The following is a 115343-nucleotide window of genomic DNA, read 5'->3' on the forward strand; positions in this document are numbered from 1 at the left end:
TACCATCACGCCTTTGGGTTTAATCATCAACGAACTCATTACCAATTGCATCAAGCACGCTTTTACCAATGAGCCTCAAAATCCGCAGATTACGATTCGCTTTGAAAAACAATCTGAAATCTATATTCTTGAAATTGCCGACAACGGAAAAGGCATAAACCATCCCATTTCGGAACATTCTTTTGGTTTGAAATTGATTAGTGCGCTCACCAAAAAGCTCAAGGCGAACTATACTTTTGAAAATCAAAACGGCACACGGTTTTTGATGGAAATCCATAAATTTGAGCAAATGTAAACCGACATGGCTACCAAAATTTACATCGTTGAAGACGAACCGCTCATTGCCGAAACCATTCGCACTGCACTAGAAAAATCGGGTTATCAAATCATCGGCATGACCGACAACGCCAAAGAAGCGCTGTTTGATATTGAACAAACTGAGCCTGATTTGGTTTTGGTAGACATTACCTTAGACGGAAAAATGGACGGTATTGAAATGGTCGAGCACCTGCGCAAAAAAAACCATATTCCTTTTATTTACTTGACATCACATTCAGACGATTTAACTTTAGAACGCGCCAAAAAAACCCAACCCGACGGATACATTGTCAAACCGTTCAATGAGAATACGCTCAAGACCAATATTGAATTGGCGTTGTACAAAAATCAAATGCAACGACAATCGGTTTCGTCGAATGAAGAATTTGACTCGTTTTTTGTCAAAAACCGCGGAGAGCTGATTAAAATTTCACTAGACGATATTCTATTTCTCGAAGCTTTTGACAATTACTGCAATCTATACACTTACGACCAAAAACACCTCATCAGTCATACCTTAAAAAGCGTTGAAGAAAAACTTCCTGCGCAACGATTCATCCGGATTCATCGATCGTACATCATCAACATCACCAAAATAAAATCGCTGCACGACGGTTATGTTTTTATTGAGAAGAACAAAATTCCGGTGAGCAATTCCAACCGAGACGAACTCATGAAACACATTAATTTACTCTAGTTTCGTTCGCACAAAAAATTATCACTTTCACTTCGTTTTTTACTTCATTCACCAAATAACCCAAAGGTGAAGCCTCTGGTTGCGCTACTTTTAAAACAAAAAACATGTTTCAAAAGCTAACGCCGCACAAAATTGTTTTGCCTACTGAGCAAGAAGGCTGGTTTTTACTGACCATTACCACTCAAGATTCCAAGACGGTTTTTACCGATTCAATTTATTCACAAAATCAAGAAATCGTCCTGCGTGGATTCTCAGAAAAACAATACCGTTTTTCACTGGTTCCTATTATAAATAACCCTCAATAATCTGCTCTGAGCCATGAAGAAACTCTTTTTACTTATTTCAATCATCAGTTTATCAATTCAAGCGCAAGTTGGGGTCAATACCACCAATCCTGACCCATCATCAATGCTCGATATATCCTCAACCGATAAAGGTGTGTTGGTTCCGAGAATCAGTTTGGTCAACGTGGCCACCACAACTTTAGACGGCACCAATACCGCCGCTACAGGTTTGCTTATTTGGAACACGAATGCTTCTACAGTTGGCGGAACCGGTGTGGGTTTTTATTATTTTGACGGAACAACTTGGGTTGCTGTAAAATCCGGAAATGGTGGCACGCTCGATCAAGCCTATGATTTTGGAGGTGCTGGATTAGGAAAAACCATCACAGCTGATGCAGGTGCTGTTACCATCAACGGTACAGACGGTATAGTTGCTACAGGAACTTTCGGTAGTGGAACTGTAGCTCCCAGTGGTGCAGGAACCAAAATGTTCTTTAACCCAAGAAAGGCGGCGTTTAGAGCCGGAAATATCAACGGAACACAATGGGACGATGCCTCAATCGGTAATTATTCAACCGCTTTTGGAACGCATACTACTGCAAGTGGCTCAAATTCTTTTGCAGCTGGAGGTTCTAACACTGCTTCAGGATCAACAAGTGCAGCGTTTGGAAATATAAGCTCTGCCACTAATGATGCAGCGTTTGTAGGTGGTTTATTCAACACCGCCAGCGGCGTGGCTTCTACAGCTTTTGGTTATAGTTCTGTAGCTAGTGGTATCGCATCGACAGCTTTGGGAAACAACAATTATGCACGAAGCTTTGCTGAAACTGTCATTGGCATTGGAGCTACAGATTATACACCATTAAATACCGTAAATGCTTTTCCATTAGGAGCCACAGATAGATTATTTGTTATTGGAAATGCCATTGATACAAATATGAGTAATGACATTCAAACTTCTGAAAGAAGCAACGCGTTGGTCATTTTAAAAAATGGAGAAACAGGCTTAGGAGCAAATCCTACTTCAGGGAACCGTTTGACCGTTGGAGGAAAAACTGCTACCACCAATTTTCAAATGACCAATGGTGCAACTGCAAATTACATCATGCAAAGTGATGCTTCTGGAAATGCTAGTTGGGTGAATCCATCAACCATAAATGGAAGCGATCACGATTTTTATGAAGTTGGCGGAACAACAGCACCCAATGCCATCAATGATCATAAATATACCGAAGGAAGCTTAGCTATAGGCAGCAATACAGCAGCAACCGGTGTTTTGGATGTAGATAATGCAACCAAAGCCACGAGTGTTGACATCAACAATACCTTTGCGACCAATCCAATTGGGTTAAATGTGGATATAACCTCAGCCAATTCAGCCAAAACGGGAATTAAAACCACTTTCAACGGAGCGTCGACTACCGGAAACAATACATTCATTTCCAACATTGACAATACCACCGGGAATAATAACCGCAATGGAATTTTACAGGAATTCAACGGAACCAGCTCGTCCATAGCTACCACGATTCGAGGGGTAAAAAACGATTTTAAAAGTACGGCAAACTATTATGCTGTTATCTACGGATTTGAAAACAGCTTTGCCGACAATACCAATTCGTTCAAATACGGATTGACCAATAATTTTTTGAACGGAGGTTCAAGCCAATCAACAGGCGTGTTGAATAATTTTAACGGAACAAGTACCGGAACAGCACACGGAATTTACAACGCATCCAGTAATTATAATGGTCAACTGAACGGTGTTTACAACATTTTCTCAGGAACCGGCGATAATGACCATTATGGAATGTACAATTTTTTGGACGGAACCGGAACCGGTAATAAATATGGTGTTTACAACTATTTTCCAACTACCGGCGGCGGAACCCATTATGGATTGTATTCAAATGTATTAAAAGCCGGAAGCTATGCTGGTTATTTTTTAGGAAATGTGTCTATTGGAACCACAACTGCCAACAATTACATTCTACCAGCATCACGCGGAACCAACGGACAAACCATGCAAACGGATGCTGCCGGCAATGTGTCGTGGGTAACTCCTGCATCAACAACCGATCACGATTGGTATGAAATAGGTGGAACAACTCCACCAAATGCCATTACTGATGCAATTTACCACAATGGTGATATAGCTATTGGTAAAAATACCGCCAACTATTTATTAGATATTTTTGAGAATGATAATACTAGATCTTCCGCTGCGTTTATTAGTAAATCAGACAACTCGGCAGCACAAACAGCAGGCCTGACAGTAGTTAAAACAACTGATGGAATGGGTGTAGGAAGTAATATTAAAAACAGCATTTCTTCGACCAGCACAACAACCGAAACCCAAGGAATCCAAAATTATTTCTCAGGTACCGCAAATCATATAAATACTGGTATAAATAATATTTTTAATATTAGATCAAACTATCAATATGGAATTCAAAACGAATTTAATGACGTTGCTGATTCTCAATATGGAATGTACAATCGCTTTGGAGATGTCGGTAGTGCCCCTAGAAGCATTGGAATTCAAAATTTATGGGCTGCCACAAATACGGTTAACGCAAGTTGTAGAGGCCTATTTAACTCAATTGAGTCTGGCGGAACTGGTGAACGTTACGGTGTGTATAATTCCATTTCTGGTTCTGGTTCAGGAAACAAGTTCGGGGTATACAATTTAATAAATTCAACAGCTGGGGGTACTCATTATGGAATTTACTCTGTAGCCTTAAAAACCGGAAGCTATGCTGGTTATTTCATTGGAAACGTTTCCATCGGAACCACAGCTTCAAACAATTACATCTTACCAGCTTCTCGCGGAACCAATGGGCAAATCATGCAAACCGACGGCAGCGGCAATGTGTCTTGGGTAAATCCTACAGTTGATACAGATACCGATGATCAAGCTCCCGATGTATTCAGTTTGACCGGAACCACTTTGAATCTTTCCCTGCAAAACGATGGTGTAGCCACACAAACTGTCGATTTGTCTTCGCTAAAAGACAATGATTGGTTTGAAGTGGGCGGTACTACACAACCCGACGCCATCACCGATAACAAATACACTTTTGGCGATATATCCATCGGAAAATCAACCGCTGCTACTGCTAAATTAGATGTTGAATCAGTTACAAAAACCACAACTTTATCATTAACCAACAGCAACACTACTGCCGGTACCAAATGGGGATTACTCAACAACTTGACTCTTGACACAACCAACACCAATTCAGCCGGTATTGCCAATAGCGTTTCCGGAAATGCCAACTTCAAGTATGGAATGACCAATACTTTAAGCGGTGCAACTACAGGGGCAAATTTTGAATATGGCCTTGTCAACAATCATAACTCTACTGGAAATGTGAGTGGTTTTGGGGTATACAATAGTTTTAGTCCTACCGCAACCAATACCGGAAATTACACAGGATTATACAATGAAGATACCAACGCCAATCACACGGGAAGTTTTACCGGACTAAACAACGTAGCTTCTAATACTGCTGCAGGTGCAATGGTTGGTGTATCCAATACCCTTTCCGGTACCGGAACAGGAATTCGTACTGGTGTTAACAACAACATCTCGGGCGGACTAGTTGGTAACAGCTATGGTGTAAACACCACCATTACTTCGACTGGAGGAACCAAATATGGTGTATATTCTAATTTGTCTGCTTCGGGTCTTAAATATGGTATTTATAACGATATGGTATCGACTGTCGGTGGTGGAGGCGCCTTTGCTTATGGTGTTTATAATAAAATAAATAACACCGGAGGAACTATAGGTATGCATTACGGGGTATACAACGAAATGTTGGCTTTTGACAACCAATACGGTACCTACACCACCATGCCCAACGGAAGCGGCTATGCGCAATATGGAAATTATGTAACCATTGCCGGCGCGGGTGTGGGCAATCGTTATGGTTATTATTCTACCATAAGCCCTTTTGCTGGAGGAACACATTATGGGGTTTATTCAGAAGCCACTAAAGCTGGGAGTTATGCGGGTTATTTCTTAGGAAATGTTTCCATCGGAACTTCAACCGGAAATGAGTATATACTTCCTGACTCTCGAGGAACCAACGGACAAATCATGCGAACCGATGGCGCTGGAAATGTGTCATGGGCAAACCCAACTGTAGACACGGATACGGATAATCAAATCATTGATATTTTATCACTCACTGGTGATACCTTAAATATATCCTTGCAAGACGATGGTGTACCCGCTCAAACCCTAAATTTAAGTGCGATAGACAATCAAGCAACCGATGTTTTCAGCTTGACCGGAACCACTTTAAATCTTTCACTACAAAACGACGGAGTGGACACGCAAACCGTAGACTTATCTTCGTTAGATACCGATACAGATAATCAAACTATAGACGTTTTATCGCTAACCGGCGATACTCTAAACATTTCACTACAAGACGATGCCGTCGCTACCCAAACCTTAAATTTAGGCGCTATCGATAACCAAGGTACTGACGTATTTAGCTTAACAGGAAACACCTTAAATCTATCGCTTCAAAATGATGGCGTGGCTACCCAAACCGTTGATTTATCTTCATTAGCTAACGACTGGAAATTGACGGGTAATGCCGGAACAGTTTCAGGCACCAATTTCATCGGAACAACCGATGCGCAAGACTTGGATTTTCGCGTGAACAATACCGTAAAAATTCGCCTTACCCAACAAGGACAATTATCCTTTGTGAATTCAGGAGGCTCTGTTTTTGTCGGAATCAATGCAGGCGATACTGACGATTTAACCAGCAACCAAAATACGTTTGTAGGCGCTACCAGCGGACAGTTTACTTCAACTGGGAATTTAAACACCGCCATTGGTCATGCCTCATTAAATGCAAATCTTACTGGAATTGGAAACTCTGGTTTAGGGAAAAGTTCGCTGCTTACCAACACCACCGGAAGCAACAATACTGGTTTAGGTCGTTTGGCTGATGTAGCCACTTCTGGATTGAGTAATGCAACTGCTGTTGGATTTAACGCTACCGTTTCGGTTTCCGACAAAGTGCGTTTGGGCAGCGCAACAGTGACCGTTGTTGAAGGTCAAGTTCCGTATACCAACCCATCAGATGCGCGATTCAAATTCAATGTAAAAGAAAACGTTCCTGGGTTGGATTTTATCAAAAAATTAAAACCCGTTACCTACAATTTTGATACGAAGAAATTCGACGAACATTTGAATAAAAATCGTAACAAAAGTGAAGTTGCCGACGAAGATTTTTCTATATCAACCGCTATTGTTCGCACTGGATTTCTGGCACAAGATGTTGAGAAAATCTGTACTGATTTAGGCTATAATTTTGATGGTCTGCACATTCCCGACGCCAACAATCCAACCGACAATTACGGCATTGCTTACAGCCAATTCATCATGCCGATGGTCAAAGCCGTTCAAGAACAACAAGTTATCATCGAAAATCAAAAAGCCGAATTAGAACAGCTTAAATCACAACTTGACCAACTCAAATCACTCGAGCAAAGATTAGAAGCTTTAGAAAAAAGTCGATAATCTTCAACCAAATAAAAAAACAAGAGCGCTCAATTTTTTTTGAAGCGCTCTTTTAATTTTGGGCCACTTAGTTTATTACTTTTGAAAAAAACAAATTCATGTCACAAAAACGCTTATTCCTGCTCGATGCCTACGCCTTAATTTTTCGCGGATATTACGCATTTATCAAAAACCCGCGCATCAACTCTAAAGGCATGGACACCTCGGCCGTTTTGGGTTTTATGAACTCACTCATGGAAGTCATCAAAAAAGAAAAACCCGATCATTTGGCCGTTGCTTTTGACAAAGGCGGCAGCGATTATCGTTACGAACTCTACCAAGAATATAAGGCGCATCGCGATGAAACGCCTGAAGCCATCAAAATTGCCATTCCGTATATTCAGCAGTTTTTGCAAGCCATGCACATTCCGATTATTGAAAAAGCCGGTTTTGAAGCCGACGACCTCATCGGAACCCTGGCCAAACAAGCCGAAAAAGAAGGTTATCAAGTTTATATGGTAACGCCCGATAAAGATTATGCGCAATTGGTTTCAGAGAATATCTTTATGTATAAACCCGCGCGTGCCGGTAATGATATTGAAATTTGGGGCGTGCCCGAAGTTTTAGAAAAATTTGAAATTGAGCACCCTGAGCAAGTCATTGACTTTTTAGGCATGATGGGCGATTCTGCCGATAACATTCCGGGATTTCCGGGTGTGGGCGAAGTAACCGCCAAAAAATTACTCAAAGAATTCGGCTCAATGGAAAATTTGCTTGAGAATACCGACAAACTCAAAGGCGCGCTCAAAGACAAAATCGAAAACAACAAAGAACTCGGAATATTGTCGAAGAAACTTGCGCGCATTTTGCTCGATTGTCCGGTGACTTTTGACGCCAACGATTATGAACTCAGCAAACCTGACATCGAAAAAACCGACGCTTTGTTCATTGAGCTTGAGTTCCGTCAGCTCAAAACCCAATTTGACAAACTCTTTGGCAGCGGAAAAGAATACGACGAAATTGACACCGCAGCGCTTAATGGCGATACCGCTGAGCCTGCCAAAACACCCAAAAAAGCAGCGCCCAAAAACGAAAACCAGTTTGATTTGTTTGGTTTTTCAGATGATGAAACCGATGAACCACAAACGCCGTCTTATTACAATACTTTAGCCAATACCGAGCATTTGTACCAAGTCGTGCAAGGCGATTTGCCCGTAAAATTGCTTTTGCAACAATTGCTCAAACAACCCTCGGTTTGCTTTGATACCGAAACCACCGGAATTGACGCGCTCAATGCTGAACTTGTAGGCATGTCGTTTTCATTTGAAAAAGGCAAAGCTTATTATGTGCCGTTCCCGGAAGATCAAACGCAGGCCGGCGAACTGGCCGAAAAATTCCGTCCGTTTTTTGAACATGAATCGATAGAAAAAATCGGGCAAAACATGAAGTACGACATCAAAGTACTCAAAAAATACGGCATCCAAATAAAAGGTGCTTGCTTTGACACGATGATTGCGCATTATTTGATCAATCCCGACATGCGCCACAACATGGATGTACTCAGCGAAACCTATTTGAAATATGCGCCGCAATCCATTGAAACGCTCATTGGCAAAAAAGGCAAAAACCAAAAATCAATGCGCGAAGTTGCATTAGAAGACATCAAGGAATACGCTGCCGAAGATGCCGACATTACCTTTCAGCTCAAACAACATTTTCAGCCGATTCTCGAAAAAGTCGGCACCAAAAAACTCTTTGATGAAATTGAAATTCCGCTGGTGCAAGTTTTGGCCGATATGGAATCAGAAGGCATTAGGCTCGACGTAGATTTCTTAAAAGCCATGTCCAAAGATATGGACGAAGAAATCAAACAAATTGAAAGGAAAATTTATGAAACCGCCGGTGAGCAATTCAATCTCGCATCGCCCAAACAACTCGGCGATGTTTTGTTTGAAAAAATGAAAATTGGCGGCAGCAAACAAAAGAAAACCAAAACCGGTCAATATGCTACCGGCGAAGAAGTCCTGAGTTATTTGGCCAACGAACATCCGATTGTACAAGACATTCTTGATTGGCGCCAAATGGTAAAATTACAAAGTACTTATATTGAAGCATTACCGCTACAAGTGGATGCCAAAACCCAGCGCGTACATACCGATTATATGCAAACCGTGGCAGCCACCGGACGTTTGAGCTCGAACAATCCGAACTTACAGAATATTCCGATTCGCACCGAACGCGGGCGTCAAATTCGCAAAGCCTTTATTGCACGCGACGAAAATTACACATTGCTTTCTGCCGATTACTCGCAAATTGAATTGCGCATTATTGCCGCTTTATCTGGCGAAGAAAACATGATCAAAGCTTTTCAGAACCACGAAGACATTCACCGCAGTACCGCGGCCAAAGTATTTCATGTATCGGCTGAAGAAGTAACCAAAGAACAACGAAGCAATGCCAAAACGGTCAACTTCGGAATCATATACGGTGTATCGGCTTTTGGTTTATCGAATCAAACCAATTTATCTAGAAGCGAAAGCGCTGCGCTCATTGAAGCGTATTATCAGACCTATCCGAAACTCAAGAACTACATGCAGCAACAGGTTGATTTTGCGCGTGAAAACGGTTATGTACAAACGGTTTTGGGCAGAAGACGTTATTTAAAAGATATCAATTCGGCCAATGCTGTGGTGCGCGGAGCTGCCGAACGAAATGCTGTGAATGCTCCGATTCAAGGAAGCGCCGCCGATATCATTAAGATTGCGATGATCAACATCCATCAGAAACTCACTTCAGAAAACTGGAAAAGCAAAATGCTCTTGCAAGTACACGACGAGTTGGTTTTTGATGTGCACGTTTCAGAACTCGAGCAAATCAAACCGATGATCAAACACGAAATGGAAAATGCTATTTCTCTGGCTGTTCCGCTCGAAGTTGAAATGGGCACAGGAGCCGATTGGTTGGCTGCGCACTAAAGCAAAAAGCGATACGTTGCTTTGATCAAGAAAATATTTTCGGGTTGTTGGCCCAAGATTTGGGTGTCAAGTCCGCGCCAAAGATTGTCTCGGGTATTGGCCAATCCGTTGATGCCTTGCGACCATACCAAGAAAATTTCAGAGCCCGGAATGTATTCCCAACGCAAAACCAAATTTGAGCGAAACTGTACCACCGAAAAATCAGGATTGCTAAAACTATAGTCTTTGTTTGGACTACCATCGGTTTCATAAACATTATATTGATTATTTACCTGATCATAAACCATTTGTGAGGGCTTATATTCCAAAACTCTATCATTAAAATCTGACGCTGTTGGTTGAACTACATATCCAAAATTCTTGTATCGACCTCGAGAAATAAAAGGCTGACCATAATATTGAATAGTCAAATTAGGATTGATGTTATAATTGAGCCTGACCGAAGCGCTCAGAGTGTGTTGCTCCAGATGACCCATGACATATCGCGTGTTTGCCCCGGAATCAAGTTGGTCAACATATTGCGTCTTGCTTTTATTAATGGAATAATTCGGACTAAAAGATACGGTAAGGGCATCAATGGGCTGATAATTAAAACCCCAGTCATATTCAAGGTATGAAAACGAATCATCTTTGCCTTGTGAGTAGTAAATTCCTGCGTAATAGTTGAATTTTTTGCGGTAATCTGAGTTGAAATTAATCGATTGGAAATTTTCAGCAGAATATCTGAATCTCGGACCGCCTTGCAAAATCGTATTGGTATAAATACGCGGTTTGTATACCATTTGAGCATATGAATTCCAGTTGTTTTTGAAATTAAAATTGGCGCTCAAAGTATATTGTAACCGATTAAAATTCCCGTCAAAATCATAGCTTGAAAACTGCTCAAATCTGGTAAATATCTTTCTAAAAGAACCAAAAGGTTTGAGCGTTTGATGGGTCAAAACAGCAAATTGTCTGACTTCATCAGCCTGACGTAAAAATCCTACATCATTGAGTTCGAGTTCAGGCGAACGCCACATCAAAATTCCGGTATAACGCCAATGGCCATCACTTGATTTTCCGATTTCAAATCGTCCGCCGGTTCCGGTAAGCGAAGTTCTGTCTTCATCAACTTCAACATGGCCGGCATCAGCACGTTGAAACAAATGCGTTAAACTTCTCTGCGTTCGCGTGATGGATTCTTTACTGCCCACCACATGACTGGCCACCATGTTTCCGGCAAAATAATACTTGCGGTTTTTCCAGTTGTGTTTAAAATCGATTCCGCCCGAATAAGCTGCTTTGCGCAAAAAATCAAGTTCCCCGTCTGATAAATTGCGATGTGTAGTAGTCAACATCGCACCTATATAACTATTGCGATTATTGAAATCTTTTTGGATGCGCCCCACCGAATAATTGGTCAGTGGTTCAACAATTTCTGAACGACGACCTCCAGGTTCGGAAATCTCAGCGTATTCACGGTTGGTAACGCTTTCTAGTAACCCCAACGACCAACCAGATTTGGTTTTTCCGCTGAATTTGGCGGCGCCCAAAATGGTGGTGTTTTGCGGCATCTTGACCCAACCGTTTGTGGAAGGATATCCTTGAGCATTGCGCCCAATTCGTCGCGAATAAAACAAATTATCTGAGCCATCGGCAAAACGAAAATTGAAGATGTTTTTATTTTCTACAAAAAAAGGCCGACGTTCTTCAAAGAAAATCTGAAAACCGTCGAGGGCAATGGCAGCCGGATCAGCTTCGACTTGTCCGAAATCAGGATTGATGGTTAAATCCAGATTTAAATCATTAGTGATTCCAATTTTGGCATCTAAACCTCCGTTGAGTTTTGCATCATTCCCATCGCGAAACGGATTGCCTTTCTCTTCCGGATAAGTCTCGTATTGACTTACAAGAAAAGGTTGAATTTCTAACTGCTTTTGAGATTCTAGATTAATTAATCCGCGTAACTCTCCGAACTCACTTACCCAACCCGGCGCATCTTGCGGTACGCGTTGCCAAACCGAGCGTTCTTCGGCCCTGAAGTATCGTCGGGTAGATTGCAAACCCCAAACTTGCTCGGGTGTATTGCCGAATTTGAGTTGTGAAAACGGAATTTTAATCTCGGCCGTCCAACCTTCTGCATCAATGTTGGTTTTGAGGTACCATATCGGATTCCAACTTGAATCCCAATTGTTGCCGTTGTCAGAAATAAATTCATCGCCTTTAACACCAGAAACCGAAGCGGTAAAAGAAAATCCGGTGCGTTTATCGTTGTAACTGTCAATGTTGATTTCAACAAAATCGCCTTCAAAACCATCGCGGCGTGACATGCGTTTGACGATGCCTTGCGGATCTTGATCATAACATCGAAAGGCAAAATAAATGTACTTTTTATCGTAAATAACTTTGAATTTGGTTTGCTCTGAAGGCGGTGTGTTTTCGTCGGGTTGGTTTTCGATATAATCTGAGGTCCATTCAACGGCATCCCATGCTTTTTCAGTAATAAACCCATCAATTTCAGGGGCTTCATGCTCAGCAACCGCATGAGTGGTGTAGACTCTTCGGGCCAAATTAGAATCTGGCATTTGCGCATGAGATTTTGCGCAAAATAAAACAATCAGAGCGAATAATGCCGTTTTTAAAAAGTTCATTTGTTTGTTTTGTTGACCGAACTAGTCACATGGTTTTAGTAATTGTTACAATTCGGTTTTAACTTTAACGCTGATCTCAAAAAAATCTTATTCTGAGAAATATTTAAAAATAAAAAAGCCAAAACTTGAACGGCTTTGGCTTTTGCATTAGATAAATTGCCTTTTTATTCAACAATTATTTTTTTCCATTCAGTTTGGTTATCCGATTTAAGCTCGACCAAATAAACCCCGACAGATAAATCTGATACTTGAATTTCTTGTGTTGAATTTGATGGTTTAACCGACGTGATTTTTGATCCGCTTAAATTATATACTGAAACTTCTGTAAGCTCTGCGGCTGATTTAACAGTAAAAAAGCCTTGACATGGATTAGGAAAAATCTCGATCATTTGCTTTTCGTTGACAGACACACCCAGATTTGTAAAACCCAAAGCGGTATTGACAGTCTTATTGGCTGCCCCGTGATAAGCTAAATTAAATGAAGCCGTATTACCTCTGGCTATAGCAATTCCGATGGTCGTGTCATCATAGTTAAAGTCATAATCAGTAGCATCCGGAGAATTAAAAGGTCTGGTTGCTACCAGAGTTCTAAAACCAGAACTTACGGTATTTTGTGTAACGGTCCAGTTGTTTTCAGCATCAGCACTAGGGGTAGTCCCTATTCCGTTGTGTCGCGCATCGACCAAAGTAGTTCCGTTAAAATAGGCTACATCTGAGCCTTCTTCCATTCCGCCAGAAAATTGTCCATACTGAATGGCCATCCATCTATCTGATGGCCCTACCATGGTTAAAGTTACGGTTTGTGTATTGTTGTTCAATACTAAACCTGCATTGAGGTTTTGAACGCTGATGGGATTGGTTCCTTTGGTTTGTGCCAAAGCGGCTAAAGGAATCATCATCAAAAAAAAGTTGAGTTTTCTCATAGTTTGTTTGTTTAAGTTAATTTGTTATTTGAATAGTTTAATGATTTCTTCTTGTTTGGTTTGGGTGGCATACTCAAAAGCCGAGGTCCCTTTTTTATCGAGTAAATCTTTTTTGGCTCCGTTCTGTAATAAAAGTGAAGCTATTGCTTTATTTTTAAACATACAGGCATACATAAGAGCGGTCAAACCTTGTTCGTCACAAAGGTTCAGATTCGGGTGATACTTTAAAAGCAACTCAACCATCGAAACATCTCCTTTGACCGTTGCGGCCATCAAGGCTGTTCCCATCGGACTATTGGCATCTATATTGGCCTTGTTTTCTAATATTACTTGTGCAACTGCCATATTCCCCCGATAACACGCTAAAATAAGCGGCGTAAACTTATCTTGATTGACTGAATCAAAAATACCGGGTTGCTTGTGAGCTGCTTCCAAAGCTTGTTGGGCTGTTCCTTTGCGAGCGATGTCAAAAATATCCACATTGGTTTGCCCGGCAGCAAACTGAACAACAATAAACAACAATAACAGGCCGTTTTTTTTCATCTTATTTTTTGAGTGAATCACGTCGGCGTAATTCAGTTTGTATGACTCGTGTTTGATATGGTTTTTCTTCTTGCTCGTTTTCTAAACGGTCAATCAACAATTCGGCAGCAGCCTCGCCAATTTCAGGGCCGTGCTGACTCACCGTTGATAAACTAGGTGTTAATCTTCTTGACCATAGTCCGTCGGCAAACCCAATAAGCGAAAGCGCTTCAGGAATTTTATATCCTCGTTTCAAAGCTATTTTGTGCGCTGTTACCGAAGCGTGTTCATCTAAGGCAAAAACACCGTCAATCACTTGACTTTCAAAAAGCAATTCGAGCTTGTGGTTGAACTCATCTTGATCACCGGTTCTAATCACAATATCTTCATCAGCAGTAAGCCCTTGATCGGCAATGGCCTGAAAATAGCCTTTGGCGCGCAACTTCCCTACGCTTAAATCATCAATGGTTGAAAGCAAAGCAATTCGTTTACAACCCGATTTGATTAAAGCTTGAGTGGCATTGACCGCCGAATCAAAATCGTCAACAATAACTTTATCGCAAGCAACTTCATCTGAAATTCTGTCAAACATAACCACAGGCGTACCGCTGTTGATGATTTCATTGAAATGATTAAAGGCTCCTTGCTTTTGGGCTTCTTCAGAAATAGACAAGATAAAACCATCAATGGTTCCGTTGTTGAGCATTTCCAGAACGTTGATTTCTTTATCAAGTGATTCATTAGATATACAAGTCATGACGTTATAGCCCTTGGCTTCGGCTACTTTTTCAATTCCGGTAAAAACTTTGGCAAAGAACGGATTGAGAATATTGGGTATAATAACTCCAATGGTTTTGGTTTTTCTGTTTTTAAGATTCAACCCTATAATGTTGGGCTTATAATTTTTGAGTTTGGCGTATTCTTGAATTTTATTTTTGGTTTGTTCACTAATTTCCGGGCTGTCGTTAAGGGCTTTCGAGACGGTAGAAACCGATACATTTAACTCTTTGGCAATCTGTTTTAGCGTTGCTTTGGATTTCATATGTTGTATATTGAAGGTAAAAGTATAAAAACAAATATAAGAATATATGGCAGATTAGACTAAAAGCCTGCATTTTAACCCAATGTTTACCTCATGTATACCTATTTTAGAAAAGCGAAAGACAAAAAAATTTACCTTTAAAAATAGGCCGAATAAATGCCCTTAAAATAATCTTTTACAGCTATTTGGATTTAAAATAAAATAGTGTACTTTTGCAACCCCTTTATTGGGGATGGAATGTTTAATTTAAATTATTTATTGTGGACGCATTAAGTTACAAGACAATTTCAGCAAACAAAGCCACTGTTACTAAAGAGTGGGTTGTTGTTGATGCTGAGGGTCATAATTTAGGTCGTCTTGCTTCAAAAGTCGCAATGATTTTGAGAGGTAAGTATAAGCCAAGTTATACCCCACACGTAGACTGCGGCGATAACGTAATTGTTATCAACTCAGAAAAAATTAACCTTACTGGTGCCAAAATGGATGACAAAATTTATATGCGTCATACCGGTTACCCAGGTGGTCAAAGAACCCTTACTGCCAAAGTATTACAGGCCAAAAACCCTGCAATGTTGGTAGAAAAAGCTGTAAAAGGAATGTTGCCTAAAAACAAATTGGGCGCACAACTTTTCAGAAACCTAAATGTTGTAGTAGGCACAGAGCACAATCACGCAGCTCAAAAACCTAAAACTATTAACCTTAACGATCTTAAGTAATGGGAGTAATTCACAAAATCGGTAGAAGAAAAACCGCCGTTGCACGTGTTTATGTTTCAGAAGGAACAGGAAAAATCACGGTAAACAAAAAAGAGTTCGCTACTTATTTCCCGACTGCTACTTTACAGTACAAAGTAATGCAACCGTTGCAAATGACGGACAACGCAACCAACTTTGACGTAAAAGTAAACGTATACGGAGGTGGTACAACCGGTCAAGCAGAAGCTGTTCGTATGGCCTTGTCACGCGCAATGTGCGAAGCTGGCGAAGGAAACAGAGCTATCTTAAAACCAGAAGGTCTATTGACTAGAGATCCAAGAATGGTAGAGCGCAAAAAATTCGGTCAGAAAAAAGCGCGTAAAAGATTCCAATTCTCTAAACGTTAATATGGCCGCCTGACAGCATAAGGCTTCAGGCATCAAATTAAAAATTTTAATAACCAGTTATTGTTGCCCCTGAAAAGGGAGATTAGTTTAGCATCTAAATGAAGTCGAAAGCCTTGAAAAACCAAGCGATTTAAGTGACTCATTGCTAATTCAACAGAACGTAAACTAGTACTAAAATGTCAAAAGTAGATGTAAAAGAATTACTGGAAGCAGGTGTTCACTTCGGACACATGACCAGAAAATGGGATCCAAACATGGCCCCTTATATTTATATGGAGCGTAATGGTATCCACATTATCAATCTATATAAAACAGCTGCTAAAATTGAAGAAGCTAACGAAGCTTTGAAAAAAATTGCAGCCTCAGGTAGAAAAATCTTATTCGTAGCTACCAAAAAACAAGCAAAAGACATCGTTGCCGAAAAAGCAAAAGCAGCCAACATGCCATACATCACTGAAAGATGGCCGGGCGGTATGCTTACTAACTTTGTTACCATTCGCAAAGCCGTGAAAAAAATGGCTGCGATTGACAAAATGAAGAAAGATGGCACCTTTGCAACCCTTTCTAAAAAAGAGCGTTTGCAAGTAGATCGTCTTCGTGCTAAACTTGAGAAAAACTTAGGATCAATCGCCGATATGTCAAGAATTCCGGCGGCTTTGTTCGTAGTAGATATAAAAGCTGAGCACATCGCAGTAAAAGAAGCACAAAAATTAAACATTCCAGTTTTCGCTATGGTGGATACGAACTCAGACCCGCGTGAGGTTGATTACGTAATCCCTGCCAACGACGATGCTTCTAAATCAATCGATAAAATCTTAAGCTTGGTAACTGCTGCTGTTATTGATGGTCTTTCAAACAGAACCTCTGATGCAGTTGTAGAAAACGACCAAGATGAAGAAGTTGCTGAAGTAACAGCGGCTGAAGTAGTAGCTGAAGTAGCTGCTCCTGCTGTTGAAGAAGCTCCAAAATCAGAAGAATAATCATTCTTAAATACAAATTTCAAGTTCCGATCGACTCTTCTTGTTTTACAAATGATTCAGACGGAACTTGGAATTTATTTTTTTAATCAACTTAATTTCAAAAAAATATTATGTCAACAATTACTGCTGCAGACGTAAATAAATTGAGAACCGTTACCGGTGCTGGTATGATGGATTGTAAAAAAGCTTTGGTAGAAGCCGAAGGCGATTTTGACAAAGCCATTGAAATCCTTCGTAAAAAAGGACAAAAAGTAGCTGCTAACCGTTCTGACAGAGAATCTACAGAAGGTGCTGCTATTGCTGCTGTAAACGCAAGCAAAACTGCTGGTGCTGTGATTACTTTGAACTGCGAAACTGATTTCGTAGGTAAAAACGAAGGATTCGTAAAACTGGCTACTGACTTAGCTGAATTGGCTTTGAACCACGCTACCAAAGATTCATTATTGGCTGCTGATTACAACGGAATCACCGTAGCTGAGAAATTGATCGAGCAAACCGGAGTAATCGGAGAAAAAATCGAAATCGGTTCATTCGAAAGATTAGAAGGTGCATTTGTAGGTTCATACATCCACGCCGGAAACAAAATTGCTGTTTTAACTGCACTTTCTGCTAACGTAGCCGGTGCTGACGAAGCTGCTAAAAACGTTTCTATGCAAGCTGCTGCTATGAACCCAATTGCTTTAGATGAGGCTGGCGTTGATGCTTCAATCATCGAGAAAGAAATTGAAATCGCTAAAGATCAATTGCGCGCTGAAGGAAAACCAGAAGCTATGTTAGACAACATCGCCAAAGGTAAAATCCAACGTTTCTACAAAGACAACACTTTGGTAAACCAAGATTACATCAAAGATGGTTCTATGAGCGTTGCTGGGTATATCAAAACGGTTGATTCAGGTTTGACTGTTACCGGATTCAAAAGAGTTGCTTTGGGTTAATCTCAAACTTCCGCATAAAAAAGGGCTGTTTCGTTTTGAGACAGCCTTTTTTGTTTTTTGGGCGTTCCGGCTTGCTGCGCGCCGTCGCGTTTTCGGCTGCACGCGGTGCTTGCCTCAACCGCTAACGCGGGCTCGCGAATTGCCAGAGTATATCTCTTCAATTGAAAGATTCAACCAGCCACCCGCTAAAACAAATAACCGATTGAAAACTGAAACACACTATTTCGGTCTATTTCATCAGAACCTTTGTCTTTTATATTGGCTGCCGTAATGCCCAAATTATATCGTGCCGAGCAGAAAAATTGTTGGTTGATTTTATAAGCAAGCCCCAGGTTTGCGCCAAATTCAACCGTGCGGCTTTCATTTTTTAAATCTATGGTTCCTTCGTCTATATATGGATTCGTAGGGTCAAACTTATCAACCCCGGTAACATCTACTTTGGCTTTGTGGCTCAACAAAAAACTCAACTGAGGGCCGGCTTCAAGACTCAAGTTTTTGATAGGGTAATAAACAAACATCACCGGAAGTGCCAAGTAATTGATGTTGCCTACCTTGCTGTATTTAGCCGCTCCTGTTCTTTCTTCATAATTGTATCCTTGATTTGAGAACATCAATTCAGGTTGCATCAAAAAATCTTTGCTCAGCGAAACCTGCATCATTCCCCCGATATGAAAACCCGCTTTATAGCTCAAATCGCCTTTAAGACGAACGCCGCTTACCCTTAAGGATGAAATATTCAAACCGGCTTTAAGCCCAAAACGCGTTTTACGAACTGTTTTATCTTGCGCATGCACAAACAAACTAAAACACAATAGGGCGCATAATGTAATTTTCTTCATGGTATTTGGTTTTGGGTTAAATAAAGAAATACATGGAAAGTCTTATAATCAATTTTATAGTTTATTTGATTTTTAAATCAGTTTTTAGCAAACTGTTCACGTTTTTAAAACAAATAACCTATTGAAAATTGAAAAACTTTATTTCTGACTTCGATATTTGGATTCGTTGAATTAGGAACTCGTTCATTGAGCATCGTCAATCCAAAGTTATAACGCCCTGAGACCAATAATTTAGAGGTGATTTTATAGCTTAGACCGATGTTTAAACCCATTTCAATACTTTTGGTTTCGTCTTTATTATCTACGGTTTCAGAACCACTGATCAAATTTCCGCTGACAGCATCCACAAAAGAATAATCAATTACTGATTTGCTGCTGAGTAAAAAACTGACTTGTGGGCCAAAATCTATGTTCAATTTTTTAACTGGTTCAACAGAAAACATCAAAGGAATGGCCAAATAATTAATGTTGGCCTTTTCGTTGATCTTTGCATTGAGGTTGGTTCCCGAGAATTTATAACCTTGGTTTGAGTATAGAATTTCCGGGCGAAAATAAAACTTGTTGGCCATAAGTTGAATGTCAAAAAACAGCCCTGCATGAAAACCCGTTTTGGGTGTTATCTCACCGGAAATATTTTCATTTTTTACCCCAACACTCGCCACGTTTAAACCGCCTTTGATGCCGAAACGTGTTTTGGGAACCACTTTATCTTGCGCATGCACAAACAAACTAAAACACAATAGGGCGCATAATAATGTAAATTTTTTCATGGTATTAGTCTTTGGGTTAAATATAGAAATACTCTTTAATAGGAACTAAAAACAGTAGGCAAAAAGGTTAACTCCCCGCTACCGCGCGAATCCCTTCGCGTGGTACTACAATTTAAAATACTGAAAAACACAAACACCATCTAGCATCCCCTTTTCACCAGCATAATCTGATGCACTGCTATATTTGTAATCTTCTGGTCTAAACACAATACCTTCTGCAACAGGATTGTTGTGTATATAATCTATTTTTTGTTGAATTACTGCACTACTCCATAATTCAATAGGCTTGTTGTCATGTCGCCAAAATTGGAAATTTGTTGTGTTTGAACTTTTGGCAGCTTCCTTTTTAAAAAAATCTAACATAAACACTTTTCTACTTTCTCTAGGGTTGTCTTGTATGGCTTTAATAATACTTCGGCTTGTAAATCTTTTAAAATCTCCTAATAAAAGCTCTGGTTTTTGATTTTCTATACTCCTGAAAATTAAATGTACATGATTTGTCATAATGCACCAAGCGTGAATTTCCATTCCCTTGTATTTCTGACAAAATTCTATGCTTTCTAAAACTAAATCCTTGTACTCATTTCTTGTAAAAACATCTAACCAGCCTACCACAGCAAAACTTATAAAATACAACCCTTCTGGATTGTGAAATTTATAATTTCTACTCATAAATTGTTCTTTTTATTAAAATAGTAGAAACTATTATTGTTATCAATAACCACGCGAAAGGATTCGCGCGGTAGCGGGGGGGAGATGCTCGCGCTATCGTAATCGAGAAATCTGCGCTATGGTATAGTTTAGAAAACATAAAAGAAAAAAACTATTCGCTTTTTTCATTGGGGTAAAACCCTAATTTTTGAGAGGATTTTCCCTAATTCAAAACTTGCCTCTTTCATAAAATATGTGCTGTAGATTTTCTGTACATTTTCTTAAAATTATAGTTCAGAACTGTTATTGGGTTTAAAACAATGCCGTTGATGTGTTCTATTTTTTTGTGGTAAAATCTCTTTTAAAAAAAAATTTTGCTGTGATTAAAAATGCCACAAAAACTAAAACATGATGAAAACAAACAATTCACTCAGAAGTTTATTGGGAATTACCCAACAAGATATGTCTTTACTATTGCAAGTAAATCGAAGCCAATGGTCAATGTTTGAGCTGGGCAAACGCGATTTATCTTTACCGGCCAAAAAGCTTTTGGCAGAATTACTCACCCATATTCAGTTGGCTCCAACAAGCCATAAAGAACATTCAAATTGGGTAAATGATGCGCTGAAAAAAGAACTTGAACACAAACTCAGTGAGAATCAATTTCACCAATTGTGCATCGCAAAAAAAATAGCTGCCGCTGAAAAAAAACACAAAACCCAACTCAGAACCTGGCAATTAAAAGAATTTATCGAGACGCAAAAACAAAAAAACAACAGCATTACAGCTCAAGGGTTAAAATCTATGGCTTTAAAAACAGAAACAGCTCAGCCAACCCAAAGTTTAATTTTATTAAAACGGCTTGAGTTCAAACAAGAACGCTTGGCCTCAGAACAGTTGCTGTTAGAGCAACAACTCAAAAAAATAATGCCCCATAAAGATTAGTTTTTGACCACATCCCTGTTCAAGAAAACAACATCAAACCCGATAGCGCAAATTGGCCATGCGTGCTATCGGGTTTTTTGATGGCACACGCCCGGCCTTACTTCACCCAACGCCTGGCGCCGCGCTGTTCGCAGTACACGGTACTTTGCTTCCATCGCTTGTGCAATGGGTTTCCAAAAAAAACTATCTTTGAAAAAAGCAATCAGTATGTTCCAATCCAAAAAAGACACGGTATATGTGGTACTCGCCGGCATTTTTATTACCAATGCCGTAGTAGCTGAACTCATTGGCGGAAAACTCATTCACATAGGCAGCGCCGTGATGAGTTTGGGTATTTTGCCTTGGCCAATCGTATTCTTAACCACTGATCTCATCAATGAATACTTTGGGCAAAAAGGCGTGCGCAAACTCTCGCTCATTACCGCCGGGCTCATCGCTTACACTTTTGTTTTGCTGTATCTCGGGCTCAAAATCCCGGCCGTCAAAGGCGATGGTTTGGTTACCGATGAGCAATTCACCGCAGTCTTTGGGCAAAGCATGCTTATTATTGTGGGCAGCATCACCGCCTTTTTGGTTTCACAGCTTATTGACGTAACCATCTTTCACTTTTTTAAAAACAAAACCGGCCATAAAATGATTTGGTTGCGCAGTACAGGCTCAACAGTGATTTCTCAGCTTTTCGATAGTTTCATTGTGTTGGGCATTGCGTTTTGGTTGCCCGGAAAAATGGATAACCAAACTTTTATCCTATCAGCTTTTACCGGTTATAGCGTAAAACTGGGCATAGCCATATTGCTTACGCCTCTTATTTATGTAGGCCATTCACTCATAGAAAAATACATTCATGCAAAATAAAACACGTTGCGCTTGGTGCGAAAAAGACGATCTCTACCGAAATTACCACGACCATGAATGGGGCAATCCGGTTCATGATGACCACAAAATGTTTGAGTTTTTAATTCTTGAAACTTTTCAAGCCGGTCTGAGTTGGTATACCATTTTGGCCAAGCGTGAAAATTTCAGAAAGGCTTTTGACCATTTTGACTTTGAAAAAGTAAGCCAATTTTCTGAAGATAAAATCCAAACCTTGATGCTCGATGCCGGCATTATCAGAAACCAGCTTAAAATTCGCGCAGCGGTCAGCAATGCGCAAGCGTATATTAAAGTGCGCGAAGAATTCGGGAGTTTTTGCACCTATATTTGGAACTTCATCGGCGGTAAACCCATCGATCATCAACCCAAAGCTTTAAAAGATATTCCCGCCTCGACACCGCTCTCTGATGCACTGAGTAAAGATTTAAAAAAACGCGGTTTTAAGTTTGTGGGCACCACCGTAGTTTATGCGCACATGCAAGCCACCGGCATGGTCAATGACCATATAGCCGATTGCTGGAAGCGAAATTCTTAAACCGATTTTAGGATTTTTAAAAAGGTATCCCGCGAGATTTCAAAAGCACCTAATTGTTCTAAATAATCATTGTGCAATTGGCAATCAAGCAGTCGGTATTGATTTTCATTCAGGTATTTGACCAAACCCACAAAGGCAATTTTACTGGCGTTCGAAACTTTTGAAAACATGCTTTCGCCACAAAAAACATGGCCCAAATCAACGCCGTATAAACCGCCCACCAATTCGTTGTTTTGCCAAACCTCAACCGATTGCGCAAAACCTTGCTTGTGAAGTTGAATGTATGATGCAACAATATCATCGGTAATCCACGTGTCATCTTGACCGGCTCGTTTAATTTGCTGGCAATTTTTAATCACCGATTCAAAGTCTTGATTAAAGGTGATTTGAAATTTATTTTGATTGAGTAAGTTTCGAATGCTTTTGGGCACTTTATACCACTGAGGAACCACGACCATTCGCTCAGGTGGAGACCACCACAAAATGGGCTCATCTTGCTGAAACCACGGAAAAATTCCGTTGCGATAAGCCAACAGCAAACGCTCGGTTGACAAATCGCCGCCAATAGCCAATAAGCCGTCATATGAAGCTTCTTCGGCTGGCGGAAAAAACAAATCCTGGGTCAAAAAAAACATGGCAGGTTATTATAGAGCGAAAATAAAAAATCCCAAAAGTTTCTGAAACATTTGGGATGGTGTTTTGTACGTTTTACGATTAAAACGGTAAATCGTCGTGCTCTTCTTCGGTAAACGTCGGAGCCGGTTCAAAAGCCTGAGCCGCGGGCATTGGCGGAGCTTGTTGCGGCATTTCGGCTTGCAATCGTTCAATTCTCCAACCTTGAATTGAATTAAAATATTTGGTTTCACCTTGTGGATTCACCCATTCGCGACCGCGTAAATTGATTGATACTTTTACCGCATCGCCTGCTTTATAGCTGTTGAGCAAATCGCATTTGTCTTGCGTAAACTCAACCATAATGTGCTGCGGATATTGTTCTTCAGTAGTTACGACCAATTCTCTTTTTCTGAAACTGGCACTCACCTGCTGCTCTGCATTGATCACTCTGATTTTTCCTGAAACTTCCATCTTCTCTGTAATTTAATTGTTGTTATAAAACTGCGGCGGCCAGAAGTATCTTCCAGGCTGATTCCGCATCTTGTTGTTGTAAATATTCTTTGGCTTTGGCAAAAACCTTTGGCGCATCATCGGCACTTAATATGCTTTTGACTTCAAAATTTTGCTGCACAAAAAGAGCCACTTCATCGGCCGTTGGCAAGGCTTCAACATTGCCCAACATGCCCAGATCATTTCCGTCAAAAATAGGGTTTAATTTGATTGGTGTGGGTATATTATCTACCCCAATTCCTAAAGTTACCAAAGGTTTAGGCACTTCAAAAAGTGCGGCATTTGAACGCGAATACCAATTACTGCCCAAACGCGCCACCAAATCAATTTTGTGTTGGTCAATGACCCCGTTAGTGTCTAAAACACGTTCGTCAATGTGTAGTTTGAGTACTTCGCAAATCACCAAGTTTCCGGCACCTCCTTGATCGCCCATCGGAATAATCTGATTGACTTTGCATTCAAATTGAACCGGCGATTCTGATACGCGAAAAGGCTTCACCAAATCAGAAGCTACCGCAGTAAATCCGGCTTTGACAAATTCATTGACGCCATCGGCATATTCAGTACTCGAAAGCGAAGTTTGCTGCACCATAGCGTAACTCACCACATTAATCACCACTTCACCGGTAGCCTGAACGTTGGTCAAGGTATGTTTGACAGAATTGTCCCGCACGCGCCGTGCCGGTGAAAAAATCAAAATCGGCGGATTAGAACTAAACACGTTAAAAAAACTAAAGGGCGACAAATTGGGTTCGCCATCAGGGCTCATCGTACTGGCCAAAGCAATCGGGCGCGGAGCCACGGCACTTTGTAAATAACCTTGTAAACGCGTCGGTGAAAGTTCTTTGGGTTCTAGGCTAAGCATGCGTTAATTGTGAATTTGGAGCAAAAATAACAAATCGATTCATGCAAGATTCGGAGCTGTTGAAAAGAAGGCTCTTTGTTGAAAAAATGTTTTTAATTATCAATCGCAGAATATTTTTAAGACAACCCACAGCCAAAATTATTTATCAACAATTGCTACAACTACAACGTTTTAGTTGTGTTTATAAGTGAAATTTTAAGAGAACCTCTGTGAAATAACAAAAAATGTAAGACTTTAATTAATAACTTCATAATCGTAAAACTCTATTTTAAAACCTAACTCTTTTAAATATGAAACAACAATTGACGCAAAAAAATAGGCTTTGGGCGGTCGTTTTTTTGACTCTGTTTACCTTGTCAAATGTATGCGCGCAATCAGCAGCCAATGTAAACGACATCATGTTACAAGCCTTTGGTTGGGACGTTCACACCAAAACTTCAGTGAGTTCAGAAGGTGGACTATACAACTACTTAAAAAACCGAACCAGCGGTTATGCAACGGCAGGTTTTAATGTAATTTGGCTGCCGCCTCCAAGCAAATCAACGGGAGGGGTTGGATACATTCCGACCGAACTCTTCAATTTTAGTCAAACCGTTTATGGGTCAGAGGCACAACTGAGAGCTTTATTGACCGCCATGAACACCAGCACACCCCGCATTCATCCGATGGCAGACGTTGTAGTCAACCACCGAGGCGGAACCACCAATTGGACTGATTTTACCAACCCTACTTGGAATTGTAGCTCAATAACCAGTACCGATGAAGCCAACTACGGGGTTATTACCGGCAACAGACCGTGCGGAACCCCTGACACCGGAGAAGATTTCAACGGCGCCCGTGACTTAGACCATACCAGCTTGCAAGTTCAGAACGGTGTCAAAGAATATTTAACTCGACTTAAAGCTTTGGGTTTTGATAGTTGGCGATGGGATGTGGCCAAAGGGTTCTCTGCCGGTTATTTTGGAGATTATATTAACTCGTCATCACCTTATGCCTCAGTAGGCGAATATTGGGATGGTAATGTAAACGCTTTAAAAGCTTGGATCAACGGAACCGGAAATCGTTCGGCGGCATTTGATTTTGCTTTGTATTACAACGCTTTACAACCGGCCATCAACAACGGAAACTACGCAGCCTTAGCCGGATATCCCGGTTTGGCAGGCCAATATGGTTATGCCGACAAGGCTGTTACTTTTATTGACAACCACGATACCTTTGTAAAACCCGGAAGCTTTGTGACTTCTGACAACATCATGAAAGGCTATGCCTATATTTTGACACATCCGGGCATTCCGTGTGTATTTTTTCCGCATTATTACGGTGGAACCTACAGCAAAGATGGTGTTACCGTAAACTATACCGCCAATCAAACAGCCATTGACAAACTTATGGCGATTAGAAAAAACAATGGTTTGAACGCCTACAGTTCGGTGGTGGTAAGCAATTCCGGCTCGTTTTATTCAGCCACAATTGACAATAAAGTAGTCGTAAAAATTGGCCCGGGATTGTGGAATCCGGGAACAGGTTGGGTTTTAAAAACCTCCGGAACTGATTATGCCGTTTGGGAGCGACAAGTTGTAGTTGATGTACCCAGCTTAACTATTTCACCGGCTGGCGGTAGTTTTGTTTCAGGAACTACAGTAAATGCCGTACTCACAGCCAACAACAGTACTTCAACCATTTTTTATACTACTGATGGATCAACACCAACCACAGCTTCTGCATCAGCTATCGGAACCAAAACTTTGGCCATCACCAGCACCACTACTTTAAAAGCTTTTGTTAGAAATACAGCCGGAACCAGCTCGGCCGTATCCACACAAACGTATACTTTTACCCCTGCACCAACTTTTACTGTATATTTCAAAAAACCAAGCAATTGGGGGTCTGCCATTAAAATTTATTATTGGAACCTCACCGGAACCGCCACAGCCGTAACTTGGCCGGGGGTTGCAATGACACTTGATTGTGGCAGTTGGTATAAATTTACATTCCCTTCAACGGTAAGTGCTGCAAATTTAATTTTCAACGACGGTAGCCTGCAAACCGCTGATTTAACAGCCACAGCCGGAAGCCGTTTTTATGACAATGGATGGCTGGCTTCGGAACCCGCCAACAGATGCCCAAGTTCAATGACCGTTTATTTCAAACCGCCATCAACTTGGACAGTTACACCAAAAATCTATTATTGGAATGCCTTACCTACCGGAAGTGCTCCAGCCGTAACTTGGCCGGGATTGACCATGACCCCCGATGTAAATGGCTTTTACAAATACACCTTAACCGGCGCAACCTCAATCAACATTGTATTCAACAACGGAAGCAGCGGCTCAGGTAATCAAACTGCTGACTTGCTCAATAAAACCAATGGATTCTCATACACCTGGGGTGCTGCTGTGCGAATGAGTGATGACCCTATTCAAAACAACCTTACTACTTATCCGAATCCGGTGGTGGATGTCTTGCAGATCAATTCAGACGCTAAAGTTTTACAATATCAATTGATTTCAATTCAAGGAGCAATTCTTAATGAAGGCATTCCTAACCAAAACAGTATTGATTTGGGTCAAGTTTCGTCTGGCGTTTATTTCTTACAACTAACCGACGAAAACGGACAAACCAAAATGAAGCGCATTGTAAAAAAATAAATCGTTGTCTCAATTTCCTGAAGGCCTGAATTAAGTATAGTTCAGGCCTTTTTTATTGATTTTATTTTATCAAGTCAACCGAATAATTTATTTATATTTATTCCCACAAATCAAAACCATGGAGTTTTCAAACCAAAAAAACATTACCCGTTGGACGCTTATTGCAGCATCGTTTGTAATTGTTTTACTGATTTTGTGGAATACTTATACTTTTTTTCAAATCTTCAAAAATGAAGAACGCGTCAAGATGGAGCATTGGGCCGAGGCGCAAAAAACACTTAAAAACGCCGATGTTGATACAGACATTGAGCTTCCGCTGAAAATTATTCAAAATGCCAATATTCCGATTATCTTAACTGAGCGAGATTCCATCATCAACACCACCAACATTGATGAAGAAATTGTCAAAAACCCAAACCAACTCAAGACTTTGTGGTTGCAACTCAAAAACCAAAACGAACCCATTAGCATTGAGTATGTTCCGGGAAAATTCCAGTATTTATATTATGGCGATTCATCACTTTTGAACAAACTCAAATACTATCCGGTAGCATTACTCTTAATCATTGTATTGTTTGCAGCTCTGGTCTATAATTTTTACATGAGTACCAAAATCGCTACCCAAAACAAGCTCTGGGCGGGTATGGCCAAAGAGACGGCGCATCAAATAGGCACACCGCTTTCATCATTAATCGGATGGCTAGAAATCATGAAAGCCGATCAGGTTGATCCGGTTACCGTTTCTGAAATTGAGAAAGATATCGTACGACTGCAAACCATCACAGACCGATTCTCAAAAATTGGCTCAGAGCCAATATTAGAAACACGTGACATTGTTGAAGAAACGCGTCAATCCTATGACTACTTACAGTCGCGCTTTTCAAATCAAATCAATTTTAGTTTTAAAGCGCCCAAAAAACAACTGCTGGTTTCACTCAACCCAACTTTGCACAGTTGGACCATTGAAAATTTGGTCAAAAATGCCATTGACGCCATGAAAGGAAAAGGCAAGTTAGCGGTTCACATTGAATCTGATGGCAAGTGGGTCAAAATTAAAGTTACCGACACCGGAAAAGGCATTCCGAAAAATCAATTCAAAAGTGTTTTTGAACCCGGATTCACCACTAAAAAACGTGGCTGGGGTTTGGGTTTGTCACTCACCAAACGCATTGTTGAAGAATACCACAAAGGCAAAATAAAAGTACTACAATCAGAAGTTGGCAAAGGCACGACGATGCAAATTACTTTTGAAACCACATCCTAAAAAAAATCACCTGCTTTGGGCAAGTGACTTTTGTATTTCAATTTTGCTTTTTACATGTTTTGGCTGATGCGATTTGCTAAATCAGTAAATTCTTCAGCAGACAAACGCACCTTGTTTTGAAAACGCATATCGTCCATTTGGTCAATCGGAATCAAATGCACATGCGCGTGTGGCACTTCTAAACCAATTACGGCCATACCGATTCTTTTGCAGGGAACCGTTTTTTTGAGTGCTGTAGCTACTTGATGCGCAAAAGCCATCAAACCGGCATAATGTTCTGCATCCATGTCAAATAATTGATCAACTTCTTGCTTCGGAATACACAGTGTATGCCCTTTTGCATTGGGATTTACGTCTAGAAAAGCCAAATAACGATTAGTTTCGGCTACTTTATAGGCCGGGATTTCTCCGTTGACAATTTTGGTAAATATACTGGCCATTTTATCTGGAGATTTCTAAGATTTCAAATTTCAAGGTTCCGTTTGGAACGGTAATTTCGGCCACATCGCCAACTGATTTACCCAACAATCCTTTACCGATAGGCGAAGTCACAGAGATTTTCCCGGTTTTAAGGTCGGCCTCACTTTCGGCTACTAAAGTGTATTTCATTTCCAATCCATTGGCTTGGTTTTTAATTTTTACATTAGACAACACCAAAGCTTTGCTTAAATCAAGCTGAGATTCATCAATCAACCTGGCATTGGCGTGCACTTCTTCTAATTTGGCAATGCGCATTTCAAGCAAACCTTGGGCTTCTTTGGCGGCGTCGTATTCGGCATTCTCTGATAAATCACCTTTATCACGCGCGTCAGCTATATCTTGAGACGCTTTTGGGCGTGCTACGTTTTTTAAATAATCAAGTTCTTCTCTTAGTTTTTTTAAACCTTCTGCTGTGTAGTATGATACTCCGCTCATAATTTCATCATTTATATAAACAGAAAAAATCCCTTAGTCGGGATTCCTGTCGGGCAAATATAACAATAATCTGTTAATGAAATGCCGACCAAATTTAATTAAATTATATTTGCTCACAAGATTTCAAAAACCTTTTTAGCATGAACAAATTCGGACTTTTATTTGGCTTTTTTTTGATGTTGAGTGCTTGCCAACAAGACTCGTCCAAACGAACGAGTAATCCGTATTTGCCCAACTATAGTTTTTCGGCGGTTTTAAACTTAAACTTACCGCTGTATAGCGACTTAAATACCAATTTAAACCCAAAATCAATTTCGCTTCCAAATGGAATTCAAACGGTTATCATGCGGGTTTCGTCTACTGATTATCGAGCTTGGAATGGCTACTGCCCAAATCAATCGCCGACCGCATGTTCAATTTTGAGCACTTCAGGCCTTTTTGCCAAATGCGGTTGCGACGATCAATATCAGTACAGTATGTTTGATGGCATAGGAGCTAATGCCCGATACAATATGGTGCCGTTTAGGGTTGAAGTTTTATCCAACAATACTATTCGCGTATACAACTAAAATTTCAAGGTCAGTCCGGCCAAAAAATTAATCCCTGCTTGCGGATAATAATAAGGGTATACATCATACATATAGCCGTTTGAAATATACTTTTTGTTTAAAATGTTGTTGCCCATCACGTTCAAAACTGCCGATCGAAACACTTTTTTGATTGGAATTTCATACGAAACTACCACATCATTCACCGCATAATCAGGCAAACGAGCCGATTCAGATTCGAGGTTGTTCATGTATTGTTCACCGACAAACTTAAACAACCAACTCATTTTGAGTCTTTGCGTGGGTGAAAACTCCAATCGATTGGCCGCAATAATTGAAGGTGAATAAGCAATGGTTTTATCTCCGATTTTTTCAGCGGCTACTTCAAGCGCCACATTTTTATTTTGGCTGTAGGTAAAATTAGGCTGAACCAACCAGCGCTTTGATAATTTCCAAGCGGCTTCAAGCTCTAAACCTAATCGATAACTTTTTTCGCTGTTTGAGCGAATCGGATTGCCTACATCATCCAGGTTACCGGTCAAAATAAGTTGATTTGTATAGGCCATATAATATATATTGGCGTTCCATTTTAAATTTTGGGATTCATGGCGCCAACCCAATTCATAATCATCGAGTTTTTCAGGTTTTGGGTTTCCGCCTTCATAATCGGTTCGATTGGGCTCGCGATGCGCTTGGGCATAAGACAAATAGGCTGTGTTTTGTTGATTGAGGCTATAGGTAAGTCCGGCTTTGGGATTGAAAAACGAAAATTGTTCACGAACCAATTGCAGCTGAACGCCATTGGCATTGTACAGTACATTTCTGAATTGTACATCGCCAAATAAGCCTAATTTTGTGTTGAGCTGATAATTGACTTTGGCAAAAGCCGTCGCATCAATTTTGGTGGCGCGATCATCGTAATAACGATCATTCGGATTCAAAGCTACCGTTGCCGAAGTCCAAACTACTTTGCCAAAATGATCTCCGAGATATTCATTCCAGCTGCCTCCAACTACTAAATCTAGTTTTCCTTTTTTATAATTGGCCGAGAAAGTGGTTCCGAAAAAGTCGTTGTCCAACCATTTGCGGTTGACCAAATCAGCTTGGGTTGCGCCATTAGCTGACGAAAGATGGTAATTGGCCAAAGTCGCTTCTTCTTTAAAATTCTCGTAATAACCATTGCCTTTGGTATAATGCAAAGCCGCCTGAGTGGTCAAATGCTCGGTGTATTTCTGGCTCCAATGCAACTGAAAATGATGTTGTTGGTAATAATCAATTTGGTTTTTGTAAAAACGCTCGTTGCCGGCATCGTCATAATACAAACCTGAATAATTATAGGTTGGGTCGGTTTTGTATTTGTCGGCATCGATTCCGTTCCAAGATTGATAGGTTTTTTCAACACCGCCAAAAACCAACGCTTTAATCAAGGTTTTTTTTCCTACATAAGCCGATTGTAAAAAATATGATTTTAAATCGGATGATGCGCGATCGATATAACCTTGCGAGTTGATGCTTGACACGCGGCCCGACATTTCAAAACGATCGCCGATGAGCCCAGAACTGAATTTGAGCGTGTGTTTGTGTGTATTAAAACTGCCATAAGTATTGGTGAGTTCGCCTTGACTTTGTGGGCTATACGATTCGGTTTGCATATTCAAGCTGGCGCCAAAAGCACCGGCACCGTTGGTAGAGGTTCCAACGCCGCGTTGCAATTGAACACTTTGTAAAGACGAAGCAAAATCAGGCATATTAACCCAAAAAGTTCCGTGGCTTTCTGAATCGTTATACGGAACACCGTTGATGGTAACATTGACACGTGTGGCATCAGAACCGCGCACTCGAATTCCGGTGTAACCAACTCCGTTTCCGGCATCAGAAGTCGTGACCACCGATGGCAAAAAGTTGAGCAAAATAGGAATATCTTGCCCGAGGTTTCGCGCGTTGAGTTCTTGTTTTGAAACATTGCTGAAACTCACCGGCGTTTTTTGCTGCGCGCGCGTGGCTTTGACCAAAACCTCATCAAGCGCGTTGACTTTTGTAGTGTCAGTTGTTTTTTGCTGGGCGCTGGCTTGACCCGAAAACAAAAGGCCGGCCAGAAGTACGGCGCCCGCGTGAGGGATGGCAGCAGAAATCAGGGTACCGAGTACGAGTGTGCGAGGCGAAGGCGCCCTATTGACGCGAACAGCCCGGCCCGCAGGGACACGCCCTAGAAATAATTGGGAAATTTTTGAACCTGAAAGGCTCGAAGCGAATAAAGTTTTCATTCGTAATGATTTTTACGAATAAAAGGGGTAATTATTCTGGATTAATAAATGTTGTTCATGCCTCGCGTAGTTTGTATTTTCAATACATTTCTTGACGCTCGGCCCTCCCTTGGCAGCATTACCTGCCCAGGTTCTTTGGGTATAATCTCAGCTCGTTATTTAGAGCACCCCTTTGAGACGCGGCGAAATTAATAATTAATTGCAAACAACCCGCAACTTTTTAAAGTTTTGGCTTTTGTCTAGAAGCTTTGATTTCTGAAGACCAACGTTTGTTTTTGATGCGTTTTTCTATAGCTGAACGCGGAATCTTGGTGGGTTTACGGGCTTTAGCAACCGTCAACGCTGATTCTAACAATCTGAAAAATCGTTGGGTAACCAAGGTTTTATTTTTGAGTTGGCTGCGGCTTTCATCACACGAAAGTTGTAATATGCCTTCTGAAGACATTCGGTTGGCCCATCGCAATTGCAGTTGTTCTTTTTGCTCTTGCGAAAAGGCTGATGACTTGGCTAAATCAAACAACAAAATGACTTTGGTGGATAATTTATTGACGTTTTGTCCGCCGGCTCCTGAGCTGCGAACGGCTTTGTAGATAAGTTCTGATTTGAGTTGATCTAGGTTCATGACTGTGGTTGATGTGCCGGTTTGAGCAAATCATTGACGGTTTTGACCGGATTGAACGTAATAAGCGGAACCTCAACAAAAATCGTGATCCATTTGGCCATGGCTCCGTTCCACAAGCCTGGCAATTCGTAGGCTTTGATGTTTTTTCCGGATTTGTTTTTATGGACAATGAATCCTGATTCAGTGTCGATGTATTGATTTAAATCAAATTTATTGCCTCTGAAATCTTTGACCGCGCAAACCAGATCAACCGGATTAAAATGGGTTGATTGTGCCAAGATTTGGGCTTGCGAGGGATTGTTTAAATCAATTTGTGAGGTTTCAATAATTTGAAGTGATAAATGACCTTTGGCATCGCGCACCCAAAATGGGCCGCCTCCGGGTTCGCCTTCGTTTTTGACCATGCCACAAACGCGCATCGGGCGATGAAGCAACTCTCTGAGGTGTTCTATTTTGTATTCAAAGGTGTATTTTTTGAAGTCGTCAATGATGGGCATATTGAGTTTTTCAGTGACAAACATCAAAATATCGGACAAGTGATTTTCTGTGATTTGTTGGTCTTCAATAAGTTTGAGCCAATCAAAAACCTGTTGTTGTAATTCAAGTAAAATACCTGCTAAACCTTTTTTATAGAGTGTGATTTCTTCAATGTGGTTTTGAATGACATTGTCAATGTTCTTGATAAAAACAACATCGGCATCGGTGCGATTGAGGTTTTCAATAAGCGCTCCGTGTCCCGCGGGTCTAAACACCAAACGATTGCGATCATCTCTGAAAGGCAAATTATCAAGACCTACAGCAATGGTATCGGTAGATTTATCTTGGAATGAAAAATCAATGTATATTTTGGTGTTGGTTTTTTGCTCAACTTTTTTGATTTCGGCATCAATAATGCGCTCAAATTGTGCTTGGTGAATATCAGATATCGTAAAATGCAAACGAGCAATTCCGTCAGAACTCGCATACAAAGCGCTCTCATTGAGATGCTCTTCAATGGGTGTAGCTGTATGTGTACTGTATTTGTGAAAAGGCAAAATCGCTTTGGGTTTGTTGCTGAAATTGAAATACTGATGATCAAGCAAAAGTTTAATAAACTCAAATTGTTTGCGATCGCTTTCCCATTGATGATAATCAGCATTGAGTTCTTTGAGGATGAGTTCAATGGTTTCGTAAAATGGAAACTTGTCTAAACCGGTCAAGAAAACTTTTAAATCAGGAGCATTTTGTCGGTTGATATAACTGTTGATGGTGTCGTTTTCAGGATCAAATTCGTTGAGAAATTCGTTGAGAAACTTGAACATTCTGCTCGCAGCTCCTGAAGCCGGAACAAATTTGAGCAATTTGAGTTTTTCTTTTTGCGCATCAAAATAAGCCGTATATCGCTCAAAATCTTCTTTGGCTAATTTGAGAATTCCATCGGATTTGGTGGCCGGTTTAACCAAAGCAGCTTTGGCAATTCCGTTTTGAAAAATGTCCAGATGTTGGCGGATGTCATCAAGCGAAATCCCTTTTTGATAAAACTGAACAAAATCATGCGAGGTAAAGCCTGACTTTTTGGCTTCGGTAAGAATTTCAACTATTTCAATGGCTTTTTTAAGACGCGTTTCAGCATTGCCGCTCAGAACCACAAATGGTTTTTCATGATCAATGAGTGCTTGTTTAAAAACCTCAAACGTTTGCTCACGATTGTCTGGTGCGTCGCGTAAATCATCTTTCTCCCAAGGAACATCAACATCGGTGAGAAAAAACAAATCGTATTTGTGCTTGCGCGCCGCTTTATCAAGCGATGGATCGCAAAAATTGTAATAGATTTCAGAGAAAACCTTAGTAACCATTAAACAAGTATCGCAAAAAAGATATTGATTGGCCGTGAGTAACGCCTCGTTTTCAAGCCGCGTTTGCCCAATCGCAATGGGCATTAAATCATCCGGATCACAGATTTGTTGGTAATTGTTCCACTTTTGCTGTAAATATTCACGTGCGTATTCAGGTGCCCAAACGGTTTGAAAATGCGATGCCAATTGTTTGGCCAAAGTGGTTTTTCCGGTAGATTCTGGGCCGAATAACGCGAATTTTATAATGATTGAATGTTGTTGCTTAAGGTTTTCCTCCATGTCCAATAAGCCCAAATGGCTAAAATTGTAAATATTAAATATTGCAGTGCCAGCATACCCAAGCCACGATAAGCATAGAGCGGAACTACCACTATATCACCAATAATCCAAAGAGTCCAATTCTCAATTTTTTTATGCGCCATGTACCACATAGCGGTAAAAAAAAGTCCTGATGACAACATATCGATATAATTGTCCGGGCGAATAGGATAACCAAAGGTTTTATAGACCGCGAAAACTACAAAAATTGTTAGTAAAAACAATAGAATTCCGATGATTTTTTCTGTGTTATTGGTTCGTGAAATCTGCTCGTTTTGGGTGTTGTTTTCTTTTTTTCTCGCCCATTGATACCAACCATACATACTCATGATTGAAAAATATCCGTTGAGCATCATATCGCCCAAATATCCAGCTTCATAAAGCAAATAGGTGGTAATAACTGTGGCTATCAGACCCGTAGGATATGCCCATATATTGACTTTTTTGACCAACCAAACGCTCCAGATTCCGAGTAAAAAGACAATTAACTCAAGCAAAACCCGAAAACAGGAAGCGTCTTTGTAGCTATTTAAAAAAAAATCAATCATGATTGCGCTTCAAAAAAATGAGGGTTTTCTTCAAATGCAGTTCCAATAACCACCAAATCTGCGCCAGCTTGATAAGCGTTTTGAATGCCTTGATAGCTTCTGATTCCTCCGCCTACAATAACCGGAATCGATACCGTCTGTGACACTTGCTGAATCATGTCGGTTGAAACCGGATGCAACGCACCGCTGCCCGCCTCGAGATAAATGAGCCCATGCCCTAAATATTGTCCGGCCAATGCGGTTTGTACAGCTAAATCAGTATTTTTTCTGTCGATGGGAATTGTTTGGCTCACGCGTTCAACCGCTGTTTGCGTTCCGCTTTCGATGAGTATGTAAGAAGTGGGAATTACTTCGAGTTGTAATTTTTGCAATGTAGATGCTGCCTTTATTTGATGCTCAATCAGATAATCCGGATTGCGCCCGGAGGTGAGTGATAAAAACAAAATACCATCAGCCGAAGCTGTAATTTGGGCAAAATGTCCCGGAAACAAGAGCACAGGTAGTTGGGTGTACGCTTTTAATTGCACAACCAAATCGTCTAAATGATGCCCGCTAAAAGTGCTTCCGCCCACCAAAATATGGGTAACCGGAGCTTTTTTGATTTTTTCGGACAACCACAAAACATCGTTGGCCGAGGTTTTCTCAGGGTCAATCAATACGGCCAATAATTTTTGACCTTTTTGTTTTGCTTCTTTGATGGATTTGTAAATAGAACTCATTCTGATTCAAAAGTGCAAACAAAGATATAGTCTTCGCGTTGAATAAAATGTACCGAAAAAAATTCAGTGCAGTTGTTAAAATCTAATCGCGCCGTGGCTTTGCCATCTGAAACAGAAAAAGGAAGTTCGCTGATGTGACTCGGATAACTGATTCCTTTTTCATTTTTGATTTTAAAAACAGATTCTTTGATGCCCCAAACCACTGTGGCTTTATGGGTTTGTTCATCAATTGAAAGTCCAGAAAGATGCAAATCAACATCCATGAATCTCGGAGCTATTTGCAATACTTTGGGTTTGATGGCTTCAATATCAAGTCCTAAATTTCTGTTGCTGATGGCTATTCCTGAAAAACCGTGCGCATGTGAAATTGATATAAATTGCCCATTGGAAAGCATTGGTTTTCCGAGTGCATCATAACTCAAATCAAAATCAGACAAACCAAGATGCCGCAGAATTTGACGCACAGACAAAAAACCTTTTTGATGTTCAGCTGATTTCATGTATTGCAATCGCTGCTCTGATTCAGGGCGTAAAGCGAGGTTTTGTCTAAGCGCAACCGATGATTCATCGATTTTCCAGAGATGTAATTGCGTATCGAACGGCAGCGGAATGGATTGGTAGAATGGCATAGTTTTGAACAATCTCTAGCCCCGGTAGTAGCGGCATCCTCCTGATTTTTTGTAGGCTAGCCGAAAGAAAATCAGGAGATAGAGCGAATGACGGGAAATAGCTCCAAATTATTTTTCTGATTATTAGCGGGTTAAAACGAATTAACGATTCATAAAATTAATTTAAAGTTTTTAAAACAAAAACTTAGTTCGTACTTTTGCCCACTCAAAATATAAACACAAATATACTATAAATGAGTACGACAACGATGCCTTATGTGGCTTACAAAGTAAAAGACATTTCTCTGGCGGCTTGGGGAAGAAAAGAAATTGAATTGGCAGAAGCTGAAATGCCAGGATTGATGGCGCTTCGCAAAGAATATGGCGCTTCACAACCACTCAAAGGCGCGCGTATTGCCGGTTGTTTGCACATGACCATTCAAACTGCGGTTTTGATTGAGACTTTGATTGCTTTGGGTGCTGAAGTAACTTGGTCATCTTGTAATATTTTCTCTACTCAAGATCAGGCTGCTGCTGCGATTGCTGCTGCGGGAATCCAAGTGTATGCTTGGAAAGGTTTGAACGAGGAAGATTTTGACTGGTGTATTGAGCAGACTTTGTTCTTCGGTGAAGACAGAAAACCACTCAACATGATTTTGGACGATGGTGGCGATTTGACCAACATGGTTTTTGACCGTTACCCAGAACTCGTAGCTGGAATCAGAGGTTTGTCTGAAGAAACGACTACCGGAGTTCACAGATTATACGAAAGAATGAAAAACGGAACTTTGGTGATGCCGGCGATCAACGTAAACGACTCGGTAACCAAGTCTAAGTTTGACAACAAATACGGTTGTAAAGAATCTGCGGTAGATGCGATTCGTCGTGCTACTGATGTGATGTTGGCTGGTAAAAGAGTTGTGGTTTGCGGATACGGTGACGTAGGAAAAGGTACTGCGGCTTCATTCCGTGGCGCAGGTTCTATTGTTACGGTAACTGAAATTGACCCGATTTGTGCTTTACAAGCGGCTATGGACGGTTTTGAAGTAAAAAGATTAGACACCGTTATTGGCAACGCCGATATCGTCATCACCACTACCGGAAACAAAGACATCGTTTTGGGCAGCCACTTCGAGCAAATGAAAGACAAAACCATCGTTTGCAACATCGGTCACTTCGACAATGAAATTGACATGGCTTGGCTCAACAAAAACCACGGCGCTTCTAAAGTAGAAATCAAACCACAAGTGGATAAATACACCATTAATGGTAAAGACATCATCATTTTGGCTGAAGGCCGTTTGGTGAACTTAGGTTGCGCAACCGGTCACCCAAGTTTTGTGATGAGTAACTCGTTTACCAACCAAACTTTGGCACAAATTGAATTGTGGAACCACAGCGACAAATACAACAACGAAGTATACATGTTGCCAAAACACTTAGACGAAAAAGTAGCTGCTTTGCACTTGGAGAAATTGGGCGTTGAGCTCGAAACTTTAAGAGATGACCAAGCTGCTTACATTGGTGTAGAAGTAAAAGGGCCGTTCAAGCCTGAGTACTACAGATACTAATCAATTTATTAATTGATAATAATAATTAACCCTCACTTTTCGTGAGGGTTTTTTGTTTTATATTTACTTTCATTATCAACCAACACACCGCTACTTTGAAAAAAATTCTACTTCTTCTGATCCTGGTTCCTTTTTCTGTTTTTGCCAATTTCTATGACGGAACGGTTAATTTCAATGACGGAACTTCAAAAACGGGTTTGATCGAACTGCCTGAAAACCCTGGCGTACAGTCGCTGAAATTCAAAACCGATATCAAAGCCAAACCCGAAAGCTTTAGCATTAACGATGTCAAAGGATTTGAAATTACCGAAAAAGATGCGGAACCCATTAAATATGTTGCCATGCATATTGCCAAAGGCGCCTTTTTTGGCCCCGGAGAACCCAAAGTCGACAAGAAAAAGTCATGGCTCAGCATTGTGAAACAAGGCAAGATAACGCTGTACGCGGCTTATGTAAGTTCCAAACCAGGAATGACAATGGGTTCTGCAAGAGCATCGGGTTGGGCCGCCGAAACCTTCTTCTATCTCGGAAGGCCCGATAAAGAATATGCAACACTCTTTTGGCTGTACATGGAAGGCAGCGGCGGTGTTTTTGCCATCAATAATTATAAAGTGATCAAGCGATTGACCAAAACCCATTTTGAAAATAATTGCCCTGCATTGGAAAGTTTTATCGACATCGATGATTTCAGAAAGAATGGCATTTCAAGAATCGTAGATTTATACGACGAACACTGCGGCAAAAATTAATAGCATTTCCTTATTACTAACAACACACAACATGAATACTTTGAAGAAAAATACATTATTCCTTTTACTGTTGGCCGGCATGCATTCCCATGCACAGATCATCAACAGCGCGCCATACATCCTAACGGTAGACGAGGCCAAACAATGGACACAAACCGGACCGACCGCATCCACTGATTTAATAGCCGCGGTTGCGCTTGCCCCTCGATTTACCGACGCCAGCACGCAATTCAATCCGGCCTTGACCCATCAGATGAAAATTGCTTATCTACCCGACGGCATGAACAATTTTGGCAATTACTTTGGCGAACAAAGTCAATTTAATCTATACAATTTTACGCATTGGCAATACATTGACAAACTCGTTTGGTTTGGTGGAACTGCCTCGCAAACCCTTCAGCTTCCCTCCTCGCCTTGGGTCAATGCGGCCCACAGAAATGGTGTAAAGGTTTTTGGAAATGTGTTTTTTGCGCCCACTGCTTTTGGCGGATCAACCACAACCTTAACCAATTTTCTCGAACAAGATGGCTCGGGAAATTTTATCATCCTGCCTAAAATGATTGATATGATGCAATACTACGGTTTTGACGGTTGGTTCATCAACGAAGAAACTGCTACCAATGCTACGACCGCTTTGCTCATGCGCGATTTTGTCAAAGCATTGACCGCAGCCGCTGAAGCCGTCGGAAAAGAAGTCATGTGGTATGACGCCATGCGACTCACTGGAGCCGTAGGTTGGCAAAACCGACTCAATGCCAACAACAGCCCGCTCGTGCAAGACGATGCTGACGGCGATACTGCCAATGGTTTTGAAAGCCGCGTAAGCAGCAGTATTTTTATCAACTTTTTCTGGAGTGGTGCCACCTTACCTGCCACCTCAAGAGCTCGTGCCGCTACTATTGGCCGTTCAGAGTTTGATGTCTTTACCGGAGCCGACATCTGGCCCGGACGCAATCAAGGTGATTTTGAAACAAGCGGCAACATCTTTATGAGCAACTTACACCAAACCGATGGCACGACACCGGTTACTTCACTCGGATTGTTTGCGCCCAACTGTGTGTACAACAATTCTACCTATACCAACTTCAACAATGACCCGAATGATTATGCAACGTTTTACAATGCCGAGAACCATTTGTTTTCTGGCGACGACAATAATCCGGCAACCGTTGATGCCTCGGGTTTTAAAGGATTATGCAATTGGATTCCTGAAAGTACCGTGATAGGTTCAGACCAATTTAGCACTAACTTTTCAACCGGACACGGAACCAAAAAGTTCTCTCTAGGAAATCAAATCAGCGCAAACAGTTGGCACGATATGAACCAACAAAACATTTTGCCTACTTGGCAATGGGCGTTTTCAGAAAACAATTTGCTATCAGCGCGCTGGGATTTTGACGATGCTTTTGCCGGAGGTAATTCAATCAAAATTTCCGGAAATCTGCCGGCCAATCATCCGGTTGATTTGATGCTTTATAAAGTAAGTTTAGACGGAACCGGCGGCATGGATCCGTTTGTTTTCAGTTCAAGAGTTGCTTACAAAAATGCTTCACCGGAGGCCAATTTAAAGTTGATCGTTGTCTTTGCAGATGAGCCCAATACCAGATACGCTTTTCCGATACTAGAAAGTTTTGACCTGTTTAACGGCTGGAAATTCAGCGATGTTGACTTGGCACCCAATTCTGATTTTTACTCCAGAAAAATGATTGCCGTTGGTTTGCGATTTGAATCTGAAAGTGCCATTTCTGATTTAAATGTCCATTTCGGAAGTCTTGAAATCAACGGATTTGTTTTGTTGGCCAATGCGCAAAATGTCAAAAACAATCACTTCGTAACCCTGAGCTATCCTGAAAAACAAAACAGTGTTTTATTTAACATTTCCTGGCCCAACGCAAAACAAATAGATTATACCGTGAGCGACTTACAAGGAAAAATCATCCGACAAAACAACATTGCGCTCAATGGCTCTACCAACTATACTTTTCAAACCACTGATTTGGCTGCCGGCATATACATCGTAAAGTTCAAAGACCAAAACAATCAAACCGAAACCCGCAAGATGATTATCAAATAAAAACTTCATACCAAACAAAAAGCCCGACTCAATGAATCGGGCTTTTTTTATGAGATAAAATCTAGTTCTTAAGCTTCAAATGATTTGATATTAAGAGGAGGAAGCCCGGTGGGCTTCAGGTATACAAGCTTTAGCTTGTCTACGCCTCAAAAGGAAGTATAGAAACGTATGATTTGTTATCAGCTTTTTTCTGGAACTTCACAATTCCGTCTACTTTTGCATGCAAAGTGTGATCTTTGCTGATGTAAACGTTTTCACCCGGATTGTGTTTAGAACCTCTTTGTCTTACGATAATGTTCCCTGCAATAGCAGCTTGACCTCCAAAAATCTTAACACCTAAACGTTTCGATTCTGATTCTCTACCATTCTTAGAACTACCGACACCTTTCTTGTGAGCCATGACGTATTAGTTTTTAATGTTAATTATTCTTCAGTTGTTGCTTCTGCTTTTTTAGGAGCTGCTTTCTTTTTAGCGCCTGAAGCATTGATGCCTTCAATTACGATTTGAGTAAGAGACTGTCTGTGACCGTTTTTCTTTTTGTACCCTTTTCTTCTTTTCTTTTTGAAAACAATTACTTTGTCTCCTTTTAAGTGTTGTAACACTTTGGCTTCAACTGAAGCTCCTTCTATAGCCGGGGCGCCTAAAGTAACGTTTCCGTTATCGTCCAACAAAAGAACTTTATCAAAAGAAACTTTTGATCCTTCTTCGCTAGCCAAACGGTGAACATACACCTTTAAGTCTTTGCTTACTTTGAATTGTTGCCCTGCTATCTCTACGATTGCATACATAACAATGAATTTAGTTGTTTATAAAATGGACGCAAATATACAGCTAAAATTGACACCTACAACAACTTGCGCAAAAAAAATCAAGTTATTCAAAACCAACAACCCTAGCTGGCTTTTATCGTGGTTTTTTAGGGCGTGCCGGCGTACAAGTTTTTTCTATTCATCAACTCTGTGCTGCGCCGTCGCGCTGTACGTTCCAATCTTTTGCGCTTTAAAAAGACACAAAAGGATTTCCACTGTCATCGCTCACGCAAATCCGTAACGCAGAAAACTTCAACTAAAAATGCTACATTTGGCGTAACACAATCTTATGCAAAGCAGACTAAAATCTGAAAAAATGAAATTTATATGAGAAAAACTTGTTTCATTGGCTGCTTACTGACTATTTTGAGCAGCAACTTATTCGCCCAAAAAATTGAATTTCAAGAATACACCCTTGACAACGGCTTGCATGTCATTCTGCATCAAGACAAAACCGCTCCGGTCATTACAACCTCTGTGATGTATCATGTCGGCACCAAAAATGAAAATCCCAACCGCACCGGATTTGCCCATTTCTTTGAGCATTTGCTTTTTGAAGGCACCACCAACATCCCCAAAGGCGAATGGATGAAAATTGTTTCGGGCAACGGCGGCTACAACAACGCCAATACTTCGGTAGACAGAACCTATTATTATGAAGTGTTTCCATCCAACAATCTTGAACTCGCTTTGTGGATGGAAGCCGACCGACTCAGACAACCCGTCATCAACCAAGTGGGCGTTGACACCCAAAAAGAAGTGGTCAAAGAAGAAAAACGCCTCAAAATGGACAACCAACCCTACGGAAGTTTACTGGCTGAAGTGCGCAAATACTTGTTTACCAAGCATCCGTATCGCTGGAATATTGATGGCTCAATGGAACATATTGACGCCGCCACATTGGCTGATTTTCAAGCGTTCAACAAAAAATTCTACGTACCCAACAATGCAGTCTTGGTCGTAGCCGGAAATTTTGAAACCCAACAAGCTGTTGATTGGATCAAAAAGTACTTTGGCCCAATCAAAAAATCAGCCGACCCAGAGAAAATCAACGCAACCGAAGATCCGATTACCCAAACCATTCAAGCAAAATATGAAGACCCGAATATTCAGATTCCGGCCATTGTGGTAGGTTACCGCATTCCGTCGATGAAAACCCGCGAAGCTCGAGTTCTTGACTTGATTGCTGCTATTTTAAGCGACGGAAAAAGTTCACGTTTGTACAAGAAAATTGTCGATGAGAAAAAAATGGCTTTGCAAATTGGTGCTTTCCCGGTGAGCCAGGAAGATTACGGCATGTATGTAATTTACGGATTGCCGATGGGCAACAACCCAACCGAAAGCATTTTGGCCGAAATTGACCAAGAAATTCTCAAACTACAAACCGAACTCATCTCAGAACGCGATTATCAAAAACTGCAAAACGCCATTGACACCGATTTTGTGAGCCGAAATTCAGGCGTGGAGAAAATTGCCGAGAACTTAGCCAAATATTATATGTTGTTTGGCGATGTGAATTTGGTGAATACTGAAGCCAACATCTATCGATCGATCACGCGTGAAGAAATTCGCGAAGCGGCCAAAAAATACCTCAACGCCAACCAACGTTTGTTGTTGAATTATATTCCAAAATCAAATTAATACAAGATTGATGAAAAGATATTTAGCCTTTACCCTATTTTGTTTGAGCTTAACGCTGCAAGCACAAATTATTCCGATGCCCAAACCGGGTCCTGCCCCGACAGTCAATATCGGAAAACCACAAACTTTTGAACTCGGCAACGGACTCAAGGTTTTGGTGGTTGAAAATCATAAACTCCCGCGCGTTTCATTTAACCTCACCATAGACAATCCGCCTTATGCTGAGGCTCCTAAAAAAGGAGTCGCCGATTTAACAGGCGTTCTTTTGGGCAGCGGATTTGAAAAAACCACCAAAGATACCTTTAATGAAGAAGTTGATTTTTTGGGCGCTTCGGTTAATTTTAGCAGTGATGGAGCTTACGCCAGCGGGCTTTCAAAATACAGCAAACGCATTCTAGAACTCATGTCTCAAGGCGCTTTGCACACCGTTTTTAACCAAGTTGAATTTGACAAAGAAAAAGCCAAAATGCTTGAAAGCCTCAAGGCCGGAGAAAAAGATGTCTCAACCATTGCGCGTCGCGTAGAGAATGTTTTGTGCTACGGAAAAAACCATCCGTTTGGCGAATATGTTTCAGAAAATTCATTGAAAAGCATTACACTCGACGATGTGATTTTGAATTACAACACTTATTTTGTTCCTGAGAACGCTTATTTGGTTGTGATTGGTGATGTCAAATTTGACGAAATCAAAACTCAGATTGAAGAATTATTCGGCCCATGGCTCAAAGCAGCAGCACCCAACCTAAGCTATACTGACCCAAAAGATGTACAGTATGCACAAATTAATTTTGTCGATGTGCCCAATGCAGTTCAGTCAGAAATTTCGATTATGAATCTCAGCAGACTCAAAATGACTGATAGCGATTATTTTCCTGTCATGTTGACCAACTACATTTTGGGTGGCGGCAACGGACATCTCATGGACAACATTCGCGAAAAGCACGGCTGGACGTATGATGCCGGATCAAACATTGGCGCACAAAAACACATAGGCCGATTTATTGCATATGCACAAGTGCGCAATGCCGTAACCGACAGCGCAGTAGTTGAAATGATGGGCGAAGTGAAACGCATGCGCGCCGAAAAAGTTTCTGAAAAAGAGCTCAAAGATGCCAAAGCGAGTTTTATCGGGCAATTTGTCATGCAAACTGAAAAACCGCAGGCTATTGCGGGTTATGCGCTGCGCACCAGAACCCAGAATTTACCGGAAGATTTTTATGAAAATTACATTCGCAACATCAATGCAGTAACCGCTGAAGATATTTTGCGTGTAGCCAATCTTTACCTCAAACCCGAGAAAGCCAGAATCGTCATTGCCGGTAAAGGCGAAGAAATTATTCCGGGGTTAGAAAAGCTCAAAATTCCGATGTTTTATTTTGATAAATGGGGCGGAAACACAACCAAACCTGAATACAAACGCATAGTTCCAACTGAAGTCACCGCCAAATCTGTCCTAGAGAATTACCTTAAAAACATTGGCGGACAAAAAGCAGTTTCTGAAGTCAAAACTTTAATTAGTGTTGCTTCAGGAACCATTCAAGGCGCTCCTGTAGAGCTAACTTCTAAAAGCACTTCGTCAGGCAAAATGATGCGCGAGATGAAAGCCATGGGCATGTCAATGATGAAGCAAGTCATCAATGAAAAATCAGGCTATATCATACAGCAAGGCCAACGCAAAGATTTAACACCAGACGAATTCAAAGAATACCAACAAGTGGCGCGTCCGTTTAATGAATTAGAATTGCTCACCAAACCGGGCGTAGTTTTGCAAGGATTAGAGAACTTTAACGGTACAGATGCTTATGTCATCAAAGACGGTAAAAATCTCAAATATTTTGATGCCCAAAACGGACTCAAAATAGCCGAAGCTTTAACGCTGAACGTGGGCGGAAAAGAAATCACCCAAACCATTTCGTTTGGCGATTACCGCGAAGTTAACGGGCTGAAGTTTCCATATGAAACGCGCATCAACTTAGGTATAGAAATTCTATTGGTGACCACTGAAGTCAAAATCAACCAAAGCGTTTCTGACGAAGATTTCAAGTAAAAACATCCGTCATAAAAAAATAAGGCTGTCTGAAAAGACGACCTTATTTTTTTCCGGTAAGATAAACGCCCAGCAAAATAATCGCCGCTCCTAAAAGCTGCAAGCTAGTGAGTGATTCACCGTAAAAAATACCCCAACCACAAGCCACAATCGGAATCAAATAAGTAACCTGAGTTGAGAAAACCGGTGAAGAAATCTGAATGAGTCGGTAAAACAAAATATTGGCGATCCCGGTTCCGAAAACACCCAAAAGCAGCACAAAAAAAGAAGCCTTAAGCGCTTGTGGTTGCGTTGCAATATCAAAATAACCCGTTACAATTAATATGATGAGCGCAGGAAGTAGCATGATGGCAAAGTTTCCGGCGGTGATGGCTTTCGGGCTCAAATCAGAAAGATATTTCTTGACCAAATTCACATTGGTCGCATAACACATCGTGGCTACAATCACAAAACCTGCAAACCAATAATTCTGACTCGGGTGACTCATGGCGCCGCTTAAAATAAGAATCAGCGTGCCCATTAACCCCACAATCAAACCAATCACCTGACTACGCTTTACACTGAGCCCGAAAAAAGCAGTGCCTAAAATCAACGCATTCACCGGCGTGAGCGAATTGAGAATTGAGGTTACAGAACTCGATATTTGCGTCTCAGCCAAAGCAAAAAAATAAGCCGGAATAAAATTGCCGAACAATCCTGCCAAAGCCACATACTTCCATTGATGACGAGGAATTTCGGGCAGGTTTTTATAACTCATCGCCAACAAAAAAACGGCGGCACAAACAATTCTGAGCGAACCCAACTGAAAAGGATTGAGCGCATCTAAACCCAATTCAATCAAAATAAATGAACTGCCCCAAATGAGGGAGAGCACTAAAAGTAAGAACCATTTAAGTTGACGGGTTTCCATAGTGATGAATTTGAGTTCAAATTTGTAATAATTTTATGAATTGACCCTGAGAAAAATAATTATTTTTGTTGCGGATTCTTCAGATGATGCATCCCTCTAACTAATACCTCATCTCATGAACTTATCAAAAATTTTCGCAGTTGCCTCTTGTTGCGGATTCATCGCCACCGGTTGCAAACAAACGGCCAGCCCAGCGCCAGATCACGCTGTAGCAAAAGCAAAACACGCTATTAATCCTGAAAAATTACAAACCGCTACCTTTACCATTGAAGGCATGACTTGCGCCATTGGTTGCGCCAAAACTATTCAGGACGAATTAACAGACTTAGACGGTGTTCAAAAAGCAACGGTTGATTTTGACAAAAAACTCGCTACCGTTAGCTTTGACAGTTCACTGCAAACACCAGAATCATTGACCAAATTGGTAGAAGCTACCGCCGACGGAAAAACGTATAAAGTATCTAATATGGTGGCCGGAAAATAAATTCTGAACCATTACAAAAATTAAAGGAACCTTGCTCGGGTTCCTTTTTTATTTCTTCCAACGTAGGCTTTCAAGCAGGCGCTGCATGTCATTCTTTACATAACTAGCCGCGGGCATAATCGAATCAAAATTGGGCTTGGCATAAAAATAAACAGAGCAGTCTATAAAGTGCTTTGTGCTGTCAGTAGCATAAAACTGTCCGTTGGTGGCAGCGTTTCCGTCAACATTATAAAACATACCATAAACTTTATGTTCCTGATTGATGAAAGGTTGTTCTAAGATATCATCCGCTTTGATCACATGTTCATAGGTGAGTTTCTGAGCATCGCGCAAAAGCACTTTAATATTACCAGAAACAGGTTTGTAGGTCAAATAAATGGTGGCCTTCATTTTGGGATAATGAATCTCAAAATTACAATCCGATTTTTCTTTGATGACGGCCTCTGAATTCATATCAAAAGTAAACGGACAATTGTTTTCAAAATGATCATAGGTTGCTTCATTATAGTCTAATCGCAATTGACCTTTGGGCTTGGGTAAAATTTCTTTACGACAAGACGAAGAGGTAAGTGCGAGTAAAATCAATATTAAAAAAGAAGCAAAAGAAGTTTGTTTCATCATTTATTCAAGGGTTACTTTTATTTGTTTGATGCGTTTTTTATCAAGTGTTTCAATCGTAAAACGGTATTTTTCAAAATGTATTTTCTGGCCTTTTTTTGGAAAATTACCCAAAACTTCCAAAATAAATCCGGCTAAAGTTTCGGCCTCGCCTTTGTGCTTCTCAAATAAATCATCTTCGGCACCGGTAATGCGATAAAAATCTTTGAGGTTGACCTTTCCTTCAAACAAATAGTTTTGATCGTCAATTTGCGAAAAATGAACATCTTCATCATCAAATTCATCGCTTATATCGCCCACAATTTCTTCAATCACATCTTCAAGCGAAACCACACCGGAGGTTCCTCCGTATTCATCAACTACCACCGCTAAATGGCTTTTCATGCGCTGAAAATCTTGGAGCAAATTATCAAGCTTTTTGTTCTCAGGCACAAAGAAAGGCTCGCGCAAAAGTGTGGTCCAATTAAATTCTTTTTTGTGGATGTACGGCAGCAAATCTTTAACAAACAAAACGCCTTGAATCTGATCGATATGTTCGCGATACACCGGAATTCGCGAATAGCCTTTATCGGTAATCTTAGGAAGAATTTCAGAAAAGGTTTCAGAAATTTCAAGCGCAAACAAATCAATGCGCGGACTCATGACTTGCTTGGTATCGGTATTGCCAAACGAAACAATTCCCTGAAGGATTTTTTGTTCTTGTTGTGTCGTATCGTCGCTTGAAGTAAGTTCGAGCGCTTGTGAGAGTTGATCGACCGAAAAATTAGTCTTTTGTTTTCCGAGTTTATCGTGCAAATAAATAGATATAGAACGCATCGGAATACTGATGGGCGAAAGAATTTTATCCAACATCGTAAGCGGATAAATCACCCATTGGGCAAATTTCAAATTGTTTCGATTGGCGTAAACCTTGGGCAAAACTTCTCCAAAAAGCAAAATTAAGAACGTAACCAAAACCACTTCGGTAGCAAATCTCAAAACCGGCGAAGCGATGCTTTCAAAAAGATGATTGCCCACTACCGAAAACAAAATAACCACTCCGATGTTGATGAAATTGTTCGCAACAAGCAAAGTGGCTAGTAATTTTTTGGGTTTATCGAGCAAAGCCGAAATGAGTCGGGCTTTTTCAGGATTTTTTTTAGCGCAAAAATCTAAATCTTTTTGGGTGAGTGAAAAGTAAGCAACTTCAGAAGCTGAAACCATCGCAGAACAAAAAAGCAGAACAAATATTCCTGCAAACCCTAAAAGTGTTTGGGTGTCAAGGTTTAACCAAAGTGTATAACTGGGCTCAGGGTCCAAATGAAAACAAATTAGTGAGACAATTTAGAACGGCATGTCGTTGTCTGGCATTGAGTTCGAGCTACCGTCAAAACCTGTGTTCTTGTCTGTCGATCTAGGTTCAATTTCTTTTTTTACGTTGAGAAACGTAAACTCGGTTACCTGAATTTCGGTGGTGTATTTGGTCACGCCTTCTTCAGTTTGCCATTGTCTTGATTTGATTCGGCCTTCAACGTATATTTTATCGCCTTTTGATAGGTATTTTTCGCAAATCTCAGCTGCTTTGTTGCGCACCACTAAATTATGCCACTCTGTCGAGGTAATTTTTTCGTTGGTTGATTTGTTGATATAGGTTTCATTGGTAGCCAAAGGGAATCTACCAATGCAGTTTCCGCCTTCAAAATAGTGCATTTTGATGTCTTCACCTAAATGCCCGATCAACATTACTTTATTTAAAGTTCCACTCATTTTTAGAGGTTTTTTGGGATGGTTGTAATTCGACCAAATGTAGTAATTTTTTTAAAGCTAACTCCATTGCTTATTCATAAAATTAAAAATCACAATAGGGGTTGGCAACGCGAGAGCTGATGCCCGACTGAGTCCGTTATTGAGCTGACTTTTAATCCTTACTTTCCAAAATTTAATATGCAACAAACGATGGGTTAATCGATGTGAGATTTCTGCTGAGATTAGTTGAGTTACTGAAAGCCATTGTTTTTGATACTCAGATTTATTCAACCAATTAATGATTACATCTTCAGTTGCTACTTCTGCTGTTTCAATCAACGGAAACTCGTAAAGCTTCTTCCAAATACCAGAATTTGATCGCTGTACAAGCAGCGTTTGCTCAAGATCATCTTCAAAAAATATGTAATTAAAATGCTTTTCCTGAACTTTAGTTTTGGAAATTTTGACAGGCAAAACATTCACCTTTTGCTTCGCTTTAGCCAAACAACCGCTACTCAAAGGGCATTGATTACAATTCGGGCTTTTGGGAACACACTGAAGCGCACCAAATTCCATAATGGCTTGATTAAATAAGCCCGGGTTTTCATCTAAAATGAGTTCATTAGCCAAGGCAAAAAACTCTTTGTAAGCTCCAGAAGAGGCAATATCTGTATCCATGGCAAAATAACGAGCCAAAACTCGATAAACGTTTCCGTCAACCACCGGAACTTTTTGATCAAAACAAAACGAAGCAATGGCCGCAGCGGTATAATTACCAATTCCTTTTAATTTGAGCAATTCCTGATAACTTTCAGGAAATTGTCCGTTGAATTCAAAAGCAATCTTTTGCGCCGTTTGATGTAGGTTTCTAGCACGTGAATAATAGCCCAAACCTTGCCAAAGCTTTAAAACACGCTCTTCTGGCGCCTTGGCCAAATCAGTAACCGTGGGGAAAGCCTCGGTAAAAGCATAATAATATGGCAACCCTTGAGCCACACGTGTTTGCTGAAGCATAATTTCAGAAAGCCAAATATGATAAGGGTTTCGGGTGTTTCGCCAAGGTAAATTGCGTTTGTTTTGATGATACCAGTCAGTAATTTGGAAGGCAAAATCCATGTTAATTTTTTGGATTACAAAAATAAAAGTTTATGTAATTAAATTTTAGTGAATTAGGTTGAATTATTGTTTTATTAATTCATATATTTGCGGCCTCAAAAAAAACCAAATTAATATTTTAAAATACGAAAGAAAATGACGAAAGCAGACATCGTAGCGAAAATTTCTGAGAAGTTAGGTCTTGAAAAAGGAGATGTTCAAGCCACTGTAGAATCTTTTATGGAAGAAGTAAAAACTTCTTTAGAAACAGGAGACAATGTTTATTTAAGAGGTTTCGGTAGCTTTATCATCAAAACAAGAGCTGAAAAAACCGGAAGAAATATCTCTAAAAACACCACCATCAAAATTCCAGCGCACAACATTCCGGCTTTCAAACCAGCTAAAGTATTCGTAGAAGGCGTAAAAACTAACAACGAGGCCAAATAAAAATTTTTATTAATCAACAAATTCACCAGCTATGCCAAGTGGTAAAAAAAGAAAAAGACATAAGGTAGCTACGCACAAACGCAAAAAAAGAGCGAGAGCTAACCGTCACAAAAAGAAAAAGTAGTCTAAAAACTACTTTTTTCTTTTTAAACGTTCCTTGAAATTGAGACCCAGAGAAAAGAAAAAGAGAAAAAAAAGAAAGATATTTTGTCTTGCTTCTTGATTCTTGCTTCTGTTTTCTGATTCTCGCCGGGTAATACTACCTGTAAAATATTGTTTAATCCATCCTTGAGAAGTTGACAGTTCGCAATTGGCTGTTGTTGGTTGTAACCAAAATCAGCTAACCAAAACCGACAACCACTTCACGGATAAAAATTTAACGTGTGAATAAAGAATTAATCATCCGATCTAGTTCTGAAGCCGTTGATTTTGCCTTATTAAAAGATGGAAAACTAATTGAATTACACAAAGAAGAAGAACAAAACAACTTCCAGGTCGGCGACATTTTTATTGCAAAAATTCGCAAACCCGTTGCCGGACTCAACGCGGCTTTTGTAAATGTGGGCTTTGAAAAAGATGCCTTTTTACATTATCACGACCTCGGACCTAATCTTTCTTCTCAGTTGAAATTCATAAAACTTGTAAGCACAGGTAAAATAAAAGATTTCTCCCTAAAGAACTTTCAGTTTGAAAAAGAGATTGATAAAGACGGAGCCATAGCCGACGTGCTGGGCACCAATCAATCAGTATTAGTACAAGTGGTCAAAGAGCCTATTTCAACCAAAGGCCCCCGCATTAGTTCTGAACTCTCACTTGCCGGACGATATATCGTTTTGGTACCGTTTTCAGATCGGGTTTCGGTTTCTCAAAAAATTCAAGAAAGAGCCGAAAAAGACCGCCTTAAAAAACTAGTACAAACCATCAGACCCAAAGGATTCGGTATTATTGTCCGCACAGTAGCCGAAGGCAAAAAAACAGCAGAAATAGAAAAAGATTTGCAGAACCTCATGATTAGGTGGACTGCAATGTGTAAAAAATTACCAACAGCACATCATCCGTCAAAAGTATTGGGCGAGCTCAACCGAGCATCGTCTATTTTACGAGACGTTTTTAACGATACTTTTACCGGTATTCACATAGATGATGAAGAGTTGTACGATCAAATCAAAGATTACGTGCAAGAAATTGCACCCGAAAAACAAACTATTATAAAGCTTTATCAGTCAAAAGATACTCCGATTTTTGAAAAATTCGGTATCGAGCGACAAATCAAAACTTCTTTCGGAAAAACCGTCTCGATGAGCAAAGGAGCTTATCTAATTATTGAGCATACCGAAGCCCTGCACGTCATTGACGTGAACAGCGGCAACCGCTCAAACAAAGCCACCAATCAAGAAGACACAGCTTTAGAAGTTAATTTAATCGCGGCAGCAGAAATCGCCAGACAACTCAGATTACGTGACATGGGCGGCATCATCGTAATTGATTTTATTGATATGCAAAACCCCGACAATCGCAAAGTATTGTTTGATTTTCTGCGCGAAGAAATGAATGACGATAAAGCCAAACACAAAGTCTTACCGCCGAGCAAGTTCGGTTTGGTTCAAATCACGCGTCAGCGCGTAAGACCCGAAGTCAACATCAACACACGAGAAGAAGATCCAAACAACGAAAACGCTCAAATAGACGCGCCAATCGTTTTGGTCGACAAAATCGGTTCAGAGGTTGAACGACTCATTAAAACCCACAAAAAACTGGTGCTCAGTGCGCATCCGTTTGTGGCTGCTTACCTCAGTAAAGGTTTTCCATCCTTGCGCTTGAAATGGTTTATCGAGCACAAGAAATGGGTGAAAATCATACCTCGTGATGCTTACACGTATTTAGAATATCATTTTTACGATCAATCCGGAAAGATGATCTCTTAAAAAAACAAAACCGCCTTCAGTCCGATGGCGGTTTTTTTATGCTTTATTTTTAGGGCAGACACTTCCGGCTGTTCGCTTTATCTCGCCCTTACAGAGCGAGGATACCGCTGCCATCCGGGCTGCACAATAGTGGTTTAGAAAAATCTGTTCTCAAAGACAAATTACACCTCTACACGCTGGGTCACCAACGCCTCATATACGCCATCCCACAAGGCTTTGCGCATTTGCAATCCTCTGACAACAGCGGCTTCGGCTTCTTGCCAAAAGGCGGCATCATCGCCGCACAATTGCTCTGTCATCTCCAGGGCCAAATGGCTGTGGTGATCGCCATCTACTTCAATATGGCGCTCTAAATAATACTTAAATTCTGATATACTATCCGGAAAATTTAGGTCAATATCAGCAATGAGCGACATAAACATTCCCGGAATCAAATCTTCACGACCAAAGGTAAACACCGCCGATTGCACATGGCTTTTTTTACTGCCAATTACTTCAAAAGTATAGCGTACAAAATCTTGCGCAGCTTGAGGCGTTCCTGAAACCGAAAAAGCGCGGTCAAAATCACCGGAATTCTGCAATTCAGCAATAAAACTTTCCATAGCCGCAGTATCTGCACCCGATTGTTTCATGGCGTTTAAATACAATTCAAAATGGCTCATGCGCTCGCCTTGACTATTGAGGTCAGATTCTTCTCCGGCCACAATTTCATTGATCAAATATCGCGTTTGAGCGTTCCCAACCACAAACCATGGCACCGAGGTACAGGTCAAGTTGTTTTGCAAAGTTTTGAGCAACGACATAAAATCCCAAACGGCATAAATGTGATACTGCATAAAAACGCTTAAATCTTCAGGCGATTGAATCAGCGGATAAACCGGATGGTTCAAGATTTCTTGCCTGAGCGGCTCAATAACTTTTCTGAGGTGTTCAATTTGGGTATTCATAGGATGTTATTTGGATGTTTGATTATTTTTTGTTTCTGCGTTCGGCAAAAAAACGCTGCATCAGCGCCGAGGCTTCATCAGCCATCACGCCACTTTTGACTTCGGTTTTCGGGTGTAATTTCGTTCCCATCACTTGGTAACCTCTGTGCGCATCAGAAGCACCATACACCAAACGCGAGAGTTGGCTCCAATACAGAGCGCCGGCACACATTTGACAAGGTTCAAGGGTTACATAAAGCGTACAATTGACTAAATATTTTCCGCCCAAAAAATTCGCTGCCGAAGTAATGCCTTGCATTTCAGCATGCGCGGTCACATCGTGCAACACTTCGGTCAAATTATGGGTTCGGGCAATGACTCTGTTGTCAACCACCACCACGGCACCCACAGGAACTTCGCCTTTTTCGAAGGCAATCTCGGCTTCTTGAAGCGCTTTACGCATAAAGTATTCATCGGTGAAAATCGGTTCCATGCCGCAAAAATAGGAATTCAATTTGTTACCTTTGCTTCATGTCTGAAAATTTACTTGCACAACTTCAAAACCCTGATGATTTGCGGAAACTAAGCCCGCAACAACTGCCGCAATTGGCTGCAGAACTCAGACAGTTTATCATTGATATCGTGTCAGTCAAAGAAGGACATTTGGGCGCGAGTTTGGGTGTTGTTGAACTCACCATCGCTCTACATTACGTTTTTAACACACCCGACGATTTGCTCATTTGGGATGTAGGCCATCAAGCCTACGGACACAAAATACTCACCGAGCGCAAAGATTTGTTTCATACCAACCGTCAATTGGGTGGTATTTCAGGCTTCCCGAAACGTTCTGAAAGCGTTTTTGACGCATTTGGCACTGGACATTCATCCACCTCAATTTCAGCGGCTCTGGGCATGGCTATTGCCTCTAAACTCAAAGGCGAAGAACATCGTCAGCACATTGCTGTAATTGGCGACGCGTCGATTGCTTCAGGAATGGCCTTTGAAGGTTTGAACCATGCCGGGGTGACCAATGCTAATTTGTTGGTTATTCTCAACGACAACGCCATCGGGATTGACCCCAGTGTGGGCGCGCTCAAAAACTACTTGACCGCAGTTAAAGAGGGAAAAAATCCCCCACAGAACAACATCATCAAATCACTTAATTTTGACTATTCCGGACCTATTGACGGGCATGACATTCAAAGTTTAATAAACGAACTCAAACGCCTCAAGAAAGTAAAAGGCCCAAAGTTTTTACACATCATAACCACCAAAGGCAAAGGCTTTTCTATGGCCGAAGAGCACCAAGTAAAGTATCATGCGCCGGGGAAATTTGACAAAACCACCGGCGAAATTCTCAAAACAACAGAGTCAAATTTGCCTCCAAAATATCAAGATGTTTTTGGATTAACTCTGCTTGATTTGGCTCAGAAAAACGAAAGGATTGTAGGAATTACTCCTGCTATGCCCACAGGAAGTTCCCTCAAAATCATGATGGATGCTTTGCCTGAACGCGCTTTTGACGTGGGCATTGCAGAACAACATGCCGTAACACTTTCGGCAGGAATGGCTACCCAAGGAATGATTGTGTATTGCAATATCTACTCAACCTTTTTGCAACGCGCTTATGACCAAGTCATTCACGATGTGGCTTTGCAAAACTTGCCGGTCATTTTTTGTTTAGACAGAGCGGGATTGGTAGGTGAAGATGGAGCTACACACCACGGTTTATATGATTTGGCATTTTTGCGTTGTATTCCGAATCTGATTATTTATGCCCCCAAAGACGAAGTTGCGCTCAGAAACATTTTATATACTGCGCAATTGGGCTTGCAACATCCCATTGCCATTCGTTATCCAAGAGGACGCGGACACAATGTTAATTGGCAAATGGATTACCAGGCAATTGAAATCGGGAAAGCTACTTGCTTAAAAGAAGGTAACAAAGTAGCTGTGCTATCCTGCGGAACCATCAGTTACAACGCATCCAAAGCGATTGAAAAACTTGAAAAAGAAAATGATCTGGCACATTATGATTTTGGCTTTGTAAAACCACTTGATCAAACGGCACTACATAAAATTTGTAAAAAGTTCCAAACCATCATTACCATTGAAGACGGATGCATCAAAGGAGGATTTGGTAGTGCTGTTAATGAGTTTGCGCAAGAGAATAGATACCAAACAACTATTAAGAATTTAGGCGTTCCTGATTTGTTTATAGAACACGGAACGGTTGAAGAACTTCAACGGCTTTGCCAAATAGACATTGATGGTTTATCTGATTTTTTTGATCAATTATAAAACAAAAAAGCCCAATCGAAAGATTGGGCTTTTGCTTATCAAGTAGGAATATTATTTCTTGATGAATTTTTGTGTGTGGTTGATGTTATCTCCCGAAATTTTCACCACATAAACACCGGCTTGTAAACCGCTGATGTTGATGGCTTTTTCTACGTTAAAGTTAGCATCTGTTTGATTCATCACTACACGACCGTTGGTGTCAACGATTTGGATATTTACTTTACCAGTATAGTTATTGATACGAACATTTACCAAGTTGTTAGCCGGATTTGGATAAATACGGAACATATCAGCTTTATCAAAATAGTTTACTGCTAACGTACAGTTAGGACCTGCAGGGAAAGCTGTAAAATCCTCAACCTGATCACCGCAATCATTATTGCTTCCAGAACTAGCATTAAGTCCAACACCTCTTCTGGCAAAAACATCAGCAATTAGGCAATAATCTTGACCACCGGTGGTTGCTTGATCTGCAGCAAATAAATTATCTCTACCGGTAACAATATTAGTACCTGCGCAATTTTCTAATTTAAGAGCATCAGCTACCAAGCGCATCACTTTGTTGTTACCACCCGTTCCGTTGTAGATGTCCGGATCATAACCATATTTATTGATGTATGCCCAAGTCAAATCCCAAAGACAAGAAGCCCAAAACTCACCCACAACATAACGGTAAGCTGTATCTGCTGGATCTGTCGGAATAGCAATATTTGAATCTGCAAAAGTTCTTGGATTGACACCTAAATCTGTTGAATAAGGAAAATCTCTAAGGCCAAAACCAGTAGTTGGTTGGTTGATGACATAGGTTCCTATTTCTTTAGGCATATCACCTGTATCGGTTGACTTGATTTGATTCATTAATCCGAACCAGTCAGACCAACCTTCACCCATTTGCTCATAGTTGGCCATACAGCCGGCTGAACCACCGCCTACTAAACGGTTAGAGATACCGTGACCATATTCGTGACCAATAACAACATTATCAAAATCACCATCAGCATATAAATACAAGTCGGCAGGAACTTCAATCTTAGCATTAACAGCACCATTGGTCAACTCAGCTACAAATGAATCACCGATTTCTTTGGTAACAAACACAGCAGGAATAGTAATTCCTAACAAACCTGTAGAACTCATAGAAAGTCTGGTTGGGTTGTCTGGAATACTATCCATTACAATAACCGCAGCAGCACCGGCATCTTGAGCATTCTTAACTTTTAGGTTAAAGAAACAACCACCACGTCTTATCAAGACGATTTTATCAGTCAAATCAAACGGATTTGTTGGTGTTTGACATGCTGAATTGTATCCCGGAGGAGTTGGATTGTTTTGATATAAAGCTAAATCTCTGGTGATTCCGTTAGGTGCAGGAGGTACCGGAATTCTATCGGTTCCTTCAAAAACATTGGTTGTAGCTGCATATTGCCCAGCAATTGAGGCAGGAGAATTAATGGTGATATAGTTGGTCGGAGGCGCTCCTAATGTCCACATAAACATTTGAATTCTTGGTCTTACCCCATCATTAGTAGGGGTAAAGTTTGCATTGTTCAAAGTAGCTGTGGTTTGTGACCATCCATCTTGTGAATCGGCAAAAACAGCATCTCCGGTAGCCGAAGCAGTTCCGCCACGGCCTAAGTTATTTTGTTGAAAATTACCATTAGCTTCATCAAAACCATACTGATACCAAATGTCATGCATGATGTTGGTCATGTAAAATAAATTGGTAGTAGCTGCAGGTGTGTAAGCAGTTGGTTGATTGGTTTGATTTAAATATGGAAAGTCAAATGACAAGGCAGCCGTTCCGTCAGGGCGAACACCGTTACCATTGTCACCGTTTGCATCTTCTTGCGCTAAAATATTGTTACCTCTGGTGTAGGTAAATCTCAACGCAGCCGATGTACCTCCGATAGTATTGGCATCATGCCATCCATTTGGAGATGCCAACGCATTACCAGCAGTTGAAATCAACTCAAAATTACCGTGGTTAGGACTTTCAACATTGTAAGGCAACACTCTGTATGAACCTGGCGCAGCCACTAATGAAGATACCGAAGTTGGATTTAAAGCATTTAACTGAAAATTAAAATTGCTTCTCGCATCGTGGTTAATGTGAGCAGCGTCTCCCATTTTACAGCTAATGGTCAAGTCTTTTTTATCGAGAATTCTACCGTTAACCGCGTCAATTTTTACGTCCCAATAATGCTTAGCATCTGGTGAGTAGAATTGAAAACCCCAGGCTAAGTTAAGTTTATCAGCAACCGGCAAAAAAGCCAATTTGGCTACGATTGGATCTTCGTGCTTCCCATCGGTAATGTTGAAATTTTTACCATCGGTTGATGATAAAATAGAAAAGTTTTCAGCTGCATAACCCATATCAGCATAAGCTCTATTCAAAGCCTCAACTACCGACAAAGACGGATTGACTGTGTTTACTTTTTGAGCAACATTTGCGTGAAAATTGTTGGCCCATCTAAGAACTTCTCCATTTTTCACAGAAACGTTTGACTGTGCATTGAAAATTTCAACGCCTTGGTATTTTTGAACCACATAACAACTGGTGATTTTGGTTCCTTTACCATTAAATTCTCTTTGGATTGACCAATCAGAAACATCCTGAGCAGTAAGTCCAAACTTTCCACGGTTACTCTCAATGTACGATTGAATCAGTTTTTTATTATCCTGAGAAAACCCTACAACTGAGAAAAACAATGCGGCTAATAGTGTAATTTTTTTCATTGTTTTAAATTTTTTGAGCAACAAACTTAACTTATTTTTTTGATTATTTCAAACATCGATTTAAAACATTAACAATCTATCATTTAAGACCTGTAATATTCTGATAATAAAGCAATGCATTGCCATCTGTCAACAAAGAAATAAAGTGACAAATATGCAACAACCGACCATACAACGACTCTTTTTCAATGAGGTGTTTCTCGGGTAAAATTTGCAGCAAAAGTTGGTCATATTGCGTTTTTTTTCCTTCAGCGCGATTGTTATAAGCCGTAATGAATTTATCGAGTAAAGTGTGTATAATTTGATAGCCTTTGAGCTCTTTATCAATGACTTCGCGGCTGCGATAGATTTTTTGAACACTCAGTTGAATGATGTCATCCATTTGTGCTTTATACTTGCTTTTATCGGTGAGTGCATACGGAAATTTGCCTTGCAAAATAGCTTCTTCGTTTTCTAAAAACACCCGAACGGCATCGTTAATGAGCGTATTAATGGCCAAAGCACGCAAATAACTAATGCGGTCTTCGCGGGTTTCCAGCGTCTTGTATTTATCCGTATCAATATTGCCCTGAACGAGTTTGATGAGATATTCTAAAGCGTAATCTTCTGAAACCAGCCCGAGGTTGATTCCGTCTTCAAAATCAATAATGGTATAGCAAATATCGTCGGCTGCTTCGACCAGATAAGCCAGCGGATGGCGTTCAAAACCGATATCATTCCCTGACTTATTGCGAATCAAACCCAAATCAGCCGCAACCTCTTGAAAGAAATCTTTATCCGCCTGAAAGAAACCGTACTTTTTGTCGGAGATATTTTTCGTAGGTTTTTTAGGCAAACTCTCTTTGGGATATTTCATAAAAGCGCCCAAAGTGGCATAGGATATTCTCAGGCCGCCCTCAATGCCCGGACGGTTGCCGGTCAGCACCGAAAAACCATTGGCATTGCCTTCAAAATCAATCAAATCTTGCCATTGTTTGTCAGTGAGTTGCGCCTTGAATTTGAGCCCGGGTCCGATTGAAAAATACTCGCCAATGGCTTTTTCACCTGAATGTCCAAACGGCGGATTTCCGATGTCATGCGCGAGCGATGCGGCGGCCACAATAGCGCCGAAATCATTCATATGAAAACCGTGCACTTCTTGCAAATACGGATGTTTTTCAATGATTTTTTTTCCGACCAATCGGCCCAGTGAACGGCCCACGACCGAAACTTCTAAGCTGTGGGTGAGACGCGTATGCACAAAATCGGTTTTGGATAGCGGAATCACTTGCGTTTTGTCTTGCAAACTTCTGAAGGCTGCCGAAAAAATAATGCGGTCATAATCAACCTCAAAGCCCAAGCGTGTATCGTCTTGTTCTTTGCGCAATCGTTTGGCGGTGTCGCCTTGACGTTTGAGTGATAAGAGTTGTTCCCAGTTCATATTTTAAATTTCAATATTCGTTGTTCTTCTGTTCGTTGTTTGAATGTTGAACCGATGATCAACGAACAACGAATGTCGAAGTGTAGGGTCTAGCCCTGATAATTTAACTTCGTTCAGTTCGGTGGGCATTCGGCATTTACAATCACTAATGGCGACGCTCGCTTTATTTTGAAAACAAAAGATCAAATATACTCAAAAACCCTAGCCCTGATGGAAGCTGCATCCTTTTACGCAGCGCAGCGAAGTAAAAGATACAGCGAAAAGCAGGTTCCCGGCTTCTAATTCTTCCTATCGTCAGAATGACAGCTTCGGAAAATGCTAATAAAACAAAACAGCTACCTGCAATAGATAGCTGTTTAATGGAATGTAAATGTCTCAATAATTACGATCCACACATCTCACAATCGTCCGGTCCGGCATTGCGGGCGCGTTCGATCATGGCTGCAAAGTCTTCTGCCGACATTTCTCCGGTTTCATTTGGCTCGGCTACCTCAACGGCAACGGCTTCTTGAGCTGGTTCGGCTTTTTTATCATTTTTCAGGGTAAACTTAATAGCGTCTACCGCCGATTTGGTTCTGAGGTAATACATACCGGTTTTTAAGCCTGATTTCCATGCGTAAAAATGCATCGAAGTGAGCTTGGCGTAGTTCGCATCTTGCATAAACAAGTTGAGCGACTGCGATTGGTCAATGAAATAACCGCGGTGACGCGACATATCAATAATGTCTTTCATAGACATTTCCCAAACGGTTTTGTATAGTTCTTTTAAATCATCCGGAATAGATTCAATGTTTTGAATCGATCCGTTGTGGCGCATGATTTCTTGTTTGATGTCTTCATTCCACAATCCGCGTTTTACCAAATCTTCCAGCAAGTGTTTGTTGACCACAATAAACTCACCCGAAAGTACACGGCGCGTATACAAATTGGATGTGTACGGCTCAAAAGCTTCGTTGTTGCCTAAGATTTGCGACGTTGAAGCAGTTGGCATTGGCGCTACAAGCAATGAGTTGCGCACTCCGTGCTCAACGACTTGTTTTCTGAGCGACGCCCAATCCCAACGCCCTGATAAATCTTCATCTTTCAAGCCCCAAAGGTTGTATTGGAATTCTCCCTGTGACATCGGCGATCCGGCAAAACTTGAATAAGGGCCTTCTTCTTGAGCCATTTCCATTGAGGCGGTTACGGCAGCAAAATAGAGCGTTTCAAAAATTTCTTGGTTGAGTTTTTTGGCTTCATCACTGGTAAACGGCATACGCAACATAATAAATGCATCGGCCAAACCTTGTACGCCCAATCCAACCGGACGGTGACGCATATTTGAGTTTTCGGCTTCTTTCACCGGATAATAGTTGCGGTCAATTACTTTATTGAGGTTGCGGGTAACGCGTTTGGTAACGTTGTATAACAATTCGTGGTTAAAAGCACCGTTCTCCACAAACATCGGAAGCGACAAAGAGGCCAAGTTACATACCGCAATTTCATCATCTGAAGTGTATTCCATGATTTCGGTACACAAGTTTGACGAGCGAATGGTTCCGAGGTTTTTCTGGTTTGATTTGCGGTTCGCAGCGTCTTTATAGAGCATATAAGGCGTTCCTGTCTCAATTTGCGACTCGAGGATTTTCTCCCACAACTCGCGCGCTTTAATGGTTTTGCGGCCTTTGCCTTGTGCTTCATATGATGTATACAAAGCTTCAAACTCTTCGCCATAGCTATCGTACAAACCAGGACATTCATTCGGACACATGAGTGTCCATTTGCTGTCTTCTTCAACACGCTTCATGAATAAATCTGAAGTCCACATCGCAAAGAACAAATCACGCGCACGCATTTCTTCTTTTCCGTGGTTCTTTTTCAAATCGAGGAATTCAAAAATATCGGCATGCCAAGGCTCTAAATAAATCGCAAAACTTCCTTTGCGTTTTCCGCCACCTTGGTCTACATAACGCGCGGTATCATTGAATACGCGCAACATCGGCACAATTCCGTTTGAAGTTCCGTTGGTTCCGCGAATGTACGAACCAGTGGCGCGAACGTTGTGAATTGAAAGCCCGATTCCACCGGCTGATTGCGAAATTTTAGCCGTGTTTTTCAAAGTATCATATATACCGTCTATACTGTCATCTTTCATGGTCAACAAGAAACAAGAAGACATTTGCGGTTTCGGGGTTCCGGCATTGAACAAAGTCGGCGTAGCATGCGTGAAGAATTTCTTCGACATGAGTTCGTAGGTTTCAATCACAGCATCTAAATCATCTAAGTGAATTCCGACTGAAACGCGCATCAGCATATGCTGCGGACGCTCGACAATTTTTCCGTTGATCTTAAGCAAATACGAACGCTCCAAGGTTTTGAACCCGAAATAATCGTAGTTAAAATCGCGGTTGTAAATCACGTGTGAATCTAAAAACTCTGCGTTTTTTTGAATCACTTCGTATACTTCGTCCGAAATGAGTGGCGAAGATTTTCCAGTTCTCGGATTCACGTACTGATACATATCAGTCATGGTTTCTGAGAACGATTTTTTGGTGTTTTTATGAAGGTTAGAAATCGCAATGCGCGCAGCCAACAAAGCATAATCTGGGTGCGTGATGGTCATAGACGCGGCGGTTTCGGCGGCTAGATTGTCTAGTTCAGAAGTAGTCACCCCGTCGTACAATCCCTCGATAACGCGCATGGCTACTTTTACAGCATCAACCAAATCGTTGAGCCCATAACAGAGTTTTTTAATTCTGTCGGTAATTTTGTCAAACATGACGGGTTCTTTGTGCCCGTCTCTTTTTACTACATACATAATGTTTTGTTTTTTGTGATAACAGCGAATCCCTTCTCTGCTCTCGGATAATTGTTATGTTTTTTAGAAGCTCTTTCCCGCTCTCGGCTTTATCTTTTTCAAGGAAATGCTTTTGCTGGCGCTCAAGCCAATCCTTAAAAAAGGATACCGCCTCCATCGGGGCTAGGGCCGTCTGGTTTGGGCATTATGGCGTGTAAAAATCTATATAGCGTGAGAGAAATGGTTTTTAAAAATCGGCGTCGAATGAAATTTTTTGGGCTTCGGTATCATTGTTCATCACGCCGGCTTTTTGGTATTCGCCCACGCGTTTTTCAAAGAAATTGGTTTTTCCTTGCAATGAAATCATGTCCATAAAATCAAACGGATTACTCACATTGAACTCGCGGGCACAACCCAACTCTACAAGCAAGCGGTCAGCCACAAATTCCAAATATTGGGTCATGAGTGTGGCATTCATACCAATCAAACTCACCGGCAATGACTCTGTAATAAACTCGCGTTCAATGTTGAGCGCATCTACAATAATTTCACGAATACGCGATTTCGGAACTTTGTGTATCAAATGGTGGTTGTGCAAATGCACAGCAAAATCACAATGAACACCTTCATCGCGCGAAATCAGCTCGTTTGAAAACGTTAAACCGGGCATCAATCCGCGTTTTTTAAGCCAGAAAATCGAGCAAAACGCACCCGAAAAGAAAATGCCTTCTACAGCCGCAAATGCAATTAAGCGCTCGGCAAACGAATCTGACTGAATCCAACGCAAAGCCCAATCAGCCTTCTTTTTAATAGCCGGAAACACTTCAATGGCATGAAACAATTGATCTTTCTCGGCTTCGTCTTTTACATAAGTATCTATCAAAAGCGAATAGGTTTCACTGTGGATGTTCTCCATCATAATTTGAAAACCATAGAAAAACTTAGCCTCAGGATACTGTACTTCATTGACAAAATTCTCAGCCAAATTCTCGTTGACAATTCCGTCTGAAGCAGCAAAAAAGGCCAAAATATGCTTGATGAAGTATTTTTCATCGGCATTAAGCGTATTGTTCCAGTCGGTTAAATCTTGTTGTAAGTCAATTTCTTCAGCCGTCCAAAAACTGGCTTCCATTTTTTTGTACCATTCCCAAATATCGTGGTGTTTGATCGGGAAAATCACAAAGCGGTTTTTGTTCTCTTGTAGAATCGGTTCTATTGCAGACATTTTGTGTGTTTTTTGTGTAGAAAACAGTCAAAATCATCGCTTGATTTGACCTGTACAAAGTTGACCAATTGTCATCGATTTTGAAAGCCAAACTTATTCACAATCGGCTGTATTTTTTAACAAAGCTTTAAAATACACAAACACATCCTTGATTTTTTAAAATGCTAAAAATCAGCTTTTTAAAAAAATTATTTTTGATGATTAACAGCTGCTAAAAGCTTTGGAAAGCAGCCAAAACACGGGCTTTTTGACCCAAAAAATGAAGTGAATTTTTATCGTCTGCGCGGACTTTTTTGATACTGAGCAGCCACGGTTTCGAGTTCAGAAAACCAATCTTCACCAAAGCGTCTGATGAGCGCTTCTTTGACAAATTGATACACCGGAACTTGGAGTTCTTTTCCTAAAGAGCAAGCATCGTCACAAATATCCCAACGGTCGTAATTGACAGCGGCAAATTCAGTAAAATCTTTCACACGAATGGGATACAAATGGCACGAAACCGGTTTTTTCCAATCTAAAACGCCTTGGTTATAGGCTTGTTCAATGCCACACAAAGCGGTTGAACCGTCAAAAATAACATAAGCGCAATCTTTTTCGTCAATGAGCGGTGTTTCTAAATCTTGATCGGTGCCCACGCGCCAAGTGCCTTGCGCTTCAATAGCAGCAATGCCTTCCGGACGCAAAAAAGGTTTTACTTTCGGAAAAATTTGTTCTAAGATTTTGGTTTCTTCTTTTGTGAGCGGCGCACCGGCATCACCATCTACACAACAAGCACCTTTGCAAGCACTTAAATTGCAGACGAATTCTTTTTCGAGGATATCTTCAGAAACGATGGTTTTGCCTAATTGAAACATGCGGCAAATTTAAAGAAGTCCGGTCAACTTTGTTTAGAATTCATCAAAGCTTTTCAAAATTAACTTCGTTTTGGCTTTTAACCTGATGATTATGAATAATTTTGCGCCAAAATTCAATCCTATGAACTTTGACTTCAAAGAAATCGCCACAGTGGGCATGGTGCTTTTTGCCGTGATTGACATTGTGGGAACCATCCCGATTATTGTTGATTTAAGAAGCAAACACGGCCATATTGAATCTGAAAAAGCAACCTTGGTCGCTGCACTGATTATGATTACTTTTTTGTTTGTGGGCGAAGGATTTCTCTCGCTCATTGGCATTGACGTTCATTCATTTGCGGTGGCCGGTTCATTTGTGTTGTTTTTCATCGCCTTGGAAATGATTTTAGGCATTCGTATTTATCGAGATACTGAAGCTAGTTCGGCATCGATTGTGCCGCTGGCTTTTCCGCTGATTGCCGGCGCCGGAACCATGACAACGCTTCTTTCGTTGCGCTCGCAGTTTCATACTGAAAACATCATCGTGGCTATACTACTCAATATATTGTTGGTGTATGTCGTATTGAAATCTTCGGCAAAAATTGAAAAAATGCTGGGCAATACGGGCCTTGGCGTAGTGCGCAAAACCTTTGGTGTGGTGCTTTTGGCTATTGCCGTTAAATTATTTGCCTCGAATGTTAAAGGCTTATTTCTGTAATGCCATTTTTAGTTACATTTGCTCAAATTTTACTGCGAATATGAAAATATTTACCAATGTATTGCTAGGCATTGCGCTAGCCATGGTTATCTTTAACATTACCATTCTAGATTTCAACAATTTATTCGGAGAAAAAAGCATCGTAGCACTCATTGGCGTAGTAGCTTCATTTTGTGCCGTTTGTGTTTTGGTCATTTTCAAACTCTCGAAAATGATTGTTGAAAAAAACAAGGGACGCTCATAATCATGATTTATGATGTATTGATTATTGGTGGCGGTGTGGCTGGTGTTTCATGTGCACTTGTTTTGGGTTCAGCCCACAAAAAACCATTTGTAGCCGACAAAAAAATAGCAATTATTGCCCACCAAAAAACTTCCTCTTTACAAGAAGCTTTATTTAACAATGCCTACGGAATTCCCGCCGGAACGCTGGGCGCAGATTTGCTCACTTCGTCATTAGAACAATTAGCACAATTGTATCCACACATAAATCAAATTGACGGTGAAAAAGTTATTAGAGTTGAAGGTCAAGCGCCACATTTTACTGTTCACACCAATAAAAACACATACCCTTGTCGTACTCTGGTTATGGCAGTTGGATATGCCAATACTTTTGATATTGAAGGCTTAATGCCGTTTGTTGCGCCGCACCCAAAAGCTGTTGCTGAAAAACAACGCATATACTTGCGCAACCATGATCATTTGGTTTCTGAAGGCATTTATGTGGCTGGAACTCTAGCAGGCTGGCGCAGCCAATTGGCCATTGCTGCCGGAAGTGGTGCTGCGGTAGCCACCGATATTCTTACGCTTTGGAACAACGGAATTGACACCCAAAGCCACGACAAAAGATAGTTATTGTATTAAAGCAGCCTTTATTACCGGATCATCTTTAAGAACAATTTCAAAATATTTTTGATCTCCAAAAAGCTGAGCTGCAAATTCGGCTGTAAGGTATTTTTTTACGAACGGTTTATTTTGCACTAAACGAACATGAAGCCCCATTTTATCTATATGGTTTTGAAATTTGCTTAAATACAAATCCGTTTTATTCATGTAATCAATGAACTTCTGATAACCCAGTTGGGTAAATTCAGCGCGATGTAAATCAAGTTGCTCAAAAACAAAATTGCCGACTGTGCCTGATTCTTGCATGATATAGGAAATGCTCTCCTCGCCTTTTTTCCCTTCAAGCGGAACAAAAACATCCGGAACAATGCCGCCGCCGCCATAGACAATTTTACCCTTTTTGGTTTTAAATTTGAGTGAATCGGCTACTTTAATGCTGTCTTTATCATACAATTCGCCGTTCTCAAAACGATGATTAAACTCGTTTTCATAATCAGCTTCATCACCTTTTTTGTATGGCTTTTGAATCGATCTTCCTGTTGGTGTGTAGTAGCGAGCCACGGTTAAACGCACTGCCGAACCATCGTCAAAACTAGTTTCTTTTTGCACCAATCCTTTGCCAAACGAACGACGACCTATCACCACTCCGCGATCATTGTCTTGAATAGCTCCGGCTAAAATTTCACTCGCAGAGGCACTGTTCTCATTGATTAAAATGCAGACTTTCCCTTCTTCAAAATCGCCCCTGTCGGTAGCATAGGCTTTCTCGACTTTTCCTTTTTTGTCTTTGGTAAAAACAATGAGCTTTTTGTTCGGAAGCAATTCGTCGGCAATCTTAACGGCCATTTCCATGTAACCACCGCTGTTGTCGCGCAAATCAATCACAAAGGTCTTCATTCCGGCGTTGCGCAATCGGGTCATCCCTTCTTGAAACTCGGCATAAGTGGTTTCGGCAAAACGGTTGATTTTTAAATAGCCAACGGTTGGTGAAAGCATCAAAGCCGCATCAACACTTTTGATGGGAACCACCGCGCGTTTGAGTTTGACTTTAAATTTTTTCTGGCTGCTTTTTCTATACACCGTCAACTCTAAAGGAGAACCTTCATCACCTCTGAACTCAGAAAACAAATAATCAGAATCAAGTTTACGGCCATACAAACGCTTTTTTCCGGCGTATAAAATTCGGTCACCCGCTTGAATTCCAGCTTTGGCCGATGGCCCATTATCTATGGCTTTAACCACAGCAACCGTATCTTTATATAAAAAAAAGTTGATCCCTACACCTACAAAATCACCTTTCATATTTTGGGCTTCTTCGGCTTGTACATTGGGTGACATATATACTGAATGCGGGTCAAGTTGTGCCAGTATATTGTTTACTGTCAAATCGACTATAGAATCTGTGTTGACAGAATCAACATATTCGGTATCAATCAACTCTAAAAGGCGGTTGAGTTTATTTTTGGGATTGTTGGTGAGCCAACCTTTATGCTTGGCTGGAAAATTAAAATAACCGCCTAATAAAAAACCCAATGCCAAAGCGACACCTAAAAGCAACGGCATTATAACACGACTTTTTTTCATCAATCAAGTTGTTCAATTTGGTCAACTTCAACACCGGCTTTGAGTAAAAAATCAACCCCTTCTGTATCGCGGTAACCGATCTGATATACCACACGCTTGATGCCTGATTGATGAATCAGTTTACTGCATTCTTTACAAGGCGAAAGGGTAATATATAAAGTAGCGTCTTCACAACTTTGGGTGGATCCGGCAACTTTGAGAATCGCATTGGCTTCGGCATGCAACACATACCAATTGGTGAGCCCGGATTCGTCTTCACAGCAATTGTCAAAGCCAGACGGTGTTCCGTTGTAACCATCTGAAATAATCATCCGATCGCGCACGATGATTGCGCCAACTTTTTTTCGTTCGCAATACGATAACTGGCTCCATTCGCGGGCAATGCGCAAATAAGCTTTGTCGTATTTATGGCGTTTGTGGTCTTTCATAATTATTGATTCCAAAAATCAGCAGCCAAAATCATGGGCAAAGTAACGCCGATGATAAAAGCCGATACAACCAAGATAATATCGCGCTGATTCCATTTTAAAAAAGTGCGGGCAATATACGACAAAATGAGCACAGAAAGCACAACCGTTGCTTGCGCCAATTCTATCCCAACGGCAAAAGAGCAAAGCGGCAGAAGCTTATCTGATCCTGAACCCGGCAAAAGGGCATTGAAGTAGTTCGAAAAACCCAATCCGTGGATCAGCCCAAAAAAAAGAGTCACAAAGATTCCGGTTCTAAAAGCCGATGGTCCGGTGGTTTTTTTTAAAGTGAAAAAATGGGCCACGGCTGTAATCATAATGGTCAGCGGAATACAGAACTCAACAAGGGCAACATCAACCGAAACAAGTCCAAAAACCGAAAGCACCAAAGCCAAAGTATGACCGAGGGTAAAAACAGAAACCAACCACAAAAGTCGCTTCCAATCTTTAAAAGCGTAGCCCACCGAAAGCGACATAATAAAAAGCACATGGTCATAGGCATGAACATTCAAAACGTGTTTGAGTCCGACGGTGAGATAAACTGAAAAATCGCTCATGATAAAGCCTTTTATAGATATGGCAACTGATGTAAACATACAATTAATTCAAGAATAAAAATCTTAAAAAAAGCCAACTTTTTACGTCTAAAAACAACTGTTTTTGTTGGCGCAAAACACAAATAAATTTAATTTTGTTACAGAACCATAAACAAACACATTATGTCTATCTCTGATCTATTCGACAACGAATTCAAATCTAGAAACAAAGGCCATTTTTCGGCCATTGTAAGGGTTGCTATGACCGACGGAAACGTCTCTGAACAAGAGAAAAAATTCCTCGAAAAATTGGCCACTAAACTTGAAATCTCTCACGAAGAGTTTGAAGAAATTCTTGAAAATCCACTCAAATACCCAATCAATCCGCCGTATTTGTATTCGCAAAGACTCGAGCGTTTGTATGATTTAGGACGAATGGTGCATGTAGACCATCATTTGGGTGACAAACAAGAAATTTTGCTTAAAAAATTTGCCATTGCTTTGGGTTTTACACCGGCCAACGTGAATTATATTGTAGATAAAGCCTTGACTTTGATCGATAAAAAAGTCGACACCGACACCTTTATTTATGAAATGACCCACATGAATAAATAATTCAATTTTAGATATAAAAAAAGCCGCTTCAAAAGAAGCGGCTTTTTTATTGAGATATTGATTAAGAACGATGTGCTTTGTGCATGAATTCTTCGGCTTTTTCAACCATATGATAACTACCGCAGAAAAACGGCACGCGTTGGTGTAACTCGGTGGGTTGAATTTCCATAATGCGACCAAAACCGTCCGAAGCCTTACCGCCGGCTTGTTCGGCAATAAACGCCATCGGGTTGCATTCATACAGCAAACGCAATTTTCCTTTGGGCGCTTTTGAACTCGTTGGGTAAATATAAATACCGCCTTTAATCATATTGCGGTGAATATCTGAAACCAAACTTCCGATGTAGCGCGAAGTATACGGTCTATCGCCTTCTTCTAACTGACAATACTTGATGTAATCTTTCACGCCTTGCGGAAAATGCACATAGTTGCCTTCGTTGATGGAGTAAATGTTGCCGTCTTTCGGAAATTGCATATTCGGGTGTGACAAATAAAACGTTCCAATGGCCGGGTTGAGCGTAAAACCATTCACGCCGTGGCCGGTAGTATAGACAAGCATCGTAGATGTTCCGTAAATAACGTAACCCGCGGCCACTTGTGCGGTTCCGGGTTGTAAGAAATCTTCAAGCGTTACGGGCGTTCCCACCGGTGTGATGCGTCTGAACACCGAAAAAATAGTTCCCACCGAAACGTTTACGTCAATATTTGAAGAACCGTCGAGCGGATCCATGAGCACCACGTATTTATTGTTATGGCCTTTGTCTAAACCTTGTACGGTGATAAAATCGTCGCTTTCTTCAGAGGCTATTCCGCACACAATTTCGCGGTTGATGAGCGTTTGAATAAAAATATCGTTGGCATAAACATCGAGCTTTTGTTGGTCTTCACCTTGAATATTCTGCTCGCCGGCTGCCCCAACAATGTCGACCAATCCGGCTTTGTTTACTTTATAATTGACCACTTTGGCCGCCAATCGAATCGAGTTGATAATTTTAGATAATTCACCTGAGGAATACTGATGATCTTTTTGTTTTTCGATGATAAATTCACCCAGGGTTCTGTTGCGTTCTTCCATTGCGAAATCGTTGTAGTTAGTGGTGCAAATATCGGTTTTTTTATCAAACCTAAACTTATTTTACGGTAGAGTTTATCGGATTTGTATATTTGTTTCCGACTGAACTGATTACCATAGCCCGGATAGAAACGGTTATCCTTTTGCGATGGCGTTCAGCGCAAAAGATAAAAGTGAATAGCCGGATTAGCTACCCAAAAAAATGATACAAATTCGCATCGGAACTCCATCAGATATGCCCGCCGTTCTTGAGCTGATTCAAGAATTGGCCATTTTTGAACGCGAACCCAATGCCGTGGTGGTCACCGCTGATGATTTGGCGCGCGACGGTTTTGGACCGCAACCTATGTTTGGCACTTTTGTGGCCGAGGTGGAAGGCAAGATTGTAGGCATGGCGCTGTATTATTATCGGTATTCAACCTGGAAAGGCCGCACCATTCACCTCGAAGATTTGATTGTTCAAGATGCGATGCGCGGTCAAGGTGTGGGCGAAGCGCTCTATGCACATGTTTTAATGCAAGCCCAAAAAGACGGGGTGCGTCGCGTTGAATGGAACGTACTCGACTGGAATACGCCGGCGATTGCTTTTTATCAAAAATCAGGTGCGCGCGTGCTCGATGATTGGCGTGTAGCCCAGATGGACGATGTGGCGGTAACAAAGTTTGTGAATCAATATTTTTCTGAAAAATAAGATATGAAGATATTCAAGTTTGGCGGAGCGTCGGTTAAAGATGCCGCCGGTATTAAAAATGTATACTCGGTTCTCGAGCAAGTAGGTTATAGCGATGTTTTGCTCGTGGTTTCGGCCATGGGAAAAACCACCAATGCGCTCGAGGTGGTTGTGGGTGATTATTTCAGCAAATCGGCTTCGTTGCAATCGTCTATTCAAGAAGTCAAAAAATACCACAACCAAATTTTGCTCGATTTGTTTGAAGACGACAAACACGCGGTTTTTGCAGCCGTGAATGCTTGGTTTACCGAACTGGATTATTTTTTAGGCCACAACAAATCGCCGAATTACAACTTTGTATACGATCAAATTGTAAGTATGGGCGAGCTGATTTCGACCACGATTTTATCGCATTATATGAACTATCGCGGCATTAAAACCCAATGGGTCGATGTGCGCGGACTGATTAAAACCGATGCTACGTATCGCGATGCCGAAGTAGATTGGGAAGTTACTCAGAAAAACATTTCAAAAGGTGTCAAACGCAAGATGCTCAACATCAGCCAAGGTTTTTTGGGTGCCGATGACAACGGATTTACCACAACTTTAGGCCGTGAAGGCTCTGATTATACCGCGGCTATTTTTGCCTATTGTTTGGGCGCCGAAAGCGTCACGATTTGGAAAGACGTTCCGGGGGTGATGAATGCCGATCCGCGTTATTTTGAAAATGCGCGACTGCTGAACCAAATTTCATATCGCGAAGCCATTGAGCTGGCCTTTTACGGCGCGAGTGTGATTCATCCGAAAACCTTGCAGCCACTCCAGAAAAAAGAGATTCCGCTGTATGTAAAATCATTCCTAGAGCCGCTTTTACCGGGCACAAGTGTGGCCAAAGGCGCTGATTTAGAGCCACAACTTCCGTGTTTTATTGTCAAAAAGAACCAGTTGCTCGTATCGCTTTCATCGATTGATTTTTCATTTATTGTAGAAGACAACATCAGCGAAATTTTTGCTTTATTGCATCAGTTTAAAATAAAAGTGAGCTTGATTCAGAATTCAGCCATAAGTTTTTCGGTTTGTATTGAAGATAAATTCGGCAACTTTGACCAGCTCAAATCCATCTTGGCTAAGAAGTTCCGAGTGGCTTATAATGAAAATGTTTCGCTGTATACCATTCGCCATTTTAACGCACAAGCCGCGCAAATGGTGGAAGAAGGCAAAACGGTTTTGCTCAAACAAATCAGCCGCGAAACCATGCAAATCATCACCAAAGAAGCTTAGCCAACAAAAATCCCGAATCAGCGGCAAAACACTACTTTTGCTCTTTAGCCGTTAATAGTGAAATGCTGAAGAAACTACTTTTGGGATGGGCGATTTTGTTTTTTTCCGGGCTTTGGGCTCAGGAAATAGAAACGCCGTATAAAGCCCGAAAAATTTTGGCTTCACGCGATACCATTGCTGTTGACAGCGTGAGTGTCAATTCGGCCTTTTTTAAATTACTCGACAAAAATCAGCGCGAAATTGACACGGCTTTTTACCACATGGATTTTGCCCAAGGAAAACTCGTTTTGAAACCCAACTTTGCCTATTTTTCTGATACGCTAACGGTGCGCTTTCTTAAATTTCCGGAATCACTCACCAAAACCTACAGTATTTACAACCAAAGTCGCGTGGTTAAAACCGAAACCGGACAATACCGTTTGTATGAAGTATCGAGCAATCCTTATAAAAAGTTCACTCCGTTTGACGGACTCAATACTTCGGGCAGCATCACGCGGGGCGTTACTGTGGGCAACAACCAAAACACGGTGGTCAACTCGAATCTAGACTTGCAAATCACCGGTAGAATTTCAGATAAAGTAAGTATTCGCGCCTCAATTCAAGACAATAATATTCCGCTGCAGAACAATGGTTATTCACAAAAAATGGATGAATTCGATCAGATTTTTGTTGAATTGTTTGGCCAGCGTTGGAGCATTCGCGCCGGCGATTTATTTTTAGAAAACCGACAATTGCGTCTGTTGAATTTTAGTAAAAAAGTACAAGGCATGGCAACGCGATTCAACTTTGGTGCGCCCGATAAAACCACTGAGGTTTTTGCCTCAGCCGGCTTGGTTCGCGGACAGTATGCCCGCAGCACTTTTGTAGGGCAAGAAGGCAATCAAGGCCCGTATAAGTTGCGCGGAAACAATGGTGAATTATACGTTTTGGTGATTTCGGGTTCCGAGCGCGTTTATGTAAATGGTATTTTGCTCAAGCGCGGCGAAAACAACGATTATGTGATTGATTACAACGCCGGCGAGGTGACTTTTACCTCGCTTTTTCCGATTACTTCTGAGATGCGCATCAATATTGAATATCAGTTTTCAGACCGAAATTACAGCCGATTGGTCACGCATTTCGGGGCCGAACACAAACGCGATGATTGGAGCATTGGCGCACAAGTATATTCAGAGAATGATTTGAAAAACCAGCCTTTGCAACAAAATCTTTCGGAGGAACAAGCGCAAATCTTGGCTCAGGCCGGAGATGATCAGAATTTGATGGTGGCGCCTTCGGCCTATGTAGACACCTTTGCCGAAAACAAGATTCTGTATGAAAAAGTAACGCAAGATGGTTTAGAAACATTTGTTCGATCAAGCAATCCCGATGCGGTTTTATACAATGTTCGGTTTACCTTTATCGGAAAGGAACAAGGTGATTACGATGTATCGAATGAAGCCGTTGGAAGAGTTTATGTTTATGTTCCGCGTCAAAACGGTCAAAAAAAAGGCAGTTATGAACCCATCATTAAACTCATAGCGCCCGTTAAATTGCAAATGGCGACGGTTTTCGGAAAATTCAATCCTTCAGAAAAAACAAGTATTGACTTTGAAACAGCCATGAGCAACAATGATGTGAATATGTTTTCATCAAAAGACGATTCAAACAACCAAGGTTCCGCCGGAAAAATTAACGCACGACAACGATTGTTTACCGGAAAATGGAAGATTGACGCGCTGAGTAATTATCAGTTTATTCAAAAAAACTTCAGAACCATTGAGCGTTTGAATTCGATTGAGTTTGACCGCGATTGGAACTTGACTTCCGCATCGGGTAATCAAGGTTTGTTCTCAGGCGGAATTTTGGCGGAATTATCGCAAAAAGGAAGTTTGGGTTATCAGTTTGAAAACCTCAACTTTTCTGAAAACTTCAACGGAAACAGGCACAGTTTAAATACCGTTTTTGCACTCAATCAATGGAACATTCAAAGCAAAAGCAGTGTCATGAACAGCAATGGCTCGTTGAGCAACTCAAAGTTTATCCGCAGCAAATCACAGCTCAAATATCACTTCAAAAAACAATGGATTGGCTCATCACTCAGGCTTGAAAACAACCAAGAAAGAGTCAAAAGCACCGGATTGTTATCGTCACTCAGCCAACGCTTTACAGAATATGGCGCTTTTGTGGGCCGCGGTGACAGCACCAAAGTTTTTGCAGAACTCGGTTTTTTACATCGAGTAAATGACAGTTTGGTAGGCAATCGATTGCAAAAAGTCAACACATCAAATACCTATTATGTCAAATCAAAACTCTTGCAAAACGAGCAGCACGATTTGGCCGTTTTTGTCAACTACCGAAATTTATCTTATGAAGATGCTACGCGCGCTGATGAGCCTTCATTGAATTCGCGCGTTTTATACAGCGGACGTTTTTTGAATCAATTCATACAAACCACGACTGCATATGAAACTGCTTCAGGAACCATTGCTCGTCAAGAATTCACTTATCTTGAAGTCGAGCCCGGACGCGGCGTTTATGCGTGGAACGATTACAACAACAACGGCATTCAGGAATTACAAGAATTTGAAATTGCACCATTTCCGGATCAAGCCAAATACATTCGGGTGTTTTTGCCGAATCAGATTTTTGAGAAGACACATCAAAATAAATTTTCATCAACCTTGACACTCAATGCATTGCAATGGCAGCAGAAAAACGGAATTAGAAAGGTTTTGTCGCATTTTTACAACCAAACTTCCTATTTGATTGACCGAAAAATCAGTCGCAACGGAAGCAATTTTGACCTCAATCCGTTTAGCGGTTCCGAAAAAGAATTACTTGGGCTAACAACATCCGTCAGAAATAGTCTTTTTTACAACCGCGGTAAGCAAAAACACTCGGTAACCTATAATTATCTCGAAAATCGTGCACGCAATTTGCTTTCGGCCGGAGCGCAAGAAAACAACAATCTATCGCATCAAATTCAGTATATGCATCTGATTCAAAAGCTTTGGCTAATGGATTTTTCTGCAAAATTAGGACGATCGACTTCAACTGCCGAGAATTATGCGGCGCGCAACTATCGCTTGCATTTGTGGCAAGTCAATCCAAAAATATCTTATTTGTTTTCAGAGAATGCCAGCTGGGATATTTTTTATGAATATCAAGACAAACGCAATGTTTTGAGCCATGTAGAAACCCTCAAACAAACACGGATCGGGACTTCATTTACTTATAACGGACTCAAAAAAATCAGTATGAACGGTGAGTTTTCACTGTATAAAAATGATTTTACGGGTGATGCGCTTTCGCCGGTGGCTTTTCAGATGCTTGAAGGATTACAGCCCGGGCAAAACACGACTTGGCGTTTGCTTTTTCAGAAAAGTTTGACCGATTATCTCGATGTCAATTTGAGTTATCAAGGTCGGAAAAGCCAAACGAGCAACACCATTCACAACGGAAGTATTCAACTCAGAGCATATTTTTAAAATGCAGTAAATTATATTCAGAAAAAAGCTACCTTTAAGACATTAATTTAACAACTAAAATCATGAGAAAATTATTTGTTTTATGCCTGATTTTGGCATTTTCGACATCAATCTTTGCGCAAGAAAAAGACAAAAAAGCCACCAAAGCCAAAACCGAAAAAGCGGTAAAAGAAAAAAAGGAAAAGGCTGAAAAAAAGAAAGAAAAAGCTGCTGAGAAAAAAGAGAAAGCAACTGAAAAAGCTGAAAAGAAAGCTGATAAAATGAAAGAGTCAGCCAAAAAAGAAACTGAGAAAGCCGAAAAAAAAGCAACCAAAGCAAAAGAAACCGCTAAAAAGGAAACTGAAAAAGCTGAGAAAAAAACAGAAAAAGTAAAAGAAGCAACTAAAAAAACGGCTGAAAAAGCAACCAAAAAAGCCGAATCAAAAGTGCGCGAAACTACTGAAAAAGCGCCCAAAACGGCTGATAAAGTAACCGGAATGTACAACGGTAAAAAAGTCTATACCGGGCCTCGCGGCGGAAGATATTACATCAACTCCAACGGAAACAAAACTTATATTTCTGACGACAAATAATCTAAAATATAATTTAAAAAGAAAAAGCCGAAGTTTTCACTTCGGCTTTTTTTGTGGAGAAGATGGGGCTCGAACCCACGACCTCTTGGCTGCCAGCCAAGCGCTCTAGCCATCTGAGCTACATCCCCAAGAATGTGATGCAAATATATAAATTAACTATTGACCGCCAAACAAAATTAATTTTAAAAAAACATGACTCTCATGGACATAAACATTGAAATATTCATTAAACTTGTAAAATTTTTCAAAAAACTCACTATTAACTACTTACTTAAACATGAAAAAAACTACTCTTTTATCTTTGATGCTTTTCCTTTCGTTTATAGGTCAAGCTCAAACCGTTGCTTCTGAGTCATTTGACGTTGCATTAGGTTGGACTTCAACAACCGTTACCAGCGATGCGGGAACTACCATTAATGCTTGGGCACGAAGAACTACCGGAGGTGCTCCTAACTGCGCTACGTTTTCAGGAGCAGGTATGGCGCGATTTAACTCATACAACATTCCTTCAGGAGGTTCAGGAAGATTGACTTCTCCGGCCATTACATTTCCTGACGGAAGATACCGTGTAAAACTAAAAATGTATCGCGACTCTGGCTATCCTACAGATGCAGACAACATCAAAGTGTATTACAACACAACCGGTGCTGCGGGCGGAACTATATTGGGAACCGTAAACCGTTCAACTCAATTAGCGCCAATTGTAGCTGCTGACGGATGGTACAGCTATACTTTTGACATTCCGGGCAACATCAGCGGAACAGGATATATTGTTATCTTGGGAACTTCAAGATACGGAAACAACATTTTTATCGATCAAATTTCAGTTGATTTGATTCAAGCCGTTGATGCTGAGACTACTGCCTTAAACATGAATGCCATTGAAACTATTGGTAACAAAACCATTAGCGGAACCATCAAAAACATGGGTACAACAGATATCAATTCATTTGATGTAAATTGGCAAATTGACAACGGTGCAATTTATACACAAAACGTTACCGGATTAACTTTAGCCGCAGGACAAACTTACAATTATTCTCATCCAAATACTTGGGATGCAACTCCAGGACTATACTCTTTAAAAGCATGGGTTTCAAACGTAAACGGAGCAGGAAACGACGGAGACTCAGCAAACGACTCTATGACCAAACAAGTGTCAGTAGCCAGCGGAAGTGTTGCTAGATTCCCGTTGTATGAGAAATTTTCAAGTGCTACTTGCGCTCCTTGTTATTCATTCAACACCACTTATTTTAATCCATTCATGAATACCGGAACCAATAGTCAAGACTTGGCTTTGATTAATTATCAAGTTAACTGGCCCGGTACAGGTGACCCATATTACACCGCTGAGATTGGTGCTCGTGTGCAATACTACGGAATTAATGCAGCTCCGACTCTTTTGGTAGATTCAAAAGAAGGCACAAACTCAAATGCTGCACTCTTGCAATCAGCTTTAAATGCTGAAAAATTAAAACCCGCTTTCTTTGGATTGAGTGCTACACACCAACTTGATTTAGAAGATTTGACCGTTAACATCAATACCATGCCTTATTTGACTGGTAATTATAAAATTCATGTGGCTGTTGTTGAGAAAGAAACAACAGGTAACGTAGCGACCAACGGCGAAACTTCATTCCACAATGTAATGATGAAAATGGTTCCTGACCCTAACGGAACTGCTGTTGATTTTACTCATGATGTAGCTACTACTCATACCTTACAAGGAAACTTAGCAGGCTTAAACATTGAAGAACTAAATGATTTAGCAGTAGTAGTTTTCATTCAAGACCAGGCTACTAAAGCCATCATGCAAGCAGCCTATTCAACTGATTTGTTGGCCAACAACACCTTCAACAAATCATTTGCTCGTATTTGGCCAAACCCTTCAACAGGAATTATCAACATCAAAACTGAAAACACTGTAACTCTTGAAATTACAGATATTACTGGTAAAGTTGTATACCCTGCAGCTCAAGTAAATGCTGGTGATTCAGTTAACTTAAGCTTCTTGCAAAAAGGAATGTACTTAGCTAAAATGACAGACTTGAATGGCAACAGCCAAGTTCAAAAAATCATGCTAAAATAATCTGAAAAACAAACACAATGAAAAAGATATTGTTTCTTAGTGTATTGTTAACTGGTGCCTTAACTCAGGCCCAGTTAACAATGACCAAACAGGACGGAACGCCAATCAGCTCTGGACAAGTTTTTGGTTTTAACGCGGCTACTTATCCCGAAGGTGAATTAGACTTTTATGTTCACAATTTATCTTCATCACCGGCCAATGTTAGAATAAACTGTTACAGCCTAATCAACACCGATGGTGTAGGATTTGAATTATGCTTTGCCAACGAATGTCTTTCATCTGTTGAAGAAGGTTCAAATTACCCGATAAACATGCCTTATTTAACTATTCCGGCAGGTGGACATAGTGGAAATGACGGCCACTTATTAAACACGGTTGTGGGTGTTGGCCCTTATCCAAAAGATTACTCTTTTAGAGCATTTCAAGTTGGAAATCCAACCAATTATGTAGATATTACTTATCGTTTTGACCCGGCCCTTTCTACAGAAGAAATCGCGCAATTAGAGCAATCAGGGGTAATTGTAAAATCAACAGTAATGCAAAACGAATTGACTTTAGACGCTTTGAAGCCTACATCATTTGAGATGTTTGATTTAACTGGAAAAATCGTTTTGAAAGCAGATTTAAAACACGAAGTAAAAAGCTTCAATGTTGGCCATTTACCCGCCGGAATGTATGTATTAAAATTTGTTGATGACTATGGAAATCGCTCCTCGCAAAAAGTAATGAAAAACTAATTTTCAAAAAAAATTAATCAAGGTCTGCCCATAAGCAGGCCTTTTTTATTGAAATGAATTGATCCAATCTTGTACCAACTGAATTCCTTCGCGGTGCTGAACTGTCCTGCCCAAAGCCGGCATGATGTAGAACAAATCTGTCGTGGTTTCAAGGCGGTAATATAAAATAGATTGTGCCGGATTGTTCGGATAAACAATGCGTCCGTTATAACCAGGTAAGTGATGTTGAGCGGGCATTCCCACACCCATATTGTATGGGTTTTCGGTATTCTTGAATTCAAATCGCAATCCAAATTCTTGAGCTTCGCCTTGATCTTTGTGGCAATGCGCGCAATTGGCATCAAAATAAGACCGAATACGCAAATTGAGTGGTTGGCTGGCATCGTTATAATTCACCACAGAAGCAATCTGCGCCGGCAAGGTCGTGTTTAAATAGCCTTTTGACACCCATTCGTCCAATTGATTGCGGGTGCCATTAGTGTAAGTGAAATTACTGTTGAGATTTTGCGGTTTAATGCCAATGGGAATGTTTTTATGGGTTACGATGTTTCCGTGGCAACGCGCACAATCAACCGTCGTTGAAGGTGTTTTGTAGGTAAATTGTATGTTTTCTGAACCTTGTTGAATATTCAGTATTCGCGTAGTACTCAAGGTTTGCAGCACCGCATCGGTTTGCTCATCGTTCCAAACATACTCAGCAAAAATCCAACCATCACTTTTGCGAATCATCAAACGCGTTTCAATGATTTTGGTCGTTAAATCGGGTAATAAATTATTGTAGTAAAACACCTTGACTAGCACTGCGCCTAAGGGCAAATCGAACACATCTGAATCGCTCACATAAGTTGCCTTTGTGTTTTTAGGCATCCAAACAAATCGCTTTTTTTGGGCATAATCAGAAAACAATTCGCTTGTGGGTTTGTAAGGCAACAGACCATAAACCGGCTCTAAATTTTTGATGTCGCCTTTAAAAAATTGATAATCCGACAACTTTGGATATGGAACTAGAGATAAATCGCATTGCACCGGCGACACTTGCGGAACCTCGGTGTAATCATCATCTGTGGACGAACAAGAAAAAAGGATTGTTGAAAAAAGCAATAATATTCCGCTTGATGCCCAAGTTGATTTCATGTTTTAAAATGAAGTATTAAACGACAATGATACGCCTGAATTCTCATCCACAAATCTACAAACTCCGCCCACACAGACCAATCCGCCGCGCTGACGACCGTAATTCAGTGCCAAACGTGTTGACTTTTTTCGGAAAGAACCGCCCACATTATAGTAGTGATTTCGGTAGTAATCTAAATCATTTCCGTAGTTGTACAAATCATAGGCATACACTGTAAACTTTGCATTGATATTAAACTCAAGTGTGGCAGCAGCCCAGTTTTTTCGATCGTAATCAGCCCACATATGTTCGCCCATAAAACGAACCGAACGCGTGCCTGCAAATTTATATGTAGCCTCAGTACCCACTATATGTGTGTTGATGATACCATCAGCATCACCAATGTATTTCTTGTTGTAATATTGGTTGATGTAACTAAAACCCGTGAGCCATTTTTGATTGACTTTCTTGGTGATTTCAAGACTGTAATCTGTGTACATTCTTTTGCCAAATCCGAAGAAATCAGTTTTGTAATCTTGGGGCAAATTGATGTAATAAGTTCCGCTGAGCGCGTTCCAATTTGAGCAATTAAACGCGACTTTGGTTCCGTATTTTCCGCCCAATTGGGTTCCTTTTTTAAAATCGTAAAACAAATCAATCTGGCCGCCAATTTCACCTGCTTTGACAAAATTAGATCCGGCCAAAAGCACATTGGGTTGCGCCTGATAAACATAAATATTGGCTAAATTATAATGGTGTTGTTTGGTCAAACTCGGCACATAATTCATGATGCGATCATTGAATGTATTGCCTTTGGCCGCTCGCTCAGAAAAAAAGCTCATGTTTTCTAAACGTCTAAAAGTAGCATCAATTCCAAAGCCTTTTTGAGAGAATCCGGTATTGATCAAAAGTGCACTTCCGGGTTTGATGAGTCGATTGTCAATTTGTTCGGGCGCTTGCACCACAGCATCGGGCGATTTATAATCATACTCAGCCGAAAAATAAACTGATTCGTGTGACAAACTAATTCGGCTGCCTATTCCGTGGGTTAAATTATCAAAATTAGGATGGGCGATGTTGGTTTTTTCGTATCGCCAAATATAATCGCTGCCAAAACTCAAACTTGTGGTTTTCCAACCCAACAAATCTGATACAGAAAAATCAAAGTTGCCGCCAAAAATTTTAGATTCTGCCACATCAAATCCGGTGCGTTGCTGACCGTAAATTCCTTTAAAAGTAAGCGCTTTTGTTGGTTTGAAAATGATACGGCCTCCGCGTAAAGCATTGTTGATTCCGAGTGCGCGGTCTTCCCAACTTCTAAAAAGCAAGCCACTGCCAAACTGTTCGTAAAAATAACCGGCTGTTAAATCAATTTTTTCGCCTTTGTACTGCACGAAATAAGTAGCAATGTTGGTTTGGTTGTATTTAGGATTCATATTGAGCAATGCGTTCTGCTCATATGCCTCTGCTTGAATTCCGAAAACCCATTTTTGGTATTTATAGTTGGCAAACAAATAACTGTTGCTGCGAATAGGGTCTTCAGGATGAACTGTGGGATTGTTGTATTCATTCTTGAGACCTGTATCGTTTAAATACCATTGTGCGTTGGTTTCAAAGCCTCCGCTAAAACTTCCTTTGGATTCGTTTTTTTGTTGTGCTTTTGCTGAAAAAGTTACCGCTGTCAAAGCCATCCACAAAGCAATTGTATTTTTTTTCATGGTTTAAAGCGTCTTGAGTTTGGCCAGTAATTCTGTTTCGCTTCCGGGCACATAACCGTTTTGGATATGCATAATTTGACCATTTTTGACCACTACGGTGTAAGGAATATTGACAATGGTCAGGGCGCGCTTGAGTTCTTGATTGCTGTCGAGTAATACCTGATAACTCCAACCTTTACCGTTGATAAGTGGTTTGACTCGCTTTTGCGTGCGGGCATCATCAGTAGCCACAGCAATCACTTCAAGATTGACTTCTTTTTTCCAGTCGTCAATTACGTCACTCAGCTCGTCGAGTTCGTTGATACAGGGCGCACACCAAGTAGCCCAGAATGAAAACACATAAATTTTGTCTTTCTCGGCAAAATCATTTTTAACAGACATCATTTTGCCATCTAAATTAGCCAATGATATTTCGGGCATCGGAGTTTGTGCATTTGCCAATAAGCCAAAAAACAACAAGAATAAGGTGAGTTTTTTCATCATAATTGAGATAATTGCTACAAATAAATAAATAATCCGACGAATACTAAAAGAAATTTCATTTTATTTGTACATCAAAAACCAACACCTTGATTTGCTATGAAATTATGGGCTTTGAGTCTGCTTTCGGCTTCAGTATTATCAGTGATTTCGTGCCAGAAAACAGAAATAATTGAGATCAAACCTGACACTACTTCTTTGGCGCCGCCAGTATCAGGCTATTTTCAAAAAAACGTTTTGATTGAAGATTACACCGGAACTTGGTGTGGCAATTGTACGCGCGTAGCTTGGGCGATTGAAGAAACCAAAGATGCTTCAAACAATGTAGTTTCAGTAGCCATCCACAACGGCAATGACCCCTATCACTACGCCGAAATCGAACCACTCAAAAACCTTGTTTTCCCGGGAGTTAATAGTTTAGCCTTACCGCTTTCAAGACTAAACAGAAAAACCGTTTGGACCTTTCCTGAAACTTCCAATATCCAACAAGCTATTGATTTAACCAGCAACAATACCACTTTAGGTCTGGCCATGAGTTCAACAGTGGCAAACGGTCAAATAGATTTAGAAGTACGCACCCGGTTTTTAGAAGACTACAGCAACCTTAAGTTGGTCGTTTATTTACTTGAAGATCATTTGTTGTACAACCAACGTAATTATATTACTGAACTATATGGTGGTTTGCCGGTGATTCCAAATTTTGAACACAACCACGTACTCAGGGCTTCATTGACCAATATTGTAGGTGAACCTTTAGAAGGAACAAACCGAAACGCAACCGTCATCCGAAATTTTAGTATTCCGGTTCCAGGCAATATTGCCAACGCAAACAACATCAGTTTTGTGGCTTTTGTTACCGACGCCAACAATGCAGCGCTCAATGCCCGAGCATCTGTGGCCAACGAAGATCAAAACTTCCAAGAAAATCCATAAAATTAAAGTTGCTTCGGCAGCTTTTTTTGTTTTTGCGCTGAATTGACGTCATGGTTTTCTTTTTGAAATCAAATCTGTCTCAATTAAAACCTTATTTTTGTGCGGTAAAATGCGCGTATGAATACCATTAGAATCACCAAACAATTTAGTTTTGAAACCGGTCATGCACTCTTTGGCTATGACGGAAAATGCAAAAACGTTCACGGCCACAGTTATAAATTGTCGGTTACGGTGATTGGCCATCCTATTACAGATACTTCAAACGTAAAATACGGAATGGTGATTGACTTTTCAGATTTAAAAAAAATTGTCAAAGAAGAAATTGTCGATTTGTTTGATCACGCTACTGTTTTTAACCAAAACACGCCTCATATTGAACTCGCTGCAGAACTCAAACAGCGTGGACACCACGTTATTTTGGTTGACTATCAGCCTACCAGCGAAAATATGGTGATTGATTTTGCACAAAAAATCCAAAGTCGATTACCTGAGAACATCGCTTTGTTTTCATTAAAACTTCAGGAAACCGAATCGTCTTATGCCGAATGGTATGCCTCTGACAATTTATAAAGATGAACCTCGCTCCCAGCCAAAAAGTATATTTCGCTTCTGACCAACACTTTGGTGCGCCCACGCGCGCGCTGAGTTTGCCCAGAGAACAGAAATTCTTGCGCTGGCTGGATGAAATAAAACAAGATGCTGCCGTGCTTTTTTTGGTCGGCGATTTGTTTGATTTTTGGTTCGAATATCAAACCGTTGTGCCCAAAGGCTTTGTGCGCATCCTCGGGAAATTGGCCGAAATGCGCGACAGCGGCATCGAAATTTACTTTTTTGTAGGCAACCACGATTTGTGGATGGACGATTATTTTGAGCAAGAATTGGGTATTCCGGTGTATCGCGACAACCGCGAATTTAAGTTCAATTCAAAACGTTTCCTCATCGGTCACGGCGACGGAAAAGGCCCAGGCGACAAAGGATACAAACGCATGAAAAAAGTATTCACGCATCCGGTTTCTAAATGGTTGTATCGTTGGTTGCATCCGGATATCGGCGTAAAACTGGCGCAATATTTATCGGTTAAAAACAAACTCATTTCAGGTGAAGCCGATGTGACGTTTTTAGGCGAAGAAAACGAATGGCTCATTCAATATGCCAAACGCAAACTCCAAGACGAGCACTACGATTATTTAGTTTTTGGCCACCGTCATTTACCGATGCAAATCAATGTTAGTGAGCATGCTCAATACATCAATCTCGGTGACTGGATTGGTTATTTTACGTATGGCGTGTTTGACGGCGAACAATTCGAACTCAAAAAATTCGAATCAATCGAGTGATTCTTCACTTCGGTGAATATCCAATTTTCTAAACGACGGCGACAACCAACCGGTTAAGGTAACGGTGAGCAAAGTCATGGTTCCGCCAAAAATCACGGCCGGAACAGTTCCCATCAATTTTGCGGTTAGTCCGCTTTCAAAAGCGCCGAGTTCGTTAGATGATCCCACAAAAATCGAATTGACCGAAGCTACGCGACCGCGCATATGATCGGGCGTTTGCATTTGCAAAATAGTTTGGCGAATGACCACTGAAACACCGTCAAAAATTCCGCTGAAAAACATCGCCAAAACCGAAACCCAAAACCAGCGCGAAAGCCCAAAAACAATGATGCAAACCCCAAATAAGAAAACCGCCGAAAGCAATTTCATCCCGGCATTTTTATTCATTGGAATGTAAGCCGCCAACACCATCGTAATGAATGAACCTACAGCCGGGGCAGCGCGCAACAAACCAAAGCCTTCAGATCCAACTTTGAGAATGTCTTGCGCAAAAATGGGTAAAAGCGCCATCGCACCGCCAAAAAGCACGGCAATCATATCCAACGAAATAGCACTGAGTATTGTTTTATTTCCGAATACAAAACGCACACCTTCTTGAAGGCTTTGCATCATAGGTTCGCCAATTTTCGGGTTGAGAATGGGTTTTTTTTCTATGCGTGAAAGCAACAACAATGCGCTGACAGCCAAAACCAAAATCAAACACATTGACCAATGAATTCCGATGATGCCAATGGCAAAACCGCCCACCGCCGGACCGGAAACTGCGGCTATTTGCCAAACTGAACTGCTCCAAGTAGATGCGTTCGGATATGTTTTTTTAGGAACCAAAAGCGCCATCAGCGAAAAAACCGTCGGCGTGATAAACGAACGAACCAATCCGCCCAGAAAAACCAGTGCATAAACCGTATACAAAACAGTGCTTACGGTCAGCGATTTTTGAATTTCGGGCAACGTAATCAAGAACATGCCCAAACTCACCAGTGAAAAACCCGCGATGCATTTGGCCAGCAAACCTTTTTTTTCACTTTGATCAACGATATGCCCGGCAAAAAGCGCCATGCTAACGGCCGGAATAATTTCCATAAGACCAATCACACCGAGTGAAAGCGGATCTTTGGTCAAACTATACACTTGCCATTCAATAACAACAAATTGCATGGTCCAGGCAAACACCAAGGCAAAACGCATGAGTAAAAACCAATTAAACTCGGGGTGCCGAAGCGCTTCATACGGATCGTTATTCTTCATGTTTGATATCTTTGATGCGCAACTGCAAACTCACTTGTCCGTTGAACTCATTTTCGTCAATGCAATATACCGCTTGAAACGGTTGTTTGTTTTCTGTCAGCGGAAGTTTTTCACCCAAACCAAAGCCCACCGCACCAAAAGCAGGCGAACCATTTTGTTTGACAAACATACGTAAATGGCTTTCATCACGGCCAATTTTCTTGGCTTGACCGCTATCAGTCAGTGAACGGCTCAAAAAAACGGGGGTTCTGTTTTGCGGACCAAACGGTTCAAACTGCTGTAAAATCCTGAACAATTTTGGCGTTATCTCATCTAGATTGATTTCTAAATCAACTTCTATTTCAGGTTCGCGCATTTCAGGCAAAATCGTTTTTTGAACCTCAGACTCAAAGGCTTCTTTAAAAGCTTCGTAATTTTCTTCAAGCAATGTCATTCCGGCGGCATACATATGACCTCCAAATTGCTCGAGATGTGCGCTACAAGCTTCAAGCGCCTGGTATAAATCGAAGTCTTTAACCGAGCGCGCCGAGGCAGCCAATTTGTCACCGCTTTGCGTAAAAACAATCGTCGGGCGGTAATAGGTTTCGGTAAGTCGTGAAGCTACAATCCCAATAACACCCTTGTGCCAATTGGGGTTATATACAACCGATGTGTACTTGTCTTGTTCTTGATTCTGCTCAATTTGCAACAAGGCTTCTGCGGTGATTTGCTGATCGAGTTCTTTGCGGTCAGCGTTGTGTTTTTCAATTTCAGAAGCAAAAAACTCGGCTTGATCTATATCGTATTCTGTGAGTAAAGCTACGGCTTCATTGCCGTGTTTGATGCGCCCCGCCGCATTGATTCTGGGCGCTATAACAAAAACGACATCGGTAATGGTGAGTTTCTTTTTTTTGAGATTTTGCGTCATGGCTTTGATGCCCGGTCGCGGATGACTGTTGATGACTTCTAAACCCAATTTGGCCAAAATACGGTTCTCATCTGTCATCGGAACAATATCAGCCGCAATAGCCGTTGCTACCAAATCTAAATAAGGTCTGAGTTCTTGAACCGATTCGCCTTGTTGCTGTGCTAAAGCTTGCACGAGTTTAAAGCCAACGCCACAACCGCATAATTCATCATACGGATAGGTGCAATCTTCGCGCTTGGGGTTGAGCACCGCCACCGCTTTGGGGATTTCAGCACCGGGTTTGTGGTGATCGCAAATAATAAAATCAATGTTGCGCTCAGCAGCGTATGCCACATGATCAATCGATTTAATTCCGCAATCGAGTGCAATAATCAACGAACAATCATTGTCATCAGCATAATCAATTCCTTGGTAAGAAATACCATAACCTTCAGCGTACCGATCCGGAATATAAGTATCTACAAGGGTTGTTCGGGTTTTAAGATAAGACGACATCAGCGCTACCGCGGTGGTTCCGTCAACATCGTAATCGCCAAAAACCAAGATGTTTTCTCCGGATTCAATAGCGCGTTCCATGCGAGCCACGGCCAAATCCATATCTTTCATCAAAAAAGGATCGTGCAAATCTGACCAATCGGGTCTAAAAAATACTCGGGCTTGTTCGTAGGTTTGAATGCCGCGTTGCAACAAGAGCGTTGCGGTAATCGTGTCAACATTGAGAGCCGACTTAAGGGCTTCAATTTGTTTGGGTTCGGGTGGGTTTTGAAGTGTCCAGCGCATAAAAATTTTGTTTGGTTGATATGTAATTTTAAAATTAGATCAAAGTTAGAAAAAAAACACCGTCAGAATAGCCCGCAGCACAATTCGAATTTGAAAAATAATTCGTTACTTCGGGTCAAATTATTACTCTATGCAAATTCAAGGTCAAATTGTCGATATAAAAGCACGCCGCATTTTTAGTGGTATGGTTACGGTTGAAAACGGGAAAATAACTGCTGTTGAACCGCAAAATCATTCGGTTCAAAATTTCATCATGCCCGGTTTTGTCGATGCTCATATTCATATTGAAAGTTCGATGTTGGTACCTTCAGAATTTGCGCGTTTGGCCGTTTTACACGGAACCGTAGCAACGATTTCAGATCCGCATGAGATTGCCAATGTTTTGGGCATTGAAGGCGTGCATTATATGATTGAAAACGGACAGAAAGTACCGCTTAAATTTCACTTTGGCGCTCCGTCGTGTGTTCCGGCTACGGCTTTTGAAACCGCTGGAGCCACCATTGATGCAGACGGAATCAAAGAACTCATGGCGCATCCGGAGATTTATTACTTGGCCGAGATGATGAACTATCCGGGCGTTTTATTTGACGACCCAGAAGTACTCAAAAAAATAGAGTGGGCCAAACATTTCAACAAGCCTATTGACGGACATGCTCCGGGTTTACGCGGTGAGGCCGTTCAGAAATACATCGCCGCGGGCATCAGTACCGATCACGAGTGTTTTACGTATGACGAGGCGCTCGAGAAATTACAACGCGGCATGAAAGTGCTGGTGCGCGAAGGCAGCGCGGCCAAGAATTTTGAAGCGCTGATTGATTTGCTTCCGGAGCATTATGAAAACATGATGTTTTGTTCAGATGACAAACATCCGGATGATTTAATCGTGAGCCACATCAATGCTTTGTGCGCCAGAGCCGTGGCCAAAGGCATGGATTTATATCAAGTTTTACAGGCTGCTTGCCTGAATCCGGTGGCACATTACAACATGAACGTTGGTGTGTTGCGAGCGGGTGATCCGGCCGATTTTATTGTGGTGGAAGATTTAAAAAACTTCCGCGTTTTGCAAACCTATATTGATGGGCGTTTGGTAGCCGATGGCGGAAAATCGCTCATTGAGCCGATTGCTTTTGACACACCCAACAACTTTAATACTTCGCCCAAAAAAGCCGAAGATTTTGCGCTGACCGCTACCTCAGATTCCATCAGAGTGATTGAGGCTTTAGACGGGCAGCTCATTACCAATGAAATCATTTGCAAATCAAGAGTGGTGAGCGGAAAACATGAAATTGACATATCAAATGACTTGCTCAAAATAACCGTAGTCAACCGATATCAAAACGCAGCACCTGCGGTGGCTTTTATCAAAAACTTCGGGCTTAAAAAAGGCGCCATTGCCAGTTCGGTAGCGCATGATTGTCATAACATTGTGGCAGTGGGCACTTCAGACGAAGAAATTTGTCGCGCCGTGAATACTTTGATTCAAAATACGGGCGGTGTTTGTGCCGTTGACGGTGAAAAAGTTTTGTCATTGGCTTTGCCGGTGGCCGGAATCATGAGCGATCAAGACGGCTGGGAAACCGGACGTTTGTATCAAGAAATTGATGCGATGGCCAAAGAACTCGGCAGCGGTTTGCGTGCGCCTTTTATGACGCTTTCTTTTATGGCTTTGCTGGTGATTCCGGATTTGAAACTTTCTGACTTGGGTTTATTCAGCGGAAAACAATTTGTCTTTACCGGATTAGATGTAGCGTAAACGCTTTTGCGTGAGGGATGGTAGCTTTGTTTGAGCTCTTGAGGGCCGGATGATTTTGCTATGCCGAAAAAGTTTTGCGCCCGAAAAGCGAGTGCGTACAGCCCGACCCGCAGGGGCACGCCCTAAGATTTTTTACCCGCAACACACATAACGATTTCGCCTTTGGGCGGTTTGGCCTCGAAATGTTTGAGTACTTCTTGAGCCGTTCCGCGCAGGTTTTCTTCGTGCAGTTTAGACAATTCGCGCGACACGCAAAGCAGTCGGTCGGGGCCAAAATACTGAACCACCTCAGCCAAAGTTTTAATGAGTTTGTGTGGTGACACATAGAAAATCATGGTACGCGTTTCTTCGGCGAGTGCTAAATAACGCGTTTGTCGGCCTTTTTTCTCAGGCAAAAATCCTTCAAAAACAAAACGATCATTGGGAAGCGCGCTGTTGACCAGTGCCGGAACAAAAGCTGTGGCGCCGGGTAAACATTCAACGGCTATGCCTTGCTCAACACAGGCGCGCGTGAGCAAAAAGCCCGGATCAGAAATGGCCGGAGTGCCCGCATCTGAAATCAGCGCAATGGTTTGTCCGGATTGTAAACGCGTAACGATTTGCTCAACGGTTTTGTGCTCGTTGTGCATGTGGTGGCTGTGCATTTGGGTAGAAATGTCAAAATGCTTGAGGAGTTTTCCGCTGGTTCGTGTGTCTTCGGCCAAAATCAAATCGGCTTCTTGAAGCACGCGAATGGCGCGAAAAGTCATGTCTTCAAGATTGCCGATGGGTGTCGGAACGATGTAGAGTTTTGACATAAAATGCAGGTTTTAAAACACAAATGCACGAACTTTTGGTGAATCATTCGTGCATTTTGCGATATATTTTCTTTGGTTTATGAGAATCTTTTTTCGACAATTTCCATAAAGCGTTCGGCGTATTCGTCTTTGCCTTCCCAGTTGTTATAATCGGGTTTGACCATGTTGTCGATAAAATCTTTGGCATCGGCAAAAGTGTCAAAGGTCATGAGTTGCGAGAGCACGCGGTTGTAATCTTCACTGCTGTTGGCAAACAAATGATTCATAAACGCAATGCGATCGTTGAGCCCGATGATGATGCCTTTAGATAAACGATCGTTGAGTGATTGTCCTTCTTTGTTGATGGAAATCACCGGTGCATCGCTGTTATAACTGCGACTGATCGGAATTACCGACGACGGATCTGAAGCAAGCGGCGCTTCTTTGGCCAAATCTTCGGGTTTGACAAAAACCGGATCAGCATAATTCGGACCGAGTAAATCGTCTAATGTAATCTGTTGCGAAGCGCTTTTAGTTTCTGATTTAATTTCAGGCTCTGGAGCTTCATCTTTGATGTCAAAAGTCAATTCAAAAGCAGGTTTGAAAGCATTATCTTCTTGAGGTGTTTCTTGTGCTTCAATAGAATCTCCGATGGTTTCTTCAATTAGTTCATCTGAGTCTTCAGATTGCTCTTCAAAAGATTCGTCTTGAATTTCATCATCTTCAAGATCATCTGATTCTAGATGAAAAACGATTTTTTGTTCGTCAACCTCCGGTTCAGGTTCTTCAGCTGTCTTTTCTTCAGTTTCAGTATCCGGAGTTTCTTCATGTGCTGTTTCATCTGTCAATTCTGATTCGGCTTCAACCTCATCTTGATTTGAATCTTGGGTTTGTTCAACCGAAAGTTCGATGGTAACTTCTTCAGGTTCTTCTGCAATTGGCTCCGGAGTTGATTCAGCGACCGTTTCTAATTCAGGCTCAGGGGCAACTTCTGAAGCTTCAGGCACAACAACTTCGGGTTCAAAAACGGTTTCGGCTTGCAGTTTTTCTTCAACTTCAGTCAAACCAATGGTAGGTTTAACATCCGAGAAATGTTCTTCGGCAAAGCGCAAAACGGTGAGCTTTTCATACAGATTGCGGGTTTCCTGATGCAGTTGATTGAGGTCGGATTTGTTCTTGAGCTTTAAAATTCGGTGTGCAATGCTTATCAACTCGGCTTCCAGCTGTTTTTTCATAACTTTTTGGGTCCTTTTTGAAGAAGGTTAGTTTTATTTGAAGGGTTCGTTAGGTTGAGATTAAATTGTCAAGGGCAAAGCAATTTTTGATAAATTTTTCTACATTTGACAGCGGTGTAAATATACTAATTTTCGATTGGTATATGTATCATGTAAAGTAAAAAAACTATTCATCTTTAGCGCAAGAAAAAAACATAATGTTTCTCGAAAATACGGTCAATCACAAAGAACAATTCGGATGGATAGAAGTAATCTGCGGCTCGATGTTTTCGGGTAAAACCGAAGAGCTGATTCGCCGATTAAAACGCGCTCAATTTGCCAAACAAAAGGTTGAAATTTTCAAACCGGCCATTGACACGCGTTACCACGACGAAATGGTGGTTTCGCACGACAGCAATGAAATTCGTTCTACACCGGTTCCGGCCGCAGCCAATATTGCTCTTTTGGCCCAAGGTTGTGATGTCGTGGGCATTGATGAGGCTCAGTTTTTTGACGATGAGATTGTTAAAATTTGCAATGATTTAGCCAATTCGGGCATTCGGGTAATTGTGGCCGGGCTCGACATGGATTTTAAAGGAAACCCGTTTGGACCCATGCCGGCACTGATGGCTACTGCCGAATATGTGACCAAAGTGCACGCCGTATGCACCCGCACCGGAAATTTGGCCAATTACAGCTACCGAAAAACCGACAATGACAGCTTGGTTTTGTTGGGCGAAACTGAAGAATACGAGCCTTTGAGCCGTGCGGCCTATTATCAAGCGATGCGCAAAGGACAAGAACAACACCAAGAAGATCCAACAACTTCAAAAAAACAGTAACCTTGGTTTTATCTGTGAAGAATATTGCCCCTATGATACGCGCCAAACGCGTGGGCAATCACCCGAGTATTCTGATTGACAACATCACTATTGACAGCCGTTCGCAGCAAAACAGCGCACAAACTTTGTTTTTTGCGATTGTCGGCCCGAACAACGATGCGCATGATTATATTGAGGAATTACTCGACAAAGGCGTTCGTAATTTTGTGGTGACGCACATCCCTGGGGGTTTGGTTGAAAAAGCCAATTTTTTAGTGGTCGAAAACACGCTCGAAGCGCTTCAGACCTTTGCCGCAAGCTACCGAAGTCAATTTGATTTTCCGGTGATTGGCATTACGGGCAGCAACGGAAAAACCATCGTCAAAGAATGGCTCAACTTTTTGCTCGGCCCTGATTACAACATCATCCGCAGTCCGAAAAGTTACAATTCACAAGTGGGCGTTCCGCTTTCGGTGATTGCCATCAATGAACAACACAATTTGGGTATTTTTGAAGCGGGTATTTCTACCATTGGCGAGATGGAAAATCTCGAAAAAATCGTGCGCCCAACCATAGGGATTTTGACCAATATTGGTTCGGCCCACGATGAAGGTTTTGCCAACATTGGCGAGAAAATGAAAGAGAAACTCAAACTCTTTAGCCATGCCAAAGTATTGATTTACAATAAAAACAAATCTATTGAAGCTTTTTTAAACCCAAAAGTTCAAAGATTTTCGTGGAGTTGTAAAGACGATGACGCCGACGTTTTTATCAGCAAAAAATCTGTCTTAGACAAAACCCAACTCAAGATCAAACATCCGCAGGGCGAATTTGAAATTAAGATTCCGTTTCAAGACGATGCCTCGGTTGAAAACGCCATTCAATGCATTATGGTGATGTTGTATTTAAACTACGACGGCAAAGTGATTGAAAGCCGTGTTGAGTTGTTGTATCCGGTTGAAATGCGTCTTAAAGTTAAAAACGGAATCAACCATACAACCTTGATTGATGACAGTTATAGCTCAGATTTTCAGTCGCTTAAAATTGCGCTCGACTTTATGGAAAGCCAGAAACAATACAAAAAAAGAGCGCTGATTTTATCGGATATTTTTCAGAGCGGATTGGCCAATGATGAATTGTATTCAAAGGTTTCGCAGTTGGTTATTTCAAACAAAATCAACCGTGTGATTGGTATTGGCGAGATGATCCACAAGTATCGCTCAAAATTTGTCAACTGTTTGACTTTTAAAAATACCGACGCGTTTATGGCGGCCATTGACGAACTCGATTTTGGTTATGAAACCATTTTGATCAAAGGCGCGCGTAGTTTTCACTTTGAAAAAATTGTGAGCGCACTCGAAGAAAAAACACATGAAACCGTTTTAGAAATCAACCTCAACGCTATTAGTCACAATTTAAATTTCTTTAAAGCCAAACTCAAACCCAGAACCAAACTCATGGTGATGGTCAAAGCTTTTGGTTACGGCAATGGCGGTTTTGAAATTGCTCAATTGCTCGAACACCACAAAGTAGATTATTTGGGTGTGGCTTTTGCCGATGAAGGCATTACACTCAAAAACCACGGCATTAAATTGCCGATTATGGTGATGAATCCAGAATCAACGAGCTATGAGGCCATTATTCAGCATCATTTAGAACCCGAAATATACAGCATCAAAGGGTTGAATGCCTTTTTGAAAATAGCGGCACAGAAAAAACTCAAAAATTATCCGATTCATTTAAAACTCGATACCGGCATGCATCGTTTGGGGTTTGAAGTTGAGCAACTCGACGACTTAATTGCCATTCTCAAAGCCCAAAAAACAGTACACGTCAAAAGCATTTTGTCGCATTTGGCCACAAGTGATGATTTACAACACCACGAATTTGCTTTGTCACAAATTGAATTGTTTGAGCAGATGTCAATGCGGTTAATGCACGAATTGTCGATGAAACCGATTCGTCATATTTTGAATACTTCGGGCATCAGCAATTATCCAAAAGCACAATACAATATGGTGCGTTTAGGCATTGGTTTGTATGGAATTTCAAATGATCCCGAAGAACAACCTTATCTTGAAAATGTCGGAACCCTCAAGAGCATCATATCTCAGTTGCGAACCATTGAAGCCGGCGAAAGTGTGGGTTATGGCCGACGATTTATAGCTGAGCGAAAATCAGTCATTGCCACCATTCCGATTGGATATGCCGACGGAATTTCGCGTCATTTGGGCAACGGCGTTGGTTATGTAAGTATCCACGGAGCACACGCGCCTATTGTGGGCAGTGTTTGTATGGATATGCTCATGGTGGATGTAACCGATATTAGTTGTTTTGAAGGTGATTCGGTGGTCATTTTTGGTGAGGACCCAACCGTGATTACTTTGTCTGAAAAACTCAAAACGATTCCTTATGAAATTCTGACGGGCATCTCACAACGCGTCAAGAGAATTTTTTACAGAGAATAAGTAAGTTTTTTTTTAAATCATACCGGTTTTAAGTTAATTTTCTTACATTCGATATCAAACTCAGAACATTTTTAACTAAAAACAATTTATTATGGGAATGGTTTCAGAATTTAAAGACTTTATTGCCAAAGGAAACGCCATGGATTTGGCTGTTGGGGTAATCATTGGTGGCGCATTTGGCGCGATTGTGAATTCATTGGTGTCAGATGTAATCACACCGGCTTTGTTGAATCCGGCCTTAAAAGCAGCTCAAGTAGAAAACTTGGCAGAATTAAAAACCGATGGCGGAATTCTCTACGGAAAATTCTTGGCTGCGGTGATTAGTTTCTTAGTTATTGCTTTTGTCATCTTCATTATGGTGAAAGCCATCAACGGAATGAAGAAAAAAGAAGCACCGGCTCCAGCAGCACCAGCAGGGCCTTCACAAGAAGAATTGCTCACTCAAATTCGCGACCTTTTAAAAAACAAATAGAACTAAAACTGTCGTTTAAAAAGGAGGCTTCGGCTTCCTTTTTTTATGCTTTGAAATTTGAAAGGCTTTTATTTTCAGGAGCCTATTTTTGTATCTTAGCGCCATTATTAACCACATCTATTATTGAACATGAAAGTAGCCGTTGTTGGCGCCACCGGTATGGTTGGCGAAGTGATGTTGCAAGTTTTAGCCGAAAGAAATTTTCCGGTAACCGAACTTATTCCGGTAGCCTCAGAAAAATCTGTTGGAAAAGAAATTGAATTCAAAGGAAAAAAATATACCGTTGTGGGTATGCAAACCGCTGTTGATATGAAAGCAGACATTGCTTTATTTTCGGCCGGCGGACAAACCTCACTCGATTGGGCACCCAAATTTGCAGCTGCTGGCACGACGGTAATTGACAATTCATCGGCTTGGAGAATGGCTGCCGACAAAAAACTGATTGTTCCTGAAATCAACGCCAATACACTCACTAAAGAAGATAAAATTATTGCCAATCCGAATTGTTCTACGATTCAAATGGTGTTGGTTTTAGCGCCGCTTCACCAAAAATACAACATCAAACGCGTGGTGGTTTCAACCTATCAATCAATTACCGGAACCGGCGTAAAAGCAGTCCAACAACTCGAAAATGAATATGCCGGAATCAGTGGTGAGATGGCTTATAAATATCCGATTCACAGAAACGCCATTCCGCAATGCGATGTTTTTGAAGAAAACGGTTATACCAAAGAAGAAATGAAATTGGTGCGTGAAACCAAGAAAATCATAGGCGATGATCAGATTGCCGTGACTGCAACTGCCGTGAGAATTCCAGTGGTAGGCGGTCATAGCGAAGCCGTGAATATTACTTTTGGTCAAGATTACGATTTGGCTGATGTGCGTGAGATTTTGCACAACACGCCGGGCATTACGCTACAAGACAACACTGATACATACACTTATCCGATGCCGATGTATGCCCAAGGAAAAGACGATGTTTTTGTGGGTAGAATTCGCCGCGACGAAAGCCAAGCCAACAGCATCAATATGTGGATTGTGGCCGACAACCTCAGAAAAGGCGCTGCCACCAATGCGATACAAATTGCTGAATATTTGGTGGCTCATCAACTCGTATAAACTTTTTACACCTATAAACTTCCCGCTTTGACTGTAAATAAATGTTAAAGCGGTTTTTTTGTTTTTAAGACTTTTTACTTTTGCAGCTGATGAAACGCAAAGTCCTTTTTCTGAATGCTTTTTTATCGGTGGCCGTGTTGTTCTCGATGCTGCTGCAATCAGTGCATTCATTTGAGCATTTAAGCAAACTTTTTTCAGAAAAAGAATGTCATCACATTTATTCAGGAAAAACCGAAATTTCACACCAACATCACCCTTTTGATGAATGTTTGAGCTGTGAATTTACATTCAGCACTTTTGTTTGTCCTGAACTTTTTCATTTTGATTTAATTAGTTTACAACCTTCATCGGGAAAAATTTACACTGCTGATGAATTGCCGGTTGTTCTTTCAAAATCTGTCCTTTACTTACGCGGCCCACCCACTAAGGTTATTTAATGTTTTTCACTTCTAAGAAAACCTTAGAAGCATTTAATCATTTATAATCTTTACATATGAAAAAGATATTATCTCTTTTTTGCATGGGTGCGGTTTCAATGATGCACGGACAAAGTAGTCTTTCCGGGCAAATCACAGACCATCAAAACCAACCCATCAAAGGCGCGACCATAGAAGTCGCAGAATTACATCAAGGCACCACAACCAATGATTCAGGTGCATATACTTTGAATCAATTGCCTTCCAAAAACATCAAAGTCTCCATTTCTTTTTTGGGCTTTACCACCCAACAACAAAATATTTCTCTTGCGATTGGTCAGAACAAACTCAATGTTGTCATGCAGCCATCGGCTTTTCAGATGGACGAAGTCATTGTGTCAACGGCTTTCAATAAACTACAATCGCAAAACGTGATGAAAGTGGAGCATGCGAGTATGCGTTCGCTACAGCAAAAAGGCTCGTCAACACTCATTGAAGGTTTGGCTACGATTCCGGGCGTTTCGCAAATCTCAACCGGAACTTCTATCGGGAAACCCGTCATTCGCGGGCTGAGCGGCAATCGCGTTTTGGTTTATTCGCAAGGCGTTCGCATTGAAAACCAGCAATTTGGCGAAGAACACGGACTCGGACTCAATGATTCCGGAATTGAAAGTGTTGAAGTCATCAAAGGCCCGGCTTCGTTGCTGTACGGCTCAGATGCTTTGGGCGGCGTGTTGTATTTTAACCCAGAAAAATTTGCTCCGGCACACACTTTTAAAGCCAATGTCAGTCAAAAATACTTCAGTAATACTTTGGGCAGCAATACATCCATTGGAATCAAAACGTCTTCAGACAATTGGAAATTTTTGGCGCGCGGAGCCTACAATACACACGCAGATTATCAGATTCCCGGTAGTGATCGCGTAACCAATTCGCGCTACAACGAAACCGATTTTAAATCGGGCATTGGTTATTCAAACGCACATGTTTCAAGTGTTTTGAGATATAATTTCAATGCCTTGAATTTGGGTATTCCCGAAGGCGGAATCGGTTTTCAAACAACCTTCAGAAATCCGGATTACCCGAGACAACGCGTGGCAAATCATCTGCTCAGTTGGAACAACATCGTTTATCTAAACCGTTCTAAACTAGATATTGATTTGGGCTATATTGACAATTTGCGCAGTGAGTTTGAAGACAGCCCGACGGCATCTTTGCGCATGAATCTTAAAACTTTCAATTATGATTTGAAGTTTCATTTGCCCAAAACCGCACATCTCGAAACGATTTTGGGTGTCCAAGGCATGGCACAAACCAACAAAAACTCAGGCGAAGAATACTTGATTCCCAATGCGTATACTTTTGATGTGGGCGGTTTCGGAACGGTCAGTTATGACTGGAACAACCACACGATTCAAGCCGGATTGCGCTTTGATCACAGAAAAGTGAGCACACAAGCACAAGGCATTTTGGGCGACGAAGGTTCATTTGCGGCACTTGACAAAAGTTATCAAAGTTTCAATGCGGCTTTGGGTTATAAAACAGCACCTATAAAAAATTTGAATTTGCGTCTGAATTTGGCTTCGGGTTTTCGAGCGCCGAATTTGGCAGAGCTTTCATCCAATGGTGTTCATGAAGGAACCAATCGTTATGAAATTGGGAATGCAGATTTAAAAACCGAGCAAAATATTCAAGCCGATTTGAACCTAGAATACGGTAACAGCCATTGGGAGTTTTTCGTGAACGGTTTTTACAACCACTTGCAGCGTTATATTTATTTGTCACCGACGGGGCAAACTTTGGAAGCAAATCCTGTTTTTACTTATGTCCAAAACGATGCTCGTTTGTATGGTGGCGAAGCCGGATTGCACTTTCATCCGCATCCGCTGGATTGGCTTCATTTTGAGAGCAGTTTTGAAACCGTTCGCGCCGAGCGATTAAACGGACAAGCGCTTCCGCTAATTCCGGCCCAAAACTGGAACAATACTTTGCGTGGGGAATTCAATGTTCAGAGATGGCTCAGTGAAGGTTATGTCTCATTGAATGTTTCACATACGTTTGAACAAAACCATACCGGTCTTTTTGAAACGCCTAGCGCTGATTACACTTTGGTAAATTTAGGCTTAGGTGGAAAATTAAAAATGGGAAAAAGTCTGATAGAAATTCAGCTGAATGCCAATAATCTTTTTGATAAAAAATACATCGCTCATTTGTCAAGGTTAAAACCCGATGGAATCCCGAATATAGGCAGAACGTTTGTGTTTGGTGCAAATTTCAGCATTTAGCTTTGATTAGATTTTTAAGAATTATTTTTGGGTTTTATTCGTTAAATATCTTTTTTCTAAACAATTAATTATTAATTTAGGATTTCGTTTGATGTTTAACTAAACCCAATTTAGCCTATGAATTCAAGATTTACGCTTCTTATCCGATTGCTTTTAGGACTGGTTTTGATTGTCTTTGGAAGTAACAAATTATTGCACTTTATTCCGTTGCCACCGCCAACAGGTTCGGCAGCAGACTTTATGAATTCATTAAATGCAACCGGATATATTTTTCCGGTGTTGGGGTTGCTTGAAATATTCATCGGGGCTTTATTACTCTTAAGAAAATGGGTGGCTTTTGCCCTGATTCTTTTGGCTCCTATTTCAATCAACATCTTGTTGTTTCACATGTTTATTGATATTCCCGGATTAGGATTGGCTTTAGTAGTCGTTCTGCTCAATTCAATTTTGATATATAAACATTGGCCGCAATACAATCCTCTGTTTGCATAAAACCAAAAAGGCGCTCTTCATCGGGCGCCTTTCTTTTTAATAATCGAGTTTTACGTAGCTCATATGTTTTACGATACGTCCTTTTTTTCGGTTGATATAACCTGAGGAATTCGTCGCTGTAAATTTTCGTGGATTGGGCAAGATGGCTGCTATACCCGCCGCCTCTATTTTGGTCAGATGCTCGGCTGGTTTTCGATACCAATATTCAGAAGCTGCCTGCGCTCCGTAAACACCATCGCCCATTTCAATACTGTTGAGATAAACTTCCATGATGCGCTCTTTGCTCCAGAAAACTTCAATCAGAACTGTAAAATAAGCTTCGAGTGCCTTTCTAAAATAACTTCGGCCTTGCCAGAGAAAAACATTTTTGGCCGTTTGTTGAGAGATTGTACTGCCACCTTTGAGTTTTTTGCCTTTCTCGTTGTTTTTCATCGCTTTTTGAATCGCATTGAAATCAAAACCGTGATGTTGCAAAAAATTCGCATCTTCACTCGCAATCACAGCTTTTTGTAGATTTTTTGATATCTGCTCAATCGGAACCCAATCATGACTGCAAACCATGTCTTTACCGTCGAATTTATTCTCAACCGCGCGGGTCATCATCAATGGCGTGATTGGAATCGGAACCCATCTAAAAACAACAACTGATAAAATGGATAGCCCGATGAACCAAAGTGCAAATTTCCAAACAAAACGAATGATTTTTTTGATCATATTTTAAACTAATTCGGCAAGTTCCTGCCCGATTAAACTTCCAATAGCTACTCCCATTCCGCCCATGCGAACGCCGCAGTAAACATGCTCTGATAAACGCTCAACAATAGGGCGTTTACTCGCGCCCATGCCCATGATTCCACTCCATCGATGTTCGATTTCATAATCGGTATTCGGAAGAATTACTTTGCGCAAGAGTGATTCGAGTCGATTTTGGATTAATTCGGTTTGACTCAAATCAGTGGTCGTTTCGGCTTCAAAATCAAGATTGCGTCCGCCGCCGAGTAAAATTCGGTTGCCTATATTTCTGAAATAGTAATAACCTTGTTCTAAATGAAAAGTCCCTTTGATGTCTAAATCAACAATCGGTTTGGTGATCAAAACCTGAGCACGAGCAGGTTTTACGGCTTGACCAATGAGCTCTGAAGCAAAACCATTGGTAGCAAAGAGTAGTTTTTTGGTGGTAAAACTAAAATCACCCAAAGCCACCGAAACATCTGAAGTGTTTTCATTATAAGCCGTCACTTTTTGATTGTTGAGAATGAGAATGTTCTCTGAAATGGCTTTTTTCAGCAAAGCATGCATCATCATTCCGGTATCAATTTGCGCTTCAAACGGATTAAAAATTAAATATTCATATGTGTTTTTGAAGTTAAATCGGTCAACTTCTTTGTGAAAAACCTCCGCTTTGAAAATAGGTTGCAGAATTTCATTGACAAACCGTATTTTTTGTGTGGCCTCTTGATAAGCCAAAGATTGACTGTCTAAAAACAGTTCATATCCGCCGTAAGGTTTAAAATCAATGGCGGCGTCACCTAAATTTTTTCTGAGCAATTGTAAGCCTTTCCAACGTTTTTCAACCAATTGAACAACTTCTTCTTCTGAATGCGTTTTTAAATCGTCCATGATTTCGGTCAAACTTCCAAAACAAGCGAACCCAGCATTTTTGGTACTCGCGCCTTCAGGCAACATGCCTTTTTCGAGTATGAGAATTTTGCTTTCCGGAAATCGCTCGCGCAGATGTAAAGCGGCATGCAATCCGACAATTCCGCTGCCAACAATCGTGTAATCAACCTCTGAAAACCATCTGTTTATTTCCCAATAACTTAAAAACATAAACCTAAAATTATTTCGATAAAATTATACGCAAAACCGCTTTTTTGCGCTGATTCATTCAAAAGATATCAACGTTTTTTACAGAAAATGAATTAATCTTAAAAAAATAACTACTCTGATAGAAGAAGCACAAATTTGAATCTAAATTTTTAAAATAAATGTTGATAAATCATTGCTTTACGAAACAATCAATTAAAATTAAATGATACATTTGCTCGATAACCCAAACCTCAATTTAAATGATGAAAACTAGATTACTTTCATTGGCCTTATTGGCCGTGAGTGGATTTTCATTTGCCCAATCAGGAAAATCACTCTGGAAAGTTACCGCTCCAAAAGCCGACGCAGTAACTTTTGCGAACAAACAATCCTTAAATCATCCACAATTGTTTGAACTTGACGTGAATCAACTCAAGCAAAATTTGTCAAGCGCTCCCAAGCGTTTCATATCTAACGGACCATCAAATTTGGTGGTTTCTTTCCCAAATACAGCTGGTGCTATGGAGCAATTCCGCGTTAAGGAATCTTCAAACATGGACCCAGAATTGGCGGCCAGATATACTGAAATCAAATCGTATATCGGCGAAAGTATTGACCAACCGGGTTCAACCATTTACTTCAGTATTTCTCCACTTGGATTAGAGACAATGGTGCTCAGACCCAACAAATCTGCTGAGTTCATCGAGCCATACACTACAGATTTAAAAACCTATAGCGTATACAACAAATCAGACAAAACGCCGTCGCTCAACGGGTTTCAGTGTCGTGTGATCGATGCAGTAACTGTAGGCGGAAGTGCTGAGGCTGCTCGTCCGAATGCAGATGATGCCCTTTTGAGAACTTATCGTTTGGCCATGTCAGTAACTGGTGAATATACTGCTTATTTTGGCGGAACCAAAGCCTTGGCACTCGCGGCCATCAACAACACCATGACTCGTGTGAATGGTGTTTTTGAAAAAGATTTTGGCGCACGCATGGTTTTAATTGCCAATACTGATACGGTGATTTACACCACCGCTTCTTCTGATCCATATTCAGCTGCTGCAACCGGAGCTGGAGGTGCTTGGAATCAAGAATTACAAACCACGTTGACCAATAATATTGGCAATGCTAATTATGATGTAGGCCATTTATTTGGGGCAACCGGTGGTGGCGGAAATGCAGGATGTATTGGTTGTATTTGCGTAAATCCAACAACTTCTGTTCCGCTAGGTAAAGGTAGCGGATACACTTCACCTGCCGATGGGATTCCGTCGGGGGATAATTTCGATATTGATTATGTTGCACACGAATTAGGTCATCAATTTGGAGCCAATCACACTTTTACCCACAGCAATGAAGGCACTGGAGTTCAAGTTGAGCCAGGTAGCGGGTCAACCATTATGGGTTATGCCGGAATTACTTCGGTTGACGTACAGCCACATTCTGATGCCTATTTTCACGCTGTGAGCATCCAACAAGTGACTAATAATATTAAAGCTAAAACTTGTTCGGTGAATACTGCAACAGGCAACTCAATTCCAACGGCCAATGCTGGTTTGGATTATACAGTTCCTAAAAGCACTCCTTTTATGTTGACCGGTGTGGGTACTGATGCAAATGGTGATGTGCTTACTTATGATTGGGAGCAAATGGATTCTCAAACCAATGCAACCGCTCCAAGCGCTACAAAAACCAGCGGAGTGAATTTCCGTTCATATTCGCCAGTAACAACGCCTACAAGATATTTCCCAAGAATGGCTTCTGTACTTACCGGAGCTACGACAACTGCAGGTTCTGAAGTTACAGTTGAGGCTTTGCCATCAGTAGCCAGAACATTAAACTTTAGATTTACCGTTCGCGATAACAGAGCAGGCGGAAGCGCAAACAACAGCGACGACATGATTGTAACGATCAATGCAACGGCTGGACCTTTTGCGGTAACAGCTCCAAACACAGCAGTTTCATATGTTGGCGGAAGCGCACAAACCATTACCTGGAATGTGGCCGGAACAACAGCCAACGGAGTTAATTGTGCCAATGTAGATGTTTTATTATCTACAGATGGCGGAAATACTTGGTCAACTTTATTGGCTGCTACTCCTAATGACGGTACTGAATCTGTTACCATTCCGAACACACCAGGAACAACCAACCGCATCATGATCAAAGGAACCAATCATATTTTCTTTGATGTTTCCAATACCAACTTCACCATAACTTCTGGAATAACTGATACCGTTGCACCAACGGCACCAACTTTAGCCGCATCTGGAACTACACAGACCGGAACTTCATTGTCGTGGTCAGGTGCTACTGACAATGTAGCGGTAACTGGCTATGATGTATACAAAGATGGTGTTCTTTTGGGTTCAACTTCTGCAACTTCATATACTGTTAGCGGATTAACCGCTTCAACTACTTATGTATTTACCGTTAAAGCGAAAGATGCTGCCGGAAATGCTTCAGTAGCGAGCAATGCCGTAAGTGTAACTACTTTGGCTCCGGTGGTTGATACTACCGCTCCATCTGCTCCATCTGCTTTAGCTGCCTCTGGAACTACCGCTACAACTACAAATTTAGCTTGGACAGCATCTACAGATAACATCGGAGTTACCGGATATGATGTATACCAAAACGGTGTATTTAAAGCCACATCTACCACTACATCATATGCTGTAACAGGTTTGACGGCCACTACTACATATACATTTTATGTAATTGCTAAAGACGCAGCTGGAAATGCTTCAACTGCCAGCAACACAGTGAGTGTAACAACCTTAACTGCATCATTGGCTTATTGTGCGTCACAAGGAAACAGCACGGCTGATGAGAAAATCGGAAAAGTAGCCATTGGTACCATCAACAATACTTCAACGGGAACTGCGGGTTATGAAAACTTCACAACTCTATCTACTAATGTAAACAGAGGTGCTGCATACACGATTACCATCACACCAAGCTGGACAGCAACCACATATGCTGAGGGTTATGCCGTTTTTGTTGATTACAATCAAGATGGTGACTTTGCTGATGCTGGCGAAACCGTTTGGACCAAAGCGGCTTCAACTACTACACCAGTAAGCGGTTCTTTCACTATTCCGGCTACCGCTACTTTAGGTGCCACCAGAATGCGTGTTTCAATGAAATACAATGCTGTTCCAACTTCATGTGAGGCTTTCTCATACGGACAAGTTGAAGATTATACTTTAAATATTCAAGCTGCTGTTGTTGACACTACGGCTCCAACGGCTCCGACGGCTTTAGCAGCATCTGGAACTACAGCTACCACCAGCAATTTAACTTGGACGGCTTCAACAGACAACGTAGGAGTTACTGGATATGATGTATATCAAAATGGTATTTACAAAGCTACTTCAGCAACTAATTCATATGCTGTAACCGGATTGACTGCCGCTACAACTTATACGTTCTACGTGATTGCTAAAGATGCTGCCGGAAATGCTTCTGCTGCCAGCAATACAGTAAGTGTAACTACCTCAACGGCTACCACAACTTATTGTACTTCACAAGGAAACAGTACTGCGGATGAAAAAATTGGCAAAGTTGTTTTTGGAACCATCAACAACACCTCAACCGGTACAGCGGGATACGAAAACTTTACAGCTCAGTCAACCAATGCTGTGAGAGGTACTGCTTATACCATTACCATTACACCAAGCTGGACAGCCACTACCTATAATGAAGGATATGCTGTATTTATTGACTACAATAAAGATGGTGATTTTGCAGATGCAGGCGAAACTGTTTGGACCAAAACAGCTTCAAAAACGACTCCTGTGAGTGGCTCGATTACCATTCCGGCTACGGCTACTTTAGGCGCCACCAGAATGCGTGTATCTATGAAATACAATGCTATTCCAACATCATGCGAGGCTTTCTCATACGGACAAGTTGAAGATTATACTGTAAACATAACATCTACTGCAAGAGAAGAATTGTCAAGCAATACAATTTCTTACACTATTTATCCGAATCCAGTCAACGGAGATGTGTTAAACATCACTCTTGAAGGAAATGCCTCATACAACATCTACAATATGTTGGGCCAACAAGTTGCTAAAGGAACTATTCTTGACGGAACCATTGATGTATCGAACATCAAAGCCGGAAACTATATGCTTGAAGTAACCACCAACGGTGAAACCAGCGTAAAACGTTTCATCAAGCAATAATTAACATAAAACAAAACGCGAAAAAGCCATCTTGTATAGGTGGCTTTTTTTATTGAATACAACTGACAAAAACAGAAATACTTTTCTTGAAATAAACAGTAGGACAATAAAAAAAGCCCCACCAAAAGTGAGGCTTTTCTTTTATTTTGAATTTATTCTGAACCTTTCATTTTAAAAGTTTCCATGAACTTGGTGGTATAATTACCGGCCACATAATCCGGCTCATCCATGAGTTGTCTGTGAAAAGGAATGGTTGTTTTCACACCTTCAATATAAAATTCGTCCAAAGCACGCTTCATTTTGTTGATGGCTTCTTCACGTGTTTGCGCTGTTGTAATCAACTTGGCAATCATCGAATCATAGTTTGGCGGAATCGTGTAACCTGCATAAACATGCGTATCTAGTCGAACTCCGTGACCACCTGGCGCGTGCAATACGGTAATTTTTCCCGGCGACGGACGAAAATCATTGTATGGGTCTTCGGCATTGATACGACATTCTATAGAGTGCAATTGTGGCAAATAGTTTTTACCAGAAATAGGCACACCAGCTGCAACCAATATTTGTTCGCGAATCAAATCGTAATCAATTACTTGTTCAGTAATTGGATGTTCCACTTGAATACGCGTATTCATTTCCATGAAATAGAAATTACGGTGTTTATCCACCAAAAATTCTACCGTTCCGGCTCCTTCATATTGAATAAACTCTGCGGCTTTTACCGCAGCTTCACCCATCCGCTGACGCAAATCATCTGTCATAAATGGCGAAGGAGTTTCTTCGGTTAATTTTTGGTGACGACGCTGAACTGAACAATCGCGTTCAGATAAGTGACAGGCTTTTCCATAGGCATCACCCACAACTTGAATCTCGATGTGACGAGGTTCTTCGATGAGTTTTTCCATGTACATTCCATCATTTCCGAAGGCTGCAGCAGCTTCTTGTCGAGCGCTTTCCCAAGCTTTTTCAAGCTCATCTTCTTTCCAGATGGCGCGCATTCCTTTTCCACCACCACCTGCAGTAGCTTTCATCATCACCGGATAACCGATTTCTTTGGCTACTTTTTTGGCTTGCTCAAACGATTCTAAAATACCATCAGAACCCGGAACACAAGGAACTCCAGCTTCTTTCATAGTGGCTTTGGCAGTTGCCTTATCGCCCATTTTTTCAATCATTTCAGGCGATGCCCCAATGAATTTGATTCCGTGTTCTTGACAAATTTTTGAAAACTTGGCATTTTCAGAAAGAAATCCATATCCGGGGTGAATTGCATCAGCATTGGTAATTTCAGCCGCTGCAATGATGTTGGACATTTTTAAATAGGAAAGATTGCTCGGTGGAGGCCCGATACAAACGGCCTCATCAGCAAATTTAACGTGTAAACTCTCAGCGTCTGCTGTAGAATATACCGCTACTGTTTTGATGCCCATTTCTCGGCAAGTTCTAATTACACGAAGTGCAATCTCACCGCGATTGGCTATTAATACTTTTTTAAACATCTTATTCGATTTATGAAGGGTCAACTAAGAATAAAGGTTGGTCAAATTCTACCGGCGACATATCGTCAACCAAGATTTTAACAATTTTTCCGCTCACCTCAGATTCAATTTCGTTAAAGAGTTTCATCGCCTCAATCACGCAAAGCACATCGCCTTTTCCGACGCTAGCACCTACTTCAACAAAAGGTGATTTATCAGGTGATGGTTTGCGATAAAAAGTACCAATAATCGGAGATTTAATGGTTACATATTTAGCACTGTCGTCCGCGGCTGGAGCAGATGGTGCAGCGGCCGGAGCAGCTGGCGCAGCAGCAACAGGAGCTTGTGGCAAAGCTTGCGCCACAGGAGCTTGCTGAACATATGTAATTTCTGGAGTGTTTCCTTCAACAGTCGTTTTAATAGTGATTTTAATATCACCTGTTTCGAGTTTTACCTCGGCTACGCCTGAGTTGGATACAAATTTAATCAGGTTTTGAATTTCTTTTAAATCCATGGTAATATCGGTTTTTAGTGTTTTAGTTCTTATTTGTGTTATAGGCCCATTTTAAATAAACAGCACCCCAAGTAAATCCGCCGCCAAAAGCAGCAAAAATTAAGTTATCTCCTTTTTGGAGTTTGTGTTCAAAATCGTGCAACAATAAAGGTAAAGTGCCTGAAGTGGTGTTTCCGTAGCGCTCAATATTGATGAGCACTTTGCTTTCGTCTACACCCATTCGCTCAGCCGTTGCATCAATGATTCTTCGGTTGGCTTGATGTGGAACCAACCAATTGATATCTTCTTTGGTCAAATGATTGCGTTGCATAATTTTTTCACCTACATCAGCCATACCGGTAACGGCATATTTGAAAACGGTTTTTCCATCTTGAAAAACATAATGTTGGCGATTTTCAACAGTTTCTTTTGATGAAGGTAAAATAGACCCACCTGCATCAATTTTCAAATATTCACGACCGATTCCGTCACTTCTGAGGTATTCATCTTGAAAACCTAAACCTTCGTAATTTGGTTCGAACAAAACCGCTCCGGCTCCATCGCCAAAAATGATACAAGTTGCACGATCAGTGTAATCTATAATCGATGACATTTTATCACCACCGATAAGCAATACTTTTTTGTACCTGCCAGATTGTATATATGCAGAAGCGGCTGACATTCCGTACAAAAAACCGGAACAAGCCGCTTGAATATCAAAAGCAAAAGCGTTTACGGCACCAATCTGCGTGGCAACATATACTGAAGTTGCTGCCACCGGCATATCCGGAGTCGTTGTTGAAACCAAAACCAAATCAATTTCGGACGGATCAATACCGCTCTTTTGAATCAGATTTTCGGCTGCTTTGATACACATGTATGAAGTGCCTAATTTTTCGCCTTTAAGAATTCTTCTCTCTTTGATGCCGGTACGTGAAGTAATCCATTCGTCATTGGTATCAACCATTGTTTCAAGGATTTGATTGGTGAGCACATACTCAGGCAAATAGGCGCCAACAGCTGTAATAGCGGCCGTAATTGTATTCATATTTACTGTTTTATTTTACTAAACAATCTAAATTTAATAAAGGGTGGAAATTACAAAAAAATATAAAACCAACATGGTTTTGGTCGGCTTATTTAACCGAAATTACCACCAATAAAAAAACTCTCACAAAGGTTGTGAGAGTTCGTAAACTTTTGTTGTAATGTATTAGGCAACAGCTTCGATTGACTTATCAATAACTACTTGGCCTCTGTAGTACATTTTTCCTTCATGCCAGTAAGCTCTGTGATACAAATGTGCTTCGCCTGTTACAGGGCAAGTGGCAATTTGAGCAACCGTTGCTTTGTAATGTGTTCTTCTTTTATCTCTTCTGGTCTTCGAGACTTTGCGCTTAGGATGTGCCATTTTAATCTATTATTTATCCGTTAATAGTTTTTTTAATTGATCCCATCTAGGATCTGTTTCTGATTCTTTTTCTGCTTTAGGTTCGCCCACTGAAAGCGATTTTAGTTTATCAAGCGCCGGGGTTTGCAAACTTCCGTCTTGAACGCCGGGATGAACTTTCTTTTGCGGAACCGACAAAACAATCATTTCATAAATGTATTGTTTTACATCAACTTGATGTTCTCCGTGCGGCAAAATCAATAATTCTTCGTTCTCATTGTTGAATTCTTCACCAAACTTAACAACCAATTTAATTTTACCTTTTACAGGTAAATCAAACAACTCTCCTGTTAAATCACACGGAACATTTACTGTTCCTTGATGCTTGAAAGCCAGCTCTAAAAGCGTGCTCTTTTTTTCTAAAACCACATTTACTTTAACTTGAACATCTTCATATTCATCAAAGTTAAAGCCTTCAAAGAACGATTTCCCGATTTGATATTCAAATTGATGTTTGCCTAACTTTAATCCCGCAAAAGGAATTAAGAACTCATCTAACTGCTTCATTTAAACAACAATTTGGCCGAACGAATCGGGAGCGCAAAGATATAAAATAATTATACACACAAAAGCCTTGGTGTGTTTTTTTTACCTATTATTTTTTTCAGCTTGTTTTTCACGGACTTTCATCGGATTTTTACTGATTTCGAAGTGTTGAATCCGATTGTGAAAAACATCCAGAGCTAAATAAACCGCTTCTTTAAATGATCCGGAATCAGCTTGGCCTTTTCCCGCAATGTCAAAAGCAGTTCCGTGATCAGGTGATGTTCTGATTTTTTCAAGCCCAGCAGTATAATTTACTCCTTTTCCAAACGACAAAGTTTTAAACGGAACCAACCCTTGGTCGTGATAAGCCGCAATAACAGCATCGTATTTTTCATATTGCTGATTGCCAAAAAATCCATCCGCAGGGAAAGGTCCAAAAACCATAATCCCTTTATCAAATAATTCTTTGATAGTTGGTGAAAACATCTCAATTTCTTCTTTGCCAATCACACCATTATCACCACTGTGCGGATTCAAGCCCAATACGGCGATTTTAGGTCGGGTAATGGCAAAATCTTGAATCAAAGTGCGGTTGATGGTTTCTATTTTCTGAGCTATTAATGCCGGAGTTAAATGTTTAACCACCTCGTTTACCGGAACATGATCAGTCAAAAGCCCCACGCGCAAACGATCGTGAACCATCAGCATAAGCGAATCGCCTTTAAGTTGTTGATTCAAATAATCGGTATGCCCCGGAAACTTAAAATCGTCTGACTGAATATTATATTTATTGATGGGTGCCGTAACTAAAACATCAATCTGTTCTTCTTTGAGCGCCGCTGTTGCAGCAGCAAACGACTTGATTGCATAAGCGCCAACCTTATCGTCAATTTGTCCAAAGTTCAAATCAACTGGCTCTTTCCAAACGTTTAAAACATTAATTTTTCCGGGAATGAGTTGATTAATATGGTCAATGCCGTGCAAGGTAGAGGTTGATTCAAAGGTCTTTTTTACAAACGAGAGAATCTTGACATTGGCGAAAATAACGGGCGTACAGAGCTCTAACATTCGAGCATCTTCAAAGGTCTTTAAAACTACTTCGCTTCCGATTCCGTTCAAGTCACCTATGGAGATTCCGACAATTATATTTTCGTTTTTTTTCATGGAGCAGCGCGTTATTATTGCTAATTTTGACGTGCAAATTTAGTAAAATAAACCAAAGATGTTTACCGGAATTATTGAAACCCTCGGAATCGTTCATTTGATTAAAAAAAATCAAGATAATCTTGACATTACCATACAAAGTTCAGTCACACAAGAACTCAAAATTGATCAAAGCGTTGCTCATAATGGTGTTTGCTTAACTGTTGTTGCTATTAAAAACGACCTTTATACTGTAACAGCCATCCGAGAAACCATTGAAAAAACCAATATGAGCGACTGGAAAACCGGCGACATAGTTAATCTTGAACGCGCCATGAAACTCGGAGATCGGTTAGACGGGCACATCGTTCAAGGGCACGTTGATCAAACGGGGCTATGCACTGATATTCAACAAGCAAGCGGAAGTTGGTATTATACTTTTGAATACAGCCCTGACCTTGGCAATATAACCATTGAAAAAGGTTCAATTACAGTAAACGGTGTGAGTTTAACTGTTGTTGATTCAAAAGAGCATAGTTTTAGTGTAGCCATTATTCCATATACACACGAGCACACCAACTTCAAAAACTTTCAAATTGGCACCAAAGTCAATTTAGAATTTGATGTGATTGGCAAATATGTGAGTCGATTATATCAGAAAAAATAACTATTTGTCAAAAAACAAAAACTCCGGCTTAGACCGGAGTTTTTTTATGAGAAAATTTTGATTTGTATATTTTGTAACACCCAAACATTACCGCAATAACAGCCATTGAAACCAAATCTCCATCTATCGGAAGACCTGGAGGCGGAATTCCTGGAGGCGGTGGCCCATTACTTGGTATGGCCGTAGCTGAGGCGCTTACCATCAACAAAACCAATAAAAAAATGTTCGGGACAATTTTCATAGGGCGTAAAAGTAAGTAAAAATTCTTTCTGTCAAAATTTTTTTTTGGTTTACAATTGGTTTTAATGCTAAAAAGAGCTCAATTAAAAACAACTTTTAACAACAAGTTAAATTAACGTAAAAAAAACCATTTTAGTTTTACGTTAAAAAAAAAGACTCTCATACAAAGAAAGTCTTCTTAGTGGTCCCACTTGGAATCGAACCAAGCACCTACTGATTATGAGTCAGTTGCTCTAACCGAATGAGCTATAGGACCTTTAAATTTGGTTGCAATATTAATGTTATTTTTATAACCCTGCAACTATTTTTTTGGGCAAAATCAGTATTTGCGCGGGATATAACCGATTACTCTAAAATTTCTTGACACAACTCAACCAAAACGCCCAAAGTATTTTTCGGATGCAAAAAAACTACTAATTTATTGTCGGCTCCTTTTTTGGGTTGTTCGTTCAAGACCACAAAACCTTCAGCTTTAAGGCGGGCAATTTCAGACACAATATCCGCTACATCAAAAGCAATATGGTGAATGCCTTCGCCGCGTTTTTCAATGAATTTCGCAATCGGGCTTTCAGGATTTGTAGCTTCAAGCAACTCAATTTTATTCGGTCCACTCATAAAAAACGAAGTGTTGACGCCCTCACTTTCAACTGACTCCATTTTATACGGTGGCTGACCCATGAGTTTTTCATAAACTTCATTGGCTGACTTTAAATCTTTTACGGCAATGCCGATGTGTTCAATTTTTCTCATGCTTAATCACTGCTATTTTGATTTTATCCTGAAGTCAAAGATACAAATTTGCCCCTAGCCCTGATAGAGCCGATATCCTTTTACGAGGAACGAGCTAAAGATTGCCTCTCAAAAATAATATTTAAAATTTTGTTTTCGGCCTATTCGCTTCGCTCGGGTTATACGAAAAGCAGGTTCCTGACCCCTAAAATGAACCTGCAACGACCGTGGCATACAAGTAAAAAAAACGTATTTTTGCGGCATGGAAACAAATAGACAGAAAAAAATTGGCGGTGTAATTCAGCGCGATTTGGTAGATATTCTTCAAGGTGAGGTTCGTAAAAACAACATTACCAATCTGATTATTTCTGTATCAAAAGTAAGCGTCACCACTGATTTATCCATTGCATCGGTGTACTTGAGTATTTTTCCGCAAGACAAAGCGCCTGAAATTCTCGCTGCAGTAAAATCAAACGCACCGCTCATCAAACACGATTTGTCACAACGCGTTCGTTTGCAATTGCGCAAAGTGCCTAATTTAGTTTTCTTTATTGACGATTCGCTTGATTACATCGAAAAGATTGACCAAGCATTATCTGAAAAAGAAAACCCAATTGAAAACCGCGATCTGTTAATTCGCCGCAGAAAAGCTTAGTGTGAATTTTCCGCTGTACATAGCCAAACGTTACCTCAAAAGCGCGAGTAAAAACAACGCGATCAACATCATCAATGGCATTGCGGCACTCGGAGTAATTGTTGGTTCCATGGCTTTGTTTGTGGTTTTGTCGGTTTTTAGCGGACTCAAAGAATTCAGCCTTTCATTTACCAACGAATTTGATCCTGATTTAAAAATCACGAGCACCTTCGGAAAAACACTTCAAATAACTCCGGCGCAAGAAATCGGAATCAAAAAAATAAAAGGTTTAGCCTCAAGCAGCAAAATCATCGAAGAACGCGTTTTGTTTTTGTTTGATGGCAAAGAACAAGTTACCTATATAAAAGGTGTCGATTCTCTTTTTGAGCGGGTGAATCCGGTGCATAAAATAATGTATCAAGGCCAATGGCTTGAAAAGCACTCCAACCAAGTTGTGGTAGGTTATGGCATTTGCCAAAAACTCTCGATGGGCTTGTTTGATTTTAACCACCCTTTTGAAGTTTTTGTCCCCAAAGCCGGACGCGGCGCCATTGAAAATCCCGATGAAGCCTTCAATCGATGCAAACTCGCACCGGTAGGCATATATGCTATTAATGAAGACCTCGACTCAAAATACGTCTTTGCCGATTTGACCTTAGCGCAAGCCTTGCTCGAATTTAAACCCAACCAAATTTCGGGTATTGAATGTAAACTCAAACCCGGCGCCAGTGAGCAAGCCGTGGTCAGCGAGCTTCAAAAGTTGTTTCCGAAAAACACCGCCATCAAAACCCGGGCACAGCTCAACGAAAGTTTGTACCGAATGCTCAACACCGAGAATATTGCGGTGTATCTCATTTTTACCTTGGTGATTATTGTGGCTTTGTTCAACTTGGTGGGCGCGCTGATTATGATGATTCTAGACAAAAAACACAACCTCAAAACGCTGTATAATTTGGGCGCTGAAGTCAAACATTTACGTTCTATTTTCATGTTTCAAGGATCACTTTTAAGTATTGTGGGCGGCTGTATCGGACTGGTTTTAGGCATTGCGGTTGTCTTGCTGCAACAACAATTTCAATGGGTCATGATTACGCCCAACTTGGCCTATCCGGTCGTTTTCTCGGTGCAGAATGTGTTATTGGTATTGGCCACCATCTCTGGTTTAGGCTTATTGGCCTCGTGGATTGCCTCAAGCCGAGTGACCAAAAAATTACTCGAACAATTTTAATTGGGGCGCTGCCTGCGGCCCGGGTTTTTCGCGGTGCACGGCACCCAGCTGCAACCCCTAGCGCGGCTTTAGCTTTCCGAACAACCTATTACACAAACGAATAATCGGCAAACGCTTTCGAGATTTCGTCAAATGCGCGGTACAAATCATCTTTGTTGTCTAAGGTGACTAATTTGTGTCGGTATTCTTTAAAGTGCGAGATTCCTCTAAAATAATTGGTATAATGACGACGGGTTTCAACAATTCCGGTCCATTCGCCTTTCCATTCCATAGCCCAAGTCAAATGATTGCGCGCGGCATCAATACGATCTTGCATACTCGGCGGCGGTAGTTTCTCACCGGTTTTTGCGTAGTGTTTGATTTCGTTAAAAATCCACGGATAACCAATCGCGGCGCGGCCAATCATGATGCCATCCACTCCGTAGCGATTTTTGTAATCAAGCGCTTTCTCCACCGAATCAATATCGCCATTGCCAAAAATCGGAATCTTAATCCGCGGATTGTTTTTAACGCGCGCTATGTGCGACCAATCGGCTTCGCCTTTATATAATTGCGCGCGCGTTCGCCCGTGAATTGACAAGGCTTGTACGCCCACATCTTGCAAACGCTCGGCTACTTCGTCAATGTTGATCATGTTTTCGTCCCAACCCAAACGCGTTT

102 protein-coding genes and 2 tRNA genes (2 of these 104 cut by a window edge) are annotated in these 115343 nt (G+C 41.0%); 49 read left to right on the forward strand and 55 right to left on the reverse strand.

From position 1 onward, the window contains the following. The 5 genes from KIH23_RS01290 to polA all read left to right on the forward strand — a co-directional run. A protein-coding gene (locus KIH23_RS01290; protein WP_213210842.1) for a sensor histidine kinase crosses the window boundary here: on the forward strand, nt 1-295 show its end. Its footprint begins 1364 nt before the window's first position; only the last 295 of its 1659 coding nucleotides appear in the window; the start codon falls outside the window, past its left edge; its stop codon occupies nt 293-295. 6 nt (nt 296-301) lie between these two features. After that, entirely contained in the window at nt 302-1015 is a 714-nt protein-coding gene (locus tag KIH23_RS01295; protein ID WP_213210843.1) for a LytR/AlgR family response regulator transcription factor, read from the forward strand. Nucleotides 1016-1119: 104 nt separating this feature from the next. Continuing rightward, on the forward strand, nt 1120-1320 hold the full coding sequence (locus KIH23_RS01300; protein WP_213210844.1) for a hypothetical protein: 201 nt from the start codon (nt 1120-1122) through the stop codon (nt 1318-1320). Between the two features lie 13 nt (nt 1321-1333). Continuing rightward, nucleotides 1334-6847: a tail fiber domain-containing protein gene (locus KIH23_RS01305; RefSeq protein WP_213210845.1), complete on the forward strand. Its 5514-nt coding sequence runs from the start codon at nt 1334-1336 to the stop codon at nt 6845-6847. 98 nt (nt 6848-6945) lie between these two features. Continuing rightward, entirely contained in the window at nt 6946-9801 is a 2856-nt protein-coding gene (polA, locus tag KIH23_RS01310) for a DNA polymerase I (protein WP_213210846.1), read from the forward strand. On the opposite strand, the gene KIH23_RS01315 is transcribed toward polA, so the two are convergent. The 4 genes from KIH23_RS01315 to KIH23_RS01330 form a co-directional block, all read right to left on the reverse strand. Continuing rightward, complete coding sequence (locus KIH23_RS01315; RefSeq protein WP_249684751.1) at nt 9798-12365, reverse strand: DUF5916 domain-containing protein; 2568 nt, start codon at nt 12363-12365, stop codon at nt 9798-9800. The genes polA and KIH23_RS01315 overlap by 4 nt on opposite strands. Nucleotides 12366-12595: 230 nt before the next feature. Then, entirely contained in the window at nt 12596-13354 is a 759-nt protein-coding gene (locus KIH23_RS01320; RefSeq protein WP_213210848.1) for a T9SS type A sorting domain-containing protein, read from the reverse strand. A gap of 24 nt (nt 13355-13378) precedes the next feature. Beyond that, nucleotides 13379-13897 carry an ankyrin repeat domain-containing protein gene (locus KIH23_RS01325; protein ID WP_213210849.1) on the reverse strand — a complete coding sequence of 173 codons (519 nt, stop codon included), beginning with the start codon at nt 13895-13897 and terminating at the stop codon, nt 13379-13381. A 1-nt stretch (nt 13898) separates the two neighbouring features. Continuing rightward, complete coding sequence (locus KIH23_RS01330) at nt 13899-14918, reverse strand: LacI family DNA-binding transcriptional regulator (RefSeq protein ID WP_213210850.1); 1020 nt, start codon at nt 14916-14918, stop codon at nt 13899-13901. Between the two features lie 260 nt (nt 14919-15178). Here KIH23_RS01330 and rplM point away from each other — a divergent pair, with 260 nt between their 5' ends. The 4 genes from rplM to tsf all read left to right on the forward strand — a co-directional run bounded on the left by rplM (nt 15179) and on the right by tsf (nt 17935). Continuing rightward, complete coding sequence (gene rplM, locus KIH23_RS01335) at nt 15179-15634, forward strand: 50S ribosomal protein L13 (RefSeq protein ID WP_213210851.1); 456 nt, start codon at nt 15179-15181, stop codon at nt 15632-15634. Continuing rightward, nucleotides 15634-16020, forward strand: a complete 387-nt coding sequence (rpsI, locus tag KIH23_RS01340; protein WP_213210852.1) for a 30S ribosomal protein S9 — start codon at nt 15634-15636, stop codon at nt 16018-16020. Before rplM ends, rpsI begins: the two co-directional genes overlap by 1 nt. A 176-nt stretch (nt 16021-16196) precedes the next feature. Then, nucleotides 16197-17000, forward strand: a complete 804-nt coding sequence (rpsB, locus tag KIH23_RS01345; protein WP_213210853.1) for a 30S ribosomal protein S2 — start codon at nt 16197-16199, stop codon at nt 16998-17000. Between the two features lie 110 nt (nt 17001-17110). After that, entirely contained in the window at nt 17111-17935 is an 825-nt protein-coding gene (gene tsf, locus KIH23_RS01350) for a translation elongation factor Ts (RefSeq protein ID WP_213210854.1), read from the forward strand. 185 nt (nt 17936-18120) lie between these two features. Here tsf and KIH23_RS01355 read toward each other — a convergent pair whose 3' ends face one another. From KIH23_RS01355 to KIH23_RS01365, 3 genes are all read right to left on the reverse strand, one after another. Beyond that, nucleotides 18121-18774, reverse strand: coding sequence for a porin family protein (locus KIH23_RS01355; protein ID WP_213210855.1), 654 nt, complete (start codon nt 18772-18774; stop codon nt 18121-18123). Nucleotides 18775-18878: 104 nt separating this feature from the next. Beyond that, nucleotides 18879-19544 (reverse strand): porin family protein, encoded by a 666-nt coding sequence (locus tag KIH23_RS01360; RefSeq protein ID WP_213210856.1) that lies wholly within the window; start codon nt 19542-19544, stop codon nt 18879-18881. Between the two features lie 105 nt (nt 19545-19649). Next, complete coding sequence (locus KIH23_RS01365; protein ID WP_213210857.1) at nt 19650-20216, reverse strand: REP-associated tyrosine transposase; 567 nt, start codon at nt 20214-20216, stop codon at nt 19650-19652. A gap of 387 nt (nt 20217-20603) precedes the next feature. Between KIH23_RS01365 and KIH23_RS01370 the strand changes: the two genes are divergently transcribed. From KIH23_RS01370 to KIH23_RS01380, 3 genes are all read left to right on the forward strand, one after another. Further along, on the forward strand, nt 20604-21140 hold the full coding sequence (locus KIH23_RS01370) for a helix-turn-helix domain-containing protein (protein WP_213210858.1): 537 nt from the start codon (nt 20604-20606) through the stop codon (nt 21138-21140). 207 nt (nt 21141-21347) lie between these two features. Next, complete coding sequence (locus KIH23_RS01375) at nt 21348-21995, forward strand: queuosine precursor transporter (RefSeq protein ID WP_213211103.1); 648 nt, start codon at nt 21348-21350, stop codon at nt 21993-21995. Continuing rightward, a complete protein-coding gene (locus KIH23_RS01380) occupies nt 21985-22548 on the forward strand; it encodes a DNA-3-methyladenine glycosylase I (protein WP_213210859.1) in 564 nt (187 codons plus the stop codon). Before KIH23_RS01375 ends, KIH23_RS01380 begins: the two co-directional genes overlap by 11 nt. Here KIH23_RS01380 and aat read toward each other — a convergent pair. The 3 genes from aat to KIH23_RS01395 form a co-directional block, all read right to left on the reverse strand. Continuing rightward, nucleotides 22545-23183, reverse strand: coding sequence for a leucyl/phenylalanyl-tRNA--protein transferase (gene aat / locus KIH23_RS01385; protein WP_213210860.1), 639 nt, complete (start codon nt 23181-23183; stop codon nt 22545-22547). The two genes, KIH23_RS01380 and aat, sit on opposite strands and share 4 nt — an antisense overlap. 79 nt (nt 23184-23262) lie before the next feature. Further along, entirely contained in the window at nt 23263-23634 is a 372-nt protein-coding gene (locus KIH23_RS01390; protein WP_213210861.1) for a DUF3127 domain-containing protein, read from the reverse strand. Between the two features lie 22 nt (nt 23635-23656). Next, a complete protein-coding gene (locus KIH23_RS01395) occupies nt 23657-24538 on the reverse strand; it encodes a flavin reductase family protein (protein WP_213210862.1) in 882 nt (293 codons plus the stop codon). A gap of 290 nt (nt 24539-24828) precedes the next feature. Here KIH23_RS01395 and KIH23_RS01400 point away from each other — a divergent pair, with 290 nt between their 5' ends. Next, complete coding sequence (locus tag KIH23_RS01400; protein ID WP_213210863.1) at nt 24829-27186, forward strand: starch-binding protein; 2358 nt, start codon at nt 24829-24831, stop codon at nt 27184-27186. Nucleotides 27187-27304: 118 nt separating this feature from the next. Then, entirely contained in the window at nt 27305-28450 is a 1146-nt protein-coding gene (locus KIH23_RS01405) for a sensor histidine kinase (protein WP_213210864.1), read from the forward strand. Nucleotides 28451-28500: 50 nt separating this feature from the next. Here KIH23_RS01405 and KIH23_RS01410 read toward each other — a convergent pair whose 3' ends face one another. Beyond that, a complete protein-coding gene (locus KIH23_RS01410) occupies nt 28501-28890 on the reverse strand; it encodes an HIT family protein (protein ID WP_213210865.1) in 390 nt (129 codons plus the stop codon). A gap of 1 nt (nt 28891) precedes the next feature. After that, nucleotides 28892-29365 carry a transcription elongation factor GreA gene (gene greA, locus KIH23_RS01415; protein ID WP_213210866.1) on the reverse strand — a complete coding sequence of 158 codons (474 nt, stop codon included), beginning with the start codon at nt 29363-29365 and terminating at the stop codon, nt 28892-28894. A 140-nt stretch (nt 29366-29505) separates the two neighbouring features. Here greA and KIH23_RS01420 point away from each other — a divergent pair, with 140 nt between their 5' ends. Continuing rightward, nucleotides 29506-29934, forward strand: coding sequence for a hypothetical protein (locus tag KIH23_RS01420; protein WP_213210867.1), 429 nt, complete (start codon nt 29506-29508; stop codon nt 29932-29934). On the opposite strand, the gene KIH23_RS01425 is transcribed toward KIH23_RS01420, so the two are convergent. The 6 genes from KIH23_RS01425 to KIH23_RS01450 all read right to left on the reverse strand — a co-directional run bounded on the left by KIH23_RS01425 (nt 29931) and on the right by KIH23_RS01450 (nt 36848). Beyond that, nucleotides 29931-32177, reverse strand: coding sequence for a TonB-dependent receptor (locus KIH23_RS01425; RefSeq protein WP_213210868.1), 2247 nt, complete (start codon nt 32175-32177; stop codon nt 29931-29933). The two genes, KIH23_RS01420 and KIH23_RS01425, sit on opposite strands and share 4 nt — an antisense overlap. Before the next feature lie 220 nt (nt 32178-32397). Further along, nucleotides 32398-32799, reverse strand: coding sequence for an alternative ribosome rescue aminoacyl-tRNA hydrolase ArfB (arfB, locus tag KIH23_RS01430; protein ID WP_213210869.1), 402 nt, complete (start codon nt 32797-32799; stop codon nt 32398-32400). Then, a complete protein-coding gene (locus KIH23_RS01435; RefSeq protein WP_213210870.1) occupies nt 32796-34913 on the reverse strand; it encodes a DUF4301 family protein in 2118 nt (705 codons plus the stop codon). Before KIH23_RS01435 ends, arfB begins: the two co-directional genes overlap by 4 nt. Further along, the gene (gene pnuC, locus KIH23_RS01440; protein ID WP_213210871.1) at nt 34874-35500 is read right to left on the reverse strand and encodes a nicotinamide riboside transporter PnuC; all 627 of its coding nucleotides are present in this window, start codon (nt 35498-35500) and stop codon (nt 34874-34876) included. The genes KIH23_RS01435 and pnuC overlap by 40 nt, the downstream gene beginning before the upstream one ends. After that, nucleotides 35497-36219, reverse strand: a complete 723-nt coding sequence (locus KIH23_RS01445; RefSeq protein WP_213210872.1) for a geranylgeranylglyceryl/heptaprenylglyceryl phosphate synthase — start codon at nt 36217-36219, stop codon at nt 35497-35499. The genes pnuC and KIH23_RS01445 overlap by 4 nt, the downstream gene beginning before the upstream one ends. Continuing rightward, nucleotides 36216-36848, reverse strand: coding sequence for a 4'-phosphopantetheinyl transferase family protein (locus tag KIH23_RS01450; protein WP_213210873.1), 633 nt, complete (start codon nt 36846-36848; stop codon nt 36216-36218). Before KIH23_RS01450 ends, KIH23_RS01445 begins: the two co-directional genes overlap by 4 nt. 233 nt (nt 36849-37081) lie before the next feature. Between KIH23_RS01450 and ahcY the strand changes: the two genes are divergently transcribed. The 3 genes from ahcY (at nt 37082) to KIH23_RS01465 (ending at nt 41221) form a co-directional block, all read left to right on the forward strand. Next, on the forward strand, nt 37082-38398 hold the full coding sequence (ahcY, locus tag KIH23_RS01455; RefSeq protein WP_213210874.1) for an adenosylhomocysteinase: 1317 nt from the start codon (nt 37082-37084) through the stop codon (nt 38396-38398). 95 nt (nt 38399-38493) lie between these two features. Further along, nucleotides 38494-39147, forward strand: coding sequence for a hypothetical protein (locus KIH23_RS01460; RefSeq protein ID WP_213210875.1), 654 nt, complete (start codon nt 38494-38496; stop codon nt 39145-39147). A 31-nt stretch (nt 39148-39178) separates the two neighbouring features. After that, nucleotides 39179-41221: an endo-beta-N-acetylglucosaminidase gene (locus KIH23_RS01465; RefSeq protein ID WP_213210876.1), complete on the forward strand. Its 2043-nt coding sequence runs from the start codon at nt 39179-39181 to the stop codon at nt 41219-41221. A 139-nt stretch (nt 41222-41360) separates the two neighbouring features. Here the strand turns inward: KIH23_RS01465 and rpmA are convergent, their stop codons facing one another. After that, nucleotides 41361-41621: a 50S ribosomal protein L27 gene (rpmA, locus tag KIH23_RS01470; RefSeq protein WP_213210877.1), complete on the reverse strand. Its 261-nt coding sequence runs from the start codon at nt 41619-41621 to the stop codon at nt 41361-41363. A gap of 23 nt (nt 41622-41644) precedes the next feature. Beyond that, nucleotides 41645-42010, reverse strand: coding sequence for a 50S ribosomal protein L21 (gene rplU, locus KIH23_RS01475; protein ID WP_213210878.1), 366 nt, complete (start codon nt 42008-42010; stop codon nt 41645-41647). A gap of 348 nt (nt 42011-42358) precedes the next feature. Here rplU and KIH23_RS01480 point away from each other — a divergent pair, with 348 nt between their 5' ends. Both KIH23_RS01480 and KIH23_RS01485 read left to right on the forward strand, forming a co-directional pair. Then, complete coding sequence (locus KIH23_RS01480; protein ID WP_213210879.1) at nt 42359-43672, forward strand: M16 family metallopeptidase; 1314 nt, start codon at nt 42359-42361, stop codon at nt 43670-43672. Between the two features lie 10 nt (nt 43673-43682). Continuing rightward, nucleotides 43683-45719 (forward strand): M16 family metallopeptidase, encoded by a 2037-nt coding sequence (locus tag KIH23_RS01485; protein WP_213210880.1) that lies wholly within the window; start codon nt 43683-43685, stop codon nt 45717-45719. A 43-nt stretch (nt 45720-45762) separates the two neighbouring features. On the opposite strand, the gene KIH23_RS01490 is transcribed toward KIH23_RS01485, so the two are convergent. Beyond that, nucleotides 45763-46629 carry a DMT family transporter gene (locus tag KIH23_RS01490; RefSeq protein WP_213210881.1) on the reverse strand — a complete coding sequence of 289 codons (867 nt, stop codon included), beginning with the start codon at nt 46627-46629 and terminating at the stop codon, nt 45763-45765. Nucleotides 46630-46744: 115 nt separating this feature from the next. Between KIH23_RS01490 and KIH23_RS01495 the strand changes: the two genes are divergently transcribed. Then, nucleotides 46745-47113, forward strand: a complete 369-nt coding sequence (locus KIH23_RS01495) for a heavy-metal-associated domain-containing protein (RefSeq protein WP_213210882.1) — start codon at nt 46745-46747, stop codon at nt 47111-47113. A gap of 48 nt (nt 47114-47161) precedes the next feature. On the opposite strand, the gene gldD is transcribed toward KIH23_RS01495, so the two are convergent. From gldD to mutY, 4 genes are read right to left on the reverse strand one after another with little or no spacing between them, the layout of a single operon-like run. Further along, nucleotides 47162-47731, reverse strand: coding sequence for a gliding motility lipoprotein GldD (gldD, locus tag KIH23_RS01500; protein WP_213211104.1), 570 nt, complete (start codon nt 47729-47731; stop codon nt 47162-47164). Between the two features lie 3 nt (nt 47732-47734). Next, a complete protein-coding gene (locus KIH23_RS01505; protein ID WP_213210883.1) occupies nt 47735-49030 on the reverse strand; it encodes a gliding motility-associated protein GldE in 1296 nt (431 codons plus the stop codon). 24 nt (nt 49031-49054) lie between these two features. Continuing rightward, entirely contained in the window at nt 49055-49477 is a 423-nt protein-coding gene (locus tag KIH23_RS01510; protein ID WP_213210884.1) for a single-stranded DNA-binding protein, read from the reverse strand. Between the two features lie 57 nt (nt 49478-49534). Next, nucleotides 49535-50572 (reverse strand): A/G-specific adenine glycosylase, encoded by a 1038-nt coding sequence (gene mutY, locus KIH23_RS01515; RefSeq protein ID WP_213210885.1) that lies wholly within the window; start codon nt 50570-50572, stop codon nt 49535-49537. A 135-nt stretch (nt 50573-50707) separates the two neighbouring features. Between mutY and KIH23_RS01520 the strand changes: the two genes are divergently transcribed. Both KIH23_RS01520 and KIH23_RS01525 read left to right on the forward strand, forming a co-directional pair. Beyond that, a complete protein-coding gene (locus KIH23_RS01520) occupies nt 50708-50998 on the forward strand; it encodes an HU family DNA-binding protein (RefSeq protein WP_166333787.1) in 291 nt (96 codons plus the stop codon). A 383-nt stretch (nt 50999-51381) separates the two neighbouring features. Then, nucleotides 51382-52923 (forward strand): Rne/Rng family ribonuclease, encoded by a 1542-nt coding sequence (locus tag KIH23_RS01525; protein WP_213210886.1) that lies wholly within the window; start codon nt 51382-51384, stop codon nt 52921-52923. A gap of 161 nt (nt 52924-53084) precedes the next feature. Here KIH23_RS01525 and KIH23_RS01530 read toward each other — a convergent pair whose 3' ends face one another. Continuing rightward, entirely contained in the window at nt 53085-53870 is a 786-nt protein-coding gene (locus KIH23_RS01530) for a DUF3050 domain-containing protein (RefSeq protein ID WP_213210887.1), read from the reverse strand. Nucleotides 53871-53892: 22 nt separating this feature from the next. Beyond that, on the reverse strand, nt 53893-54342 hold the full coding sequence (locus KIH23_RS01535) for a nucleoside deaminase (protein ID WP_213210888.1): 450 nt from the start codon (nt 54340-54342) through the stop codon (nt 53893-53895). Between the two features lie 38 nt (nt 54343-54380). On the opposite strand from KIH23_RS01535, the gene dxs reads away from it, so the two are divergent. Then, the gene (gene dxs, locus KIH23_RS01540; protein WP_213210889.1) at nt 54381-56150 is read left to right on the forward strand and encodes a 1-deoxy-D-xylulose-5-phosphate synthase; all 1770 of its coding nucleotides are present in this window, start codon (nt 54381-54383) and stop codon (nt 56148-56150) included. A 51-nt stretch (nt 56151-56201) separates the two neighbouring features. Here the strand turns inward: dxs and KIH23_RS01545 are convergent, their stop codons facing one another. The 5 genes from KIH23_RS01545 to KIH23_RS01565 all read right to left on the reverse strand — a co-directional run bounded on the left by KIH23_RS01545 (nt 56202) and on the right by KIH23_RS01565 (nt 65161). Further along, nucleotides 56202-58886 (reverse strand): T9SS-dependent M36 family metallopeptidase, encoded by a 2685-nt coding sequence (locus tag KIH23_RS01545; RefSeq protein ID WP_213210890.1) that lies wholly within the window; start codon nt 58884-58886, stop codon nt 56202-56204. Between the two features lie 79 nt (nt 58887-58965). Then, a complete protein-coding gene (locus KIH23_RS01550) occupies nt 58966-60306 on the reverse strand; it encodes a deoxyguanosinetriphosphate triphosphohydrolase (RefSeq protein WP_213210891.1) in 1341 nt (446 codons plus the stop codon). A gap of 382 nt (nt 60307-60688) precedes the next feature. Next, nucleotides 60689-63103 carry a ribonucleoside-diphosphate reductase subunit alpha gene (locus tag KIH23_RS01555; RefSeq protein ID WP_213210892.1) on the reverse strand — a complete coding sequence of 805 codons (2415 nt, stop codon included), beginning with the start codon at nt 63101-63103 and terminating at the stop codon, nt 60689-60691. A gap of 226 nt (nt 63104-63329) precedes the next feature. Beyond that, the gene (locus KIH23_RS01560; RefSeq protein WP_213210893.1) at nt 63330-64307 is read right to left on the reverse strand and encodes a ribonucleotide-diphosphate reductase subunit beta; all 978 of its coding nucleotides are present in this window, start codon (nt 64305-64307) and stop codon (nt 63330-63332) included. 272 nt (nt 64308-64579) lie between these two features. Next, on the reverse strand, nt 64580-65161 hold the full coding sequence (locus KIH23_RS01565) for a DUF3109 family protein (protein ID WP_213210894.1): 582 nt from the start codon (nt 65159-65161) through the stop codon (nt 64580-64582). Between the two features lie 121 nt (nt 65162-65282). Between KIH23_RS01565 and KIH23_RS01570 the strand changes: the two genes are divergently transcribed. The 3 genes from KIH23_RS01570 to KIH23_RS01580 are packed head-to-tail and all read left to right on the forward strand — an operon-like array spanning nt 65283 to nt 66710. After that, nucleotides 65283-65858, forward strand: a complete 576-nt coding sequence (locus KIH23_RS01570) for a MarC family protein (protein WP_213211105.1) — start codon at nt 65283-65285, stop codon at nt 65856-65858. A gap of 40 nt (nt 65859-65898) precedes the next feature. Beyond that, on the forward strand, nt 65899-66102 hold the full coding sequence (locus KIH23_RS01575; RefSeq protein ID WP_213210895.1) for a hypothetical protein: 204 nt from the start codon (nt 65899-65901) through the stop codon (nt 66100-66102). A gap of 2 nt (nt 66103-66104) precedes the next feature. After that, nucleotides 66105-66710, forward strand: coding sequence for an FAD-dependent oxidoreductase (locus tag KIH23_RS01580; protein ID WP_213210896.1), 606 nt, complete (start codon nt 66105-66107; stop codon nt 66708-66710). On the opposite strand, the gene KIH23_RS01585 is transcribed toward KIH23_RS01580, so the two are convergent. The 3 genes from KIH23_RS01585 to KIH23_RS01595 are packed head-to-tail and all read right to left on the reverse strand — an operon-like array spanning nt 66711 to nt 69312. Next, nucleotides 66711-68288 carry a S41 family peptidase gene (locus KIH23_RS01585; protein WP_213210897.1) on the reverse strand — a complete coding sequence of 526 codons (1578 nt, stop codon included), beginning with the start codon at nt 68286-68288 and terminating at the stop codon, nt 66711-66713. Then, the gene (locus tag KIH23_RS01590; protein ID WP_213210898.1) at nt 68288-68716 is read right to left on the reverse strand and encodes a deoxycytidylate deaminase; all 429 of its coding nucleotides are present in this window, start codon (nt 68714-68716) and stop codon (nt 68288-68290) included. The genes KIH23_RS01585 and KIH23_RS01590 overlap by 1 nt, the downstream gene beginning before the upstream one ends. Before the next feature lie 2 nt (nt 68717-68718). Further along, nucleotides 68719-69312, reverse strand: a complete 594-nt coding sequence (locus tag KIH23_RS01595) for a HupE/UreJ family protein (RefSeq protein WP_213210899.1) — start codon at nt 69310-69312, stop codon at nt 68719-68721. A 162-nt stretch (nt 69313-69474) separates the two neighbouring features. Here KIH23_RS01595 and KIH23_RS01600 point away from each other — a divergent pair, with 162 nt between their 5' ends. After that, a complete protein-coding gene (locus tag KIH23_RS01600; protein WP_213210900.1) occupies nt 69475-69906 on the forward strand; it encodes a TerB family tellurite resistance protein in 432 nt (143 codons plus the stop codon). Nucleotides 69907-69967: 61 nt separating this feature from the next. Here KIH23_RS01600 and fbp read toward each other — a convergent pair whose 3' ends face one another. Next, nucleotides 69968-70981 carry a class 1 fructose-bisphosphatase gene (gene fbp / locus KIH23_RS01605; RefSeq protein WP_213210901.1) on the reverse strand — a complete coding sequence of 338 codons (1014 nt, stop codon included), beginning with the start codon at nt 70979-70981 and terminating at the stop codon, nt 69968-69970. 202 nt (nt 70982-71183) lie between these two features. Here fbp and KIH23_RS01610 point away from each other — a divergent pair, with 202 nt between their 5' ends. From KIH23_RS01610 to KIH23_RS01625, 4 genes are all read left to right on the forward strand, one after another. Then, entirely contained in the window at nt 71184-71669 is a 486-nt protein-coding gene (locus tag KIH23_RS01610) for a GNAT family N-acetyltransferase (protein WP_410505115.1), read from the forward strand. Nucleotides 71670-71672: 3 nt separating this feature from the next. Beyond that, a complete protein-coding gene (locus tag KIH23_RS01615) occupies nt 71673-72929 on the forward strand; it encodes an aspartate kinase (protein ID WP_213210903.1) in 1257 nt (418 codons plus the stop codon). A 62-nt stretch (nt 72930-72991) separates the two neighbouring features. Further along, nucleotides 72992-76399 carry a hypothetical protein gene (locus KIH23_RS01620; RefSeq protein WP_213210904.1) on the forward strand — a complete coding sequence of 1136 codons (3408 nt, stop codon included), beginning with the start codon at nt 72992-72994 and terminating at the stop codon, nt 76397-76399. Nucleotides 76400-76461: 62 nt separating this feature from the next. Continuing rightward, nucleotides 76462-76971 carry a hypothetical protein gene (locus KIH23_RS01625; protein WP_213210905.1) on the forward strand — a complete coding sequence of 170 codons (510 nt, stop codon included), beginning with the start codon at nt 76462-76464 and terminating at the stop codon, nt 76969-76971. A gap of 54 nt (nt 76972-77025) precedes the next feature. Here the strand turns inward: KIH23_RS01625 and KIH23_RS01630 are convergent. Further along, nucleotides 77026-77099 (reverse strand) — tRNA-Ala (locus KIH23_RS01630). 149 nt (nt 77100-77248) lie between these two features. Here KIH23_RS01630 and KIH23_RS01635 point away from each other — a divergent pair. After that, nucleotides 77249-79060, forward strand: coding sequence for a T9SS-dependent choice-of-anchor J family protein (locus KIH23_RS01635; RefSeq protein WP_213210906.1), 1812 nt, complete (start codon nt 77249-77251; stop codon nt 79058-79060). Between the two features lie 17 nt (nt 79061-79077). Further along, complete coding sequence (locus KIH23_RS01640; RefSeq protein ID WP_213210907.1) at nt 79078-79797, forward strand: T9SS type A sorting domain-containing protein; 720 nt, start codon at nt 79078-79080, stop codon at nt 79795-79797. A 45-nt stretch (nt 79798-79842) separates the two neighbouring features. On the opposite strand, the gene KIH23_RS01645 is transcribed toward KIH23_RS01640, so the two are convergent. The 3 genes from KIH23_RS01645 to KIH23_RS01655 are packed head-to-tail and all read right to left on the reverse strand — an operon-like array spanning nt 79843 to nt 83112. Next, on the reverse strand, nt 79843-80931 hold the full coding sequence (locus KIH23_RS01645) for a hypothetical protein (RefSeq protein ID WP_213210908.1): 1089 nt from the start codon (nt 80929-80931) through the stop codon (nt 79843-79845). A gap of 3 nt (nt 80932-80934) precedes the next feature. Continuing rightward, on the reverse strand, nt 80935-82629 hold the full coding sequence (locus KIH23_RS01650; RefSeq protein ID WP_213210909.1) for a DUF6029 family protein: 1695 nt from the start codon (nt 82627-82629) through the stop codon (nt 80935-80937). 3 nt (nt 82630-82632) lie between these two features. After that, nucleotides 82633-83112, reverse strand: a complete 480-nt coding sequence (locus tag KIH23_RS01655) for a TlpA disulfide reductase family protein (RefSeq protein WP_317197015.1) — start codon at nt 83110-83112, stop codon at nt 82633-82635. A gap of 96 nt (nt 83113-83208) precedes the next feature. Between KIH23_RS01655 and KIH23_RS01660 the strand changes: the two genes are divergently transcribed. From KIH23_RS01660 to KIH23_RS01670, 3 genes are all read left to right on the forward strand, one after another. After that, complete coding sequence (locus KIH23_RS01660) at nt 83209-84042, forward strand: Omp28-related outer membrane protein (protein ID WP_213210910.1); 834 nt, start codon at nt 83209-83211, stop codon at nt 84040-84042. 117 nt (nt 84043-84159) lie between these two features. Further along, nucleotides 84160-84612: a 6-pyruvoyl trahydropterin synthase family protein gene (locus tag KIH23_RS01665; protein ID WP_213210911.1), complete on the forward strand. Its 453-nt coding sequence runs from the start codon at nt 84160-84162 to the stop codon at nt 84610-84612. A gap of 2 nt (nt 84613-84614) precedes the next feature. Further along, nucleotides 84615-85379: a UDP-2,3-diacylglucosamine diphosphatase gene (locus KIH23_RS01670; protein WP_213210912.1), complete on the forward strand. Its 765-nt coding sequence runs from the start codon at nt 84615-84617 to the stop codon at nt 85377-85379. On the opposite strand, the gene KIH23_RS01675 is transcribed toward KIH23_RS01670, so the two are convergent. Both KIH23_RS01675 and recJ read right to left on the reverse strand, forming a co-directional pair. Then, entirely contained in the window at nt 85368-86627 is a 1260-nt protein-coding gene (locus KIH23_RS01675; RefSeq protein ID WP_213210913.1) for an MFS transporter, read from the reverse strand. The two genes, KIH23_RS01670 and KIH23_RS01675, sit on opposite strands and share 12 nt — an antisense overlap. Next, a complete protein-coding gene (gene recJ / locus KIH23_RS01680) occupies nt 86617-88314 on the reverse strand; it encodes a single-stranded-DNA-specific exonuclease RecJ (RefSeq protein ID WP_213210914.1) in 1698 nt (565 codons plus the stop codon). Before recJ ends, KIH23_RS01675 begins: the two co-directional genes overlap by 11 nt. A 130-nt stretch (nt 88315-88444) precedes the next feature. Between recJ and ade the strand changes: the two genes are divergently transcribed. Then, nucleotides 88445-90067 carry an adenine deaminase gene (gene ade / locus KIH23_RS01685; RefSeq protein WP_213210915.1) on the forward strand — a complete coding sequence of 541 codons (1623 nt, stop codon included), beginning with the start codon at nt 88445-88447 and terminating at the stop codon, nt 90065-90067. A gap of 122 nt (nt 90068-90189) precedes the next feature. On the opposite strand, the gene rsmI is transcribed toward ade, so the two are convergent. Further along, a complete protein-coding gene (gene rsmI / locus KIH23_RS01690) occupies nt 90190-90864 on the reverse strand; it encodes a 16S rRNA (cytidine(1402)-2'-O)-methyltransferase (RefSeq protein ID WP_213210916.1) in 675 nt (224 codons plus the stop codon). Between the two features lie 77 nt (nt 90865-90941). Then, complete coding sequence (locus KIH23_RS01695) at nt 90942-92078, reverse strand: hypothetical protein (protein ID WP_213210917.1); 1137 nt, start codon at nt 92076-92078, stop codon at nt 90942-90944. Between the two features lie 197 nt (nt 92079-92275). On the opposite strand from KIH23_RS01695, the gene KIH23_RS01700 reads away from it, so the two are divergent. From KIH23_RS01700 to KIH23_RS01730, 7 genes are all read left to right on the forward strand, one after another. Then, nucleotides 92276-92899 carry a thymidine kinase gene (locus KIH23_RS01700; protein WP_213210918.1) on the forward strand — a complete coding sequence of 208 codons (624 nt, stop codon included), beginning with the start codon at nt 92276-92278 and terminating at the stop codon, nt 92897-92899. A gap of 2 nt (nt 92900-92901) precedes the next feature. Next, complete coding sequence (locus tag KIH23_RS01705; RefSeq protein WP_213210919.1) at nt 92902-95346, forward strand: bifunctional UDP-N-acetylmuramoyl-tripeptide:D-alanyl-D-alanine ligase/alanine racemase; 2445 nt, start codon at nt 92902-92904, stop codon at nt 95344-95346. Nucleotides 95347-95437: 91 nt separating this feature from the next. Then, nucleotides 95438-95818 carry a large conductance mechanosensitive channel protein MscL gene (gene mscL / locus KIH23_RS01710; RefSeq protein WP_213210920.1) on the forward strand — a complete coding sequence of 127 codons (381 nt, stop codon included), beginning with the start codon at nt 95438-95440 and terminating at the stop codon, nt 95816-95818. A 129-nt stretch (nt 95819-95947) separates the two neighbouring features. Then, nucleotides 95948-96937, forward strand: a complete 990-nt coding sequence (locus tag KIH23_RS01715; protein WP_213210921.1) for an aspartate-semialdehyde dehydrogenase — start codon at nt 95948-95950, stop codon at nt 96935-96937. A gap of 89 nt (nt 96938-97026) precedes the next feature. Further along, on the forward strand, nt 97027-97374 hold the full coding sequence (locus KIH23_RS01720; RefSeq protein WP_213210922.1) for a hypothetical protein: 348 nt from the start codon (nt 97027-97029) through the stop codon (nt 97372-97374). A 56-nt stretch (nt 97375-97430) separates the two neighbouring features. Next, the gene (locus KIH23_RS01725) at nt 97431-99638 is read left to right on the forward strand and encodes a TonB-dependent receptor (RefSeq protein WP_213210923.1); all 2208 of its coding nucleotides are present in this window, start codon (nt 97431-97433) and stop codon (nt 99636-99638) included. 117 nt (nt 99639-99755) lie between these two features. Further along, nucleotides 99756-100130 carry a DoxX protein gene (locus KIH23_RS01730; RefSeq protein WP_213210924.1) on the forward strand — a complete coding sequence of 125 codons (375 nt, stop codon included), beginning with the start codon at nt 99756-99758 and terminating at the stop codon, nt 100128-100130. Between the two features lie 36 nt (nt 100131-100166). Here the strand turns inward: KIH23_RS01730 and mtgA are convergent, their stop codons facing one another. Together mtgA and KIH23_RS01740 are read right to left on the reverse strand one after the other, a co-directional pair. Further along, a complete protein-coding gene (mtgA, locus tag KIH23_RS01735; RefSeq protein WP_213210925.1) occupies nt 100167-100844 on the reverse strand; it encodes a monofunctional biosynthetic peptidoglycan transglycosylase in 678 nt (225 codons plus the stop codon). 3 nt (nt 100845-100847) lie between these two features. Next, nucleotides 100848-101960 (reverse strand): NAD(P)/FAD-dependent oxidoreductase, encoded by a 1113-nt coding sequence (locus KIH23_RS01740; protein ID WP_213210926.1) that lies wholly within the window; start codon nt 101958-101960, stop codon nt 100848-100850. A 239-nt stretch (nt 101961-102199) separates the two neighbouring features. Here KIH23_RS01740 and KIH23_RS01745 point away from each other — a divergent pair, with 239 nt between their 5' ends. Continuing rightward, the gene (locus tag KIH23_RS01745; protein ID WP_410505110.1) at nt 102200-106135 is read left to right on the forward strand and encodes a reprolysin-like metallopeptidase; all 3936 of its coding nucleotides are present in this window, start codon (nt 102200-102202) and stop codon (nt 106133-106135) included. A gap of 152 nt (nt 106136-106287) precedes the next feature. Here KIH23_RS01745 and accC read toward each other — a convergent pair whose 3' ends face one another. From accC to pdxA, 6 genes are all read right to left on the reverse strand, one after another. Beyond that, nucleotides 106288-107634: an acetyl-CoA carboxylase biotin carboxylase subunit gene (accC, locus tag KIH23_RS01750; RefSeq protein ID WP_213210927.1), complete on the reverse strand. Its 1347-nt coding sequence runs from the start codon at nt 107632-107634 to the stop codon at nt 106288-106290. Nucleotides 107635-107644: 10 nt separating this feature from the next. After that, nucleotides 107645-108127 (reverse strand): acetyl-CoA carboxylase biotin carboxyl carrier protein, encoded by a 483-nt coding sequence (gene accB, locus KIH23_RS01755; protein ID WP_213210928.1) that lies wholly within the window; start codon nt 108125-108127, stop codon nt 107645-107647. A gap of 22 nt (nt 108128-108149) precedes the next feature. Continuing rightward, nucleotides 108150-109154: a beta-ketoacyl-ACP synthase III gene (locus KIH23_RS01760; protein WP_213210929.1), complete on the reverse strand. Its 1005-nt coding sequence runs from the start codon at nt 109152-109154 to the stop codon at nt 108150-108152. A 165-nt stretch (nt 109155-109319) separates the two neighbouring features. Next, nucleotides 109320-109517, reverse strand: a complete 198-nt coding sequence (gene rpmF / locus KIH23_RS01765) for a 50S ribosomal protein L32 (RefSeq protein WP_213210930.1) — start codon at nt 109515-109517, stop codon at nt 109320-109322. A 9-nt stretch (nt 109518-109526) separates the two neighbouring features. After that, nucleotides 109527-110063: a YceD family protein gene (locus KIH23_RS01770; protein ID WP_213210931.1), complete on the reverse strand. Its 537-nt coding sequence runs from the start codon at nt 110061-110063 to the stop codon at nt 109527-109529. 81 nt (nt 110064-110144) lie between these two features. After that, nucleotides 110145-111206: a 4-hydroxythreonine-4-phosphate dehydrogenase PdxA gene (pdxA, locus tag KIH23_RS01775; protein ID WP_213210932.1), complete on the reverse strand. Its 1062-nt coding sequence runs from the start codon at nt 111204-111206 to the stop codon at nt 110145-110147. A 58-nt stretch (nt 111207-111264) separates the two neighbouring features. Here pdxA and KIH23_RS01780 point away from each other — a divergent pair, with 58 nt between their 5' ends. Beyond that, nucleotides 111265-111852, forward strand: a complete 588-nt coding sequence (locus KIH23_RS01780) for a riboflavin synthase (protein ID WP_213210933.1) — start codon at nt 111265-111267, stop codon at nt 111850-111852. A 422-nt stretch (nt 111853-112274) separates the two neighbouring features. Here KIH23_RS01780 and KIH23_RS01785 read toward each other — a convergent pair. Then, nucleotides 112275-112348 (reverse strand) — tRNA-Ile (locus KIH23_RS01785). Nucleotides 112349-112437: 89 nt separating this feature from the next. Then, on the reverse strand, nt 112438-112842 hold the full coding sequence (gene mce / locus KIH23_RS01790; protein ID WP_213210934.1) for a methylmalonyl-CoA epimerase: 405 nt from the start codon (nt 112840-112842) through the stop codon (nt 112438-112440). Nucleotides 112843-113083: 241 nt separating this feature from the next. Between mce and rbfA the strand changes: the two genes are divergently transcribed. Then, the gene (gene rbfA / locus KIH23_RS01795; RefSeq protein ID WP_213210935.1) at nt 113084-113476 is read left to right on the forward strand and encodes a 30S ribosome-binding factor RbfA; all 393 of its coding nucleotides are present in this window, start codon (nt 113084-113086) and stop codon (nt 113474-113476) included. 1 nt (nt 113477) lies between these two features. Continuing rightward, nucleotides 113478-114683, forward strand: coding sequence for an ABC transporter permease (locus KIH23_RS01800; protein ID WP_213210936.1), 1206 nt, complete (start codon nt 113478-113480; stop codon nt 114681-114683). An 88-nt stretch (nt 114684-114771) separates the two neighbouring features. On the opposite strand, the gene dusB is transcribed toward KIH23_RS01800, so the two are convergent. Next, a protein-coding gene (gene dusB / locus KIH23_RS01805) for a tRNA dihydrouridine synthase DusB (protein WP_213210937.1) crosses the window boundary here: on the reverse strand, nt 114772-115343 show its 3' portion. 421 nt of this gene lie beyond the right edge of the window; 572 of the gene's 993 nt are visible here — the last part of the coding sequence; the start codon falls outside the window, past its right edge; it ends in the stop codon at nt 114772-114774.

The sequence above is a fragment of the Flavobacterium sp. CYK-55 genome, from assembly GCF_018413465.1.
Classification (GTDB): domain Bacteria; phylum Bacteroidota; class Bacteroidia; order Flavobacteriales; family Flavobacteriaceae; genus Flavobacterium.

What these genes read in the sequence shown, in the direction of transcription:
- KIH23_RS01410 (WP_213210865.1), bottom strand. Translation starts at nt 28,890, where the DNA reads ATGGCCAGTATATTTACCAAAATTGTCAACGGAGAAATCCCGGCCTAT.
- KIH23_RS01490 (WP_213210881.1), bottom strand. Translation starts at nt 46,629, where the DNA reads ATGGAAACCCGTCAACTTAAATGGTTCTTACTTTTAGTGCTCTCCCTC.
- arfB (WP_213210869.1), bottom strand. Translation starts at nt 32,799, where the DNA reads ATGAACCTAGATCAACTCAAATCAGAACTTATCTACAAAGCCGTTCGC.
- KIH23_RS01555 (WP_213210892.1), bottom strand. Translation starts at nt 63,103, where the DNA reads ATGTATGTAGTAAAAAGAGACGGGCACAAAGAACCCGTCATGTTTGAC.
- KIH23_RS01740 (WP_213210926.1), bottom strand. Translation starts at nt 101,960, where the DNA reads ATGTTTTTAAGTTATTGGGAAATAAACAGATGGTTTTCAGAGGTTGAT.
- KIH23_RS01425 (WP_213210868.1), bottom strand. Translation starts at nt 32,177, where the DNA reads ATGAAAACTTTATTCGCTTCGAGCCTTTCAGGTTCAAAAATTTCCCAA.
- KIH23_RS01530 (WP_213210887.1), bottom strand. Translation starts at nt 53,870, where the DNA reads ATGAATACCCAAATTGAACACCTCAGAAAAGTTATTGAGCCGCTCAGG.
- KIH23_RS01465 (WP_213210876.1), top strand. Translation starts at nt 39,179, where the DNA reads ATGAATACTTTGAAGAAAAATACATTATTCCTTTTACTGTTGGCCGGC.
- KIH23_RS01625 (WP_213210905.1), top strand. Translation starts at nt 76,462, where the DNA reads ATGAGAAAATTATTTGTTTTATGCCTGATTTTGGCATTTTCGACATCA.
- KIH23_RS01620 (WP_213210904.1), top strand. Translation starts at nt 72,992, where the DNA reads ATGCTGAAGAAACTACTTTTGGGATGGGCGATTTTGTTTTTTTCCGGG.
- KIH23_RS01585 (WP_213210897.1), bottom strand. Translation starts at nt 68,288, where the DNA reads ATGAAAAAAAGTCGTGTTATAATGCCGTTGCTTTTAGGTGTCGCTTTG.
- KIH23_RS01315 (WP_249684751.1), bottom strand. Translation starts at nt 12,365, where the DNA reads ATGCCAGATTCTAATTTGGCCCGAAGAGTCTACACCACTCATGCGGTT.
- KIH23_RS01480 (WP_213210879.1), top strand. Translation starts at nt 42,359, where the DNA reads ATGAGAAAAACTTGTTTCATTGGCTGCTTACTGACTATTTTGAGCAGC.
- KIH23_RS01405 (WP_213210864.1), top strand. Translation starts at nt 27,305, where the DNA reads ATGGAGTTTTCAAACCAAAAAAACATTACCCGTTGGACGCTTATTGCA.
- pdxA (WP_213210932.1), bottom strand. Translation starts at nt 111,206, where the DNA reads ATGAAAAAAAACGAAAATATAATTGTCGGAATCTCCATAGGTGACTTG.
- KIH23_RS01720 (WP_213210922.1), top strand. Translation starts at nt 97,027, where the DNA reads ATGAAACGCAAAGTCCTTTTTCTGAATGCTTTTTTATCGGTGGCCGTG.
- KIH23_RS01660 (WP_213210910.1), top strand. Translation starts at nt 83,209, where the DNA reads ATGAAATTATGGGCTTTGAGTCTGCTTTCGGCTTCAGTATTATCAGTG.
- KIH23_RS01665 (WP_213210911.1), top strand. Translation starts at nt 84,160, where the DNA reads ATGAATACCATTAGAATCACCAAACAATTTAGTTTTGAAACCGGTCAT.
- KIH23_RS01535 (WP_213210888.1), bottom strand. Translation starts at nt 54,342, where the DNA reads ATGGAACCGATTTTCACCGATGAATACTTTATGCGTAAAGCGCTTCAA.
- mce (WP_213210934.1), bottom strand. Translation starts at nt 112,842, where the DNA reads ATGAGAAAAATTGAACACATCGGCATTGCCGTAAAAGATTTAAAGTCA.
- KIH23_RS01650 (WP_213210909.1), bottom strand. Translation starts at nt 82,629, where the DNA reads ATGAAAAAAAATACAATTGCTTTGTGGATGGCTTTGACAGCGGTAACT.
- accC (WP_213210927.1), bottom strand. Translation starts at nt 107,634, where the DNA reads ATGTTTAAAAAAGTATTAATAGCCAATCGCGGTGAGATTGCACTTCGT.
- KIH23_RS01550 (WP_213210891.1), bottom strand. Translation starts at nt 60,306, where the DNA reads ATGAACTGGGAACAACTCTTATCACTCAAACGTCAAGGCGACACCGCC.
- KIH23_RS01745 (WP_410505110.1), top strand. Translation starts at nt 102,200, where the DNA reads ATGATGAAAACTAGATTACTTTCATTGGCCTTATTGGCCGTGAGTGGA.
- KIH23_RS01395 (WP_213210862.1), bottom strand. Translation starts at nt 24,538, where the DNA reads ATGCTTAGCCTAGAACCCAAAGAACTTTCACCGACGCGTTTACAAGGT.
- KIH23_RS01420 (WP_213210867.1), top strand. Translation starts at nt 29,506, where the DNA reads ATGAACAAATTCGGACTTTTATTTGGCTTTTTTTTGATGTTGAGTGCT.
- KIH23_RS01580 (WP_213210896.1), top strand. Translation starts at nt 66,105, where the DNA reads ATGATTTATGATGTATTGATTATTGGTGGCGGTGTGGCTGGTGTTTCA.
- rbfA (WP_213210935.1), top strand. Translation starts at nt 113,084, where the DNA reads ATGGAAACAAATAGACAGAAAAAAATTGGCGGTGTAATTCAGCGCGAT.
- KIH23_RS01445 (WP_213210872.1), bottom strand. Translation starts at nt 36,219, where the DNA reads ATGAGTTCTATTTACAAATCCATCAAAGAAGCAAAACAAAAAGGTCAA.
- mtgA (WP_213210925.1), bottom strand. Translation starts at nt 100,844, where the DNA reads ATGATCAAAAAAATCATTCGTTTTGTTTGGAAATTTGCACTTTGGTTC.
- ahcY (WP_213210874.1), top strand. Translation starts at nt 37,082, where the DNA reads ATGAGTACGACAACGATGCCTTATGTGGCTTACAAAGTAAAAGACATT.
- KIH23_RS01590 (WP_213210898.1), bottom strand. Translation starts at nt 68,716, where the DNA reads ATGAAAGACCACAAACGCCATAAATACGACAAAGCTTATTTGCGCATT.
- KIH23_RS01370 (WP_213210858.1), top strand. Translation starts at nt 20,604, where the DNA reads ATGATGAAAACAAACAATTCACTCAGAAGTTTATTGGGAATTACCCAA.
- KIH23_RS01400 (WP_213210863.1), top strand. Translation starts at nt 24,829, where the DNA reads ATGAAACAACAATTGACGCAAAAAAATAGGCTTTGGGCGGTCGTTTTT.
- dxs (WP_213210889.1), top strand. Translation starts at nt 54,381, where the DNA reads ATGTCTGAAAATTTACTTGCACAACTTCAAAACCCTGATGATTTGCGG.
- KIH23_RS01320 (WP_213210848.1), bottom strand. Translation starts at nt 13,354, where the DNA reads ATGAGAAAACTCAACTTTTTTTTGATGATGATTCCTTTAGCCGCTTTG.
- KIH23_RS01730 (WP_213210924.1), top strand. Translation starts at nt 99,756, where the DNA reads ATGAATTCAAGATTTACGCTTCTTATCCGATTGCTTTTAGGACTGGTT.
- KIH23_RS01355 (WP_213210855.1), bottom strand. Translation starts at nt 18,774, where the DNA reads ATGAAGAAAATTACATTATGCGCCCTATTGTGTTTTAGTTTGTTTGTG.
- KIH23_RS01760 (WP_213210929.1), bottom strand. Translation starts at nt 109,154, where the DNA reads ATGAATACAATTACGGCCGCTATTACAGCTGTTGGCGCCTATTTGCCT.
- pnuC (WP_213210871.1), bottom strand. Translation starts at nt 35,500, where the DNA reads ATGATTGATTTTTTTTTAAATAGCTACAAAGACGCTTCCTGTTTTCGG.
- KIH23_RS01360 (WP_213210856.1), bottom strand. Translation starts at nt 19,544, where the DNA reads ATGAAAAAATTTACATTATTATGCGCCCTATTGTGTTTTAGTTTGTTT.
- KIH23_RS01780 (WP_213210933.1), top strand. Translation starts at nt 111,265, where the DNA reads ATGTTTACCGGAATTATTGAAACCCTCGGAATCGTTCATTTGATTAAA.
- KIH23_RS01325 (WP_213210849.1), bottom strand. Translation starts at nt 13,897, where the DNA reads ATGAAAAAAAACGGCCTGTTATTGTTGTTTATTGTTGTTCAGTTTGCT.
- KIH23_RS01495 (WP_213210882.1), top strand. Translation starts at nt 46,745, where the DNA reads ATGAACTTATCAAAAATTTTCGCAGTTGCCTCTTGTTGCGGATTCATC.
- recJ (WP_213210914.1), bottom strand. Translation starts at nt 88,314, where the DNA reads ATGCGCTGGACACTTCAAAACCCACCCGAACCCAAACAAATTGAAGCC.
- KIH23_RS01575 (WP_213210895.1), top strand. Translation starts at nt 65,899, where the DNA reads ATGAAAATATTTACCAATGTATTGCTAGGCATTGCGCTAGCCATGGTT.
- KIH23_RS01435 (WP_213210870.1), bottom strand. Translation starts at nt 34,913, where the DNA reads ATGGAGGAAAACCTTAAGCAACAACATTCAATCATTATAAAATTCGCG.
- KIH23_RS01295 (WP_213210843.1), top strand. Translation starts at nt 302, where the DNA reads ATGGCTACCAAAATTTACATCGTTGAAGACGAACCGCTCATTGCCGAA.
- KIH23_RS01655 (WP_317197015.1), bottom strand. Translation starts at nt 83,112, where the DNA reads ATGATGAAAAAACTCACCTTATTCTTGTTGTTTTTTGGCTTATTGGCA.
- KIH23_RS01700 (WP_213210918.1), top strand. Translation starts at nt 92,276, where the DNA reads ATGTTTCTCGAAAATACGGTCAATCACAAAGAACAATTCGGATGGATA.
- KIH23_RS01375 (WP_213211103.1), top strand. Translation starts at nt 21,348, where the DNA reads ATGTTCCAATCCAAAAAAGACACGGTATATGTGGTACTCGCCGGCATT.
- KIH23_RS01715 (WP_213210921.1), top strand. Translation starts at nt 95,948, where the DNA reads ATGAAAGTAGCCGTTGTTGGCGCCACCGGTATGGTTGGCGAAGTGATG.
- KIH23_RS01770 (WP_213210931.1), bottom strand. Translation starts at nt 110,063, where the DNA reads ATGAAGCAGTTAGATGAGTTCTTAATTCCTTTTGCGGGATTAAAGTTA.
- accB (WP_213210928.1), bottom strand. Translation starts at nt 108,127, where the DNA reads ATGGATTTAAAAGAAATTCAAAACCTGATTAAATTTGTATCCAACTCA.
- rpmA (WP_213210877.1), bottom strand. Translation starts at nt 41,621, where the DNA reads ATGGCTCACAAGAAAGGTGTCGGTAGTTCTAAGAATGGTAGAGAATCA.
- greA (WP_213210866.1), bottom strand. Translation starts at nt 29,365, where the DNA reads ATGAGCGGAGTATCATACTACACAGCAGAAGGTTTAAAAAAACTAAGA.
- mscL (WP_213210920.1), top strand. Translation starts at nt 95,438, where the DNA reads ATGGGAATGGTTTCAGAATTTAAAGACTTTATTGCCAAAGGAAACGCC.
- KIH23_RS01595 (WP_213210899.1), bottom strand. Translation starts at nt 69,312, where the DNA reads ATGAGCGATTTTTCAGTTTATCTCACCGTCGGACTCAAACACGTTTTG.
- KIH23_RS01565 (WP_213210894.1), bottom strand. Translation starts at nt 65,161, where the DNA reads ATGTTTCAATTAGGCAAAACCATCGTTTCTGAAGATATCCTCGAAAAA.
- KIH23_RS01365 (WP_213210857.1), bottom strand. Translation starts at nt 20,216, where the DNA reads ATGAGTAGAAATTATAAATTTCACAATCCAGAAGGGTTGTATTTTATA.
- KIH23_RS01695 (WP_213210917.1), bottom strand. Translation starts at nt 92,078, where the DNA reads ATGAAAAAACAGCTGGAAGCCGAGTTGATAAGCATTGCACACCGAATT.
- KIH23_RS01670 (WP_213210912.1), top strand. Translation starts at nt 84,615, where the DNA reads ATGAACCTCGCTCCCAGCCAAAAAGTATATTTCGCTTCTGACCAACAC.
- aat (WP_213210860.1), bottom strand. Translation starts at nt 23,183, where the DNA reads ATGTTTTTTTTGACCCAGGATTTGTTTTTTCCGCCAGCCGAAGAAGCT.
- KIH23_RS01675 (WP_213210913.1), bottom strand. Translation starts at nt 86,627, where the DNA reads ATGAAGAATAACGATCCGTATGAAGCGCTTCGGCACCCCGAGTTTAAT.
- KIH23_RS01510 (WP_213210884.1), bottom strand. Translation starts at nt 49,477, where the DNA reads ATGAGTGGAACTTTAAATAAAGTAATGTTGATCGGGCATTTAGGTGAA.
- KIH23_RS01450 (WP_213210873.1), bottom strand. Translation starts at nt 36,848, where the DNA reads ATGCCATTCTACCAATCCATTCCGCTGCCGTTCGATACGCAATTACAT.
- KIH23_RS01640 (WP_213210907.1), top strand. Translation starts at nt 79,078, where the DNA reads ATGAAAAAGATATTGTTTCTTAGTGTATTGTTAACTGGTGCCTTAACT.
- rpsI (WP_213210852.1), top strand. Translation starts at nt 15,634, where the DNA reads ATGGGAGTAATTCACAAAATCGGTAGAAGAAAAACCGCCGTTGCACGT.
- KIH23_RS01635 (WP_213210906.1), top strand. Translation starts at nt 77,249, where the DNA reads ATGAAAAAAACTACTCTTTTATCTTTGATGCTTTTCCTTTCGTTTATA.
- rpsB (WP_213210853.1), top strand. Translation starts at nt 16,197, where the DNA reads ATGTCAAAAGTAGATGTAAAAGAATTACTGGAAGCAGGTGTTCACTTC.
- KIH23_RS01545 (WP_213210890.1), bottom strand. Translation starts at nt 58,886, where the DNA reads ATGAAAAAAATTACACTATTAGCCGCATTGTTTTTCTCAGTTGTAGGG.
- KIH23_RS01725 (WP_213210923.1), top strand. Translation starts at nt 97,431, where the DNA reads ATGAAAAAGATATTATCTCTTTTTTGCATGGGTGCGGTTTCAATGATG.
- KIH23_RS01560 (WP_213210893.1), bottom strand. Translation starts at nt 64,307, where the DNA reads ATGTCTGCAATAGAACCGATTCTACAAGAGAACAAAAACCGCTTTGTG.
- KIH23_RS01485 (WP_213210880.1), top strand. Translation starts at nt 43,683, where the DNA reads ATGAAAAGATATTTAGCCTTTACCCTATTTTGTTTGAGCTTAACGCTG.
- rplU (WP_213210878.1), bottom strand. Translation starts at nt 42,010, where the DNA reads ATGTATGCAATCGTAGAGATAGCAGGGCAACAATTCAAAGTAAGCAAA.
- polA (WP_213210846.1), top strand. Translation starts at nt 6,946, where the DNA reads ATGTCACAAAAACGCTTATTCCTGCTCGATGCCTACGCCTTAATTTTT.
- KIH23_RS01305 (WP_213210845.1), top strand. Translation starts at nt 1,334, where the DNA reads ATGAAGAAACTCTTTTTACTTATTTCAATCATCAGTTTATCAATTCAA.
- KIH23_RS01390 (WP_213210861.1), bottom strand. Translation starts at nt 23,634, where the DNA reads ATGGAAGTTTCAGGAAAAATCAGAGTGATCAATGCAGAGCAGCAGGTG.
- tsf (WP_213210854.1), top strand. Translation starts at nt 17,111, where the DNA reads ATGTCAACAATTACTGCTGCAGACGTAAATAAATTGAGAACCGTTACC.
- KIH23_RS01570 (WP_213211105.1), top strand. Translation starts at nt 65,283, where the DNA reads ATGAACTTTGACTTCAAAGAAATCGCCACAGTGGGCATGGTGCTTTTT.
- KIH23_RS01330 (WP_213210850.1), bottom strand. Translation starts at nt 14,918, where the DNA reads ATGAAATCCAAAGCAACGCTAAAACAGATTGCCAAAGAGTTAAATGTA.
- KIH23_RS01520 (WP_166333787.1), top strand. Translation starts at nt 50,708, where the DNA reads ATGACGAAAGCAGACATCGTAGCGAAAATTTCTGAGAAGTTAGGTCTT.
- KIH23_RS01300 (WP_213210844.1), top strand. Translation starts at nt 1,120, where the DNA reads ATGTTTCAAAAGCTAACGCCGCACAAAATTGTTTTGCCTACTGAGCAA.
- gldD (WP_213211104.1), bottom strand. Translation starts at nt 47,731, where the DNA reads ATGAAACAAACTTCTTTTGCTTCTTTTTTAATATTGATTTTACTCGCA.
- fbp (WP_213210901.1), bottom strand. Translation starts at nt 70,981, where the DNA reads ATGGAAGAACGCAACAGAACCCTGGGTGAATTTATCATCGAAAAACAA.
- rsmI (WP_213210916.1), bottom strand. Translation starts at nt 90,864, where the DNA reads ATGTCAAAACTCTACATCGTTCCGACACCCATCGGCAATCTTGAAGAC.
- KIH23_RS01380 (WP_213210859.1), top strand. Translation starts at nt 21,985, where the DNA reads ATGCAAAATAAAACACGTTGCGCTTGGTGCGAAAAAGACGATCTCTAC.
- KIH23_RS01645 (WP_213210908.1), bottom strand. Translation starts at nt 80,931, where the DNA reads ATGAAATCAACTTGGGCATCAAGCGGAATATTATTGCTTTTTTCAACA.
- ade (WP_213210915.1), top strand. Translation starts at nt 88,445, where the DNA reads ATGCAAATTCAAGGTCAAATTGTCGATATAAAAGCACGCCGCATTTTT.
- rpmF (WP_213210930.1), bottom strand. Translation starts at nt 109,517, where the DNA reads ATGGCACATCCTAAGCGCAAAGTCTCGAAGACCAGAAGAGATAAAAGA.
- KIH23_RS01615 (WP_213210903.1), top strand. Translation starts at nt 71,673, where the DNA reads ATGAAGATATTCAAGTTTGGCGGAGCGTCGGTTAAAGATGCCGCCGGT.
- KIH23_RS01600 (WP_213210900.1), top strand. Translation starts at nt 69,475, where the DNA reads ATGTCTATCTCTGATCTATTCGACAACGAATTCAAATCTAGAAACAAA.
- mutY (WP_213210885.1), bottom strand. Translation starts at nt 50,572, where the DNA reads ATGGATTTTGCCTTCCAAATTACTGACTGGTATCATCAAAACAAACGC.